103 protein-coding genes (1 of these 103 running past the window's edge) are annotated in these 112148 nt (G+C 68.8%); 60 read left to right on the top strand and 43 right to left on the bottom strand.

Going from position 1 to position 112148, the window contains the following annotated elements:
- On the bottom strand, positions 1-967 hold the 5' portion of the coding sequence (locus AC1DMQ_RS12260) for a class I SAM-dependent methyltransferase (protein WP_477033841.1). Its footprint begins 329 nt before the window's first position; the window shows 967 of its 1296 coding nt (coding positions 1-967); it begins with the start codon at positions 965-967; the stop codon falls past the left edge of the window.
- A 60-nt stretch (positions 968-1027) separates the two neighbouring features.
- Positions 1028-1816, bottom strand: coding sequence for a glucose-1-phosphate cytidylyltransferase (gene rfbF, locus AC1DMQ_RS12255; RefSeq protein ID WP_477033840.1), 789 nt, complete (start codon positions 1814-1816; stop codon positions 1028-1030).
- 209 nt (positions 1817-2025) lie between these two features.
- On the opposite strand from rfbF, the gene rfbG reads away from it, so the two are divergent.
- The gene (gene rfbG, locus AC1DMQ_RS12250; protein WP_477033839.1) at positions 2026-3138 is read left to right on the top strand and encodes a CDP-glucose 4,6-dehydratase; all 1113 of its coding nucleotides are present in this window, start codon (positions 2026-2028) and stop codon (positions 3136-3138) included.
- A 2-nt stretch (positions 3139-3140) separates the two neighbouring features.
- Positions 3141-4055, top strand: a complete 915-nt coding sequence (locus AC1DMQ_RS12245) for an NAD-dependent epimerase/dehydratase family protein (protein WP_477033838.1) — start codon at positions 3141-3143, stop codon at positions 4053-4055.
- 79 nt (positions 4056-4134) lie between these two features.
- Here AC1DMQ_RS12245 and AC1DMQ_RS12240 read toward each other — a convergent pair whose 3' ends face one another.
- Both AC1DMQ_RS12240 and tkt read right to left on the bottom strand, forming a co-directional pair.
- Positions 4135-5202 carry a glycosyltransferase family 61 protein gene (locus AC1DMQ_RS12240; RefSeq protein ID WP_477033837.1) on the bottom strand — a complete coding sequence of 356 codons (1068 nt, stop codon included), beginning with the start codon at positions 5200-5202 and terminating at the stop codon, positions 4135-4137.
- 519 nt (positions 5203-5721) lie between these two features.
- Positions 5722-7683, bottom strand: coding sequence for a transketolase (gene tkt, locus AC1DMQ_RS12235; RefSeq protein ID WP_477033836.1), 1962 nt, complete (start codon positions 7681-7683; stop codon positions 5722-5724).
- A gap of 198 nt (positions 7684-7881) precedes the next feature.
- On the opposite strand from tkt, the gene AC1DMQ_RS12230 reads away from it, so the two are divergent.
- Entirely contained in the window at positions 7882-9918 is a 2037-nt protein-coding gene (locus AC1DMQ_RS12230) for an NAD(+) synthase (RefSeq protein ID WP_477033835.1), read from the top strand.
- Positions 9919-10012: 94 nt separating this feature from the next.
- The gene (locus AC1DMQ_RS12225; protein ID WP_477033834.1) at positions 10013-11329 is read left to right on the top strand and encodes a mannose-1-phosphate guanylyltransferase/mannose-6-phosphate isomerase; all 1317 of its coding nucleotides are present in this window, start codon (positions 10013-10015) and stop codon (positions 11327-11329) included.
- On the opposite strand, the gene AC1DMQ_RS12220 is transcribed toward AC1DMQ_RS12225, so the two are convergent.
- A complete protein-coding gene (locus AC1DMQ_RS12220; RefSeq protein ID WP_477033833.1) occupies positions 11313-12470 on the bottom strand; it encodes an AGE family epimerase/isomerase in 1158 nt (385 codons plus the stop codon). The two genes, AC1DMQ_RS12225 and AC1DMQ_RS12220, sit on opposite strands and share 17 nt — an antisense overlap.
- 119 nt (positions 12471-12589) lie before the next feature.
- Between AC1DMQ_RS12220 and AC1DMQ_RS12215 the strand changes: the two genes are divergently transcribed.
- From AC1DMQ_RS12215 to AC1DMQ_RS12195, 5 genes are all read left to right on the top strand, one after another.
- Entirely contained in the window at positions 12590-13129 is a 540-nt protein-coding gene (locus AC1DMQ_RS12215) for a D-glycero-alpha-D-manno-heptose-1,7-bisphosphate 7-phosphatase (RefSeq protein ID WP_477033832.1), read from the top strand.
- Positions 13130-13207: 78 nt separating this feature from the next.
- The gene (fsa, locus tag AC1DMQ_RS12210; RefSeq protein ID WP_477033831.1) at positions 13208-13861 is read left to right on the top strand and encodes a fructose-6-phosphate aldolase; all 654 of its coding nucleotides are present in this window, start codon (positions 13208-13210) and stop codon (positions 13859-13861) included.
- Positions 13862-14010: 149 nt separating this feature from the next.
- Positions 14011-14244, top strand: a complete 234-nt coding sequence (locus AC1DMQ_RS12205) for a hypothetical protein (RefSeq protein ID WP_477033830.1) — start codon at positions 14011-14013, stop codon at positions 14242-14244.
- Positions 14245-14345: 101 nt separating this feature from the next.
- A complete protein-coding gene (locus AC1DMQ_RS12200) occupies positions 14346-15746 on the top strand; it encodes a pyridoxal-phosphate dependent enzyme (protein WP_477033829.1) in 1401 nt (466 codons plus the stop codon).
- 89 nt (positions 15747-15835) lie between these two features.
- Positions 15836-17011, top strand: a complete 1176-nt coding sequence (locus tag AC1DMQ_RS12195; protein ID WP_477033828.1) for a trans-sulfuration enzyme family protein — start codon at positions 15836-15838, stop codon at positions 17009-17011.
- On the opposite strand, the gene AC1DMQ_RS12190 is transcribed toward AC1DMQ_RS12195, so the two are convergent.
- Complete coding sequence (locus AC1DMQ_RS12190; RefSeq protein WP_477033827.1) at positions 16941-17924, bottom strand: mechanosensitive ion channel family protein; 984 nt, start codon at positions 17922-17924, stop codon at positions 16941-16943. The genes AC1DMQ_RS12195 and AC1DMQ_RS12190 overlap by 71 nt on opposite strands.
- 161 nt (positions 17925-18085) lie before the next feature.
- Here AC1DMQ_RS12190 and AC1DMQ_RS12185 point away from each other — a divergent pair, with 161 nt between their 5' ends.
- The 4 genes from AC1DMQ_RS12185 (at position 18086) to AC1DMQ_RS12170 (ending at position 22306) form a co-directional block, all read left to right on the top strand.
- Complete coding sequence (locus AC1DMQ_RS12185) at positions 18086-19246, top strand: DegT/DnrJ/EryC1/StrS family aminotransferase (protein ID WP_477033826.1); 1161 nt, start codon at positions 18086-18088, stop codon at positions 19244-19246.
- Positions 19247-19310: 64 nt separating this feature from the next.
- A complete protein-coding gene (locus AC1DMQ_RS12180) occupies positions 19311-20060 on the top strand; it encodes a hypothetical protein (protein ID WP_477033825.1) in 750 nt (249 codons plus the stop codon).
- Positions 20060-20941, top strand: a complete 882-nt coding sequence (locus tag AC1DMQ_RS12175) for a hypothetical protein (RefSeq protein WP_477033824.1) — start codon at positions 20060-20062, stop codon at positions 20939-20941. Before AC1DMQ_RS12180 ends, AC1DMQ_RS12175 begins: the two co-directional genes overlap by 1 nt.
- A 138-nt stretch (positions 20942-21079) precedes the next feature.
- A complete protein-coding gene (locus tag AC1DMQ_RS12170) occupies positions 21080-22306 on the top strand; it encodes a multidrug effflux MFS transporter (RefSeq protein ID WP_477033887.1) in 1227 nt (408 codons plus the stop codon).
- A 58-nt stretch (positions 22307-22364) separates the two neighbouring features.
- Here AC1DMQ_RS12170 and AC1DMQ_RS12165 read toward each other — a convergent pair whose 3' ends face one another.
- The 3 genes from AC1DMQ_RS12165 to AC1DMQ_RS12155 all read right to left on the bottom strand — a co-directional run bounded on the left by AC1DMQ_RS12165 (position 22365) and on the right by AC1DMQ_RS12155 (position 25732).
- Positions 22365-23969 carry a cisplatin damage response ATP-dependent DNA ligase gene (locus AC1DMQ_RS12165; protein ID WP_477033823.1) on the bottom strand — a complete coding sequence of 535 codons (1605 nt, stop codon included), beginning with the start codon at positions 23967-23969 and terminating at the stop codon, positions 22365-22367.
- 32 nt (positions 23970-24001) lie between these two features.
- Entirely contained in the window at positions 24002-24898 is an 897-nt protein-coding gene (locus AC1DMQ_RS12160) for a DUF4349 domain-containing protein (protein WP_477033822.1), read from the bottom strand.
- 111 nt (positions 24899-25009) lie between these two features.
- A complete protein-coding gene (locus AC1DMQ_RS12155) occupies positions 25010-25732 on the bottom strand; it encodes a hypothetical protein (RefSeq protein ID WP_477033821.1) in 723 nt (240 codons plus the stop codon).
- A 120-nt stretch (positions 25733-25852) separates the two neighbouring features.
- On the opposite strand from AC1DMQ_RS12155, the gene AC1DMQ_RS12150 reads away from it, so the two are divergent.
- Positions 25853-26272, top strand: coding sequence for a PaaI family thioesterase (locus AC1DMQ_RS12150; RefSeq protein WP_477033820.1), 420 nt, complete (start codon positions 25853-25855; stop codon positions 26270-26272).
- A 7-nt stretch (positions 26273-26279) separates the two neighbouring features.
- Here the strand turns inward: AC1DMQ_RS12150 and AC1DMQ_RS12145 are convergent, their stop codons facing one another.
- On the bottom strand, positions 26280-27287 hold the full coding sequence (locus AC1DMQ_RS12145) for a ligase-associated DNA damage response exonuclease (protein WP_477033819.1): 1008 nt from the start codon (positions 27285-27287) through the stop codon (positions 26280-26282).
- 41 nt (positions 27288-27328) lie between these two features.
- Between AC1DMQ_RS12145 and AC1DMQ_RS12140 the strand changes: the two genes are divergently transcribed.
- Both AC1DMQ_RS12140 and AC1DMQ_RS12135 read left to right on the top strand, forming a co-directional pair.
- Complete coding sequence (locus AC1DMQ_RS12140) at positions 27329-27829, top strand: PaaI family thioesterase (RefSeq protein ID WP_477033818.1); 501 nt, start codon at positions 27329-27331, stop codon at positions 27827-27829.
- Positions 27826-28245, top strand: a complete 420-nt coding sequence (locus AC1DMQ_RS12135) for a PaaI family thioesterase (protein ID WP_056443546.1) — start codon at positions 27826-27828, stop codon at positions 28243-28245. Before AC1DMQ_RS12140 ends, AC1DMQ_RS12135 begins: the two co-directional genes overlap by 4 nt.
- Before the next feature lie 346 nt (positions 28246-28591).
- Here the strand turns inward: AC1DMQ_RS12135 and AC1DMQ_RS12130 are convergent, their stop codons facing one another.
- Positions 28592-29521: a histone deacetylase family protein gene (locus AC1DMQ_RS12130; protein WP_477033817.1), complete on the bottom strand. Its 930-nt coding sequence runs from the start codon at positions 29519-29521 to the stop codon at positions 28592-28594.
- Between the two features lie 79 nt (positions 29522-29600).
- Between AC1DMQ_RS12130 and AC1DMQ_RS12125 the strand changes: the two genes are divergently transcribed.
- Positions 29601-30455, top strand: a complete 855-nt coding sequence (locus AC1DMQ_RS12125; RefSeq protein ID WP_477033816.1) for an acyl-CoA thioesterase — start codon at positions 29601-29603, stop codon at positions 30453-30455.
- A gap of 1 nt (position 30456) precedes the next feature.
- On the opposite strand, the gene AC1DMQ_RS12120 is transcribed toward AC1DMQ_RS12125, so the two are convergent.
- The 10 genes from AC1DMQ_RS12120 to AC1DMQ_RS12075 all read right to left on the bottom strand — a co-directional run bounded on the left by AC1DMQ_RS12120 (position 30457) and on the right by AC1DMQ_RS12075 (position 39469).
- Positions 30457-31002, bottom strand: a complete 546-nt coding sequence (locus AC1DMQ_RS12120; protein WP_477033889.1) for a hypothetical protein — start codon at positions 31000-31002, stop codon at positions 30457-30459.
- On the bottom strand, positions 30933-31205 hold the full coding sequence (locus AC1DMQ_RS12115) for an ORF6N domain-containing protein (RefSeq protein ID WP_477033815.1): 273 nt from the start codon (positions 31203-31205) through the stop codon (positions 30933-30935). The genes AC1DMQ_RS12120 and AC1DMQ_RS12115 overlap by 70 nt, the downstream gene beginning before the upstream one ends.
- Positions 31206-31266: 61 nt before the next feature.
- On the bottom strand, positions 31267-31839 hold the full coding sequence (gene rimM / locus AC1DMQ_RS12110) for a ribosome maturation factor RimM (RefSeq protein ID WP_477033814.1): 573 nt from the start codon (positions 31837-31839) through the stop codon (positions 31267-31269).
- Positions 31840-31905: 66 nt separating this feature from the next.
- Positions 31906-32484, bottom strand: a complete 579-nt coding sequence (gene rpsP / locus AC1DMQ_RS12105; protein ID WP_477033813.1) for a 30S ribosomal protein S16 — start codon at positions 32482-32484, stop codon at positions 31906-31908.
- Positions 32485-32508: 24 nt separating this feature from the next.
- Positions 32509-34044: a signal recognition particle protein gene (ffh, locus tag AC1DMQ_RS12100; RefSeq protein ID WP_477033812.1), complete on the bottom strand. Its 1536-nt coding sequence runs from the start codon at positions 34042-34044 to the stop codon at positions 32509-32511.
- A gap of 191 nt (positions 34045-34235) precedes the next feature.
- Positions 34236-34628: a VOC family protein gene (locus tag AC1DMQ_RS12095; protein WP_477033811.1), complete on the bottom strand. Its 393-nt coding sequence runs from the start codon at positions 34626-34628 to the stop codon at positions 34236-34238.
- A gap of 72 nt (positions 34629-34700) precedes the next feature.
- A complete protein-coding gene (locus AC1DMQ_RS12090; protein ID WP_477033810.1) occupies positions 34701-36836 on the bottom strand; it encodes a M10 family metallopeptidase C-terminal domain-containing protein in 2136 nt (711 codons plus the stop codon).
- A gap of 39 nt (positions 36837-36875) precedes the next feature.
- Positions 36876-37352 carry a hypothetical protein gene (locus AC1DMQ_RS12085; protein ID WP_477033809.1) on the bottom strand — a complete coding sequence of 159 codons (477 nt, stop codon included), beginning with the start codon at positions 37350-37352 and terminating at the stop codon, positions 36876-36878.
- A gap of 154 nt (positions 37353-37506) precedes the next feature.
- Positions 37507-38499: a TraB/GumN family protein gene (locus tag AC1DMQ_RS12080; protein ID WP_477033808.1), complete on the bottom strand. Its 993-nt coding sequence runs from the start codon at positions 38497-38499 to the stop codon at positions 37507-37509.
- Between the two features lie 43 nt (positions 38500-38542).
- Entirely contained in the window at positions 38543-39469 is a 927-nt protein-coding gene (locus tag AC1DMQ_RS12075) for a hydrogen peroxide-inducible genes activator (protein ID WP_477033807.1), read from the bottom strand.
- Positions 39470-39650: 181 nt separating this feature from the next.
- Between AC1DMQ_RS12075 and ahpC the strand changes: the two genes are divergently transcribed.
- The 3 genes from ahpC (at position 39651) to AC1DMQ_RS12060 (ending at position 43589) form a co-directional block, all read left to right on the top strand.
- Positions 39651-40214 (top strand): alkyl hydroperoxide reductase subunit C, encoded by a 564-nt coding sequence (gene ahpC / locus AC1DMQ_RS12070; RefSeq protein WP_477033806.1) that lies wholly within the window; start codon positions 39651-39653, stop codon positions 40212-40214.
- Between the two features lie 145 nt (positions 40215-40359).
- On the top strand, positions 40360-41949 hold the full coding sequence (gene ahpF, locus AC1DMQ_RS12065; protein WP_477033805.1) for an alkyl hydroperoxide reductase subunit F: 1590 nt from the start codon (positions 40360-40362) through the stop codon (positions 41947-41949).
- Positions 41950-42206: 257 nt separating this feature from the next.
- A complete protein-coding gene (locus AC1DMQ_RS12060) occupies positions 42207-43589 on the top strand; it encodes an intermediate filament-like cell shape determinant CreS (RefSeq protein WP_477033804.1) in 1383 nt (460 codons plus the stop codon).
- A gap of 112 nt (positions 43590-43701) precedes the next feature.
- On the opposite strand, the gene AC1DMQ_RS12055 is transcribed toward AC1DMQ_RS12060, so the two are convergent.
- Positions 43702-44562 (bottom strand): bestrophin-like domain, encoded by an 861-nt coding sequence (locus AC1DMQ_RS12055; protein WP_477033803.1) that lies wholly within the window; start codon positions 44560-44562, stop codon positions 43702-43704.
- Between the two features lie 300 nt (positions 44563-44862).
- Between AC1DMQ_RS12055 and AC1DMQ_RS12050 the strand changes: the two genes are divergently transcribed.
- Positions 44863-46542: a hypothetical protein gene (locus tag AC1DMQ_RS12050; protein WP_477033802.1), complete on the top strand. Its 1680-nt coding sequence runs from the start codon at positions 44863-44865 to the stop codon at positions 46540-46542.
- Positions 46543-46590: 48 nt separating this feature from the next.
- Here AC1DMQ_RS12050 and AC1DMQ_RS12045 read toward each other — a convergent pair whose 3' ends face one another.
- Together AC1DMQ_RS12045 and AC1DMQ_RS12040 are read right to left on the bottom strand one after the other, a co-directional pair.
- Positions 46591-47118 (bottom strand): SRPBCC family protein, encoded by a 528-nt coding sequence (locus AC1DMQ_RS12045; protein ID WP_477033801.1) that lies wholly within the window; start codon positions 47116-47118, stop codon positions 46591-46593.
- A gap of 202 nt (positions 47119-47320) precedes the next feature.
- A complete protein-coding gene (locus AC1DMQ_RS12040) occupies positions 47321-48172 on the bottom strand; it encodes a glutamate racemase (RefSeq protein ID WP_477033800.1) in 852 nt (283 codons plus the stop codon).
- 229 nt (positions 48173-48401) lie between these two features.
- Between AC1DMQ_RS12040 and AC1DMQ_RS12035 the strand changes: the two genes are divergently transcribed.
- The 4 genes from AC1DMQ_RS12035 to AC1DMQ_RS12020 all read left to right on the top strand — a co-directional run bounded on the left by AC1DMQ_RS12035 (position 48402) and on the right by AC1DMQ_RS12020 (position 51931).
- Positions 48402-50549: a M3 family metallopeptidase gene (locus AC1DMQ_RS12035; RefSeq protein ID WP_477033799.1), complete on the top strand. Its 2148-nt coding sequence runs from the start codon at positions 48402-48404 to the stop codon at positions 50547-50549.
- Between the two features lie 144 nt (positions 50550-50693).
- The gene (locus tag AC1DMQ_RS12030) at positions 50694-51266 is read left to right on the top strand and encodes a PadR family transcriptional regulator (protein ID WP_477033798.1); all 573 of its coding nucleotides are present in this window, start codon (positions 50694-50696) and stop codon (positions 51264-51266) included.
- Between the two features lie 3 nt (positions 51267-51269).
- Positions 51270-51608 (top strand): DUF2218 domain-containing protein, encoded by a 339-nt coding sequence (locus tag AC1DMQ_RS12025; RefSeq protein WP_477033797.1) that lies wholly within the window; start codon positions 51270-51272, stop codon positions 51606-51608.
- A 182-nt stretch (positions 51609-51790) separates the two neighbouring features.
- On the top strand, positions 51791-51931 hold the full coding sequence (locus tag AC1DMQ_RS12020) for a hypothetical protein (protein ID WP_477033796.1): 141 nt from the start codon (positions 51791-51793) through the stop codon (positions 51929-51931).
- Positions 51932-51951: 20 nt separating this feature from the next.
- On the opposite strand, the gene AC1DMQ_RS12015 is transcribed toward AC1DMQ_RS12020, so the two are convergent.
- The 3 genes from AC1DMQ_RS12015 to AC1DMQ_RS12005 form a co-directional block, all read right to left on the bottom strand.
- The gene (locus AC1DMQ_RS12015; protein WP_477033795.1) at positions 51952-53034 is read right to left on the bottom strand and encodes a GNAT family N-acetyltransferase; all 1083 of its coding nucleotides are present in this window, start codon (positions 53032-53034) and stop codon (positions 51952-51954) included.
- Positions 53035-53133: 99 nt separating this feature from the next.
- Positions 53134-55275, bottom strand: a complete 2142-nt coding sequence (locus AC1DMQ_RS12010) for a prolyl oligopeptidase family serine peptidase (RefSeq protein ID WP_477033794.1) — start codon at positions 55273-55275, stop codon at positions 53134-53136.
- 96 nt (positions 55276-55371) lie between these two features.
- Positions 55372-56163: a potassium channel family protein gene (locus tag AC1DMQ_RS12005; RefSeq protein ID WP_477033793.1), complete on the bottom strand. Its 792-nt coding sequence runs from the start codon at positions 56161-56163 to the stop codon at positions 55372-55374.
- A gap of 98 nt (positions 56164-56261) precedes the next feature.
- Between AC1DMQ_RS12005 and dapF the strand changes: the two genes are divergently transcribed.
- From dapF to AC1DMQ_RS11980, 5 genes are read left to right on the top strand one after another with little or no spacing between them, the layout of a single operon-like run.
- Positions 56262-57131 (top strand): diaminopimelate epimerase, encoded by an 870-nt coding sequence (gene dapF, locus AC1DMQ_RS12000; RefSeq protein ID WP_477033792.1) that lies wholly within the window; start codon positions 56262-56264, stop codon positions 57129-57131.
- Positions 57044-57985, top strand: a complete 942-nt coding sequence (locus AC1DMQ_RS11995; protein WP_477033791.1) for an SDR family NAD(P)-dependent oxidoreductase — start codon at positions 57044-57046, stop codon at positions 57983-57985. The genes dapF and AC1DMQ_RS11995 overlap by 88 nt, the downstream gene beginning before the upstream one ends.
- On the top strand, positions 57982-59331 hold the full coding sequence (gene mtaB / locus AC1DMQ_RS11990; protein ID WP_477033790.1) for a tRNA (N(6)-L-threonylcarbamoyladenosine(37)-C(2))-methylthiotransferase MtaB: 1350 nt from the start codon (positions 57982-57984) through the stop codon (positions 59329-59331). The genes AC1DMQ_RS11995 and mtaB overlap by 4 nt, the downstream gene beginning before the upstream one ends.
- Positions 59328-60431, top strand: a complete 1104-nt coding sequence (locus tag AC1DMQ_RS11985) for an endonuclease/exonuclease/phosphatase family protein (RefSeq protein WP_477033789.1) — start codon at positions 59328-59330, stop codon at positions 60429-60431. The genes mtaB and AC1DMQ_RS11985 overlap by 4 nt, the downstream gene beginning before the upstream one ends.
- 8 nt (positions 60432-60439) lie before the next feature.
- The gene (locus AC1DMQ_RS11980) at positions 60440-60883 is read left to right on the top strand and encodes a GFA family protein (RefSeq protein WP_477033788.1); all 444 of its coding nucleotides are present in this window, start codon (positions 60440-60442) and stop codon (positions 60881-60883) included.
- 27 nt (positions 60884-60910) lie between these two features.
- On the opposite strand, the gene AC1DMQ_RS11975 is transcribed toward AC1DMQ_RS11980, so the two are convergent.
- Positions 60911-61537, bottom strand: coding sequence for a trimeric intracellular cation channel family protein (locus AC1DMQ_RS11975; RefSeq protein ID WP_477033787.1), 627 nt, complete (start codon positions 61535-61537; stop codon positions 60911-60913).
- 35 nt (positions 61538-61572) lie between these two features.
- On the opposite strand from AC1DMQ_RS11975, the gene ftsY reads away from it, so the two are divergent.
- From ftsY to AC1DMQ_RS11945, 6 genes are all read left to right on the top strand, one after another.
- Positions 61573-62514: a signal recognition particle-docking protein FtsY gene (gene ftsY / locus AC1DMQ_RS11970; protein ID WP_477033786.1), complete on the top strand. Its 942-nt coding sequence runs from the start codon at positions 61573-61575 to the stop codon at positions 62512-62514.
- Positions 62515-62516: 2 nt separating this feature from the next.
- The gene (locus AC1DMQ_RS11965; RefSeq protein WP_477033785.1) at positions 62517-63155 is read left to right on the top strand and encodes an inner membrane-spanning protein YciB; all 639 of its coding nucleotides are present in this window, start codon (positions 62517-62519) and stop codon (positions 63153-63155) included.
- 92 nt (positions 63156-63247) lie between these two features.
- A complete protein-coding gene (locus AC1DMQ_RS11960) occupies positions 63248-63832 on the top strand; it encodes a MarR family winged helix-turn-helix transcriptional regulator (protein ID WP_477033784.1) in 585 nt (194 codons plus the stop codon).
- Positions 63833-64026: 194 nt separating this feature from the next.
- The gene (locus AC1DMQ_RS11955; RefSeq protein WP_018061233.1) at positions 64027-64137 is read left to right on the top strand and encodes a hypothetical protein; all 111 of its coding nucleotides are present in this window, start codon (positions 64027-64029) and stop codon (positions 64135-64137) included.
- 165 nt (positions 64138-64302) lie between these two features.
- Positions 64303-65289, top strand: coding sequence for a ribosome small subunit-dependent GTPase A (rsgA, locus tag AC1DMQ_RS11950; RefSeq protein WP_477033783.1), 987 nt, complete (start codon positions 64303-64305; stop codon positions 65287-65289).
- Positions 65290-65400: 111 nt separating this feature from the next.
- Complete coding sequence (locus AC1DMQ_RS11945; protein WP_477033782.1) at positions 65401-65721, top strand: hypothetical protein; 321 nt, start codon at positions 65401-65403, stop codon at positions 65719-65721.
- A 62-nt stretch (positions 65722-65783) separates the two neighbouring features.
- On the opposite strand, the gene trxA is transcribed toward AC1DMQ_RS11945, so the two are convergent.
- The 7 genes from trxA to AC1DMQ_RS11910 form a co-directional block, all read right to left on the bottom strand.
- Positions 65784-66146 carry a thioredoxin gene (gene trxA, locus AC1DMQ_RS11940; RefSeq protein WP_477033781.1) on the bottom strand — a complete coding sequence of 121 codons (363 nt, stop codon included), beginning with the start codon at positions 66144-66146 and terminating at the stop codon, positions 65784-65786.
- A gap of 89 nt (positions 66147-66235) precedes the next feature.
- The gene (gene addA, locus AC1DMQ_RS11935; protein WP_477033780.1) at positions 66236-69718 is read right to left on the bottom strand and encodes a double-strand break repair helicase AddA; all 3483 of its coding nucleotides are present in this window, start codon (positions 69716-69718) and stop codon (positions 66236-66238) included.
- Positions 69719-69856: 138 nt separating this feature from the next.
- Positions 69857-72841 carry a double-strand break repair protein AddB gene (gene addB / locus AC1DMQ_RS11930; protein ID WP_477033779.1) on the bottom strand — a complete coding sequence of 995 codons (2985 nt, stop codon included), beginning with the start codon at positions 72839-72841 and terminating at the stop codon, positions 69857-69859.
- Positions 72842-72843: 2 nt separating this feature from the next.
- On the bottom strand, positions 72844-73566 hold the full coding sequence (murU, locus tag AC1DMQ_RS11925) for an N-acetylmuramate alpha-1-phosphate uridylyltransferase MurU (RefSeq protein ID WP_477033778.1): 723 nt from the start codon (positions 73564-73566) through the stop codon (positions 72844-72846).
- The gene (gene amgK, locus AC1DMQ_RS11920) at positions 73563-74654 is read right to left on the bottom strand and encodes an N-acetylmuramate/N-acetylglucosamine kinase AmgK (protein WP_477033777.1); all 1092 of its coding nucleotides are present in this window, start codon (positions 74652-74654) and stop codon (positions 73563-73565) included. Before amgK ends, murU begins: the two co-directional genes overlap by 4 nt.
- The gene (gene tsaE / locus AC1DMQ_RS11915; RefSeq protein ID WP_477033776.1) at positions 74644-75099 is read right to left on the bottom strand and encodes a tRNA (adenosine(37)-N6)-threonylcarbamoyltransferase complex ATPase subunit type 1 TsaE; all 456 of its coding nucleotides are present in this window, start codon (positions 75097-75099) and stop codon (positions 74644-74646) included. Before tsaE ends, amgK begins: the two co-directional genes overlap by 11 nt.
- Positions 75096-75950: a 1-acyl-sn-glycerol-3-phosphate acyltransferase gene (locus AC1DMQ_RS11910; RefSeq protein ID WP_477033775.1), complete on the bottom strand. Its 855-nt coding sequence runs from the start codon at positions 75948-75950 to the stop codon at positions 75096-75098. Before AC1DMQ_RS11910 ends, tsaE begins: the two co-directional genes overlap by 4 nt.
- A gap of 120 nt (positions 75951-76070) precedes the next feature.
- Here AC1DMQ_RS11910 and AC1DMQ_RS11905 point away from each other — a divergent pair, with 120 nt between their 5' ends.
- On the top strand, positions 76071-76706 hold the full coding sequence (locus tag AC1DMQ_RS11905; protein ID WP_477033774.1) for a hypothetical protein: 636 nt from the start codon (positions 76071-76073) through the stop codon (positions 76704-76706).
- A gap of 41 nt (positions 76707-76747) precedes the next feature.
- On the opposite strand, the gene AC1DMQ_RS11900 is transcribed toward AC1DMQ_RS11905, so the two are convergent.
- Together AC1DMQ_RS11900 and AC1DMQ_RS11895 are read right to left on the bottom strand one after the other, a co-directional pair.
- Positions 76748-76939, bottom strand: a complete 192-nt coding sequence (locus AC1DMQ_RS11900; protein WP_477033773.1) for a hypothetical protein — start codon at positions 76937-76939, stop codon at positions 76748-76750.
- A 90-nt stretch (positions 76940-77029) separates the two neighbouring features.
- On the bottom strand, positions 77030-77773 hold the full coding sequence (locus AC1DMQ_RS11895; RefSeq protein WP_477033772.1) for an SDR family oxidoreductase: 744 nt from the start codon (positions 77771-77773) through the stop codon (positions 77030-77032).
- Positions 77774-77910: 137 nt separating this feature from the next.
- Between AC1DMQ_RS11895 and AC1DMQ_RS11890 the strand changes: the two genes are divergently transcribed.
- The 9 genes from AC1DMQ_RS11890 to AC1DMQ_RS11850 all read left to right on the top strand — a co-directional run bounded on the left by AC1DMQ_RS11890 (position 77911) and on the right by AC1DMQ_RS11850 (position 85837).
- Positions 77911-78822, top strand: a complete 912-nt coding sequence (locus tag AC1DMQ_RS11890) for a LysR family transcriptional regulator (protein WP_477033771.1) — start codon at positions 77911-77913, stop codon at positions 78820-78822.
- Positions 78823-78872: 50 nt separating this feature from the next.
- Positions 78873-79991 (top strand): cell division protein ZapE, encoded by a 1119-nt coding sequence (gene zapE / locus AC1DMQ_RS11885; RefSeq protein WP_477033770.1) that lies wholly within the window; start codon positions 78873-78875, stop codon positions 79989-79991.
- Positions 79992-80000: 9 nt separating this feature from the next.
- Positions 80001-80591, top strand: a complete 591-nt coding sequence (locus AC1DMQ_RS11880; RefSeq protein ID WP_477033769.1) for a GDP-mannose pyrophosphatase — start codon at positions 80001-80003, stop codon at positions 80589-80591.
- A gap of 94 nt (positions 80592-80685) precedes the next feature.
- Positions 80686-81093 (top strand): succinate dehydrogenase, cytochrome b556 subunit, encoded by a 408-nt coding sequence (gene sdhC / locus AC1DMQ_RS11875; protein WP_477033768.1) that lies wholly within the window; start codon positions 80686-80688, stop codon positions 81091-81093.
- Position 81094: 1 nt separating this feature from the next.
- Complete coding sequence (sdhD, locus tag AC1DMQ_RS11870) at positions 81095-81499, top strand: succinate dehydrogenase, hydrophobic membrane anchor protein (protein ID WP_477033767.1); 405 nt, start codon at positions 81095-81097, stop codon at positions 81497-81499.
- Positions 81499-83286, top strand: a complete 1788-nt coding sequence (sdhA, locus tag AC1DMQ_RS11865; RefSeq protein ID WP_477033766.1) for a succinate dehydrogenase flavoprotein subunit — start codon at positions 81499-81501, stop codon at positions 83284-83286. The genes sdhD and sdhA overlap by 1 nt, the downstream gene beginning before the upstream one ends.
- An 11-nt stretch (positions 83287-83297) precedes the next feature.
- Positions 83298-84080 (top strand): succinate dehydrogenase iron-sulfur subunit, encoded by a 783-nt coding sequence (locus tag AC1DMQ_RS11860; protein ID WP_056755985.1) that lies wholly within the window; start codon positions 83298-83300, stop codon positions 84078-84080.
- A gap of 183 nt (positions 84081-84263) precedes the next feature.
- Positions 84264-85484, top strand: coding sequence for an NAD(P)/FAD-dependent oxidoreductase (locus tag AC1DMQ_RS11855; protein WP_477033886.1), 1221 nt, complete (start codon positions 84264-84266; stop codon positions 85482-85484).
- A 32-nt stretch (positions 85485-85516) separates the two neighbouring features.
- On the top strand, positions 85517-85837 hold the full coding sequence (locus AC1DMQ_RS11850; protein ID WP_477033765.1) for a 2Fe-2S iron-sulfur cluster-binding protein: 321 nt from the start codon (positions 85517-85519) through the stop codon (positions 85835-85837).
- Between the two features lie 150 nt (positions 85838-85987).
- On the opposite strand, the gene divL is transcribed toward AC1DMQ_RS11850, so the two are convergent.
- Positions 85988-88300 carry a cell cycle protein kinase DivL gene (gene divL / locus AC1DMQ_RS11845; RefSeq protein ID WP_477033764.1) on the bottom strand — a complete coding sequence of 771 codons (2313 nt, stop codon included), beginning with the start codon at positions 88298-88300 and terminating at the stop codon, positions 85988-85990.
- Between the two features lie 149 nt (positions 88301-88449).
- Between divL and AC1DMQ_RS11840 the strand changes: the two genes are divergently transcribed.
- Both AC1DMQ_RS11840 and AC1DMQ_RS11835 read left to right on the top strand, forming a co-directional pair.
- Positions 88450-88851, top strand: a complete 402-nt coding sequence (locus tag AC1DMQ_RS11840; protein WP_477033763.1) for a metallopeptidase family protein — start codon at positions 88450-88452, stop codon at positions 88849-88851.
- The gene (locus AC1DMQ_RS11835; RefSeq protein ID WP_477033762.1) at positions 88848-89270 is read left to right on the top strand and encodes an SWIM zinc finger family protein; all 423 of its coding nucleotides are present in this window, start codon (positions 88848-88850) and stop codon (positions 89268-89270) included. The genes AC1DMQ_RS11840 and AC1DMQ_RS11835 overlap by 4 nt, the downstream gene beginning before the upstream one ends.
- A gap of 16 nt (positions 89271-89286) precedes the next feature.
- Here the strand turns inward: AC1DMQ_RS11835 and AC1DMQ_RS11830 are convergent, their stop codons facing one another.
- Complete coding sequence (locus AC1DMQ_RS11830; protein ID WP_477033761.1) at positions 89287-89547, bottom strand: helix-turn-helix domain-containing protein; 261 nt, start codon at positions 89545-89547, stop codon at positions 89287-89289.
- A gap of 357 nt (positions 89548-89904) precedes the next feature.
- Here AC1DMQ_RS11830 and AC1DMQ_RS11825 point away from each other — a divergent pair, with 357 nt between their 5' ends.
- Complete coding sequence (locus AC1DMQ_RS11825; RefSeq protein WP_477033760.1) at positions 89905-90582, top strand: FadR/GntR family transcriptional regulator; 678 nt, start codon at positions 89905-89907, stop codon at positions 90580-90582.
- Here AC1DMQ_RS11825 and AC1DMQ_RS11820 read toward each other — a convergent pair.
- The gene (locus tag AC1DMQ_RS11820; RefSeq protein ID WP_477033759.1) at positions 90571-91146 is read right to left on the bottom strand and encodes a gluconokinase; all 576 of its coding nucleotides are present in this window, start codon (positions 91144-91146) and stop codon (positions 90571-90573) included. The two genes, AC1DMQ_RS11825 and AC1DMQ_RS11820, sit on opposite strands and share 12 nt — an antisense overlap.
- 168 nt (positions 91147-91314) lie before the next feature.
- Here AC1DMQ_RS11820 and AC1DMQ_RS11815 point away from each other — a divergent pair, with 168 nt between their 5' ends.
- The 5 genes from AC1DMQ_RS11815 to AC1DMQ_RS11795 all read left to right on the top strand — a co-directional run bounded on the left by AC1DMQ_RS11815 (position 91315) and on the right by AC1DMQ_RS11795 (position 103201).
- Positions 91315-94323, top strand: coding sequence for a glycosyl hydrolase family 28-related protein (locus AC1DMQ_RS11815; protein WP_477033758.1), 3009 nt, complete (start codon positions 91315-91317; stop codon positions 94321-94323).
- A gap of 29 nt (positions 94324-94352) precedes the next feature.
- On the top strand, positions 94353-97403 hold the full coding sequence (locus AC1DMQ_RS11810) for a glycosyl hydrolase family 28-related protein (protein ID WP_477033757.1): 3051 nt from the start codon (positions 94353-94355) through the stop codon (positions 97401-97403).
- A gap of 181 nt (positions 97404-97584) precedes the next feature.
- The gene (locus AC1DMQ_RS11805) at positions 97585-100581 is read left to right on the top strand and encodes a TonB-dependent receptor plug domain-containing protein (RefSeq protein ID WP_477033756.1); all 2997 of its coding nucleotides are present in this window, start codon (positions 97585-97587) and stop codon (positions 100579-100581) included.
- 249 nt (positions 100582-100830) lie between these two features.
- Complete coding sequence (locus tag AC1DMQ_RS11800; protein WP_477033755.1) at positions 100831-101913, top strand: LacI family DNA-binding transcriptional regulator; 1083 nt, start codon at positions 100831-100833, stop codon at positions 101911-101913.
- The gene (locus AC1DMQ_RS11795) at positions 101906-103201 is read left to right on the top strand and encodes an MFS transporter (protein ID WP_477033754.1); all 1296 of its coding nucleotides are present in this window, start codon (positions 101906-101908) and stop codon (positions 103199-103201) included. Before AC1DMQ_RS11800 ends, AC1DMQ_RS11795 begins: the two co-directional genes overlap by 8 nt.
- A 40-nt stretch (positions 103202-103241) precedes the next feature.
- Here AC1DMQ_RS11795 and AC1DMQ_RS11790 read toward each other — a convergent pair whose 3' ends face one another.
- The gene (locus AC1DMQ_RS11790) at positions 103242-103949 is read right to left on the bottom strand and encodes an NAD-dependent deacylase (RefSeq protein WP_477033753.1); all 708 of its coding nucleotides are present in this window, start codon (positions 103947-103949) and stop codon (positions 103242-103244) included.
- Positions 103950-104107: 158 nt separating this feature from the next.
- Here AC1DMQ_RS11790 and AC1DMQ_RS11785 point away from each other — a divergent pair, with 158 nt between their 5' ends.
- The 5 genes from AC1DMQ_RS11785 to mmcB all read left to right on the top strand — a co-directional run bounded on the left by AC1DMQ_RS11785 (position 104108) and on the right by mmcB (position 107378).
- The gene (locus tag AC1DMQ_RS11785; RefSeq protein WP_477033752.1) at positions 104108-105232 is read left to right on the top strand and encodes a ferritin-like domain-containing protein; all 1125 of its coding nucleotides are present in this window, start codon (positions 104108-104110) and stop codon (positions 105230-105232) included.
- Positions 105233-105320: 88 nt separating this feature from the next.
- Positions 105321-105848: a lipocalin family protein gene (locus AC1DMQ_RS11780; protein WP_477033751.1), complete on the top strand. Its 528-nt coding sequence runs from the start codon at positions 105321-105323 to the stop codon at positions 105846-105848.
- A complete protein-coding gene (locus AC1DMQ_RS11775) occupies positions 105848-106396 on the top strand; it encodes a lipocalin family protein (protein WP_477033750.1) in 549 nt (182 codons plus the stop codon). The genes AC1DMQ_RS11780 and AC1DMQ_RS11775 overlap by 1 nt, the downstream gene beginning before the upstream one ends.
- A gap of 40 nt (positions 106397-106436) precedes the next feature.
- Complete coding sequence (locus AC1DMQ_RS11770; RefSeq protein WP_477033749.1) at positions 106437-106850, top strand: type II toxin-antitoxin system Phd/YefM family antitoxin; 414 nt, start codon at positions 106437-106439, stop codon at positions 106848-106850.
- 69 nt (positions 106851-106919) lie between these two features.
- Positions 106920-107378, top strand: a complete 459-nt coding sequence (mmcB, locus tag AC1DMQ_RS11765) for a DNA repair putative endonuclease MmcB (RefSeq protein ID WP_477033748.1) — start codon at positions 106920-106922, stop codon at positions 107376-107378.
- Between the two features lie 64 nt (positions 107379-107442).
- Here mmcB and AC1DMQ_RS11760 read toward each other — a convergent pair whose 3' ends face one another.
- Together AC1DMQ_RS11760 and recQ are read right to left on the bottom strand one after the other, a co-directional pair.
- Positions 107443-107739: a hypothetical protein gene (locus AC1DMQ_RS11760; RefSeq protein WP_477033747.1), complete on the bottom strand. Its 297-nt coding sequence runs from the start codon at positions 107737-107739 to the stop codon at positions 107443-107445.
- A 76-nt stretch (positions 107740-107815) separates the two neighbouring features.
- Positions 107816-109678 carry a DNA helicase RecQ gene (gene recQ / locus AC1DMQ_RS11755; RefSeq protein ID WP_477033746.1) on the bottom strand — a complete coding sequence of 621 codons (1863 nt, stop codon included), beginning with the start codon at positions 109676-109678 and terminating at the stop codon, positions 107816-107818.
- A gap of 285 nt (positions 109679-109963) precedes the next feature.
- Between recQ and AC1DMQ_RS11750 the strand changes: the two genes are divergently transcribed.
- On the top strand, positions 109964-111928 hold the full coding sequence (locus tag AC1DMQ_RS11750) for a transglycosylase domain-containing protein (RefSeq protein WP_477033745.1): 1965 nt from the start codon (positions 109964-109966) through the stop codon (positions 111926-111928).
- The last annotated feature ends 220 nt before the right edge of the window (positions 111929-112148 follow it).

The raw sequence follows: 112148 nt of genomic DNA, 5'->3' as shown, positions 1-112148 counted from the left end.
AGGCGCCGTAGCCGTAGACCGTCTTGCCCATCGCCTTGGCGGTGTCGAGGAAGTTGCGGACTTCGTCGCGGTGCGACTCGACGCGGTCGCGGAAGCGCTGGTAGGGGCCAAAGCCCTTCAGCGGCGCTTCGTAGGCCAGGATGCTGTCGATGTGGGCCTGGTTGGAGACGTATTCGGCGTCCTGGTGGCAGGCCACCACGTCGAAGCTGCCGCCGTTCATCTCGTTGAAGTAGACGTCGATGGCGCGCATGCCGGCGCGCTTCAGCATGAAGTCGATCTGGGTCATGGCCAGATAGGTCACGTGTTCGTGGCAGGCCTGATCGTAGGTCAGGTTGGTCAGGAACAGCGGCAGCCACGACAGCTCGAAGCGCCAGATGCCGTCGGCGGCCAGGACTTCGGCGATCTGGTTGAAGAAGGTCTGCGGATCATCGATGTCGTAGAGCATCGCGATCGACGAGACGATCTTGCACTTCTTGTCGCCGATCAGCTTGCGGACGTTGTCGGCCGAGAAGAAGTCGTAGACGACGCGGATGTCCGGATCGAAGCTGTCCTTGAACTTCTCGCTCGACGGGTCGTTGCCGATCCGAACCAGGCCATGGCCGCCATAGTAGTTCAGCGAGGTGCCGTCGTTGCAGCCGATGTCCAGGACGATTTCGCCCGGCTTCGGCTTGGCGATCGCTAGGTTCTCGTCGACCTTCTTCTTCAGGTGCTCGAGCATGGCCGGGCTGGTGGACGAGCGATAGCCGTAGGTGGTGCCGTACATCTGGCTGACGTCGGCGCTGTGGCGCAGCTGGACCAGACCGCAGACGTCGTCGCCCGAGCACACCAGCAGCTCCAGCGGCGACTTCATGGGATCCGGCGATTCAGGGTGCGGGAAGATCCCGCTAAGCGCCTGATTTCCCAGATCGATCACGGGGAGCAGGTTCGTGTTGCCGCAGATCCTGCAGCTCGTGTGAATTTGAGTCATTTCATCCTACTTGTTAGGCAAGGCTTGGTGAGAGCAGACATTCGGATAGCCATCAACAAGCTAGGCCCGGTCGTCCCCATCGCTCCAAGTTTTCCAAGGGGCTTCGCCGCTGCTCCAAAGATCCTGAAGATGCTTGCGGTCGCGAACAGTGTCCATAGGGTGCCAGAAGCCCGGATGGGTGAAGGCGTGCAGTTGCCCTTCCGCGGTCAGACGCTCCAGCGGCTCCTGCTCCCAGACGGTCGAGCTCTCGTCGATGTAGTCGATCACCTTCGGCGACAGGACGAAGAAGCCGGCGTTGATCCAGGCGGCGGCGTTGTCGCGTTTCTCGGCGAAGGAGGAGACGCGGTCGCCGTCCAGCTTGACCTCGCCGAACCGGCCCGGGGGGCGCGCCACGGTCACCGTGGCCAGGCGCCCGTGGGCCTTGTGGAATTCGATCGAGCGCCCGATGTCGAGGTCGGTGACGCCGTCACCGTAGGTGAAGCAGAAGTCGTCGCCGTCGAGATAGGGCGCCACGGCCTTGAGGCGGCCGCCGGTCATCGCGGATTGGCCGGTGTCGACCAGCGTTACGCGCCACGGCTCGGCCCGCTTATGATGAATAGTGGTGGTGTTTTTGCCGAGGTCGAAGGTGACGTCGGAAGAGTGCAAAAAGTAGTTGGCGAAGTACTCTTTGATCACATAGCCTTTGTATCCGAGGCAAATGACAAAGTCATTAATGCCATGCGTCGAATAGCTTTTCATGATGTGCCAAAGTATAGGCTGTTCGCCCACAGTCACCATGGGCTTCGGGCGACTTTCTGTTTCCTCGGAGAGGCGGCTTCCTAAGCCGCCAGCGAGAATAACTGCTTTCATAACTGCGCCCGTATCCTCGCCTATCACACGCTTCGCACTCGCTATTGCGTTTAGGTCGCGAAGTCAATCGGCACTTCCTGGGCGTTAAAAAAATTAGCTCTGAGCGGAGATCATCGCCGGCAGTCTGGACGAGTTCAACGGCTGACTGTTAAAGCCTCACCGCCCGTTCGCGCCAATCAGGAACGACGCGATTATATGGAAGCGAATACATGAGTGACGAGCGTGTCAGTCGATTTGCACCGACGTCGGAGTTTTGGCGCGACAAACGTGTCCTGCTGACGGGGCATACCGGCTTCAAGGGAAGCTGGCTCGTTCTTTGGTTGAACGCCCTGGGCGCGAAGGTGCGCGGCTTCAGCCTGGAGCCGGACACCGAACCGTCCCTGTTCCGCAGGCTGAACCTCGAAACCGTCTGTGATCATCGGATCGGCGACATCCGGGACGTGGCCGCGGTGCGCTCGGCTTTCGCGGAGTTCGACCCCGAGATCGTGCTGCACATGGCCGCCCAGCCGCTGGTGCGGCGCTCCTATCGCGATCCGCTCGATACGCTGTCGACCAACGTGCTGGGCACGGCCAACGTGCTGGACGCCTGTCGCGACCTGCCGAGCCTCAAGGCGATCGTCTCGGTCACCACCGACAAGTGCTATCTCAACAACGAGTGGGCCTACAGCTATCGCGAAAACGATCCGCTCGGGGGCGCCGACCCCTACAGCGCGTCCAAGGCCTGCGCCGAGATCGTCTCGTCGTCCTGGCGCGCGTCGTTCTTCTCGAAGGAGACGAACGGTCGACCCGCCGTGGCCCTGGCGACGGCGCGGGCCGGCAACGTGTTCGGCGGCGGCGACTGGTCCGAGGACCGCCTCATCCCAGATTGCTCGCGCGCCTTCCTGAGCAACGCGCCCGTGCAGCTGCGCTTCCCCGCCGCCGTGCGGCCCTGGCAGTTCGTGCTGGAGCCTCTGGCCGGCTATCTGATGCTGGCCCAGGCCCTGGTCGAGGAAGGCGCGCCCTACGCCAAGGCCTGGAACTTCGGTCCGCGCAACGAGCAGCTCCTGACGGTCGGCGAGGTCGTCGACGGCTTCGCGGCGGCGTGGGGCCAGGGCGCCAGCGCCGAACACCAGGCGCAGGCCGACGCGCCGCACGAGGCGGGCCTGCTGCTGCTCGACTCGGGCCTGGCCAATCGCGAACTGGGCTGGCGTCCCCGGCTGGAGGTCGACGAAGCCCTGGAGGCGACGGCGCGCTGGTACCGCGCGGCGCACGCCGGCGAGGACCTGATCGCCCTGTCCCTGGAGCAGATCGCTCGTTTCGGCACGCGGTCCGGAGGGGCCTGACGGTGAACGTCCTCATCACGGGGGCGACGGGGTTCATCGGCGAGCAGTTGACGCGCCGCCTCGTGGCTTCCGGGCTCCGACCCCACCTCCTGCTGCGGCCCGACAGCGATTTCTCGCGGCTGGCCGACCTGGGCGACGCGATCGTCGTGCACCGCCACGCCGGCGGGCTGGACGACATGAACCGCATCATCGAGGCGGCGGAGCCGGAGACGGTGTTCCACCTGGCCTCGCTGGCCATCTCGCAGCACCGGCCCGATCAGGTCGAACCGCTGGTGCTGGGCAACGTCCTGTTCCCGGCCTTGCTGATGGAGGCCATGGCCGGCGCGGGCGTGCGCCGCTTCGTCAACATGGGCAGCGCCTGGCAGCATTTCAGCGGCCCGGACTACGATCCGGTCTGCCTCTACGCGGCCACCAAGCAGTCCTGCGAGAACTTCCTGGCCTACTACGCCGTGGCTTCGGGCATGGCCTCGGTGTCGCTGAAGCTCTTCCACGCCTACGGGCCGTACGATCCGCGGCCCAGGCTGATGAACGTGTTGTGCCGCGCGGCGCGGGACGGCGGGCGGCTGTCGATGTCGCCGGGGCATCAGATCGTCGACCTGGTCTATATCAGCGACATTCTCGACGCCCTGCTGCGGTCGGACGCGCTGATGGCCTCGGGCGAGCTTCAGGGGGCCAAGGCCTATGGCATCCCCTCGGGCCGGCCGATGACCGTGCGCGAGGTGGTGCGCACGACCTCCGAGACCCTGGGCCGCCCCATCGAAGTCGACTGGGGCGTCCTGCCCTACAAGGCGCGCGAGATCATGGCGCCGGTCTCGACGGGAGAAACCCTGCCGGGATGGACGCCGGCGACGTCGTTCGAGCACGGCGTGCGGCGGGTCTACGACTCGCTCGACACCACCTCTTCCGGCGCGCTCTGAGCCCTTCGAATCTGAGCCCTTCGAAATGGATGACTCTCCGCATCCGCCGGACGGCGGATGCGGAGGGCGTCCGCGGAGCCTAGGTCACCCCGGCGCGCTGTTCCATTTCGCCGATCTGGGTCAGCAGGGCGTCGACGTCGTCGATGCGCCAGGGGCTGACCACGTCGCGGGCCGTGTCGGGGAAGTCGTACGGGATGGAGGTGACTTCCAGGCCGCAACGATGACCCAGCCATTTGAACAGGTGGTAGTCCGGACCCAGGCAGTTCATCTCCAGCACGTGGCTGCCGGGATGACAGAAGGCGATGTTGGTCATGCCGCTGCCGACGGCGCTGACCACGACCTTGGCCTTGGCGAAGGTGAGCACTTCCTGCGCGAAGTCCATGCCCGAGGCCATGACGATCGAATATCCGCGGGTGCGCAGGATGTCGATCAAGGCGCCTTCATTGGCCATGACGCGGCTGCCCGAGTCGAAGCGGGCCAGGTAGACCTTCTCGCCGGTGGTGGCGGGCGGGTTGTTCGCGGCGACGATGTCGCGCAGTCGCCGGCAAATGGAGACCAGGCGGCTGGAGATCACGCTGGACTGGTTCTGCAGGTCGCTCGGATAGAGCAGGTGCTCGCAGCGATAGACGCCGGCGCCGATTTCCAGGATGCGCTCGGGGCCGATGCCCAGCTGGGCGAGCGACTGGCGCTGCCAGAAGGCGAGGCGCGGCAGGATCAGCTTCACCCGGTCGAAATTCGGCGACCGCTGGGCGATCTCGAGCGACGCCAGGCACTGGGCGAACCAATGGAAATAGACGTTGTGCGACCAGTTGGCCAAGCACAGCCACCAGCCGTCGAGATCGATGATCTCGGAGCCGTCGTTGTTTTCCTGGGTCGAGGCGCTGAAGCTCTCGAGCGAGGCGACGTTCAGCGTCAGGCTTTCCTCGAGCATCTCGAACTTGCTGTTGCAGACGCTGAAGGGGTTGCCGAGCACGCAGCCGCCCTTGAAGTAGGCGATCTCGCCCGGCCAGATCGGGAACTGCCCGGGCACGTCCTCGGCGGGAAAGATTTCGCTGATGCCGTCGCGACCCGCTCCGGAGCCGATGGCCTCCAGCGTCGTCGCCGGCAGCCTGTGCGGCCCCTTCAGAGCGACCAGCGTGGGCCGCATATGGAAATTCAACGCACGAGGCATACACTAACCCTCACCGGGATGAAGACGTCTTGATCGCTAGGGATCGACGCGCATCGACAGAAGTTCAGATGGGATGGAAGCCAGGAGCGTCCTTGAGACATTCGTCTTCAGACGCCCGCTATGCAGAAAAGGTTCAGCGCCATCCTCCAACTATGGGAGCCCCGACGCGTCGGAGCGCCTGAAGCGACTTCCGAGGGCGGACCAACCCCATATGCGACTTGCGCTATAGGCCATGTCGTCCCTGCTTCGAAAGGGCCTTCCGGCATTTCATGGTTTTTTTGCACGAAGGTTTCACGCATGCCGGGCAAGGCGGGGTTTAGGACCGGAAGCGGGTAGCGTAGGCGGAAGCTTGTTCCATCATCTCGGCCCGCTGCTTCGGCGAAGGACGTTCGGCGTATTTGCCCACGCGCCCGCCGCCACCGGCCCCGAACGCCGATCGTGCAGCCCAGCGCGAACAATCTGAGGCTGCACGAAAGGGCGACTCGAGGCCAGCGCTTAGTTGGCGGCGGCCGCCACGGCCTCGGCGGTGATGCCGAACTCCTTGTAGAGGCGCTCGTACGGGGCCGAGGCGCCGAAGCCGGTCATGCCGACGAACTTGCCCTCGACGCCGATGAAGCGGTCCCAGCCCATGCGGACGGCGGCTTCCACGGCCACGCGGACCGGCGCGTCGCCGATCACCGAGGCCTTGTAGGCGGCCGACTGCTGCTCGAAGAGCTCCCAGCAGGGGGTCGAGACGACGCGGGTCGGCTTGCCCTGGGCCTGCAGGATGTCGCGGGCCGCCACGGCGACCGAGACTTCCGTGCCCGAGGCGAAGATCGTCACCGCCGCCTCGCCGCCCTCGGCGGCCAGCAGCTCGTAGGCGCCCTTGGCCGACAGGTTGGCGGCGGCCGTGTCGCGCACGCCAGGGACCTTCTGGCGCGACAGGCACATCACCGACGGGGTGGCGGCCTGCTCCAGGGCGATCTTCCAGCACTCGGCGGTCTCGACCGCGTCGGCCGGACGGAAGACCAGCAGGTTGGGGATGGCGCGCAGGCTGGCGACGTGCTCGACCGGCTGGTGGGTGGGGCCGTCCTCGCCCAGGCCGATGGAGTCGTGGGTCATCACGTGGACGACCTTGGCCCCCATCAGGGCGCCCAGGCGGATGGCCGGGCGGCTGTAGTCGGCGAAGGCCAGGAAGGTGCCCGAATAGGGGATGACGCCGCCGTGCAGCGCCATGCCGTTCATGGCCGCGGCCATGCCGAACTCGCGCACGCCGTAGTGGACGTAGCGGCCGGCGTAGTCGGGGGCGTCGAACGGCTTCATGCCCTTGACGAAGGTGTTGTTCGAGCCGGTCAGGTCGGCCGAGCCGCCGACCATGTCGATGACCGTCGGGATCAGCTGGTCCAGGGCCGCGCCGGAGTGGACGCGCGTGGCGTTGCCCGGCTTGGTCCTGGCGGCCTCGGCGATGTGGGCGTCCAGGGCCTTGAAGGCGTCGGCCGGCAGCTGGCCCTTCATGGCGCGGGCGAAATCGTCGGCCAGCGGCGAGGCCTTGACGATCGCTTCCCAGGCCTTGCGGACCCGGGCGCCGCGACGGCCGACGCTCTTCCAGGCCTTGGCGATGTCGTCCGGAACCGTGAACGGCGCGGCATCCCAGCCCATGGCCAGGCGCGCGTCGCGGATCTGGTCGTCGAACAGGGTGTAGCCGTGGCTGTGGGGGTCGCCTTCCTTGGGGCCCGCGCCCTTGGAGATCAGCGTCTTGCAGGCGATCAAGGTCGGACGGTCCTGCTTGGTGGCCCAGCGCAGGGCGGCGGCGATCTTGCCGTGGTCGTGGCCGTCGACGGCCTTGACCGCCCAGCCGGCGGCCTTGAAGCGCATCAGCTGGTCGCCGGTCTCGGCGATGGTGGCTTCACCGTCGATGGTGGTGTTGTTGTCGTCGAACAGAACGGTCAGCTTGTTGAGCTTCAGGCGGCCGGCGAGGCTGATGGCCTCGTGGCTGACGCCTTCCATCAGGCAGCCGTCGCCGGCGATCACCCAGGTGCGGTGGTCGACGACGTCCTTGCCGAAGCGGGCGGCGAGATGGGCTTCCGCCATGGCCATGCCGACGGCGGTGGCCAGGCCCTGGCCCAGCGGACCGGTGGTGGTCTCCACGCCCGGGGTGTGGTGCACCTCGGGGTGGCCCGGGGTCAGCGAGCCCCACTGACGGAAGTTCTCGATCTCCTTCATCGTCACGGCCTTGAAGCCGGTCAGGTGAAGCAGGGAATAGAGCAGCATCGAGCCGTGGCCGGCCGACAGCACGAAGCGGTCGCGGTCGGCCCAGTCGGGCTTGGAGGCGTCGAACTTCAGGAACTTGCCCCACAGCACCGTGGCGACGTCGGCCATGCCCATCGGCATGCCCTGGTGGCCGGACTTGGCCTTGTGGACGGCGTCCATGGAAAGGACGCGGATCGCGTCGGCCATCTTGACGGGCGAAACGGGCATGGGACTTCCGGTTTGTTCTTGTTTTGCGGGGCTGCGCGAGGCGCGAGTCGCACGATGACCCCCTGGGGTCAACCCGCGAGCCGGCCCGCGAGCCCTACCGGCGCCGTCGCGTGGGCGCTATGCAACAACGTCCGCAGGCGTTATAGCTGGAAGCGGACTTATGCTCATTTTTAGCATAACCTCGAAAGGCCGGGTCTCTTGAGTTCTCCGTCGTTCTTCTCGCCCTATCGCCATGGCTTCGTCCGGGTCGCCACCGCCGTCCCGAAGGTCAAGCTGGCCGATCCGGCCGCCAACGCCCAGAGCGCGCTGGCCCTGGTGCGCGAGGCCCACGAGGCCGGCGTCGCGGTGCTGGTGCTGCCCGAGCTGGGCCTGACCGGCTACACGATCGACGATCTGCTGCAGCAGGACGCCCTGCTCGACGCGGTCGAGACGGCGATTGCGACCCTGGCCCGGGAGAGCAAGGACCTTTCGCCGCTGTTCGTGGTCGGCGCGCCGCTGCGCGATAACGGCCGGCTCTACAACACCGCGGTCGCCATCCAGGGCGGCCGGGTGCGGGCGGTGATCCCGAAAAGCTTCCTGCCCAACTACCGCGAGTTCTACGAGCGCCGCTGGTTCACGCCGGGCTCGGGCGTGGTCGGCCGCACCCTGGACCTGGCCGGCCAGGCCGTGCCGTTCGGGACCGACATCCTGCTGCGCAATCTGGGGGAGGTCGCCTTCACCGTCGGCGTCGAGATCTGCGAGGACGTCTGGACCCCGACCCCGCCCAGCACCGCCCAGGCCATGGCCGGGGCCGAGATCCTGCTCAACCTGTCGGCCAGCAACATCACCATCGGCAAGTCCGAGACCCGCCGTCTGCTGTGCGCCAGCCAGTCGGCCCGGGCGATCGCGGCCTATGTCTATTCGGCGGCCGGAGCGGGCGAGAGCTCGACCGATCTCGCCTGGGACGGCCATGTCGACATCCACGAGATGGGAAACCTGCTGGCCCAGAGCCCGCGGTTCTCGACCGGGCCGGTGATGGCGATCGCCGACGTCGACGTCCAGCGGCTGCGCCAGGAGCGCATGCGGGTCGGCAGCTTCGGCGACTCCATGACGCTGAATCCGCCCGAAACGCCGTTCCGGATCGTCAGCCTCGACTTCACGCCGCCGGCCGGCGACCTGGCCTTGGTCCGGCCGATCGAGCGCTTCCCGTTCACCCCGTCCGACCCCGCCAAGTTGGCCGAGAACTGCTACGAGGCCTACAACATCCAGGTCCAGGGCCTGGCGCGGCGGGTCGAGGCGACGGGCTCCAAGAGTCTGGTGATCGGCGTTTCCGGCGGCCTGGACTCGACCCACGCCCTGATCGTGGCGGCCAAGGCCATGGACCAGCTGGGCCGACCGCGCACCGACATCCGGGCCTACACCCTGCCGGGCTTCGCGACCTCCGAGGGCACCAAGTCGAACGCCTGGAAGCTGATGACCGCCATGGGCGTCACCGCCGAGGAGCTCGACATCCGCCCGGCCGCCCGGCAGATGCTGGCCGATCTCGGTCACCCGTTCGCCAAGGGCGAGCCGGTCTATGACGTGACCTTCGAGAACGTCCAGGCGGGGCTGCGCACCGACTACCTGTTCCGCCTGGCCAACCATCACAAGGGCATGGTGGTGGGCACCGGCGACCTGTCGGAGCTGGCCCTGGGCTGGTGCACCTACGGGGTGGGCGACCAGATGAGCCACTACAACCCCAATTCCGGCGTGCCCAAGACGCTGATCCAGCACCTGATCCGCTTCGTGGCCGCCTCGGGCGACGTGGACGAGGCGACCGGCGACCTGCTGGAGGACATCCTGGCCACCGAGATCTCGCCGGAACTGGTGCCGGGCGAGCAGGTCCAGGCCACCGAGAGCTTCGTGGGCCCCTACGCCCTGCAGGACTTCAATCTCTACTACCTGACCCGCTACGGCATGGCGCCGTCGAAGATCGCCTTCCTGGCCTGGACCGCCTGGCATGACGCCGCCGGCGGCGCCTGGCCGATCGGGATTCCCCAGGCCGCCAAGCGGGCCTACGACCTGCCGGAGATCAAGCGCTGGCTGGAGCTGTTCCTGAAGCGGTTCTTCGCCAACCAGTTCAAGCGCTCGGCCATGCCCAACGGTCCGAAGATCTCGTCCGGCGGCGCTTTGTCGCCGCGCGGCGACTGGCGAATGCCCTCGGATGCGTCAGCCGATGCGTGGCTGGATGAACTCCACGCCGCCTTGCCCGTTTGATCTGGGCGTCGCCATAAAGTCTCCATTTTGGCGAAGACGATGTGCTACCTGACGTCCGTTCGCGTCAGGTGTTTGCTTTTCCGGGGGGATTTTCTTGCCTGCTATCTATCCAGTGATCCTGTGCGGCGGATCGGGCACGCGTCTATGGCCCGCGTCGCGCGCGGATCGCCCCAAGCAGTTCCTCAAGCTCATCGGCGACCGTTCGAGCTTCCAGGACACGATCCTGCGGGTGATGAACCTGCCGGGCGCCGACGAGATCGTCGTCGTGACCGGCAAGGCTATGGCCGAGCTGGTGGAACGCCAGGCGCTGGAACTGAACGTCAAGCTGACGGTGATCATCGAGCCCGAGGCGCGCGACTCCGCGCCGGCCATCGCCGCCGCCGCCGCCTATGTGGCGTCCCAGTCGCCGGACGGCGTGATGCTGATGCTGGCGGCCGACCACCACATCGCCGAACCCGAGATGTTCCGCGCCGCGGCCCTGGTGGCCATCGACGCCTCGCGCGACGGCCTCATCGTCACCTTCGGCGTCCAGCCGACCGGGCCGGCAACCGGCTTCGGCTACATCAAGCCCGGCGGGAACCTGCCCGGCGGCGTGAAGGCCGTGGCGGCCTTCGTCGAGAAGCCCGACCTGGCCACGGCCAAGGCCTACATCCAGGACGGCTACTACTGGAACAGCGGCAACTTCGCCTTCACCGCCAGGACCCTGCTGGATGAACTGGCCGTCTTCGAGCCGGCGATCCGCGACGGCGCGATCGAGTCCGTCGCCAAGGGCCAGCGCGACGGCGTCCGGCTGCACCTGGACCGCGAAGCGTTCGGCAAGACCACCAAGAAGTCGCTCGACTACGCGGTCATGGAGCGCACCACCCGCGCGGCCGTCGCGCCGGCCGCCTTCACCTGGTCCGACCTGGGCGCGTGGGACGCGATCTGGGAAGCCTCGATCCGCGACGCCGAGGGCAACGCCGCCAGCGGCGACATCCATCTGATCAACACCAAGAACGTGCTCGCCCGCTCGTCCGGCCCGTTCGTGGGCGCGATCGGGGTGGAGGACCTGCTGATCATCGCCGAGCCGGACGCGCTTCTGGTCTGCCGCCGCGACGACGCCCAGGCCGTGAAGACCCTGGTCGATGTCCTCAAGGCCAGCGGCCGCGACATCGCTCACCGCCACGCGATCGCCTTCAGCGGCGGCGTGGAGCGTCAGCCGGTGACCGAAACGCCCAGCGCCCGGGTTCAGCTCTGGCGGATGGAGGCCGGCGCGGTGGCCGACCTTCCGGCCTGTTCCCTCCAGGTGCTGGACGGCGCCTTGGCCGCCGACCGGGAAACCTACGAAGCCGGCGCGCGCCAGGACCTGCACTCGCCGGTCCTGGTCAAGGCGACCGTCGCGACTTCCGTCCTGGTCACGACCTGGCGCTGATTGCCCGGTCCAGCTCCAGGATCGCGCAGACGATGTGATAGAACGAGCTGGCGGGCGCGGCCTCTTCGACGAAGGTCCCGTCCGCCCGCAGCTTGTCGCGCCACAGGCCCTTCACCGGCACGTCGAAATATTTCAACAGGGCCTCGGCGCCGTTGGCGGCCGTGGTCCACCAGTGTGCGTCGCCGGTGATCTGGGCGGCCAGAACGCCGGCCTTGATCTGTTCGGTCTGCGCCCACAGGCGGGCGATGTCGTCGTGCACGCTCATGTCGTCGAGCAGGGCGAAGACCGCCACGCCGCGCCTGGGGTCGACGCCCGGCCCTTCACCGATGCCGATCATCCGCAGGGCGGCCCGGGTGGCGTCGTCGCGGCCGGCCAGCTGGCCCCAGCGCAGCAGCAGCCAGGCCCATTCGAACTGGTGGCCGGGCTCGACGATGCGGCCGTCCACGCCCGCCGCCGGATTCCAGTCGCCGTCGTAATATTCCCGCAGGCCGCCGCTCTTGGGATCGATGAACTTGGCCAGGGCCAGTTCGGCGATCTCGTCGGCCATGGCGCGCCATTGGTCGTCGCCGCCCGTCTCGATCCAGGCCAGGCTGGCCTCGAACATGTGCATGTGCGGGTTCGACAGCAGCGGCAGGGTGCGTGGGACGCTCTCCTCGAAGCCGGCCACGGGATGTTTGAGTGTGGCGTAGAGCGCGTCGCGCAGGCTGACGGCCAGGGCGGGCAGGTCGGCGCGCTCGGGCAGCACCGAACTGGCCATGGCCAGGCCGAACAGCCCGAAGGCCTGGTCGTAGAGGTCGACCTTGTCGTCCAGCGGCGAGCCGTCGCTGGCCACCAGGGTGCGCATGAAGCCGTCGGGTCGGCGGTACTTGCTCAGATAGAAGTCCAGCCCGTGCTCCAGGGCCTGCTTCCACGGGCCGTCCCAGCCCAGCAGGCCGGCCACGGCGTAGGAATAGATCTGCCGCGGCTGCACCCGCGCCCGGCGCGGGGCCTCGACCGGCGTCCCGTCCAGGGCGATCTTCTCGAAGAAGCCGCCCTGCGCCTTGTCGGCGCCGACCTCCCACCAGACCAGGAAGGCGTGCTCCAGGGCCCAGGCCTTGAGTTCGTCGCGCAGGCGGACAAGGCGGGCGAAGTCGTCGGTCATCTGCGATCCTGAGGGCTTGCGAGGCTGGAGCCGTTCTAGGCCCACGCGCCGCGCTTCGCCAAGCCCCGGCGGGGTTCCCGCGCCTTGTCGCCCCCGACGGGCTGTCGTAAGGCGGGGACATGTCCGGAAAAGCGCCGCTGAAAGCCGTCTTCTTCGACCGCGACGGGGTGCTGAACCTCGACCACGGCTATGTCTGCGAGCCCGATCGGCTGGACTGGATCGACGGCGCCCGCGAGGCGGTCGCGGCGCTGAACGCCGCCGGCGTCAAGGTTCTGGTGGTCACCAACCAGTCGGGCGTGGCGCGCGGCTACTTCACCGAGGCCCAGGTCGACGCCTTCCACGAAGCCCTGCAGGCGGGCCTGGCCAAGGCCGGCGGCCGGATCGACGCCTTCTATGTCGCGCCCCACCACGAGGACGCCGCCCTGGACCGTTATCGCCATCCCGACCACCCCGACCGCAAGCCCAATCCCGGCATGATCCTGCGCGGCCTGGCCGACTGGTCGCTGGCGCCGGAGGAGACCGTGCTGGTCGGCGACAAGGGTTCGGACGTCGAGGCCGCTCGCCGGGCCGGCGTCGAAGGCCTGCGGTTCCGGGGCGGCGACCTGCTGGCCTTCCTGCGCGAAAGCCTGGGCGAGCGGTTTCCGTCTACGGGGGCCTAGGGGCTTTACCGGCTTGGCGCGGAGCCGCAGGGCGGATAAACGAGCCTGAAACCCCCGAAAAACATAAAGCGCAGGTCCATGCAGATCTTCCTCGACAGCACCGACACCAAGGTCATCGCCGACCTGGCCTCCACCGGCCTGGTGGACGGGGTGACCACCAACCCGACCCTAATCGCCAAGGCGGGCCGTCCGATGCTCGAGGTGATCGCCGAGATCTGCGACCTGGTGCCGGGCCCGATCAGCGCCGAGGTCGCCGCCACCACCCACGAGGCGATGATCGCCGAGGGCAAGAAGCTGGCCGCCATCGCGCCGAACGTCGTCGTGAAGATCCCGCTGACCCGCGACGGCCTGATCGCCTGCGCCGCCTTCGCCGGCGAGGGCATCTCGACCAACGTCACCCTGTGCTTCTCGCCGACCCAGGCCCTGCTGGCCGCCAAGGCCGGCGCGACCTTCGTCTCGCCGTTCATCGGCCGCCTGGACGACTATGGCTTCGACGGCATGGACCTGATCCGCGACATCCGCGCCATCTACGACAACTACGGCTACGAGACCGAGATCCTGGCGGCCTCGGTGCGCAACGTCGCCCACGTCAAGGACGCGGCCATCGTCGGCGCCGACGTGGTGACCATCCCGCCGGCAGTGTTCGGCGACCTGTTCAAGCACCCGCTGACCGACAAGGGCCTGGAGCAGTTCCTGAAGGATTGGGCTGGAACCGGCCAATCCATTCTCTAGGCAGTCGATCCTCCAGCAGATCGAACGGTGTTCGATTTTCATGCGGCCCCGGGGAAATCCGGGGCCGTTTCATTTTGCAGCTGCGAAGGTTGTTCGCATTTGCGAGTTCGTGCGTTAGGGTCTCAGTAACCGCTTTCGGGAGCGCGCCCATGAACGCCGCCGACATCGCCGTCGAGATCTGCATCGCCTCCGCAGAGGAGGCCCTGCGCTTCTCGGGATTCGTCCGGGACTTCCTGACCCGCAACGGCTTTCCGTTCGTCATGATCCACGACACGCCGGACCTGTCGGGCGAGCGTCGCAAGGTGGTGTTCGAGGACGCCGTGGTCGGGCGCAAGTTCGCCCGCGAATGGCGGATGGACCGGCTCGCGGCCTGCGGGGCCTAGGGCCGGCAAGGGCTTGTGGCAAAGCTCGCGTAACGCTGTTTGCGCTTTCGCGAAACGGGCCTAGATAGGGAGATCATTTCTCTCTGTCGCCGAGTTGCGCCATGAACGACCCCAAATTCGCCCTTACTCCGGTCGTCGGTTCCGCGCTCGATCTGATCGGCCACACGCCGATGATCGAGGTTCGCAACCTCGACACCGGGCCCTGCCGGCTGTTCCTGAAGCTGGAGAACCAGAACCCCGGCGGCTCGATCAAGGACCGCGTGGCCCGCTCGATGATCGAGGCGGCCGAGGCCGACGGCAGCCTCAAGCCGGGCGGAACGATCATCGAGGCGACGGCCGGCAACACCGGCCTGGGCCTGGCCCAGGTGGCGACCCTGAAGGGCTACAAGCTGATCCTGGTGGTGCCCGACAAGATGGCGCGGGAGAAGATCCTGCACCTGAGGGCCATGGGCGTGGACGTCCGCCTGACCCGCAGCGACGTCGGCAAGGGCCATCCGGAATACTACCAGGACATGGCCCAGACGCTGGCCCAGTCGATCCCCGGCGCGATCTACGTCAACCAGTTCGAGAACCCGGCCAACCCCAAGGCGCACGAGACCACGACCGCCCCCGAGATCTTCGAGCAGATGGGCGGCGATGTCGACGCGGTGGTGGTCGGCGTCGGCTCGGGCGGCACCCTGACCGGCATCGGCCGGTTCATGGCCCGGCATTCGCCCAAGACGGAAATGGTGCTGGCCGATCCGGTCGGCTCGATCCTCTGCGAATACGTGGCGACCGGCAGCTACGGCGAGGCCGGTTCTTGGATCGTCGAAGGCATCGGCGAGGACTTCATCCCGGCCGTGGCCGACATGAGCCTGGTCAAGCACGCCTATTCGATCAGCGACCGCGAGAGCGTCGAGACCGCCCGCCTGCTGCTGCGCAAGGAAGGCGTGCTGGCCGGTTCGTCCTCGGGCACCCTGCTGGCGGCCGCCCTGCGCTACTGCCGCGAGCAGACCGAGCCCAAGCGGGTCGTCACCCTGGTTTGCGACACGGGCTCCAAGTACCTGACCAAGATGTTCAACGACATGTGGCTGGCCGCCCACGGCTTCGACCAGCGTGAGCTGCACGGCGACCTGCGCGACCTGATCGCCAAGCGCTACGCCGACGGCGGGGTGGTGGCGATCGGCCCGGAAGACACCCTGCTGACCGCCTACAACCGCATGCGCAGCGGCGACATCAGCCAGCTGCCGGTGGTGGACCACGGCAAGCTGGTCGGCATCCTCGACGAGAGCGACATCCTGGCCGCCGTCGAGGGCGTGGACGACGATCGCGGTCCGAAGTTCAAGACCCTGGTCGGGGCGGCCATGACCAAGGCCGTCAACACCCTGCAATCGACGCAAGGCGTGGACGCCCTGCCCGACGTCTTCGACCGCGACGAGGTGGCCCTGGTCTGCGACGGCGACGAGTTCGTCGGGGTGATCACCCGGGTGGACCTGATCAACCACCTGCGCATGAGCGCCTAGGACCGGTTCGGCCGGCGCCCGCTTGTGGGACCGGCCCGTCCGCACCACTCTTCACGCCATGCCCGTCGCGCGGCGTCCAAGGACCTTCCATGACCGACATCCCCGGCAAGAACCGCCTGGCCTTCGCCACCCGCACGATCCACGGCGGCCAGTTCCCCGATCCGACGACCGGGGCGGTGATGGTGCCGATCTACGCGACCTCGACCTACGTCCAGTCCAGCCCGGGCGAGCACAAGGGCTTCGAATACAGCCGCAGCCACAACCCGACCCGGTTCGCGTTCGAGCGCTGCATCGCCGACCTGGAGAGCGGCACGGCCGGCTTCGCCTTCGCCTCGGGCCTGGCGGCGGCCTCGACGATCCTGGAAATCCTCGACAGCGGGGCGCACGTGATCGCCAGCGACGACCTTTATGGCGGCTCGTTCCGGCTGTTCGACAAGGTGCGCAAGCGCTCGGCCGGCCTGGCCTTCAGCTTCGTCGACATGGGCGACCTGGCGGCCATCGAGGCGGCGATCACGTCCGAAACGAAGATGATCTGGGTCGAGACGCCGACCAATCCGATGCTGCGCCTGGCCGATCTGGCCGGCATCGCGGCCCTGGCCAAGAAGCACCGCCTGATCACCGTGGCAGACAACACCTTCGCCAGCCCGTTCGTCCAGCGGCCGCTGGAGCTGGGTTTCGACATCGTCATGCACTCGGCCACCAAGTACCTGAACGGCCACTCCGACGTGGTGGCCGGCGTGGCGGTGGTCGGCGACAACGCCGAGATCGCCGAGAAGCTGAAGTTCCTGCAGAACGCCGTCGGTGCGGTGCTGGGGCCGTTCGACAGCTTCCTGGCGCTGCGCGGCGTCAAGACCCTGGCCCTGCGCATGCAGCGGGCCTGCGACAGCGCCCTGGCCATCGCCAAGTGGCTGTCGACCCGCAAGGATGTCGAGCGGGTGATCTATCCCGGCCTGCCCAGCCATCCGCAGCACGACCTGGCCAAGCGCCAGATGCTGGGCGGCTTCGGCGGGATCATCTCGGTGGAGCTGAAGGGCGACGAGAGCACCGCCAAGCGGATGCTGGAGCGCACGCGCCTGTTCACGCTGGCGGAAAGCCTGGGCGGGGTCGAGAGCCTGATCGAGCACCCGGCCATCATGACCCACGCCTCGATCCCGGCCGATCAGCGCGCGGCGCTGGGCATCTCCGACACCCTGATCAGGCTTTCGGTGGGGATCGAGGACTGCGAGGACCTGATTGCCGACCTCTCCGAGGCTTTGGCAGTCTGAACAGGTGATGGTCCTTGTCGCCGGGCATGACCGGCGAGGGGTCCGGAGCCTTGGACGGGCGGGGCGGCGGCAGGGTCCGGGTCGGGTCCTCGGCCCACAGGTGGGCGGCCAGCATCAGGTCGGTCCGGACCGGGCCGTAGTCCTCCTTGGCGGTCCAGACGCGGATCGCGGCCTGGGCGAAGGCTTCCGACAGGTCGACGACCTCAATCATCACCGCCGGGTCCTTGCGCACCCGCGGATCGCCCTCGGCCCGCTCGCGCATCTTCTGCAGCACGGTGACCAGGTCGGTCTTCAGCGGCACCTTGAACACCACGTCGGCCCGCCGGTTGCGATGGGTGGAGTAGTTGAGGATGACGTCGCCGAACACCTTGCTGTTGGGGATCATCACCTTGACGTTGTCGGGGGTGGCGATCTCGGTGAACAACAGATCCAGCGACTTGACCGTGCCGTTGCGGGTCGAGGTCTCGATCACGTCGCCGACCTTGTAGGGCCGGAACAGCAGGATCATCACCCCGGCCGCCACGTTCGACAGCGCGCCCTGCAGGGCCAGGCCGATGGCCAGGGAGGCCGCGCCGAGCACGGCGATGATCGAGGTGGCCTGCACGCCGACCTGCTGCAGCACCGCCACCAGGCCCACGGCGACCACGGCGTAGCGCACCAGCGAGGCGATGAAGCTCTCCAGGGTGGGGTCGGGGTTCTTGCGGTGCACCCGGCCCAGGCCGCGGCGCGCCACGCCCGCCAGCCAGCCGGCCACCCAGAAGGTGACGAACAGGATCAGGGCGGCGACGACCAGGTTCACCGCCAGCTTGCCCAGCCAGTCGAGGAAATGCCCGAACATGGTCTCGTCGGCCTTGATGTTGGCGATGGACGGCAGGGAAGCGTCGGCGGGCATCAGGTTCGGCTTGGTCTGCATGGATCTCTCGATGGCGCCCCCGCCCCGAACCGTCAACGAAGACCCGTCAACGAAACAGGGTCCGACCCCGTTCCCGCCAAGGCGGCGCTTCGTTCTCCGGAAACACTCGGTTACATCAATTGGCTCGAATCCGAGCCGATCCGCCTCTAAGAGCGCCGCCCATGAGCATGTCCTTCATCGACCTCGCCGCGCAGCAGCGCCGGATCCGCGCCAAGATCGACGCCGCGATCGCCGCCGTCCTCGACAGCGGGGCCTATGTGATGGGTCCGCAGGTGCGCGAGTTCGAGGCCAAGCTGGCGACGTTCGGCCAGGCGAAGCTCGCCCTGTCGTGCGCCAACGGCACCGACGCCATCGCCCTGCCGCTGATGGCCTGGGGCGTGGGTCCCGGCGACGCGGTGTTCTGCCCGTCCTTCACCTTCGCCGCCACGCCCGAAGTCGTGCCGTGGGTCGGGGCGACGCCGGTGTTCGTCGACGTGCTATCCGACACCTTCAACCTCGATCCGGCCAGGCTGGAAGCCGCCATCGCCGGCGTGAAGGCCGACGGCAAGCTGACCCCCAAGGTGGTGATCGCCGTCGACCTGTTCGGCCAGCCCGCCGACTATCCGGCGATCAAGGCCATCTGCGACCGCGAAGGCCTGAAGCTGATCTCCGACAGCGCCCAGGGCTTCGGCTGCACCCTGGACGGCAAGCATCCGCTGCACTGGGCCGACGTCGCCACCACCAGCTTCTTTCCGGCCAAGCCCCTGGGCTGCTACGGCGACGGCGGGGCGGTGCTGACCAACGACCAGGAGCTCTGGGACCTGATGGACAGCTTCCGGGTGCACGGCAAGGCCGTGGCCCCCGACCTGGTCGGCCGCACCTTCGACCACGACACCAAGTACCTCAACACCCGTATCGGCATGAACTCGCGGCTGGACACCATCCAGGCGGCGATTCTGATCGAGAAGCTCGCGATCTTCCAGGAGGAGATCGACCTGCGCCAGGTGGTGGCCAACCGCTACGCCGAGGGCCTGAAGGGCGCGGTGATCGCCACCCCTAAGGTCATCGACGGCGGGGTGTCGGTCTGGGCCCAGTACGTGATCGAGCACGCCGACCGCGACGGCCTGGCCGCGCATCTGAAGACCCAGGGCATCCCGACGGCGGTCTACTACCCCGTGCCGATGCACGTGCAGGCGCCCTATGCCGACTTCCCGCGTGGGGCCGGCGGCCTGCCGGTGACCGAGGCCAAGGCCGAGCGCGTGCTGGCCCTGCCGATGCATCCCTATCTGGCGGAAGCCGACCAACAACGGATCATCGACGCGATCCGCGCGTTTAACGGCTAAGCTGCGCCCTAATCGTGCCTCACCCTGAGGTATTGTTCGCCTCGGGTTGATTCGAAAGGTTCAGATGCACGATCCTGTGACGTCGTTCGTGGTCGCGGTGTTCAGCATGCCTGGCGCCGCCCTGTTGATGGCGGCGGCCATCCTGGTCTTCGCCATCGGGTTGATCTTCCAATCGGGCTTCTTCGAATACGCGCCGCTGATGGACGATCTGCGGCGTCGCGCCGAACTGCTCGAAGAGCTGCGCGGTGATCGCCAGAAGGCGTTCGCCGAGGCCTTCGAAGCCATCGACAAGCGCCTGAGCGGCATGGCTCATCCCGTCCTCGAACTGGGCTGGGCGCACTATCGCAGCCAGCTGACCCCGACCGAGGACGGGCGCCTGGCCGCCTCGATCCACGCCTCCGACGCCTTCGAACTGGCCGACACGCCGGCCAACACCCTGGAATGGTGGGCCAACATCATGGTCGCCATCGGCCTGGTCGTCACCTTCATGGGCATCGTCGCGGCCCTGACCGAGGCGACCTCGGCGATGAGCGGCGGCGGGGCGGCCATGCAGGGCGCCCTGATCCATCTGCTGACCATCGCCGCCACCAAGTTCTGGACCTCGATCGCCGGGGTCCTGGCCTCGATCATCCTGCGCCTGGTCGCGCGCCGCCGGCGTCAGGCCATCGAAGCGCAGGAAGCGCACTTCTTCGCGCGGCTGGACGCCTGCGTCCGGTTCGCGCCGCCGGAAAAGGTGATGCTGGAGCAATTGGCGGTTCTGGGCCGCATCGAAGCGGCCCTGGCCGGCAGGACCGCCCGCGTGGGCGTGGCCTGATGCGGCGCAGGCGCGGTCGGACGGTCGATGTCGAGGAAGGCGAAAGCTACTACGTCTCGATGACCGACATGATGGTGGGGGTGATCTTCATCTTCATCATCATGCTCAGCTATTTCGCGTTCGAGTTCCGGTCGAGCACGGCCAAGCTGACCGAGGCCAAGCATCCGGAGACGGCGGCCCTGCTGCAGACGGCCGCCAACCTCACGCCCAAGACCGCCGACATCGAGATCGACTACAAGGCCCAGGTGCTTTGCGTGCCGGAGGCGACTCTGTCGGAGACGGGGCAGGGCGCGGCCGGCCAGCGCCGCTGCTTCGGCTTCTCGCCGCCGACCAAGGCCTCGGACGAGGTGGCCACGGTCGCCGACGCCAAGACGCTGCTCATGCAGTCTCTGGACGCCGACCTGCGCGACGCCAAGGTCGAGATCGTCGGCGATCCGACGGGCGGCTCGCTCAACTTCCGGGCCGACCAGCTGTTCGTGAAGGGCACGGCCACCCTGTCGCCGGACGGCCAGCGGATCGCCGGCGAGGTCGCCCGGACCTTGATGCGTCGCCTGCCCTGCCTGGGCTACGGCGTGCCGGCCGACGCCGATTGCCAGGAAGGACCCAAGCTGGCGGTCGCCAACGTGATCAGCCAGACCAATCTCGACGCCTTCAGCGCCGAAGGGCAGCAGGCCGCCAGCCTGGCCCTGCAGCGCGCCGCGGCCTTCCACCAGGCCCTGACCGGCGCCCAGCCGCCCCTGGCCGCCCTGCGCAACGCGCCGCCCGGACAAGCCGGATCGCAACCCCTGCTGCGGGTGGCCAGCATGGGCCAGTCGCAGGAAGGCGCCTCCAAGGCGGGCGACGACCAGACGGTGAGCATCCAGTTCCAGATGGGCTCCTAGACGCGGGATCTGTTGGCGGGACGGCGATGCGCGCCTATATCGGCGCCGTAGCGTCTCGCGCCCGCCCGGCGCACTGGCGTCCGTGGGCGGGAAACCGAGATCATGTCGACCATCGAGAAGCCGTCGCCTCATCCCGGCATGGGGTTTGGCCAGTTCGTCGCCCTGATCGCGGCGATGATGGCCACCAACGCCCTGGCCATCGACTCGATGCTGCCGGCCATGCCGCAGATCGGCGACGCCCTGAACGTGGCCAGCGACAACGAGCGGCAATGGATCCTGACGGCCTACCTGCTGGGCTTCGGCGTGGCCCAGATCGTCTACGGCCCGCTGGCCGACCGCTTCGGGCGCAAGCCGGTGCTGCTGGTCGGCCTGTCGCTGTACGTCGTGTTCGCCGCCCTCTGCGCCTTCGCCACCTCGTTCGAGATGCTGCTGATCGCCCGCGCCCTGTGCGGGGTCGGGGCGGCCGCCACGCGGGTGCTGTCGGTGTCGATCGTCCGCGACTGCTACAGCGGCCGGCAGATGGCGCGGGTGATGTCGCTGTCGTTCATCGTCTTCCTGGGCGTGCCGATCATCGCCCCCTCCGTCGGCCAGGCCATCCTGCTGGTCGCGCCCTGGCCGTGGGTGTTCGGCGTGCTGTCGATCTTCGGCCTGGCGGTGATCGCCTGGTCGTGGATCAAGCTGCCCGAGACCCTGCATCCGGAAGATCGCGTGCCCCTGGAGGTCGCGCCGGTGCTGGCGGCGTTCAAGGAGTGCCTGACCAACCGGATCGCCGTCGGCTACACCCTGGCCGCCACCCTGGTGCTGGGCGGGCTGTTCGGCTTCCTCAACTCGGCCCAGCAGGTGTTCGTCGACGTGCTGGGGGCTGGCCGCTCGTTCCCATTGATCTTCGCGGCGATCGCCGCCGGCATCGCCGTCTCGTCGCTGCTCAATTCCCGCATCGTCGGCCGCCTGGGCATGCGCCTGGTCTCGCACGTCGCCCTGATGGGCTACCTCAGCTTCGCGGTGGTCCACGCCCTGGTCGCCCTGAGCGGCCACGAGACCCTCTGGACGTTCTCGCTGCTGCAGGCGGGGATGATGTTCTGCTTCGGCCTGGTGATGTCGAACTTCGGCTCGATCGCCATGGAGCCGCTGGGCCATCTGGCCGGCACCGCCGCCTCGGTGCAGGGCTTCATCACCACCATCGGCGGGGCGCTGTTCGGCTTCTGGATCGGCCAGCTGTTCGACGGCACCACCGTGCCCCTGACCCTGGGCTTCGCGGGTTTCGGCATCGCCGGACTGGTCGCCGTGCTGATCACCGAGAAGGGCCGGATGTTCCATGCGGGCGCGGGCGCCCCGGCCCTCGAAGGCGCGGGAGCGGTCCACTAGGGCTTATTGTCAAGTTTGGCTCAAGCTTGACTGTGCCTTGCTGAGTGGAATTTGAAGATCAGTCCAGCATCCGCTCCAGGGTCTCCAACTCGTCGGCCTCGCGCGACGGCTTGTCCCAGCGGATGCGGTTGATGCGGGGGAAGCGCATGGCCACGCCGGACTTGTGGCGGGTCGAGCGCTGCAGCCCTTCGAACGCCACCTCGAACACCAGGCCGAACACCAGGTCGGCGCGCACCGAGCGCACCGGGCCGAACCGCTCGACGGTGTGGTCGCGCACGAACTTGTCGATCTGCTTCAGCTCCTCGTCGGTGAAGCCGAAATAGGCCTTGCCCACCGGGGTGAGATGGCGCGTGCCGGTCTCGTCCTCGCGCCAGACCCCGAAGGTGTAGTCGGAATAGAAGCTGGACCGCTTGCCGTGGCCGCGCTGGGCGTACATCAGCACCGCGTCGATCAGCCGGGGATCGCGCTTCCACTTGAACCACGGCCCCTTGGGCCGACCGGGTTCGTAGACGCTGTCCCAGCGCTTGAGCATCAGCCCTTCGGCGATGGTCGGGTCGCCCTCCGGCGGCTCGGCGCGCAGGGCGGCCAGCGCCTCCCAGGTGTCGAACGGCTGGATCGGCGACAGGTCGATGCGCGGGCTGGCCGCCTGGGCCACGAAGGTCTCCAGCCGTTTGCGCCGTTCGCCGAACGGCAGGCCGCGCAGGTCGGTCTCGCCGTCCAGCAGCAGGTCGTAGGCGCGGATTCCGGCCGGATAGGTCTGGAGCTGCTTGGCGTCGACCGTCTTGCGGTTCAGCCGCTGCTGCAGGTCGCCGAAGCTGGCCACCGCGCCGTCGCGCATCACCAGCAGTTCGCCGTCGATCGCCCCCTCGAAGGTCAAGGCCTCGACCACGTCCGGGAAGGTCGCCGAGATGTCGTCGCCGGTGCGGGTGTAGAGCCGCTTCTCGCCGCGCTCGCTGACCGCCTGGACGCGGATGCCGTCCCACTTCCACTCGGCGGCGTAGTCGGCCGGGTCCAGCTTGGCGAAGTCGACGGCCTCGTCGATGGCCTGGGCCAGCATCACCGGCCGGAAGCGGCCCGGGGCGTCGGGCGAGGGCTGTTCGGACCGCCCTTCCAGCCAGGCGAACAGGTCGCCATAGGGCGGGGTCATGGCGTGCCAGACCTCCTCGACCTGGCCGATCTCCACCTGGCCGAAATCGGCGCAGGCCTGCTTGGCCAGCCGCGCCGAGACGCCGACCCGCAGGCCGCCGGTCATCAGCTTCAGCAACGCCCAGCGCCCGTCGGGGTCCAGGGCGTCCAGCCAGCCCTCGATCAGCCGCTGCACCTCGGTTCGGGACGCGGTGCGCAGGCTCTCGACCACCTCCGACAGGTCCGGCTCGCGGTTGGCGCCTGGCTTTTCCGGCCAGACCAGGGCCACGGTCTCGGCCAGGTCGCCGACATAGTCGTAGGACCAGGCGAACAGCTGGGCGTCCATCCGGCTCTCCACCGCCTTGCGGATGAAGGCCGGCTTGGCGGCGTTGAACGACAGCGCCCCGGTCAGGGCCGCCAGCACCCAGCCGCGCTCCGGATCGGGCGTCTCGCGCAGGAAGTCCTTGATCAGGGTCAGCTTGGCGTTGCGCGAGCTGGTCAGGGACAGCCGGTCGAGAAGATGGGCGAAGGCGCGCATGGTCGTCCTTCAACGCGCGAGGGGGCGGACCGTTACTCGGTCGCTTTCGGCTTGCGGCCCAGGCGCGGCAGGCGCTTGCGCAGCAGCCACAGCGGCAGGCCGATGACCAGCAGCCAGGGCAGGGCGAAGGCCGCGACCCGCACCAGGACGCCCAGGCTGGAGGCCAGGGTCGACTGGATGTCGCGCAGGGCCTCGACCAGCGCGCCCCACGAACCCGCCGCGCGCGCCGTGGACTGCTGCGACTGGTAGGTCAGGGTCAGGCTCGAGGTCGCCACCCGGGTCTTCATCACCGCCAGGTTCGACTGGGCCGCATCGACCTCTGCCTGCACCCGCGCCAGTTCGCGCTCGACCTCCAGCAGTTCGGCCAGCTTGCCGGGACGCTCGGCCAGCAGCTTCTGCAGGCGGTCGCGCAGGGTGGTCTGGGCGCGCAGCTGGGCCTCGCCGTCGACGATGGCCCGGGTCAGGTCCTCGCTGCTGACCTCGGAATGGGTCATCCGAGCGCCGGCGGTCTTGAGGTCGCCGTCCAGTCGTCCGTGCAGCTTGGCGATCCAGGCCGGCGTGGCGCGAACCTCGAGGGTGGCGCTGGCGTCTTCGCCCTGGCTCTGCTGGATCGACACCACCTGGCATACGACCGGCCCGGCGTCGACGCAGGCCTTCTGGTGCAGTTGCATCAGCGGCTTGACCCGATCGGCCGGGGCCCAGATCACGTCGCTATAGACATAGGCGATCATCGGAGCGGTCGCGGCGGCCTCCGCTGGCTGGCCGGGCGCATTCGCGGGCGGCGGCGCGGCCTTCGCCACCGCCGGCGGCATCATGTTGAAGGTGGTCTCCGCCGGTTCGAGCATCGGCATGGCGTCGCCGCTCCGGCCGCAACCCGCCAGGACGATGGTCGAGGCCGTCAGACAGGCCGCCAGGACGCCGATACGCATGGTCTCTCTCCCTTGTCGCCAAGCCAAGCTAGCAGGCTGGCGCGGAGACGCCAGAGCATAATTTACAAGCCTAATATTTCGGAGTTTGGACGAGGGTGCGTGGCCCGGACCTCAGCCCGCCCGCGTCTCGTCCAGCTGACCCAGGATCATGATCTTCTGCCAGATCTTGCGGCCGAGGTCGGAGGTCAGGGTCTCGATGTCGTTGACGGCGGTGACCACCACCGGGTCGTCGCTCTCGCCGGCATAGAGCGCCGCCAGCTTGGCGGTCAGGGCCAGCATTTCGGCGCAGTAATCCAGATAGCGCGCCAACTGGAAACGGTTCATCTCGCGGGCGGGCGAGGACGCGGTGCGCGGGCCCAGCACCAGGGTGGGGTCCTTGGTCAGCTGGTGCATGTCGATCACGTGGGCGAACGACCGCAGCTCGTGCAGGGATTTCTGGACCCGCGAGCGCTTCCATCGCGACTCCAACGAGACCAGGAACCAGATCGCCGCGCCCGACAGCAGCAGCAGGTTGACCGCCGGCTCCAGGCTCTGGGCCAGGCTGAGGGCGCCGGCGTTGCGCAGGCTGGTCAGCCAGTCGAGCCGGCTGATCAGCCCCGCCTCGGCCCCGATCGCCGCGATCGCGATGACCGCGACCAGGGTCCGCAGGCCCAGATAGGGCCGCGACAGCCGCCGCGCCCGTCGGGCGGTGACCCGGGCCACGGCCGTCAGCTGGTCGCAGACCTCCGACAGGCCGGACGCCGGAAACCGCTCCGCCACCCGGGCCTTCAGGTGGTCGAGCGTCTGCACCACCTTGTCGGCGTCGAGCTTCAGCGCGCCATTGCGGATAGCCATGCGGGTCCCCCGATCCTGCGGCGACGCTAGCATGGTCGCGAGAACGGGCGTGAGGCTTGAAGTCAATTCGAACATCTGTTTGAATTGATCCCTGTCCGGAGCCCGGACCTGGAGGCGACCATGACCCCGCCCGAGCCGTTCGTCCCGCATCCGCGCAAGAGCCCGCTGACCTCGCCGTGGGAGCCGATCTTCGCCGACATCCGCGAGGACCGCTGGGTGCTGGGGCTGGAGGTGCGCGAGCCGCACACCAATTCGCGGGGCAATCCGCACGGCGGCCTGATCGCCGCCCTGGCCGACAACGCCATGGGCCTGTCGTGCGGGGTGATGCTGACCCGGCTGAAGATCCCCAGCAGCGGCCTGATCACTGTCTCGCTGGGGTTGGACTACATCGCCGCCGCCCAGATGGGCCAGTGGCTGGCCTTCGACACCGACTTCATCAAGCCGGGCAAGAGCCTGTGCTACGCCGAGGCAACGGTGCTGGCCGACGACAAGCCTGTGGCGCGGGCGCGGGCGACGTTCAAGGTGGTGACCCCAAGCTGACGGAGGATCACTCCCCCTCCTCCTCGTCATAGCCCACCAGCCTCAGCGCCCGCGCCGGTATGCCCTCCAGCTCGCACCAGCGCTCCAGCGCCTCCTCGCGTCCGTGGGTGATCCACACCTCGCCGGGGCGCAGCTCGTCGAGGGTGGCGGTCAGCTCGTCCCAGTCGGCGTGGTCGGAGATGATCAGCGGCAGCTCGACGCCGCGCTGGCGGGCCCGGGCCCGCACGCGCATCCAGCCGCTGGCGAAGCAGTCGACCGGGTCGGGGAAGCGCCGCGACCAGCGGTCGGCCAGGGCCGAGGGCGGAGCGACGATGATCGCGCCCTCGAAGTCCTTCTTGGTCCCCGTCGTGGCCGGAGCCAGCGGGCCCAGGTCGACGCCGTGGCGGCCGTAGAGGCGGTTCAGCCGCTCCATGGCCCCGTGCACGTGGATGGTCTTGTCCCAGCCGGCCTCACGGATCAGGCTGATCACCCGCTGGGCCTTGCCCAGGGCGTAGGCGCCGACGATGTGCGAACGCTCGGGGAACTGCTCGACCGACTTCAGCAGGGCCGCCACCTCGCCGGCGTCGTCGGGGTGGCGGAACACCGGCAGGCCGAAGGTCGCCTCGGTCACGAAGACGTCGCAGGGCACGGGCTCGAAGGCCGGGCAGGTGGGGTCGCGGCGGCGCTTGTAGTCGCCGGAGACGACGATGGTCATGCCTTTCCAGCGGATCACCGCCTGGGCCGAACCCAGCACGTGGCCGGCCGGGACCAGTCCGACCTCGACGCCGTTGTGGGTGAAGCTCTGGCCATAGGCGATCGGCTCGCGGCGGCCGGCGAAGTCCTCGCCGTAGCGCTCGGCCATGATCGCCAGGGTCTCGGGGGTGGCCGCCACGACGCCATGGCCGGCCCGGGCGTGGTCGGCGTGGCCATGGGTGATCACCGCCCGGTCCACGGGGCGGACGGGGTCGATGTAGAAGTCTCCGGGCGGGCAATACAGCCCGTCGGGCTTCGGACAGATCAGGTCCTGAGGCTTCATCACGATGGATATGGCAACGCGCGCGGCTATAAACCTATCCCATGAGCACGGATCTTAGCGCCGGCGAACAGCATCGCCTGATCGCCAACACCATGAACGAGGGCAGCCCCCAGGCCAGGGCCCTCGGCTTCCAGACGCTGGAGATCGGCGAGGCGGTCGCCATCCTCAAGGTCCCGTACCGTCCCGAGATCGTCGGCGATCCCGAGACGGGGGTGATCGCCGGCGGGGTGGTGACCACCCTGCTCGACCACGCCAGCGGCCAGGCGGTGCACGCCGCGCTCAGCGAATGGACCTCGATCGCCACCCTGGACCTGCGCATCGACTATATGCGGCCCGCCCAGCCGGGCCGGGACGTGCTGGCCCGCGCCCACTGCTACAAGGTCACCCGCTCGGTCGCCTTCGTGCGCTCCGTGGCCTACGAGGACGATCCCGACGACCCGGTCGCCGCCGCCCAGGCCGCCTTCATGCTCGACTCCAGCGCCGGCAAGAAGCCGGGCGCCAACTTCAAGCCGCCGCGCGCCAGCAAGGGAGACGCCGCATGAGCGACGCCGACACCCGCCTGATCGCCGTGCTCGGCTCGATCCCCTACGCCAAGTTCATCGGCATGCGCGCCGAGCTGGCCGGCGACGAGATGACCGCCATCCTGCCGTTCTCCGACCACATCGTCGGCAATCCGATGCTGCCGGCCATCCATGGCGGCGTGCTGGGGGCCTTCATGGAGATGACCGCCCTGGCCCAGCTGTCGGTGGCCGAGCCGCTGAAGCGCCAGCCGCGGACCATCGACGTCTCGATCGAGTACCTGCGCACCGGCCGCCCCCTGACCACCTTCGCCCGCGCCCAGATCAAGAAGGTCGGCCGGCGGATCGCCAACGTCCACGTCGAGGCCTGGCAGGAGCAGCGCGCCGCGCCGATCGCGGCCCTGCGCGGTCATTTCCTGTTGACCTCGGCGGAGGACTGATCCGCACGTCGAACATTGGTCTTGAAGGTAAAAGTTTCCACTGCAACGATATGGATCGACAACATTACACCTCTGTAATGCCGATTATCAGCGTCAACGTTTCTTAAAAACGCTTCATGAAGCAAAGGTAACGGGTGTTCACCATCCCGCTGGCCTATACCCCTGATCACCGGACGCGGACGGCGCGCCGGACCAACAGGGAACTAAGACAATGTCCTTCTCGAACAACGCCTTCTCGGGTTTCGCCACCATCGTCCTGGCCATGCTGCCCCTCGTCGTGATCATCGGCTCCATCGCCCCGAGCTTCTAAGTGATCGCCGCGTAGCTCCACCGGAAGCGCGACCCTTCAGGCCCCCAGGGCCTCTCGGGCCGCCCGGTGGAGAAGGGCGTGACGATGCGCCAATCGATCGATGTCGGCGTCGTATCCGCCGCCGATCACCCCGGTCACCGGGATCCCCCTTTCCAGACATGAGCCCAGGACGAACGCCTCGCGTCGCGCGAGCCCCTCGTCGCTCAGGGACAGACGCCCCAGCTTGTCGTCCGCGTGCGGATCGACCCCGGCGTTGAAGAACACCAGGTCCGGCGCCGTCCGGGCCAAGAGATCCGGCAAGATGCCGGACAGCGCTTCCAAATAAGCCTCGTCGCCCGTGCCGTCGGGCAGGTCGACGTCCAGGTCGCTGACCGCCTTGCGGGCCGGGAAGTTCTTCTCGGCGTGCATCGAGAAGGTGAAGACGCTGGGATCGCCTTCGAAGATCCGCGCCGTGCCGTCGCCCTGGTGGACGTCGAGATCCACGACCAGGACCTGGCCGACCTTGCCCTCCGCCAGCAGCCGCCGCGCCGCCACCGCCACGTCGTTGAACACGCAGAAGCCCGCGCCCGTGTCGGCCTGGGCGTGATGGCTGCCGCCGGCGGTGTTGCAGGCGATCCCGTGCTCCAGCGCCAGGCGGGCCGCCACCAGAGTGCCACCGACCGCCGCCTGGGCCCGCCGCGCCACCGACTCGGTGTTGGGCAGGCCGACCCGCCGCGCCACGTCGGCCGGCAGGGTCAGGTCGATCACCCCGCGCACATAGGCCTCGTCATGGACCAGCAGCAGGCTGTCCAGGTCGATCGGCTCGGGAAGGACGAAGCCGGCCGGTCCCGCCACGCCCTCGGCCTCCAGCACGGCCGCCAGTCGCGAGAACTTGTCCATCGGGAAGCGGTGGCCGGCCGGCATCTCGGCGCGGAAGGCGGGGTGGTGGATGATGGGCGGTACGACGGGGAGAAAAGGCGTGGCCATGACGCAACGATGGGAAACCCAAGGGCCTGACGCAAGGTCACGACTTGCCCCGCCCGCCTCACGCGCCTAACCAACCGCCATGCGCACGCCCGAGAACCTCGCCGAAATCCTGACCCTCGAGCCGATCGAGGTGAACCTGTTCCGGGGCGTCAGCCCCAATGACGGCTTCCCCCGGATCTTCGGCGGCCTGGTCATCGCCCAGGCCCTGACCGCGGCCTACAAGACCGTGCCCGACCGCATCTGCCACTCGCTGCACGCCTATTTCATCCGGCCCGGCGACGTGAACGCCCCAGTGCTCTACGAGGTCGAGCGGGCGCGCGACGGCGGCACCTTCACCACCCGGCGGGTGGCGGCCATCCAGCACGGCGAGCAGATCTTCAACCTGGCCTGCTCGTTCCAGACCCCGGAGGCGGGGCTGGAGCACCAGGCGCCGATGCCATCGAGTCTGGATCCCGAGACCCTGCCGACCGACGCGGAGTACCTGCGGTCGCTGGGCGACGAGGTGCATCCCAAGTTCGTCAAGATGGCCGAGCATCCGCGCCCGATCGACCTGCGCTGGGTGGATCCGCAGCACCCGACCAAGCCGACGCCCAAGTCGTCGACCAAGGAAGTCTGGATGCGGGCCAAGGCGCCGCTGGGCGACGACGTCCGCCTGCAGCAATGCGCGCTGGCCTACGCCTCGGACATGGCCTTCATGGAGAGCGCCCTGCGCCCGCATGGCCTGATCTGGACAACGCCCGGCCTGCAGGCCGCCAGCCTTGACCACGCCATGTGGTTCCACCATCCGTTCGATTTCAACGACTGGATCCTGTTCTCGCAGGACAGTCCGTCGGCCTCGCAGGGCCGCGGCCTGGTGCGCGGCCAGATGTTCACCCGCGACGGCAAGCTGGTGGCCTCGGTGGCCCAGGAATGCCTGATGCGGGTGCGGAAGTAGGCTAGGCGGCGCCGAGCCGCTCCAGCACGCCGATGAACCGGTCCAGGTCGCCGCTGGTCATCGCGCGCTCGGCCTCGATCACCAGCTGAAGCTTGCGGGCCAGCAGCCGCAACTCGATCTCGCCGGCCTCGGCTTGGGTCTTGGCGGCGGTGGCCTTGCTGGCTTCGGCTTCCGCGAGAAGCTTCGTCGCGCGCGCGGCCAGGGCCTCGTTCTCGAGGCCGGCGCGGGAGAGGCGGTCCTTCAGATGCTCGATCGAGCGGTTCAGCAGGTCCTGGGCCTCGTCGCGTACGGTCGCGCGGCTGTGCTGATCGACCACGGAGTCGAGGACGGCGGCGATCGCGTCGGTCAGCCTTGGGATCAAGCCGCCCTTGGGCGCGCGCGACGCCAGTTCGCCGTTCGTCAGGACGGGCGGTCGAACGCGCGCGGCGACGAAGGTTTCGACAACCAGCTTCATCGCCGCGATCGCCGGATCGGACTTCAGGACCGTGGCGGCCATGACCACGCCGTGTTCGGTGAAGACCCAGGGCGCCCCAACTTGATGTCGCATTTTGCGATATCAAGTTGGCGGTCTCCTCGTGGGTCAGCTGGAACGCAGCCCTCGAAGCGCCCGGCGTTGCGGCGCACCTGCTCGTTCAGCCGCCGGGTCTCGACGCTGAAAAGCGCGGCGATGGCTTCGTCGAGCACGACGTTCTCTCCGCGAACCTGATGGATTCGGGCCGGCGTGAAGCGGATAGGGGCGGTTGACGACATGCGACGCGACCGAACTACTATGAGAACAAAGTAGGAACTCGGCGGACTTGAATGTCAATCCTCAGTCGTAGTGACGCTCGGCGTCGCCTTCGTCCTCGATCGGACCTTCCGGCTCACCCACCATCGCCGGGGGATCGGCCAGGACCAGGCCCTCGGCGATCTTCACCTCGGGCACGGCGGCGCGGGTGAAGGGCAGGTACCAGGTCTGGCCGCCCAGGGCCGGGGTGATCTCCAGCAGGTCGTCGGCGCCGAAGTTCTGGACGCTCTTGATCTTGCCGATCAGGTCGTTGGTGGCCGCGTGGCGCACGGTCAGGCCGATCAGGTCGGCCAGGTAGAACTCGTCCTCGTCCGGCTCGGGCAGGCTCGAGCGGGGGACGTAGAGCCGCAGGCCGCGCAGGGCGTCGGCGGCTTCCTTGGTCTCGATCCCGACGCAGCGGGCGACGACGCCCTCCTTGGCCACGCGGGCGGTGGTCAGGGTCAGGGCGGTCGAGCCGTCCTGGCGCATCAGCACCTTGAACCTGGTCAGGGTCAGCGGGTCTTCGGTGAAGGTCGCGATCCGCACCTCGCCGCGCACGCCGAAGCCGCCGGCGACGCGGCCGACCAGGATCAGGTTCTGCGGGGACGACTGGGTCATGAGCGTATCGCGCAAAAGAAAACGCCGCCGCCAGGCGGGAGCCCGGCGGCGGCGCTTCCGAAGGCCTTAGCCTTCGGTGGTTTCTTCCGAAGCCGGGGCTTCTTCAGCGGCGGCTTCAGCGGCCGGGGCCTCTTCGGCGGCCGGAGCTTCTTCAGCAGCGGCTTCGACGGCCGGAGCTTCTTCGGCGACGACTTCCGGTTCCGGAGCCGGAGCGGCGGCGGCTTCAGCAGCGGCTTCGGCGGCGGCGATCTTGGCGGCTTCAGCGGCGGCCTTGGCGTCTTCCTTGGCCTGGGCTTCGGCGGCGGCGCGGTCGGCGTCGCGCTGGGTGCGCTCGGCGTCACGTTCCTGGGCCTTCTTGCCCGGCTTGGCCTTCTCGGGGTTGTTGCCGTGGGTCCATTGGACCAGGCCTTGGGCGGCCAGGAAGCGGGCGACGCGGTCGGTCGGCTGGGCGCCCTTGGCGAGCCAGGCTTGGATCGACTCGACCTTCAGGGTCACGCGCGCGGCGTCGTCCTTCTTGAGCAGCGGGTTGTAGGTGCCGACCTTCTCGATGAAGCGGCCGTCGCGGGGCGAGTGGCTGTCGGCGACGACGATCGAGTAGTAGGGGCGCTTCTTGGCGCCGCCACGGGCGAGACGGATCTTCAGCATATCGGTAGTCCTTGGTTCTGAGTTCTATTTCTTGAACGGGTTGAAACCGGGGGGCAGGCCGCCCAGACCGGAGAGGAGGTTGGGCTTGGCGTCGCCGCCGCCCCCGGATCCCGGAAGACCGGGGAGCCCCGGAGGGCCGGCAAGGCCCCCCGCGGAATTCTGATCGGGCGCGGCCGCCTTGCCGCCGCCCATGGCCTTGAGCCGGGACATGTCGCCGCCGCCCATCATCTGGGCCATGCGGGCCATGCCCTTGCCGCCGTCCTTGCTCATGGCCTTGAACATGTCGGCCATCTGGCGGTGCTGCTTGAGCAGGCGGTTGACCTCGGCGACGTCGACGCCGGCCCCGGCCGCGATCCGGCGCTTGCGCGAGGCGGCCAGGACGTCGGGCTTCTTGCGTTCCAGCTTGGTCATCGAGCCGATGATCGCTTGTTGGCGGCGGAAGATGCTGTCGTCGATGCCGCTCTCGGCGATCTGCTTCTTGACCTTCTGGACGCCCGGCAGCAGGCCCATGATGCCCTGCATGCCGCCCATCTTCTGCATCTGGCCCAGCTGGGCGGCCAGGTCGTTCAGGTCGAACTGGCCCTTGGCCAGCTTCTTGGCCATGCGCTCGGCTTCGGCCACGTCGAGGTCTTGGGCGGCCTTCTCGACCAGGGCGACGACGTCGCCCTGGCCCAGAATGCGGCCGGCGACGCGGCGGGCGTCGAACACGTCCAGCGCGTCGATCTTCTCGCCGGCGCCCAGGAACTTGATCGGCAGGCCGGTGACGTGGCGCATCGACAGCGCCGCGCCGCCGCGGCCGTCGCCGTCTGCGCGGGTCAGGATCAGGCCGGTCAGCGGCAGGCGCTCGTGGAAGGCTTTCGCCGTACGCACGGCGTCCTGGCCGGTCAGGCTGTCGGCGACCAGGATGGTCTCGGTCGGGTTGGCGATGCGGGCGATTTCCGCCGCCTCGCTCATCATCGCCTCGTCCAGCGTGGTGCGGCCGGCGGTGTCGAGGATCAGGACGTCGTAGCCGCCCAGCTTGGCGGCCAGCAGGGCGCGCTTGGCGATGTCGGCGGCGCTCTGGCCCGCGACGATCGGCAGGCTCTCGACCTCGACCTGCTTGGCCAGCATGGCCAGCTGTTCCATGGCGGCCGGGCGACGGGTGTCGAGCGAGGCGACCAGCACCTTCTTGCGCTCGATCTTGTTCAGCCGCAGGGCCAGCTTGCCGGTGGTGGTGGTCTTGCCCGAGCCCTGCAGGCCGGCCATCAGGATCACCGACGGCGGGTTCAGGGCCAGGTTCAGGCCGGTGGGGACCTCGCCGCCCAGCATGTCGACCAGACCGTCATAGACGATCTTGACCACTTGGTCGGCCGGTTTCACGGAGCGGATCACCGCTTCGCCAGAAGCGGCTTCCTTGGCCTTGCTGATGAAGTCCTTGACCACCGGCAGGGCGACGTCGGCTTCCAGCAGGGCGACGCGGACTTCGCGCAGCGCTTCGTCGACGTCCTTCTCGGACAGCACGCCGCGACCGCCGAGGCGGTCGAAGACCCCTGAAAGTCGCTCTGTAAGGCCGTCGAACATGCGGAACCCTGGCTTAAGACAACATCCAAACGCGATCAGCCCCCATGGACGATCACGTCGATGGGGGTCCTCGCCGTCCTCGTCCGGATGGATCCTGCGCTAGCAGGCCGGGGTCGTGACGGTGGAGGCGCTGCTGATGAAGCGCCGGAAGCGCGCGCTTATGCACGAAAGAGGGAGGAGAGTCAAAACGCTCAGCCTCTCAGTTCCAGCCCATTGCCCTCGGGGTCCGACAGATAGAGCGAGGTCGCCTCGCCGGTCGAGCCGTAGCGTTCGCCGATGTCGCCGATCGCCACGCCGTGGGCTTCCAGGTGGGCGCGGACCCCATCGACGTCGAAGTCGATCACCCGCAGGCACAGGTGGTCCATGTTGTGGCCGCCCGCGCCCGGCGCGGCGCCGCCCATTCGGCCCAGGCGCCCGGCGACGTCGACCAGGTCGATCAGCTGGGCGCCGGCCCGCAGCTGCACCAGGCCGATGGCGTCCTGCCGTCGCTCGACCGCGCAGCCCAGCACCTCGACATAGAACCGCTCCATGGCGACCGGGTCGCGGGCGCGGATCACCACGTGGTCGATGCCGAGCAGGCGCATGACGAAGTCCTCGGACGGGAAGCGGTCCCGTCCGAGGTATTCACCGCCCGTCCCGGAGGCAAGGCCGGTAGATCAGAGCAGCCAGCCGGTGGTCGACAGGCCGCCGCCCGAGACCAGCAGGGCGAAGTCCGACTCGGCGTCGCCGTCCAGGTCGCCCCAGATGACCGAGGCGCGCTCGAACAGCCCCGCCAGTCCGAACACCCCGACGTCGACGCCGCCCAGGGCGCCGATCGCCGAGAAGATGCTGGCGTAGCTGCTGACCATGATCTGGCCCGCTCCGGTGGCGGTGAGGTGGGAGACCAGGGAGAAGGCCTGGTCGCCGTCCAGCGTGCTGTTGGCGTCCAGGGCGCTGAAGTCGAACAGGTCGCCGCGGGCGTAGTCGCTGATGAAGTCGATCGACAGGTCGTTGTCGTCGAAGGCGGCGCTGTCGAAGACGAAGACGTCGTTGCCCGAGCCGCCGACCAGGATGTCGAAATCGCCGCCGCCGTTCAGCCGGTCATTGCCCGCGCCGCCCAGCAGGATGTCCTTGCCGCCCGCCCCGAACAGGCTGTCGTTCCCGGCCTCGCCGCTCAGCAGGTTGATGGCGTCGTTGCCCTCGATGACGTTGGCCAGGCTGTTGCCCGTGCCGAGATTGGCGTCGCCGGTCAGGCGCAGGTTCTCCAGGTTGGAGCCCAGGCTGTAGCTGATCGAACTCCAGACGGTGTCGCTCCCGCCGCTGGCCAGCTCGGTCACCGTGTCGCGCCAGCTGTCGACCACATAGCGGTCGTCGCCGGCCCCGCCGGTCATCTTGTCGACGCCCAGGCCGCCGTCGAGGATGTCGTTGCCCAGGCCGCCGAGAAGGATGTCGGCGCCGTCGCGGCCCTCCAGCGTGTCGTTGCCGGCGTTGCCGGTCAGGGTGTTGGCCGCGGTGTTGCCGATCAGCCGGTCCGAGCCGCTGCCTCCCACCCCGTTCTCGATCGTCGCGCCGTAGGCGATGCCGACATTGTCGGTCAGCCGGCCGACCACGGGGTTGGCGGCCAGCGCGGCCATGTTCGAATTGTAGGTCGCCTGGGCCACGGGGGCGTAGCCCGCCGCCGCCCGGTTGGCGTTGACCTGCTCGAACGACGGGGCGGTCTCGAAGGTCACGCCGCCGATGCTGCTGAGCGAGCCCGGGGTCAGGTCGATGATCTGGTCGGTCGCGTAGCCGGAGGCGTCCAGGGTGTCGATCCCGCCGGCGTCCCAGATGGCCATGATCGGGGCCGGGGTCTTGGTGAAGTCGTAGGAATCGCGCCCGGCGTTGCTGTTGAAGCCGTAGGTCGTATTGCCCGTCCGCGTGGTCATGTCGGCGCCGTAGATCGCCTGGATGGCGGCGATGTCGTGCACCAGCGGGGTCGCGGCGTAGACCGTGGTCGAGATGTTGAAGTCGAAGTGCCGCGCCCCGGTCTCGGCGGCGGCGAAGTAGGACATGATGCTGTAGGCGCGGCTGTCCTGATAATATTCGGCGTTGGCCGGGTAGGTGATGCTGACGCCGGGAGCGGCGTTGTAGTCGCCGGGGTGCTGCAGGCCCAGGGCGTGGCCGCTCTCGTGGGCCAGGGTGTGGATGCCGTAGAGGCCTTCGTCCAGCTGGAAGTTGCTGGGCTGGTTGGCGCTGATCCAGACGTCGCCGGCGATCAGGTCGGCGTTGTCGGGCGTGTAGTCGTACGGCAGGTAGGCATAGGCCTGGGTGCCGGGCCGGTTGGTGTAGTTGGCGAAGGTGATGTCGGCGACCTCGGGGGCGCTTTCCACCAGGGTCGGGGCGATCAGGTCGTCCCAGCTGGCCATGGCCTCGCGCGCGGCGGCCTTCTGGGCCTCGGTGAACGGCGCGAAGCCGAAATACTCGTTACGTCCGTAGAGCACGCCGTCCTCTTCATAGACGTAGGGCTCGGCGAACATGCTGTCGGCGGTGTGGAAGCCGAAGTTGAGCACGCTGACGTCGCCGTCGCGCGGCACGGCGTGGTCGATATTGCCCGGGGTCCAGCCGGCCCCGCCGCGATTGAGTTGCTCGATCACCTGCTCGATCGTGAACACCGGCTTGTCGCGGATCGTGCCGCCCTGGCCGTCCACCGAGGCGTCGACCGGCTGGACCGAGACGTCCAGGGCGGGGGCGACCGCGTCGGTCGGCCCGTTGAACACCGGGAAGCTGGTTTCGCGATGGAGGTCCTGGTCCAGGCTTTCGTCGTGGAGGCGCATCGGTTCTTCCCGTTTCTTGAGGTCAGGGGGCTCGTTGGGTCAGGGGGCCGGCCGTGAGCGCCACGGCAGGGTCTCGGCGAGGGCGGCGTTCACGGCCGCGTCGAACTGGGGGCCAGGGGGCGGGGCCGTGGCGCGCGGCGCGGCGCCGAACAGCTCGGACGGCGCCGCCGTGGCGCGGAAGACGCGCAGGCTGAAGACCAGCAGCGATCCGCCCTTGCCGTCGCCGGACTGAACATTGCCGTGGAACAGCAGGACGGCGGTGTCGGCGGCGATCAGGCCGGGATCGCCGGGCGCCAGCAGGACGACCGGGATCGGCGCCTTGTCGGCGGCCAGGGTCCTGACGCGGTCGCAGAGGGCGGCCTGCAGCCGGCGGCGGTCAGGCAGCCGGTCGGGATCGACCAGGCACTGGACGCCCAGGCGCTTGGCGCCGTCCCAGGCCAGGACCGGGGTCGAGGCTGCCGCCGGCCCGCCGCAAATCATGGCCCAGATCGGGGTAAGGGCGCAGGCCCATGCCATGAATTGTCGGAATGGCGACATGGATTTCCCGCAGCCGTTCGGTATGGGGCGTCATCGACCCCATCACCTTTGCGAGGAAATCAGCGTTATGCAAGCGTAACGTGTATTGTGAAGCTTACATATCTTGAGGTGTGCTCAAGCTTCGGTCGCGCGTCTAGCTGGCGGGCGAGGTGATGGTCGCGCCCGAGGCCTTCAGGCGGTCGAGCACGCCGTTGGCCGGCAGCAGGAAGGCCAGGTCGACGACGGCGATGGTCACGCCGGGGCGGTTCAGGGCCTCGTTCAGGGCGTCGGCCGACTGGCCGATCTGCTGGGCCAACAGGCCCGGACCGCCAGGCGCGCGCATCACGCAGCGCTGGGCCGCCGAGGTCGAATAGCGCGACCGCACGCTGCCCAGATCGCCGTTGGCCCAGTCGGTCCCGACGGTGGTGGCGTGGGCCGCCTCGTAGTCGATCTCGGACAGGGCGTCGCGCAGGCAGGCCAGGTTGGCGTCGTCCGACAGCTTGCCGGCGCTGGAGAGGATGGGGCCCAGGCGATACTGGCTCATCGCCTTGACCTTGACGCCCTTGGCCTTGGCCATGCGCTCGATGGTGCTGACCGGCTTGGCCTCGGACAGGCCCGCCGCCTGGCGGAAGTCCGACAGCAGGATGAAGCCCGCCACCGCCGGCTTCCAGTCCTTGTAGGGCACGGCCGTGCGCTGGGCCTGCTCGCGGGCGTTGACGAACCGGGCCAGAACGTCTGGCGGCAGGCGGTTCTCCAGCTTCTTGCCGAACGGCTGGCGCACGCCGCCGCCCCCGGTCAGGAAGAACTTGGTGATCTGCAGGGGCCCGACCGACGCCTCGGGCGGCACCAGCACCAGGCTGGCCTCGTCCATGGCGCGGTTCAGGCGCGGGCTGTCCCACTTCAGCTGGTGCGGCAGGGGCGGGGCGGAGCCGACCACATAGAGCTTGGCGCCGCCCTTCTCGACCAGCCACAGGGCCGGGCCGGGCGGCCGGGCGACCACCAACAGCTCCTCGACCACGGCGCTGCCGGGATCCTGGGGAAGCAGCTCGACGGTCTTGGGCGGCGGGGTCTGGGCCGACGCCGGGAGGACCAGGGTGGTGAAGGCGAGGGCCGCGCCGCCGATCAGCGCCGATATGCGTCGAACCATGACCGTCCTCGTCTCCTCAAAGCGTGGCTAGAGGATAGGTACTCTAGTGCCGTGGCGAAAGCGCGGCGGGCGGCAGGTCGCGCAGGGTCTGGGCCAGCAGCCGGCCCTCGGCGCCCCGGCTGGAGCCCGCCCGCCAAGCCACGACGATCTCGCGGCTGGAATGGTCGGAGTTCAGGGGCCGGATGGTGACCGGCGCGTTCTGGACCAGGCCGGCGGCCACCGCCATCGACGGCAGGAACGACACGCCCAGACCCGAGCCGATCATCTGCACCAGGGTGGGCAGGGAGGTGGCCGCGAAGCTTTCCTCGTCGCCGGGGACGCCGCGCGGCGGCTCCAGCCCGCAGGCGGCCAGGGCGTGGTCGCGCAGGCAGTGGCCGTCCTCCAGCAGGATCATGTCGTCGCCGCGCAGGCTGTCGGGATCGACCCGATCGAAGGCGGCCATGCGGTGGTTGGCCGGGGCGGCGGCCAACAGTTCGTCATCCTCGACGTGAGCCCAGTCCAGGCCGGTCATGTCGTAGGGCAGGGCGATCAGGGCGGCGTCCAGGGCGCCGGACTTCAGGGCGGCGATCAGCCGATGGGTCAGGTCCTCGCGCAGGTACAGCTTCAGCTTGGGGAACTGGTCGCGCAGGGCCGGCAGGGCGCGCGGCAGCAGATAGGGGGCGACGGTGGGGATCACGCCCAGGCGGAACCGACCGGCCAGCGGCTGGCCCGCGCCGCGCGCCGCCTGCACCAGATCCTCGGCCTGGGCCAGGATCGCCTCGGCCCGGCGCACCGCTTCCTGACCGGCCGCGGTCAGGATCACGCCCGAGCGGGCCCGGTCGACGACCGGGGCGCCCAGGATCTTCTCCAGCTCCTGGATCCCGGCCGACAGGGTCGGCTGGGTGACGTGGCAGGCCTCGGCCGCCCGGCTGAACGAGCCGTGCTCGGACAGGAGCTTCAGATATTGCAGCTGGCGCAGGGTGGGGAGCATGTCTGCAAGATAGGGGCGATCTATCGGAAATCAAAAGACAATTGACGATATCTTTGCTGCACCCGCGAAGGTCAGCAGAATCGGCGCATAGAGCGACCCTATCGGCGAGCATGAAACAATCGATTGGTCCTATCGATTTCCCTTGCGTACAAGGCCTTTGCAATTCCTGCAGGAGAACTTCATGTCCTTGATCAACACCCAGATCAAACCCTTCACCGCCCAGGCCTACAAGGGCGGCAAGTTCGTCGAGGTCAGCGACGCCGACCTGAAGGGCAAGTGGTCCGTCGTGTTCTTCTACCCGGCCGACTTCACCTTCGTCTGCCCGACGGAGCTGGAAGACCTGGCCGATAACTACGCCACGTTCCAACGCCTGGGCGTCGAGATCTACGCGGTGTCGACCGACACCCACTTCTCGCACAAGGCCTGGCACGACACCTCGCCCGCCATCGGCAAGATCCAGTACGTCATGGTCGGCGACCCGTCGGGCGCGATCACCAACAACTTCGGCGTCATGCGCGAAGGCGTGGGCCTGGCCGACCGCGGGACCTTCCTGATCGACCCGCAAGGCGTGATCCAGTTCGTCGAAGTGACCGCCGAAGGCATCGGCCGCAACGCCATCGAACTGCTGCGCAAGATCAAGGCCGCCCAGTACGTCGCGTCGCACCCGGGCGAAGTCTGCCCGGCCAAGTGGGAAGAGGGTGAAAAGACCCTGGCCCCGTCGCTCGACCTGGTCGGCAAGATCTAAGCACGCCTACAGCCTGTCGCGCCTTCGGGCCCGACAGGCGTCGTCCGCCGGTTCCGTCAGCCCACGGAGCCGGCGGCGACACCCCTCCAGTTTCCAAGAATCCGGCGTCGCGTCCCTCCCCGCGCGCCTACAGTCGGAGCCCGCCATGTTGGACGATGGTCTGAAGACCCAGCTGAAAGCCTATCTGCAGAACCTGCGCCAGCCGATCGAGCTGGTCGCCTCGCTCGGCGAGGGCCAGGGCTCCAAGGACATGCGCGCGCTGCTCGAGTCCGTGGCCGAGACCTCCGACAAGGTCAGCCTGAACCTGGCCGGCGACGACGCCCGCAAGCCGTCCTTCGCGATCACCCGGGCGGATGGAAGCGCCGACGTCCGCTTCGCCGGCCTGCCGCTCGGCCACGAGTTCACCTCGCTGGTGCTGGCCCTGCTGCACGTCGGCGGCCACCCGCCGAAGTTCGACGCCGAGGTCCTGGACCAGGTCCGCGCCCTGGAAGGCGAGTTCCGGTTCGAGACCTATTTCTCGCAGAGCTGCCAGAACTGCCCGGACGTGGTCCAGGCGCTGAACACCATGGCCGCCCTGAACCCCAACATCACCCACGTCGCCATCGACGGCGCGCTCTTCCAGCAAGAAGTGGAGGAACGCCAAGTCATGGCCGTGCCGACCATCCTGCTGAACGGCCAGCCGTTCGGCCAGGGCCGCATGAGCCTGGAACAGATCCTCGCCAAGCTGGACACCGGCGCCGTGGCGCGTGAAGCCGAGAAGATCAAGGCCAAAGACGCCTTCGACGTTCTTGTTGTCGGTGGGGGCCCCGCTGGGGCCGCCGCGGCGATCTACGCCGCCCGCAAGGGCATCCGCACCGGCGTGGCGGCCGAGCGCTTCGGCGGTCAGGTGCTGGACACCCTGGCCATCGAGAACTTCATCTCGGTGTCGCACACCGAAGGCCCCAAGCTGGCCTCGGCGCTGGAGCAGCACGTCAAGGACTACGACGTCGACATCATGAACCTGCAGAAGGCGGTGGGCCTGGTCCCGGCCAAGACGCCGGGCGGCCTGATCGAGATCAAGCTCGAGAACGGCGCCAGCCTGACCTCGCGCAGCGTGATCCTGGCCACCGGCGCCCGCTGGCGGAACATCAACGTGCCCGGCGAGGCCGAGTACAAGAACAAGGGCGTGGCCTACTGCCCGCACTGCGACGGCCCGCTGTTCAAGGGCAAGCGCGTGGCGGTGATCGGCGGCGGCAACAGCGGCGTCGAGGCGGCCATCGACCTGGCGGGCCTGGTCGCCCACGTGACCCTGATCGAGTTCGACAGCCAGCTGCGCGCCGACGCCGTCCTGCAGCGCAGGCTGGCCAGCCTGCCCAACGTGCGCATCGTCACCTCGGCCATGACCACCGAGGTGCTGGGCGACGGGAACAAGGTCACCGGCCTGACCTACAAGGACCGCAACCACGACCAGGTCCACACCGTCGACCTGGAAGGCGTGTTCGTTCAGATCGGCCTGGTGCCCAACACCGAATGGCTGAAGGACGCGGGCGTGGCCCTGACCCCGCGCGGCGAGATCGAGGTCGACCATCGCGGCGAGACCTCGCTGCCCGGCGTGTTCGCCGCCGGCGACGCGACGACCACGCCGTACAAGCAGATCATCATCGCCATGGGCGAGGGCTCGAAGGCGGCCCTGTCGGCCTTCGACTACATGATCCGCCTGGAGCCGGACGTTCCCGCCGAGCAAGAGGCCGCCTAGGGCGCGACCGACAGGGGGCGAAACGTCCCCGATCGGACTTTCATGAAGCCGCCGCGACCGCCTTTCTGGGCGGTTTCGGCGGCTTTCGTGTTTCTGGCTATGCGTCAATGCGCCTCTCGCCGAACGCGCGATCTTGACCTCGACAGCAATCTCGGGGGCGGGCTATCTTGTTAACGAATGGGCAAATGATTCTACGGGTCGGCACGGCCGAATCGGCGCGATGGGCGTCGTCCCGGGAATCGTAGGGGATGGGCAAGATGAGGCTGCTGTCGAAGGGCGATCGCAACACCAAGGGCGGCGTCAAACCCGTGATGCTTGCCGCCGAGAACGATCGTCCCGAGGGGGACAGCGACCGTCTGGTCGAGGCCACCCAGGCCATCGGCGTCCGCTATGAGACCATCCACGGCGGGCTGGACAGCATCAGCCGCGTGGTCGAGCACCTGCGGGCCATCGAGCCGCTGCTCTCCGAGATCCGCGGCCCGGTCGCCGAAGAGTTCGAGGCCCGCCGCGCCGAGCACGCCGAACTGATCGCCCTGCGCGCCGCCTTCGAACAGGCCGCCCGCCAACTGACCCACGCCCAGGCCGAGGAACGCGAGCTGTCCGCCAAGCTGGCGACCGCCGACGCCGCCCTTACCGAATCCGACGCGCGTCGCCAATCGCTGGACGTCGCCCTCGAGGACGGCGCCCTGGAGATCGACCGCCTGCGCAACGGCCTGCAGCAGTCCGAGCTGAAGGTCGGCGGCCTGGAGGCCTCGCTGCGCGACGCCACCGCCCGCGCCGAGCACCTGACCCAGGACGTCGAGACCCTGCGCGTCCAGACCCAGGACATCGACACCCGCCGCGGCGAGTCCGAGGCCGCCCTGGCCGCCGCCAAGCAGCAATCGGCCCTGCAGGTCGAAGAGCTGGGCACCCTGAAGAAGCGCCTTGAACAAGCCGGCGCCGACGTCGCCCGCCTGTCGCGCATCGAGACCGAACTGGAAGCCCAGGTCGCCGCCGAGCGCGCCCGCCTGCTGGCCGCCGACAACGCCCTGACCACCGTCCAGGCCGACAGCGCCCGCACGATCCGCGGCCTGGAAGCCCAGGTCGAGTCGGGCCGCGCCGAGGTTCTGGCCCTGCAGACCCGCCTGGAGACCGCGACCGGCCGCGCCGACAAGCTCGAGGAAATGAACGGCCAGATCTCGGCCCGCCTCAACGAGAGCAGCGCCCAGCAGCAGGCCGTCGAACGCCGGGCCGGCGATCTCAACGTCGCCCTGGAACGCGCCCTGGAACGGGTCCGCAATCTGGAGGACGAGGTCGAGGACCTGCGCGGCCGCCACGCCGGCGTCGACACCGCCCGCGCCGCCGCGATCGAGCGCGCCGACCAACTGGCCAAGACCGTCGTGGCCCACGAGAAGGCGCTCAAGCGCGCCGAGGAACGCGCCGCCCAACTGCGCACCCGCTTCGAGGCTCTCCAGGCTTCGGAAGACGAGACCCGCCGCGCTCACGACGACAAGGTCGCCGAGATGCAGACCGAGATCGAACGGATCCGCTCGGAGGCCGCCCTGGCCGAAGGCGCCCTGGAATCGGCCCGCCGCGACCGCTCGCGCCTGCAGATGGCCCTGCTGGGCGCCACCAGCGACGACGTCCAGGCCGCCGGCTAAACTTCGCGCCCGCCGCTTCGCCTAGGGCCCCGACCTCATCAGGTCGGGGCCCTAGTTGTTTGTCCCGCGTGTTTCTTCACGCGAACCGGAAGCCGCTTCCCTTGAGAATGCCCTAGGGCGTGGCCGCGGGAGCCGGAGCGGCCTTCTCGGCCGACATCCGGTCGAACACCTCGGGCGGCTGGCTGCGCAGCGTGTCCCTCAGCCGCTCCATCGGCGCCTGGCTTTCGGTGACCCGGCCGGTCCGGGGCCGATCGATGTCCAGCGTCAGCAGCAGCGAGATCGCCAGCAGCAGGAACAGGAACGCGGTCGCGCCGCGCCCTTCCTTGTTCGCCCCGGCATAGCCCAGCACCCCGGCCGACGTGACCACGTAGACGAACAGCACGAAGAACACCGTGCTGGGCACCCGGGCCAGCCGGGCGGCTTTCCGCGCGGAGTCCAGGTCGATCATGTTGTTCATGGTCTCCAGGTACGAACTGGAGAAATCCAGATGCTTGATCGAGGGCCAGGCCGCGAGCGTGGCGGTCCACAGGTCGGTCAACATCTGGTCGTTCTTGGCCAGCAGCGGCTGGACCTGGTCGGGCGGCGCCTTGGCCAGGAGGAGGCGGTTGTCGGTATAGTCCACCAGCATCTGGCTGATGCGGGCGCGGTCGACGGGTTCCAGCATCTGGGTGCGCAGATAGGTGGTGCCGATGGCGTTGGCCTCCTCAAGCACCAGCATCCGCCGCGCCTCGAAGCGGTCGACGGCCAGCGAGAAGGTGAAGCCCATCAGCAGGGCCAGCAGGCCCAGGGTGGCCGAGACGATGTAGCCTTCCTTGCCGCCGTCGCCCTCGTCCCCGCCTTCGCGTTTTGGCTTGGCGGTGCGCCGCTGCAGCCATTCGCCGAACAGCGACGCCCCGAACATGGTCGCCAGCAGGACCAGGCCGATCAACCAGGACGGCGTGGTCTCCAACCAGTTGGCGAAGGCGCCGTTCATCGCGCGGAGGCCTGACGGCCGGCCGGGGCGACATAGAGTCCGCTAGCCATCCTGGACCTCCCGGGGGATCGAAATCTCGCGCCGATCTTTCGACTCGACGTCCGGCTCCGCCATGGGGCGAAACCCTGGCGCGGCTGGTTCTTCCCCCGGATTTTCGACGGCTCCTGAAGACCGGGCTCATCTACCATAACGTTTATATATTGACGACTCACCCTTCGGGTGATCAGCCTGTGGCGAAGCTCGGGCCCATGACGCATGGCGCAGCCTTGCGCGGACCCGGCCAAAAGGGCGGAGGGCGTGATGAAAAGCTCAGGACCAAAAGGCTCGGGAACGGGACGGAAGAGCGGCTGGCGGGCGCTGGCCGCCGTGATGGTGTGCCTGGCGGGCGGGGGCGGCCTGTTCGTCGCCCAGGGCCTCAACGCGGCGCCGCCGCCCAAGCCGGCCTATCTGGCCGCCTTCCCCAACTTCGCGCCGAAGTTGACGCCGCAGATGCCGGGCGACGTCGACATCGCGCTGAAGACCCAGCTGGAAAAGGCCCAGAAGTTCTCCGAGGTCCAGCGCGAGTTCGACCTCTATTCCTGGCAGATGTTCCTGGCGCTGAACTGGCCCACCAACAGCCAGGGCGTGGCCGCGCCCAAGCTGACCGACACCCGGTTCGGCGCGCCGCACTGGACGCTGTGGCACAATTCCAGCTCGATCTTCCAGACCGACGGCGCCAAGCCGGCCGCCTGCGGCGTGTCGCCCAAGGCCCGGACCCTGACCCTGTTCCGGGGCGACCTGGGCAAGCCGGTCAGCAAGGGACTGGCGCCGTTCTCGGCCCAGGCCGTCGCCAACGCCGATCCGCGCGCGACCCGGTTCCTGGGCGTGCTGTCGGCGGTGGGCGAGCTGAACGCCGCCAATCTGGGCGACGACATCAACCAGGCGTTCTCGGGCCCGATGCTCGATCAGAACGGCGAGTTCGTTTATTACGAGATCATGATCGACCCCAACGAGGTCGGCTATCTCTGCGAAAACAGCCTGTACAACATCAACGGCCAGGTCGCCTTCTCCAAGGCCGGCAACAAGGTGGCCATGCCGCTGGGCACGCCCGGCAAGGACTGGAGCGGGTCGTTCGAGCTGAAGTTCGCCTGGCGGATCCTGAAGCCCGGCAAGGACGATTTCAGCCGCTTCCACACCAGCCCGGCGGTGGTCATCGACCAGGGGCCGGACGGCAAGCAGCTGGAGCGCAAGGTGACGGTCGGCCTGGTCGGCATGCATATCGGCCACAAGTCCACGACCTCGCCGCAATGGATCTGGTCCACCTTCGAGCAGGTCGACAATCTGGACGTCGACGCGGTGGCCCACCCCAAGCTGAACCCGTCGTTCGTCGATCCCAACTGCCCGATGTGCGCCGTCAACCAGCTGCCGCAGAAGGTGAAGGGCGTCTATCCGCGCATCCCGACCCAGGCCTGGCGCGGCATCCCGATCCCCGGCGACAAGGTCGCCCTGAACCGCCAGGCCCAGGCGGCCCTGAAGGCCCAGGGCTCGGTCTGGCAGTACTACCAGCTGATCGACACTCAGTGGCCGACCGACCCGACGGCGGGACCGGCCCCGTGGAACGGCGGCCTGCCGAACGCCATCGGCAACAAGCCGGGCGGGAATCCCACCCCGGTGTTCCTGACCAACGTCACCATGGAAACCTACTTCCAGAAGGGCAACCAGGTGGCGTGCAACGGCGAGGAACTGCCCAGCGGCCAGGACTGCCCCGCCTCGGGCGCCGCCCAGCCGCCGGTCTGGAACTCGGTGCTCAACAACCAGGGCAAGCCGGTGCCGCCGGGGATCAACACCCTGACCTTCCAGACGGAAAGCTGCATGGGCTGCCACTCGTCGGCCGGGGTCTGGACCTCGTACGATCCCAAGACCGGCAAGGGGAACCAGTCGGGCCAGCTGACCGCCGACTTCTCCTGGCTGCTCAGCCAGAAGGCCAGCTACGAGAAGTAGCTCCAGCCGCTGTCATCCCGGGCCTTGCGTCGGGATGACGGTCGCCGGCTAGGGCGCCTTGCCCGTTTCGACATAGGCCGTCAGGCGGTCGAACTGCTCGCTCAGCACGTGGTCGACGCCCGGCGCGATCTTGTCGAGACCGCCCTTCATGTAGCCGCCGACGTCGTAGGTCTGGGTCAGGGTGGTCTTGCCGTTGGTCTCCGACAGGGTCCAGCCCAGGTGGCCGGTCGCGCCGGACATCTGCAGCGGCCCCAAGGCGCCGAACAGCCGCAGCCCCTGGCCGGGCTGGGCGTAGACCACGGTCATGTGCATCACCGAGCCGCCGTTCGGCAGCTTCTCGCAGAAACAGCCGCCGCTCATCGGGGCCAGCGACAGGTTGGCCGACGAGCCCGACCAGGTGTGGTCCTTGCTCCACCACTGCGAGGGCTGGGCGAGGGCGGCGTAGACCTTGTCGGCCGGCGCGTTCAGCACGGCCGTGCGCTTGACTTCGAAGCCGCCCGGCTGGGCGTCGACGACCTCGGCGCGGGCGGTGGTGGCGGCCAGGGCGAGCGTGGCGGCGATCAGCAGGTGTTTCATGGGGTGGGGCCCTCCCGGTTGGAAGAAGGGTGCCGCCTGCGGTCTTCGCGTCAAGCCGCCACTTGCCCCCACCTGGCGGCTTCGCCGCCTGTCCGCCCCCATAGGGGCGGAGGCTCCCGCGCCGCGCCCTCTTCCCCCTGTGGGGGAAGACGGTCGCGAAGCGACCCGTAGGGGGCAAGTGTTAGCCGCTCAAACGCCAGCTCTAAGCCGCCTCGAACCTCAACGGCCCGCCCCAGAAGCTCTCCACCAGCCCGTTCTGCGGCCCCGGCGCGCCGGTGGTCAGGAACTTGCGCGAGCCGCCCGTCCCCGGGTCGAACTCCGGATGGCGCTGCAGGTACAGCTCCAGGGCGTCGGCCGTCGAGGCCGGCTGGTGGATGACCGGCGTGCCGGCCGGCAGGGCGGCGCGGAAGATGTCGGCGATGATCTCGTAGTGGGTGCAGCCCAGCACGGCGCGGTCCGGATAGCGGCCGATGCGGGTCTTCAGCGCCTGGACATAGCCCTCGACCGCCTTGGCCAGGTCCACGGCCCCGGCGTCGGCCTCGATCATCGGCACCAGGTCGGGGCAGGCTTGCGAGAACACCGCGATGTCCTGCTTGCGCTTGTCGATCTCGATCTCGTAGACGCGCGAACTGGTCGTGCCCTGGGTCGAGAACACGCCCAGCACGTCCAACTGCTCGACCTTGTCGCCGCGCCGCTCGGCCTCGTGCTCCCAGGGCAGGCCGGTGGCCGCCTCGATGGTCGGCACGATGATGCCCAGGATGTTGATCGGCCGGCCCAGGGCCTTGCGGTAACCCGGCAGCCAGGTCTGCTGCAGGCGGCGCAGGGCGATGGCCGAGGCGGTGTTGCAGGCCAGGACCACCAGGCTGGCGCCGGTGTCGAACAGGCGCTCGCAGCCGGCCCGGGTCAGGTCGACGACCTCCTCGCCCGGCCGCCCGCCGTAGGGCGCGTTGGCCTGGTCGGCCAGATAGGTGAAGTCCGCCTGGGGCAGACGGTTCACGAGGGCGCGGTGGACCGTGAGGCCGCCCACGCCGGAGTCGAAGACGCCGATGGACATGGATCTGGCTTACCCCGCCGCCGCCCGGCCGTCCACGCGGGCGCCTTGAGATTCTGGCGCCGGGCCCGTGCAGGTCCGGCGCCGGCACGAACCGGTCCCGGTCCAGAGGGGCGCGGGAGAGTTTCTGTCGTCGAATTCACGCTTCGTGGGACGAATTCCGCATGAAAGCGCTTAACGATGAGCCTCGCGGCGCTCTAGGGTTCAGCTTCCTTTCTCCGGAGACCCGCCCGTGAAGCGTCGTTCCTTCCTCGCCGCCGCCAGCGCGACCGCCCTGATGCCCATGATCGCCAAAGCCGCCACCCCCGCCGCCGCTTCCGCAAACCCCCTGCTGGCCCAATGGACGGGGCCGCATGGCGGCCTGCCGCCGCTGGACAAGGTCAAGCCCGAGCTGTTCGCCTCGGCCTTCGAGACGGCCATGGCCGAGCAGCGCCAGGAGATCTTCGCCCTGACCGCCAAGCGCATGGCGCCGACCTTCGAGGGCGTGATGGCCGCGTTCCAGGACTCCGGTCGGACCCTGAATCGGGTCGGCGCGCTGTTCGGGGTGTTCACCTCGACGATGAACGACGCGGCCATGCAGAAGGTCGAGGCCGAGAGCACGCCGAAGCTGGCGGCGTTCGGCGACGAGATCATCCAGAACGAGCAGCTGTTCGCCCGCATCAAGGCCGTCTACGACGCCCGCGAGACCTCGAACCTGACGCCCGAGCAGAAGCGCCTGACCTGGGTGGTCTACAACAGCTTCGCCCGCCAGGGCGCGGCGCTGGACGCCGCCAAGAAGGCCCGCCTGGGCCAGATCAACCAGGCCCTGGCCAGCCTCTACACCAAGTTCAGCCAGAACGAGCTGGCCGACGAGGAGGGCTACACCCTGGAGCTGGCCGAGGGCGACCTGGCCGGCCTGCCGGATTCGGTGAAGGCCGGCGCGGCCGCCGCCGCCGAGGAAAAGGGCCTGAAGGGCAAGTGGCTGATCACCAACACCCGCTCGTCCATGGAGCCCTTCCTGGTCTATTCCGATCGCCGCGACCTGCGCGAGAAGGGCTGGAAGCTGTGGGTGTCGCGCGGCGACAACAACGACGCCCACGACAACAAGGCGGTGATCACCGAGATCCTCAAGCTGCGGGCCGAAAAGGCCCAACTGCTGGGTTTCGAAACCTACGCCCATTGGATCACGGCCGACCAGATGTCCAAGACCCCGGACGCGGCCATGAACCTGATGATGCAGGTCTGGAAGCCGGCCGTGGCCCGGGTCCACGAGGAAGTGGCCGACATGCAGAAGGTCGCCGACGCCGAAGGCGCGACCTTCAAGATCGCCCCCTGGGACTATCGCCACTACGCCGAGAAGGTGCGCAAGGCGCGCTACGACCTCGACCAGAACGTGGTCAAGCCCTACCTGCAGCTGGAAAAGCTGCGCGAGGCCATCCACTGGGCGGCGGGCCAACTCTACGGGTTCAGCTTCACCCAGATCACCGACGTGCCGGTCTGCCATCCCGACGTGCGCGTCTGGGAAGTGACCAAGGGCGGGCCCAATGGGAAACAACGCGTGGGCCTGTGGTACTTCGACCCCTATGCGCGGGCCGGCAAGCAGTCGGGCGCCTGGATGAGCGAGTACCGCAGCCAGGAGAAGTTCAAGGGCGTGATCACCCCGATCGTCTCCAACAACTGCAACTTCGTGAAGGGCAAGCCCGGCGAGCCGGTGCTGATCTCGTGGGACGACGCCGTCACCATGTTCCACGAGTTCGGCCACGCCCTGCACGGCCTGAACTCGGACGTGACCTATCCGACCCTGGCCGGCACCAACGTGGCCCGCGACTTCGTCGAGTTCCCCAGCCAGCTGAACGAGCACTGGCTGCCGACCAAGCCGGTGCTTGAGAAGTTCGCCGTCCACTACCAGACCGGCAAGCCGATCCCGGCCGATCTGGTGGCCAAGATCGAGAAGGCCAAGACCTTCAACCAGGGCTTCTCGACGGTCGAGTACCTGGCCTCGGCGATCTACGACATGAAGATCCACCTGGCCGCCAAGGGCCAGGCCATCGACCCGGAAGCCTTCGAGAAGTCGGCCCTGACCGAGATCGGCCTGCCGTCCGAGATCGTCATGCGCCACCGGCCCACCCAGTTCGGCCATATCTTCTCGGGCGACGGCTATTCGGCCGGCTACTACAACTACATCTGGGCCGACACCCTGACCGCCGACGCCGCCGAGGCGTTCGAGGAGGCGCCGGGCGGCTTTTACGACAAGGCCGTGGCCAAGCGCCTGCACGACGACATTATGAGCGTGGGCAACACGATCGACGCGGGCGAGGCCTTCCGCCGCTTCCGCGGCCGCGACGTGAAGATCGGCGCCTTGATGCGCAACCGCGGCTTCCCGGTGCCGCCGGGCGCGTAACCACGATTGGGGACAGGCGCATGCGCCTGTCCCCGGCCACGATCTGTCTAGATCGATTTCAGATATATCGGAAAACACTCTTGACGTTCGGCCAATCCGATATATCTGTAAGTTCGATATAACGAAACAGGATCTAAAACCTACATGTTTGGACGTCATCCCCACCACGGCCGCCACGGCGGTCATCACGGCGCGCCCTTCGGCCGCCATCCGTTCGGCTTCCACGGCCACGAAGGCCATCATCGTCGCGGCGGCCGCATGGGCCGGTTCTTCGATCACGGCGACCTGCGCCTGGTCGTGCTGAAGCTGATCGCCGACAAGCCCAGCCACGGCTACGAGCTGATCAAGGCCGTCGAGACCGCCGCCGGCGGGGCCTACACCCCCAGCCCCGGCGTGATCTATCCAACCCTGACCCTGCTGGAAGAGCTGGGCTACGTCACCGCGGCCGACGCCGGCGGCGGCAAGAAGCTCTACACGATCACCGACGAGGGCCAGGCCTTCCTGGAAAGCAACAGCCAGCCGGTCCACGGCCTGTTCACCCGCATGGCCGAAGCCGCCGCCCAGAGCGCCGCCTTCTCGCCGCAGATCATGCGGGCCCGCGAGAACCTGAAGACCGCCCTGCGCCTGAAATTGACCTCCGGCTCGCTGACCCCCGAACAGGTCGCGGCGATCGCCAAGGTCATGGACGACGCGGCCGCGGCCATCGAAGGGGTCTAGCCCATGCAGAGCCATGCCCGCCTGAACACCGACAAGGGCTCGCGCTACATGATCCAGCTGGCCAAGCATTGGGGCCACAGGTTTGAGGTGACGTACGACGACATCTCGGCTCTGATCCCGCTGCCGCTGGGGACCTGCAGCATGCTGGCCGACCCCGAGGGGCTGGACGTCACGATCGAGGCGGCCGACCTGGAGGGCCTGGCCCGGCTGGAGGACGTCGTCGCCGAGCACCTGCTGCGCTTCGCCTTCCGCGAGCCGGTCAAGCGCCTGGGCTGGACCCGCGCCTGGGAGGCGGGCCGCATCGACCCGCCGGCCCTGCGGATCAACGCCGTTTCGTCCTAGCTTGAACATCGAGGGCGTGACGGACGCCGAACCGGCATCCACTTTCAGCTGTCACGCCCAAAGCTAGACCGCCGTCACATTTTCGAGATTGTCCTGGGACAGCCGATCAAACTTGCTTGCGCGTGCCTCGGAACAGGGGTTTCATCCGACTCAAGCTCCAGTAGAGAGCTTTGGAGGAAACCATGGGTCATGTGGTTCGCGGCGTTGCGTATCGCGCGCGGCAGGACGGCCGTCAGGGTCGCCTGGGCTGGCTTCTGCTTATTTCCGGCGTCAATCTCATGCTCTGGAGCTGCGTGATCGCGCTGATCGCACGGGCTTCCTAGACATCACCGGAGCGTGACGTTCAGCGCAGCCCGCGCAGGACGTCGATCCGTCGCATCGCCTTGCCCGGCAGGGCTGACACCGCCCCCAGCGGCAGGGCCTCGGCCACCTCGCGCAGGCTGTAGGCCGCCGTGCGCGCCAGGGTCGAAACCGACGGCGCGCCCAGGAACCCGAACATCACGCCCTGCTGCCGGTTCGACAGCTCGCGCTTGAAGCGATAGTCGCCGGCCCCGAGGTCCAGGCGCTTGTAGGGCCCGGTGTCCAGGTCCCGCAGGATGTCCTGGAACAGCAGCAGGCCCGGCGAGTAGCGCTCGAACTTCGGGTCGTGGGCGATCAGCCAGCCGTGGATCGTGGCGCCGCCCCGCAGGTGGAAGTGCACGGCCGCCAGTTCGTCGCCCAGGTGCAGGGTGTAGAGCCCGCCGCCGAACGCCGGGTCGCGGGTCTCCAGCAGTTCGTCCATCAGCCGCATGACCCAGGCCGTCTTGAACAGGTCTGTCTGGCCGGTGGCGGCCAGCTGGGCGCGCTTCCAGGCGATCAACTGCGCGTAGTCGGCGCGGGAGTCCGACAGGGCGGTGAAGCGGGCGGGGCCGACCTCGCGCTCGACCTTGCGGCGCTTCTTGTCGATGTCTTTCAGCGCCCCCACCCCGGCCGCCTTGCGTTCGGCCTCGTAGGCGGCATAGCCGTCGGCGACCTCGACCACCCAGGAGACGTCCCGTCCGCGGGCATGGCCCTGGAAGGCCGGATCCTCGGCCAGCATGTGGCAGAAATCGTAGCGTGACACGCTCAGGACCTGGAGCATGGCGCGCGGATCGGCCCGGAAGCCGTCGCGGGCCACCAGGGCCTGGTAGTCGCTCATCGGCGCGCCGGCCGGCATGGCGGTCGAGCCGCGCTTGCGCACGGCCAGGAAAGCGGCGGGATCGCCCGCCGGATCGTATTGAACCGCGACCTGCACGCCGCCGGCCGGGCCCTGGGCGCGGGCGACGGCCTGGGCCCACAGCGGCGACAGGAACGGGCTGTCCAGGCGCGCCTCGCCGGCCTGCACGGCCGACCAGGCCGCGTGGACCTCCGCGGGCAGTTCCAGGGCGGGGAAGACGTCGATCTTCAAGGCAACCTCGAACCGGCTCGAGAGCGGCCGGATAATCGACGGCATCCTGACGGGGATAGATTGAACTTGGGTTTACAGCGCGGGGACCCCGGCTTGGGGTCAGTCCATCAGCTTCTTCGACAGATAGATGTACTCCAGCGCCTGGCGACGCGCGGTCTCGGCCAGGTTGGCGCTGGCCGCGTGGCCGCCGTCGATGTTCTCGTAATACAGCACCGGATAGCCCAGTTCCTCCAGCCGGGCCGCCGCCTTGCGGGCGTGGGCCGGATGGACGCGGTCGTCCTTGGTCGAGGTCTCGATGAACACCTCGGGATACTTCTGGCCGGCCTTGAGGTTGGAATAAGGGTCGTACTTGGCGATCACCGCCCGCTCGGACGGGATGGCGGGGTCGCCGTACTCGCCCACCCACGAGGCGCCGGCCCCGATCTGGGTATAGCGGATCATGTCGAACAGCGGCACCTGTACGACGATGGCGTTGTAGAGCTCGGGCCGCTGGGTCAGGGCCACGCCCATCAGCAGGCCGCCGTTGCTGCCGCCCATGATCCCGAGGCGCCGCGGCGAGGTGATCTTGCGGGTGATCAGGTCCTGGGAGACGGCGAAGAAGTCGTCATAGACCTTCTGGCGGTTCTCCTTGAGGCCGGCGTTGTGCCAGGCCGGACCGAACTCGCCGCCGCCGCGGATGTTGGCCACCACGTATGTGCCGCCGCGCTCCAGCCACAGCTTGCCCATCACGCCCGAATAGGCCGGGGTCATCGAAGCCTGGAAGCCGCCATAGGCGTAGAGCAGGGTCGGGGCGGTCCCGTCGTACTTCACGCCCTTGGGCCGCACGACGAAGTACGGGATCTTCGTCCCGTCGGTGCTGGTCGCCTCGAACTGCTCGACCACGTGGGTCGAGGCGTCGAAGCGGGCGGGCGAGGCCTTGACCTGCTCCAGCTTCAGCGACGCGGCGTCGGCCAGCCAGTAGGTCGAGGGCGTCAGATAGCCGGTGACGCTGACGAACAGCCGGTCGTCCTTCTGCGAGGCCGAGCCCAGGCCGATCGTCGAATTGGTCGGCAGGGCCAGCTTTTGCGAGGTCCAGCCCTCGGGCCCATGGCTGTAGACCAGGGCCCCGCCGGTGACGTTGTCCAGCAACCCGACCACCAGCTTGTCGCGGGTGGAGGTGACGCCCTCCACCGACTGCCTGGCGGTGGGGCGCAGGACCAGCACGGGCGCGGGCTTGGCCGGATCGGCCTTCAGGGCCGCCAGGTCCAGGCTGAGCAGGTCGCCGGTCTTGAAGCCCTTCTCGGGCCAGTCCTGTTCCAGCGACATCACCACCTGGCCGGCGACATAGCCCTGGACCGAGTGCTTGAGCGGGAAGGGCAGCTTCACCGGTCCCGTGTCGGTCAGCAGATAGGTTTCGGCCTCGAAGAAGCTGACCGCGCGACTGGCCAGCACGGCCATGACCTTCCCGTCGGGGTCGGTCAGGGTGTAGGCGGAGGCCGAGACGTCCTCGGGCGTTCCCCGGAACAGCTCCTTGGCGTCGGCCAGGGCCTGGCCGCGCTTCAGCGCCTTGACCACGTAGGGATAGCCCGACTTGGTCACCTGGCCCGGCTCCCATTCGCGGGCCACCAGCAGGGTGTCCTTGTCCAGCCAGCCGACGTTCTGCTTGCCTTCGGGCAGGACGAAGCCGCCGGGGACGAACGCCTTGGTCGTCGTGTCGAACTCGCGGATCGTCACCGCGTCCTTGCCGCCGTTCGACAGGTTGAGCAGGCAACGGGTCTCCTCGGGCGCCAGGCAGCCCGCGCCCTTGAACACCCAGTTGGCGTTCTCGGTCTTGGACAGGGCGTCGATGTCGAGGAGCGTCTCCCACTGGGGCTCGGCGGTGCGGTAGCTCTCCAGCGTCGTCTTGCGCCAGATGCCGCGCACATGGTCGGCGTCCTGCCAGAAGTTGCGCAGGGAGCCGTCGCCGGCGAACGACACGCCCGGCACCCGGTCCTTGGCGTTGAGGATGGCCAGGGCCTGGCTTTCCAGCCCGGCATAGCGGCTGTCGCCTTGCAGGATCGCCAGGCTGCGGGTGTTCTCGGCCTTGGCCCAGGCCAGCGGCCGCTCGCCCTCGATCTCCTCCATCCACTTGTAGGGATCGTCCTTGCCCAGCTCGGCCAGGGGCGTGCGGGCTTCCGTGTCGGCGGGAGCGGGATCGGCGGCTTGGGCGGCTGTGGTCATGAGGCTCGTGGAGGCGAGGAGGACGAGAAGCAGTCTGCGCATCTGGGGATCCGGCGGCTGTCGTGACAGGGGCGCCGCTCGGAAGCGGGGCTCTTGGTCTGGACGGTATCGGAAATCCGGGACCGCGCCAGTGGACGCTCAGTCGTCGTTGGGAATGTTCAGGATCTGGCCGCACGCCTTGCAGTGCACGGCGTCGGGGTCGTGCCGGCGCAAGCCGCAGGTATGGCAGGGATAGGTCACCTTGTGCGGCCGCAGGATCGACTGGATCAGGCCGATGAACAGCGACACCCCGCCCAGCATCACCGCCATCGACAGCAGCTTGCCCCAGACGCCGGGCAAGGTGACGTCGCCGTAGCCGGTGGTCGTCAGGCTGGTGACGGTGAAATAGAGGGCGTCGACATAGCCGCCGATCCCGGCGTGCCGCCCGGCGAAGCTGGAATAGACGAAGCCCGTGACCACGAAGACGAAGGTGATCAGGGTGGAGGCCGCGCGGGTGATCTGTTCCACCCGGGTGTCGTCATAGCGCCGGCCGATCGTGCGCCAGAAGAACTCGCTGTGGATCAGGGTCCACAGCCGAACTACCCGCAGGAACCCGAAGTTGAACAGCCAGGCGGGGAACAGCAGGGTGGCCAGGACGAACAGGTCGACCCAGGTGATCGGCTTTTTCAGCCAGGTCTTGATCTCGCCATGGGCGATGGCGCGGGCCGCCAGGTCCAGGCCGAGGAACGCGGCCACCCCATAGTCGATCGCGTAGAAGGTCAGGCCGTGGCGGCGCATCAGCGGCGCGGCGACGAAGAAGGCGATGATCGCCAGGTCAATGACGATGATCCCGTAGCGGAACCGAACGGCGGCGGGCGAGGCGCCATGGTAGAGGGCGCGAAGGCGGGCTCGGAGGCGCAGGCCGTGCTCTTCGCCATTGTGATCGCGCAAGTTCAGCCCTCTCTTCGGTCGCAAAACCGACGCTCAAATCGCCGCAGTTGGGGCCAGCCTCTGACTCGCGCGCGGTTTTCCACTATATAGCCCGGACCATGAGCCGCACCTTTCTCAAGATGAACGGCCTCGGCAACGACTTCGTCGTGATCGAGACCCTGACCCAGCCTTTCAATCCGACGGCTGAGGACATCCGCGCCATTGCCAAACGTCCCAGCAAGGATGGGGGCGAGGGCGGGATCGGCTGCGACCAGGTGATCGCCATCGACCCGCCGCGCGCCGAGGGCGCCAGCGCCTATGTGCGGTTCTGGAATTCCGACGGCGAGGAGACCGGGGCCTGCGGCAACGGCACCCGCTGCGTGGCCTGGCTGCTGATGCAGTCGGCCAAGAAGGAGTCCGTGGCTTTCGACACCGTGGCCGGGCGCCTGTCGGGCGTGATGGCCGGCGACAAGCTGGTCACCGTCGACATGGGCAAGCCGGGCCTGGCCTGGGACCAGATCCCGTTGTCGGAAGAGATGGACACCGTGGGCGTCGAGCTGCAGGTCGGTCCGATCGACGCGCCGCTGGTCCATACGCCGGGCTGCGTCTCGATGGGCAATCCGCACGTGGTGTTCTTCGTCGACGCCCCGGTCAGCGACGATTTCGCGCGCGGCACGGGCAGTCTCGTCGAGCACCACCCGCTGTTCCCCGAGGGCGTCAATGTCGGCTTCGCCCACATCGCGGCGCGGGATCACATCCAGCTGAAGGTCTGGGAACGCGGCGCGGGCCTGACCGCCGCCTGCGGCACCGGCGCCTGCGCGGCCCAGGTGGCCGCCGTGCGTCGCGGCCTGACCGACCGGACGGCCAAGGTCGAGTTCGAGAGCGGCGCCCTGACCATCGAATGGCGCGAGGCCGACGGCCACGTGATCATGACCGGTCCGATCACCCTGGAATTCACCGGCAAGCTGCCGGAGCTGGTCGCCGCATGACGATCCATCCCGCCCCCATTCATCCGGCAATCGGACCGGGCAAGACCGCCGTGATCACCGGCGCGGCCGACGGCATCGGCATGGCCGCCGCCCAGGCGTTCGCGGCCCTGGGCATGAACGTCGTCATGGCCGACATCATGGGCCGCGCCCTGAAAAAGGCCGCCGACGCCATCGGTGACAAGGCCCTGGCCGTGGAGACCGACGTCGCCGACCGCGCCGCCGTCCAGGCCCTGCGCGACGCCGCCGTCGACAAGTTCGGCGCGATCGACGTGCTGATGAACAACGCCGGGGTCGGCGGCGGGGGCGACGCCTTCTCCGGCGAGGACCCTTGGAAGCGCGTGCTCGACGTCAATCTGTGGGGCGTGATCAACGGCGTCCAGCTGATCGGCGAGGAGATGGCGGCCAGCGGCCGTCCCGGCCTGATCATCAACACCGGCTCCAAGCAGGGCATCACCCAGCCGCCGGGCAACACCGCCTACAACGTCTCCAAGTCGGCGGTGAAGGCCCTGACCGAAGGCCTGGCCCACAGCCTGCGCGAGATCGTCGACTGCCAGGTCGACGCCCGCCTGCTGATCCCCGGCTATGTCTTCACCGGCATGACCCGGCGCGGGACCGACAAGCCGGCCGCGGCCTGGACGCCGGAGCAGACCGTGCGGTTCATGCTCGACAGCATCGCGCGCGGCGACTTCTACATCCTGTGTCCCGACAACGACGTGCCGCGCGCCGTCGATGAAAAGCGCATGGCCTGGGCCATGGGCGACGTCATCGAGAACCGCCCGGCCCTGTCGCGCTGGCATCCCGACTGGAAGGACGCGTTCGCGGAATTCATCGCTTCGGACGTTGAGAAGCCGTGACGACCTACACGCTCATCTCGCGTCCCCCGACGCCCAAGCCCGAAGTGGGTGAAGAAGGCGGCCCCGCGACCACCGTGTCCGGGCCGGACGGCGTCGACGTCGTCACCTTCGGCTGCCGGCTGAACGCCTATGAGTCCGAGGCCATCCGCGCGCGCGCCTCGGCCGATGGCCTGCAGGACGCGGTGGTGTTCAACACCTGCGCGGTGACCAACGAGGCCGTGCGCCAGGCGCGTCAGGCGATCCGCAAGGCCCGCCGCGAACGGCCGGATGCCCGGCTGATCGTCACCGGCTGCGCGGCCCAGATCGATCCCGCCGCCTTCGCCGCCATGCCGGAGGTCGACCTGGTGCTGGGCAACGCCGAGAAGGCCGCGCCGGGCGCCCTGCTCGACACCTCCACCCGCGTGCGGGTCAACGACATCATGTCGATCAAGGAGACCGCCGGTCACCTGATCGCCGGCCTCAAGGACCGCGCTCGGGCCTATGTCGAGGTCCAGAACGGCTGCGATCACCGCTGCACCTTCTGCATCATCCCCTATGGCCGGGGAAACTCGCGCTCGGCGCCGGCCGGCGAGGTGGTGGAACAGGTGCGCCGCCTGTCGGCCGAAGGCTATCGCGAGGTGGTGCTGACCGGCGTCGACGTGACCTCGTGGGGCGCCGACCTGCCCGGCGAGCCGACCCTGGGCCAGCTGGTGGGCCGGATCCTGAAGCTGGTCCCCGACCTGCCCCGCCTGCGCCTGTCGTCGATCGACGCCGCCGAGATCGATCCCGACCTGTTCAAGCTGCTCGAGACCGAGCCGCGCCTGATGCCCTACCTGCACCTGTCGCTGCAGGCCGGCGACAACCTGGTGCTCAAGCGCATGAAGCGCCGCCACAGCCGCGAGGACGCCCTGAAGCTGGTGTCCGAGGTTCGCCGCGTGCGCCCCGACACCGCGTTCGGCGCCGACCTGATCGCCGGCTTTCCGACCGAGAGCGAGGAAGCCTTCGCCAACACCCTGAAGCTGGTCGAGGAGGCGGGCCTGGCCTTCCTGCACGTCTTCCCCTACAGCGCCCGCCCCGGCACCCCCGCCGCCCGTATGCCGCCCGTGAAGGGTCCGGTGATCAAGGACCGCGCCCGTCGCCTGCGCGAGGCGGGCCAGGCCGGTCTCGAACGGCATCTGAGCCGCCAGGTCGGCCGCACCCTGTCGGGCCTGGTCGAGCGCGACGGCGTGGCCCGGGCCGAGGACTTCACCGAAATCGCCTTCGATCCCGCCTTGGGGGGCCTTGCGCCTCAAGGGGAGATCGCCGCCTTCCGGGTGGTCGGGCACGACGGAACACGGGTCATCGCGGAGCTAGCCGCCCAGGGATGATCGATCGTCGCGTGCTGATCGCCGTTCTTGCCGCGACCCTGCTGGCCGGGGGGGCGGCCTACGCGCAAGACGCCGCGCCAACTCAAGATTTGGCGCAGGACTTGGCGCCGGAACCCAAGACCGAGGACTCTCCTCCCGCCGCCTTCCAGCCGATCGGTCCGATGCAGCCGGTCGAGCTCAGCGTCATGACCTACAATGTCGAGGGCCTGCCCTGGCCCGTGCGGACGGGGCGCGGGTCCAAGCTCAAGGAGATCGGCCGGCAGCTGGCCTCCCTGCGCGAGAATGGGCTCGAGCCCGACGTCGTCCTGCTGCAGGAAGGCTTCCGCGACGAGGTCGACGACCTGATCGAGCTCTCCGGCTATCCCTATGTCGCCAAGGGACCGCGCAAGAAGCAGCGCGACGGCAGCCAGCTGACCCGCGAGGATCGACCGCGCTACAAGCGCGTGAAGTACCGCCGCAAGGGCGAGGGCTGGGGCAAGTGGGGCTCCAGCGGCCTGTGGGTGCTGAGCAACCACCCGATCAACTGGGTCAAGTCGCACGCCTACCACTACTGCGCGGGCCTGGACTGCCTGGCCAACAAGGGGGTGATGCTGGTCAGCCTCGAGGTGCCCGGCCTGCCGGTCCCGGTCGAGATCGCCGACACCCACCTCAATTCCAAGGGCGCCTCGGGCGTGCCGCGCAATCGCAACCAGACCGCTCACCACCTGCAGGCGGCCGAGCTGGGACGGTTCATGGAGACCGACCGTACGCCCGGCGCCCCGCTGATCGTCGGCGGCGACTTCAACGTCATGCACGCCCCCGACCGCTACGACTACGTGATGCAGCGCTATCCGTTCGACGTGGTCAGCCAGGTCTGCTTCCGGACTCCCGACAGCTGCGACGCCAAGATCTCGGCCGACGGCGACGCCCCGTGGCTCGACACCCAGGACCTGATCGGCTTCAAGGCGGGGGACCGCGTGGCGATCCGGCCGATCCAGGTCGAGGCCCGCTTCGACGGCTCGGCCACGGGCGGTCCCGTACTGTCCGACCACGACGCCTATGAAGTGACCTTCCGCCTGACGCCGATCCCCATCCTGCCGGTTCCGCCGCACAAGCCCTGAGGTTTCCGATGTCCGACGCTTCTGTCCTGACCGGGGGATGCCAATGCGGCGCCGTCCGCTTCCGGGTCGAGGGCGAGGTCGGCCGGGCGTCGATCTGCCATTGCCGCATGTGCCAGAAGGCCTTCGCCGGTCCGTTCGGGGCGCTGGTCACCGTCGACGTCGCCGACCTGACCTGGACGCGCGTTGCGCCGTCAGGTTTCCAAAGCTCGGACGCCGTCCGGCGCGGCTTCTGCGCCGCCTGCGGCACGCCGCTGACTTTCGAGTGGAGCGCCGACAAGATCGACCTGGCGGTGTTCGCCTTCGACGACCCGTCACGGGTGGAGCCCGGCGTTCAGCTGGCCGTCGAGGGCCGCCCGGCCTGGATGGATCACCTGGCCGACATGCCCGTGCGCCCGCCGATGGGACCGTCAGGCGCGGTGGTCTCGCACCAGCATCCCGATCACGACACCTGAACCCTTCTCCGGCGAGCGGAGAAGGATCTAGACCTCCTCCTCGCCGCCCCGGAAGCCCGGCAGATGCCAGCCGAACTTGATCGCGCAGGCTCGCAGGCCGAAGGCGGCCGTGAAGCCGGCGATGCCGGCCGGCCAGAAGCCGACGTGAAGCTGGTGCAGGACCGCGAACACCGCCGCGCCGAACAGGGCGGCGGTGATGTAGATTTCCCGCCGCAGCAGCAGGTTCGGCTCCTCGGCCAGCACGTCGCGGATCACGCCGCCGAAGGCGGTGGTCAGCACGCCCATCATCACCGCCGTGAACGGATGGACGCCCAGGTTCAGGGCCTTGGCGGTGCCGACCACGGCGTAGGCGGCCATGCCCAGGGCGTCCAGCCACAGCAAGGCCCGGAATCGCCACCCGCGCTTGCCCAGCATCCACACCATCACCGCGGCCAGCAGGCAGACCATGATGTAGCCGGGCCGCTGGATCCAGAAGACCGGCGCGTCGATCAGCAGGTCGCGCAGCGTCCCGCCGCCGACCCCGGTGATGGCCGCGAAGAAGCCGAAGGTGATGATGTCGTGCTTTCGGTGGGCGGCCGCCAGCGCGCCGGTCGCGCCGAACACGGCGACGGCGGCGTAATCCAGCCAGAATAGGGTGGTCGAAAGCGCGTCCATTGGCGTTTGATGCCACAGCCCGCTAAAGGAACGCCATGAGCGAAAAGCCCGAGCAGAAAAAAGGCTGGTTCCAGCGCCTGACGTCCGGCCTGGCCCGGTCGTCCCAGCAGATGACCGAGCAGGTCACCGGCGCCTTCACCAAGAAGCCGCTGGACCAGGAGCAGCTGGACCAGCTGGAGGAGATGCTGATCGAGGCCGATCTGGGTCCCCAGATCGCCGCGCGCATCACCGACGCCTTCGGCAAGGCGCGGTTCGGCAAGTCGTCGACCGAGATCGAGGTCAAGGAAGCCCTGGCCGAGTTGGTCGCCGCCGAACTGACCGACCGCGAGGGCGTGTTCGATCCGCTGTCGGGCCCCAAGCCCTATGTGGTGCTGTTCATCGGCGTCAACGGCTCGGGCAAGACCACCACCCTGGGCAAGATCGCCTCGGACCTGACGAGCAAGAACGCCAAGGTGCTGATCGCCGCCGGCGACACCTTCCGCGCCGCCGCCGTCGAGCAGCTGAAGGTCTGGGCCGACCGGGCCGGGGCCGACTTCATGTCTCGCCCGCCGGGCGCCGACGCCGCCGCTCTCGCCTACGAGGCCGTCGAGCGCGCCCAGCAGGAAGGCCACGACGTCGTCCTGATCGACACCGCCGGCCGGCTGCAGAACAAGCAGGGCCTGATGGACGAGCTCTTGAAGGTCATCCGCGTGCTCAAGAAGGTCGATCCCGACGCCCCGCACGAGACCCTGCTGGTGCTGGACGCCACGGTCGGCCGCAACGCCCTGGCCCAGGAGAAGATCTTCGGCAACCAGGTCGGGGTGTCCGGCATCGTGATGACCAAGCTGGACGGCACCGCGCGCGGCGGGGTGCTGGTGCCGGTGGCCCGCGCCTCCGACAGCCCGATCAAGCTGATCGGCGTCGGCGAGGGCGTGGACGACCTGCAGCCGTTCGACGCGCGCGCCTTCTCCCGTTCGCTGGTGGGCCTGGAAGACTGAACATGACCGACACGCCTCCCACCGCTCCCGAAGCCGCCCCCGAAGCGACCAAGAAAAAGAACGCCGCCTGGGTGCGCACCGCCATCGACTACGGCGCGCCGGTCGCGTTCGGCGTGGCCTTCTTCGCCACCGGCCGCAACTTCCAGACCGCCACCTGGGTGCTGGTGGCCGCCTCGGCCCTGGCCCTGGTCCTGGGCTATGTGGTCGAGCGCCGCGTGGCGCTGCTGCCGCTGTTCTCCGGCGTCATGGCCCTGATCTTCGGGACCCTGGGCCTGGTGTTCCACAGCGACGTGTTCGTGAAGATCAAGGTCACCGTGGTCAACTCGGCCCTGGCCATCTTCATGATCGGCGGCGTGCTCACGGGCCGCGCGCCGCTGAAGGCCCTGATGGGCGAGGCCGTGCACCTGCCCGACGCGGCCTGGCGCACCCTGACCCTGCGCTACGGCGGCTACTTCGCCTTCGCCGCGATCGCCAACGAACTGGTCCGCCTGACCCAGACCACCGACATGTGGGTGAAGTTCCGGATCGGCCTGCTGCCCCTGGCCCTGCTGTTCTCGCTCAGCCAGGTGCCCTTCATGATGAAGCACATCGCCAAGGGCGACGACGCCAAGACCCCCGAGCCGCCGGATGCGGGCTTCTAGCGATATCGACAGCCCACGGACCGTCTGTCGTCAAAACGACGTCTAACCGTGGTATTTAAAGGTCCGTCGACGGAAACGAGGGACGACGGACCATGGCCAAGACCAAGGGCGACTCGAAGAGCGAGCGTGGGAGCGATAACGGCGGGGCCTTGGCCCGTTCGCCCAGCCATCTCCTGCACCGGGTCCTGCAACTGGCCCTCGACATCTACGCCGAGGAAAGCGGGACGGGCGGGATCACCCAGCGCCAGTTCGCGGTCCTGGCCGCCGTGGCCGAGAACGAGGGCGTCACCCAGACGGGCCTGGTCCGCGCCACCGGCATCGACCGTTCCACCCTGGCCGACATGGTCGCCCGGATGATCACCAAGGGCCACCTGGAGCGCCAGCGCTCCGACCAGGACGCCCGCGCCAACACCGTCAGTCTGACCCCCGCCGGCGCCGCCGTCCTGGAGGAGAGCCGCCCCAAGGTGGCCATGGCCGACGCCCGCATCCTGGCCCTGCTCAAGCCCAGCAAGCGCGAGGGCTTCCTGGAGCTGCTCAGCGACATGGCCGTCTCGGACGTCCACGCCGAGCCCGAGGCCAAGGCCAAGAAGCTCAAGGCCCCCAAGGCCGAGAAACCGGCCCACGGCAAGAAGGACAAGAAGCCCAAGAAGGAAAAGGCGGCCAAGAAGGCCGCCTAGGCCTTGGTCCCTCCCTTTATTTTCAGCCGTCATCCCGGGCCCCGTGGTCGGGATGACGGTCGTAGGATGGGGCAGGGCTTCCACCGAAACCTTTAGACCCCCGCTCGGCGACGCTTTAAGGATCACTCCACGCCGAAAGGGCGGCTCGGCCCGCTGGATTTCCCAGGCGCGCGAGCGTCCGGGCAGGAGCCGCCATGGCCAAGGGTCAGAAGAAATCCAACAAGGAAGTCCGCAAACCGAAGGCCGACAAGAAGACGGCCCCGGCCTCGGTCTCGCCGTTCATTGTCACGCCCGGCAAGAAGTAGGCGCACGCCAGACCGCCCGCTCCGCGTCGGTGGGGTGGGCGGTGGGGTTTGGCCCGTCCCCGTACTTGTGGAAGCCGTGACGTGATCAAGCAGTATGGATGGTCCGATCCGCTAGCGCGGGCCTTCGAACCGCACGCGCGCGCGGGCCATGTTCCGGGGCGCGTCGTGGTCCAGCAGCGGAACGGATACCTGGTGGCCACCGACGAGGGCGAACTGCGGGCCAAACCGTCGGGACGCCTGCGTCACGAGGCGCGCGAGGCCGGCCACCCGGCGGTCGGCGACTGGGTGGCGTTGTCGAGGAACCTCGTCGAGCGCACCGCCACCATCCACGCCATCCTGCCGCGCCGCACGGCCTTCGTGCGTCGGGCCGCCGACAGCACGCAAACGCCGCAGGTGGTCGCCGCCAACATCGACCTGGCCTTCATCGTCACCTCGATGAACGCCGACCTCAATCCGCGCCGGATCGAGCGCTACCTCGCAGCCGCCTTGCAGAGCGGCGCGCGCGCCGTGGTGGTGCTGACCAAGTCGGACCTTTGCGCCGAACCGTCGCTCCAGGCCGCCGAGATCGAGGCCCTGGCGGCCAGCTGCCCCGTCGTCCAGGTGTCGGCGCGGCAAGGCGTGGGGCTCGACGCCCTGCTGGCCCATCTGGCTCCAGGCGAGACCTGCGTGCTGATCGGCTCGTCCGGCGTTGGAAAGTCGACGCTGGTCAACGTGTTGCTGGGAGAGCAGCGCATGGCGACCCAGGCGATCCGTGAAGCCGACGACCAGGGACGCCACACCACCAGCCATCGCGAGCTGGTCCTGCTGCCCGGCGGTGGGCTGATCATCGACACGCCCGGCATCCGGGAAGTCGGACTGATCGACGCCGAGGAAGGCTTGAGCGAGGTGTTCGAGGATATCGAGCGCTTGGCGCAGGCCTGCCGGTTCAACAACTGCGGCCACGCCAACGAACCCGGCTGCGCGGTGCGCGGCGCGCTGGAGAGCGGGGCCCTGGACCCCGATCGCTGGGCGCACTTCCAGAAGCTGGGGCTTGAACTGGCCGCCGTGGACGACAAGGCCGATCGCGCGGCCAAGGACGCCGAGCGCCGCCGCCTGGGCGGGCTTCAGAAGAAATACCGCGCCACCAAGAAGGACGACCGGGGCGCCGACTGACCGTCCGACGCTCAGCGGCTCCCCGCCGTCGCGAGCGGTATTTTCAGAATATAGCCCGCGCCTCCCGACAAACGGGGCTAGGTGAGGGATCGCCACTTACGAGAGACGCCAATGCCCGCTTTCACCATCGTCACCACCAGCGCGACCCAAGGCAGCGATGCGGCGGAGGTGAGCACGCTCGCGGACGAGTTCGTCAACGAGAGCGAAGCGCTGGGCTACTCGCGCCGAATGGCTGAAGAGATGGTGGGCCTGGCCCATCAACTCTCGCTGGACTTCGACTACAGCAATGTCGGCCTCTACGAAGGTGACCTGATCGACGAGGAGCTGGATCCGGCGCATCCCGCGTTCATGGGGGCGTGGGTGCTGGACGAAGAGGGCGTGGCCTTCGTGGAAGCGGACGAATTCCGCGAAAGCGAGACGGAGCCCTCGTAAACGCAAACCGCCCGCCTCGCGTCGGCGAGGCGGGCGGCTGTGCGCTGGAGATCAGCGAGCGCTTAGGCGGGCTGGTGCACGCCGGCTTCGTTCAGCCATTCCAGGATCTTGGCCTTGGGCATGGCGCCGACCTTCATCGAGGCCATCTGGCCGCCGCGGAACAGCATCATGGTCGGGATGCCGCGCACGCCGTAGCGCGACGGGGTCGTGGGGCTGTCCTCGATATTGACCTTGGCCACGGTGACGTGGTCGGCCAGTTCCTCGGAGATCTGCTCCAGGGCCGGGGCGATCTGCTTGCACGGGCCGCACCATTCGGCCCAGAAGTCGACCAGGACCGGCTTTTCGGCCTGCAGGACGTCCTTTTCGAAGGACTCGTCGGTCACCGTCACGGTGCTCATCGTCTGGCTCCATCTGCGCCCGGACATCCGGGGCGCGCTAGAAAACTGTCGTTACCGGGGATTCGCTCCCCGTCTTGCAGCAAGATTTAGGGACCCGCGCCCCCCTCGGCAATGATCTAGAACAGCCGGGCCAGGGCCGAGGCCATCACCTTTTCTGGAACCGCCATGAGTTTGGGGCCGTCCGTCCACACGATCGCGGCCTCGATCGGGCGGTCGGGGAACACCTCGGCCAGCACGGCGGCATAGACCGCCATCTGCGACAGATAGGCCGGATCGGCGTTCTCGATGCGGTCGGGCGAGGGGCGATTGGTCTTGTAGTCGACCACCAGGATGCGGTCCGGCGTGACCACCAGCCGGTCGACCCGGCCGGCGATCTTCAGCTCCGCCGGCAGCTTGGACGCCCCGCCCGCCACCGAGACCTCGGCCCGCGAGCCGGGACCGAACACGGCGGCGAATCGAGGGTCTTCCAGCACGCCGAAGGCCGCCGACGCCATTTCGGCGCGCTGGTCGTCGGTCAGGTCGCGCTCGGCGGCCAGCAGACGGCCAGCGGCCGTCCTGCGGGCGGCGGGTTCGATGTCGGGGAGGAGCTGCAGCAGCCGGTGGATGATCTCGCCGCGCCGATAGCGGCCCAGGCCCGACACCGCCGCCAGGGGCGAGGGCGCGCTGCCCCGGGCCTCGTCCTCCAGGGTGGAAGGAGCGGCGTAGCGGGCGGCGGGCGTCTCGGGCGCGGCCGGAGCCAGGGTCCAGGCGGGCGTGGGGACCGGTGCGGGCGCCAGGCGGGGCGCCAGGGCTTCGGCCTTCATCGGGTCCGGCCCGAAGCGCTTGCGGCCGTCGTCGGAAATCTCGCGCACGCCCGGTTCGATGTCGGGATGGGCGAAGGCGGCCTGGGCGGCGGCGTACCAGCCGCCGACGTTCTCGTCCTTGGTCCGCGCGTCGATCCGGCCGCACAGGATCAGGCGGTCCCGCGCCCGGGTCAGGGCCACGTAGTAGAGCCGCAGGGCCTCCTCGGCGTCCTTCTTCTCGCGACGTTCGCGGGCCATCATGCTGGCTTCGCAGTCGTTGGCCTTGGACGCGCACCACAGGAAGCCGCCGGCTTGCGTCTGCATCAGCGGCGAGCCGCGCGCCCCGCCCTTCATGGTGGTCTCGGGCAGGAAGACGATCGGCGCTTCAAGGCCCTTGGAGCCGTGGGCGGTCATCACCCGCACCTCCTGGCGCGCGCCCTCCATCTCGCGTTTGACCACGATGTCGAGGCTGGCGAAGTCGGCGACCAGGGCCTCCAGGTCGCGCACCCCGCGCTGCTCGGCGGCCAGGATCTGGGCCAGGAACTCGTCCAGGGCCTCGGCGGCCTCTTCGCCCAGGCGGGTCAGCACCTTGGCGCGGTTGGAGCGGACGGTGTCGTCCACCCGGCCCAGCAGCAGGGCGTAGAACTCGAACGGCTGCTTGCGGCGGCTCTCGGCCAGGGCCCAGCGCAGCAGGTCGCGGGCGGCGGACCATCTGGGCTGCTCGGCGGCGCGGTCGTTCACGGACTTCCACAGCGTCCCAGGCCGTCCCTTGGCCAGGGCGTAGAGGTCCTCGTCCGACAGGCCGCAGAACGGGCTCTTCAGCAGGGCCGCCAACGTCAGGTCGTCGTCGGGGAACAGACAGAACCGGCCCAGGGCTAGCAGGTCGTCGAACACGATGTGGGCCGACAGGCTCAGGCGGTCGGCGCCGGCCACGGGCACGCCGCGTCGTTTCAGCGCCCGCAGCACCTCCTCGAACAGCGCCTTGCGCCGACGGACCAGCACCAGGATGTCGCCCGGATGGGCCGGCCGCCACTGGCGGGTCTCCTTGTCGAACACCGCGTCGCCGCGGGCGATAAGGGCCTGGATCTCGACGGCGATCTTCTCGGCCAGGCGACGATTGGCGCCGTGCTCGCTCTCGGCGTCCAGCGGCGCGTCCCAGGCCTCGCGCTCCTCGCCGGGCAGTTCGCGCTCCAGCGGCCACAGGTCCACGCACCCCTTGTGGTCGACGCGGAACGGCTGGTGGCGGACCACGTCCTCGCCGGCCGGGGCGGGCACGCCCGAGCGAGTCTCGGGCGCCGAGAACAGGGCGTCGACGAAGCTCAGAACCTCGACCGTCGAACGGTACGACATGGTCAGGGGCACGGCCTTGCCGATCTGGTCGGCGGCGGTGATCTGGGCGATGTAGCCTTGGGTCTCTGCCAGCAGGCGCTGGGGATCGGCGCCCTGGAACGAATAGATCGACTGCTTTTCGTCGCCGACCACGAACAGGGTGCGCGCGTCCTCGCCTTTATGCTGGGCCCGCCAGCGGACCGCGCCCTCGCCGGCGAAGAAGTCCGAGGTCAGGGCCCGCAGGATCGCCCACTGCTCGGGGGCGGTGTCCTGGGCCTCGTCCAGCAGGATGTGGTCGATGCCGCCGTCCAGCTTGTACAGCACCCAGGCCGCGTCGACCTTTTCGGTGAGCAGCACCTTGGTCTTGTCGATCAGGTCGGCGAAGTCGAGCGCGCCCCGGGCGTCCTTCTCGATCTGGTGCGAGGTGACGTAGAGGGCCGCCAGGCGCAGGGCGTCGGCGCTGTCCTCGGCCACGCGGGCGGCGCGCAGCCATTCGCGGGCCTCGGCCAGGCGCTCCTGTTCGGCCAGCAGCCGCTCGCGGAGATGCTCATGGGCTTTCAGACCCGAGGTCTTGGCTGGCCAGGTCGCGGGCGTGCCGGCCCCCTTCTCCGTGAACAGGGCCGCCAAGGCCTGGTCGAGGTCGGCGTCGGGGTCGGTGGCCACCGCCCGAAGTTGGCCTGCGCACTTGATGTCGGTCTTGGTGCCGTTCAACAGCACGTCGGCCGCCGAGCGCCAGAGGTCGCGGTCCAGTTCCGCCATCGCTTCAGCGACGACGTCCTCGACGCTGCTGGCCCCGTAGTGGAAGCCGCAGACCTTCCAGACGTCCTCGATCGCGCCCTGCAGGCCGCCGACCTTCCCCAGGTATTCGCCGATCGCTCCGCGCTGGGTCTCGAAGGTGGCGAACATCGCTTCGAAGCCGGCGAAGTCGAGGGCCACCGAGAACCGGGCATAGGCCACCGCGAAGGCGTCGTCATGGTCGGTGACATAGGTCGCCACCTGCCGCAGGGTGCCCTGGGCGATGGCGGCCGAGGCGCTGTCGTCCATCACCTGGAAGCCGGGCGAGACCCCGGCCTCCAGCGGGAAGCGCCGCAGCAGCTTCTCGCAGAAGGCGTGGATGGTCTGGATCTTCAGCCCTCCCGGCGTCTCCAGCGCCTTGGCGAACAGGCCTCGGGCCTCGGACAGTTGCTTGTGGCTGAAACTGGTGGGATCGCGGCCCTCCAGAGCGCCCAACTGTTCGCGCAGCTTGACGTCGGGGGTGACGCACCACTCGCCCAGGCGCTCGAACAGCCGGCGCTGCATCTCGGCGGCGGCGGCCTTGGTGTAGGTCACGCACAGGATCGCCTCGGGCGACGAACCGGCCAGCAGCAGGCGCGCGACCCGGTCGATCAGGGTCTTGGTCTTGCCCGAGCCGGCGTTGGCCGTGACGAAGGCCGAGATGGCGGGATCGGCGGCGATGCGCTGGGGGTCGATGTGTACGACGTCCGACATGCTAGGCCCTCCCCCCGTGGAGGAGGCGATCGCGCAGCGATCGGTGGGGGGATACGGCCGAGGTGGGATCACTCCCCCCTCCGGCCCATTCGGGCCGCCTCCCCCACAGGGGGAGGGACTTTTGGGGCAGGGCAAGGTTCATTCCGAACCCTCCCCGTCATCGCCGCTGGTCGACCACTCGAACACCCGCGCCAGGTGCCCGTAGTCGCCCACGTGGTCGTGCACGAACTGCGGCGCCACGCGCGACAGGTACGGCTGACGCGGATTGTCGTACCGCTCGATCAGTTCGCGCAGCCCGTTCAGCGCCTTGATCGCCGCCTCCTGGCTGTCGACACCGGCGGCGGCGCGCACCTCCTCGACGCCCGCGGGCTTGCGGCCGGTGACCCGCAGATAGGTCAGGTCGCCCGGCTCGCGCGGACCGATGTCCTTGAAGCCGCCCTCGCGCAGGATGGCGGCCGTGAGGGTCAGCTGGGGCGAGAAGCCGGTCTCGACCTGCTTCTTCGACGGCGCGGCGCCGGTCTTGTAGTCGAGGATGTGGGCCAGGCCGTCGGGGGTCGGCTCGATGCGGTCGGCCTTGGCGGTGACCGTGAAGGGCCGGCCGCCGATGTCGAAGGTCAGCTCGCCGGCGGCCTCCACCACGATGCGTTCGGCCCCGGCCCGGCGACGGGTCTCCAGCTCGGCGACCCACAGCGCCGCCTCGCGGGCCAAGGCGCGTTCGCGGGCCAGGGCGGCGGGCGGCATGCCGGCCTTTTCCAGTTCGCCCAGATAGAGCCCGGCGAAGATTTCGGCGGCGTTGGCCGGCACGGGGCCGGGATGCTCCAGCGAGAAGGTCTCGAACGCCGCGTGGATCGCCGTGCCGCGCGCCCGGGCCTCGACCGGCTCGTCGGGACGGTCCAGCGGGAAGAGCTTGAGGATGTCGCGGGCCCAGACAGCGTAGGGGTCGCGGGTCAGGGCCTCGACCCGGGTGACGGCCATCCTGCGCGGACGGTCGGCGACCGGCGGGGTTGGGGCCGGGCGCTTGATCGGTTCGTAGGGACCGGGCGCGTCGAGATCGCGCGCCCAGGCCAGCACGTCGGGGCGTTCGGTCAGGTGCAGGCCGGCGCCGCGCGCCAGGGTCTTCAACCGCCACAGCCAGCGGCTCTCGACAGCCGGCGCCCCGCCGCGCCGCTCGCTGTGGACCAGGATCACGTCGGGCGCGCAGGCGGCTTGGGCGAAGTCGTGGGCGGTCAGGCCGATGCGGCGCTCTGGCGGCGGCAGCTCCAGCTTGGCGCGCATCGGCCGCGACAGGAACGGGTCGATCGGCGCGCCGCGCGGCCAGATCCCTTCCTCCAGCCCGGCCAGGATCAGCCGGTCGGCCCGCACCATCCGCGCCTCGATGGCCCCGAAGATCCGCAGGCGCGGGTGGGTGGCGCCGCCGGTGCGCAGGGTCTCCTCGTTGACCAGCCGGTCGAACAGGTCGGCGAAGCCCTGGGCCGAGGCCGGCGGCAGGGCGACGCCGTCGGTGATCAGCGATGACAGCAGGCCCGCCAGGCTCTCGCCGGCCGAACCGGCCCACAGGTCGGTGGGATCGGCCAGGGCCTCCAGCGCCTCGACCAGGGCCCGTGCGGCGGCGGCCGGCTGGCCCGCCTTGGGGTCGGCGACATAGGGTGCGGCGACGCGATGGGCGGCGGCCAGGACGCGTTCGATCAGAGCCTTCGCGTCGGGATAGTTCTCGAGCCGCTCCAGGAGCTGGGCCGCGTCGCGCGGGGCGGGGCCGCGCAGGCCGTGGCGCTCCAGGTCGCGGGTGACGTCCAGGTCGCCCCGCAGCAGCGGGTGCTTGGCCACCGCGAGCAAGCGCACGGGGTCCAGCGCGTCCACCGCCAGACCGGCCACGTGCTGGGCCAGGATCGCCGCGGCGCTGGCGGCCAGGGGGGCGCCGGCCGAGCTGTCGGGGATCACGCCCCAGCGCACCAGCCGGGCGTTGACCCGTCGGGCCAGCTCCTGGTCGGGGGTGACCATGGCGGCGGTCTGGCCGGGGGTCTCCAGGGCTTCGCGCAGCAGCAAGGCGCAGGCGACGGCCGCCTCCTCCTCGGTGCGGGCGTTGACCAGGGACAGGCCCTTCAGCCCCTCCTCGATCGGGTCGAGCCCCGGAGCTTCGGCGCGCAGGCGATCGATCTGGGCCAGCCAGTCGGCGGTGGCCTGGGCTGGGCGCAGGGCCTCGTTGATCAGGCGGCGGCGCCAGCGGCCCCGGCTGTCGGCCTCGGGCCACCAGGGGCGGACGTCGGCGCGGGTGACCTTGGCCCCGTCCAGCAGGCGCTTCATCGCGCCCTGCGGATGCTGCTCGCCCTGCACGCCCTCGATCTGGTCCCAGGCGTCGTCGGCCAGGCCGTCGTCGAGACCCGGCAGCACGACCGCGCCCTGGGGCAGGCTGGCGATCACCCGCAGCAGGCGGGCGGTGGCCGGCGCGGTGCCGGTCGAGCCGGCGGCGACCAGCACGCCCTGGGGCGGGCTGGCCTCCCACTGGTCCGAGAGCGCATTGAGCAGCCGCACCCGTCGGTCGCTGACGTCGATCAGCCCCATCTCGTCCAGCCGCTTGGGCCAAGCGGTCAGCACGGCCTTCAGGAACCGCGCCGAGACCTGCCAGTGCTGGGCCAGGTCGCCCTCGGCCAAGCCGTCCAAGCGGCCGTCGTCGGTGACCACCTCCTCGATCTGGCAGCTGTCGAGGAACTCGGCCAGCGCCTTGGCCATCTCCAGCGCCTCGCCCGCCTGGGGCTGGAACGACAGCAGATGGCTGTTGTCGGCGACGAGGCGCGCCAGTTCGAACCGGCGGCGGCGCGAGGAGACGGCGGGCGGCAGGTCCAGGCTCAGCTCGCCGGGTTCGAACGGCGGCTCGCCCTCGTCCAGATCGCCCAGCGGGCGGATCTGCGGCAGCAGCAGGGCCCTGCCGCCGCCGGCCGCGAGAAAGGCGTCGGCCAGGGCGCGGGCGCCGCGTCGGGTGGGGGTCAGGACGGTGGCGGCGGGCAGGGCTTCGGGCCCCAGCGGCGCCAAGGCGTCCAGCAGCCCGCGCGCCAGGTCCTCGACGAAGGGCCGGTGGGCGGGGATCGAGACCCAGCGCGGCCCCGGGCGATCAAAGGGGCCCGTCATGGTCAGGCTCCGCCTGCGAGCCGGGCCTCGGCGATGTCCCGCGCGTCGGGGTCGCCGACATGCATCCACACCCCGGACGGCGCGACGCCGCGCACGCGCCCCTGGGCGGCCAGGGCCTTCCAGATCGGGGTCAGCGAGAACGGACCGTCCGGACCGTCCGCCACGATCTTCGGCTTGGTGATGTGGACGCCGACATAGACCAGCGGCGCGGTCTCGCCGGGACCCTTGAAGCGTACGACGTCGCCATCGAGGAACACGTCGCCGGTGTCGTGGAAGCCCAGGGACTCCGTGGTCGAGGCCAGCATCAGGCAGACGTCCATGGTCGCCGGATCCCAGGCGCGGGCCACGGCCTCGATGGCCGAGCTGTCCTCGATCCAGACGGAGTCGATATTGGCCACCCAGATCGGCGCCTCGCCCAGCAGCGGCAGGGCGTGCTTGACGCCGCCGCCGGTCTCAAGGGCCTGGGGCCGTTCGTCGGAGATGACGATGCGGGGCAGGGGGTGGGTCGCGGCGCGCTTCACCAGATGGTCTTCGAGCCGGTCGGCGAAGTAGTGGACGTTGACCACGGCGGTCTCGACCCCGGCGGCGGCCAGGCGGTCCAGCATGTGATCGATCAGCGCCTTGCCGCCGACCTCGACCAGGGCCTTGGGCCGGTCGTCGGTCAGGGGGCGCATGCGGGTGCCCAGGCCGGCGGCCAGGACCATGGCGACTTTCGGGGCGCTCATCGGCGGAACTCCGACGGGACGTAGCGATCGAACCAGGCTTTCAGGCCGGTCATGGCCGGATCGTTCAGGTTACGCTCCAGGTAGCGCCAGGTGCGCGGCATGTAGGCCTCGTACTGCGGCCGGCCCAGCAGGGCCTGGCGGGCGAACACCCGGCCCAGGATCCGCGCGGCGTTGGAGGCGGCCAGGGCGCGGTAGTCGGCGATGAACGCGCCTCGATCCACCGAGGGCCGGGCGGCCAGGTAGCGGTCCAGCATGGCCTGCTCCAGCTCGGGCGAGACGTCGCGGCGGGCGTCCTGCAGCAGGTGGGTCAGGTCCCAGGCCGGGTGGGCGCGCAGGGCGTCCTGGAAGTCCAGCAGACCGACCCGGGCCACGCCGTCGCGCTCGGGCAGCCACAGCAGGTTCTGGGCGTGATAGTCGCGGTGGGTGAAGACCGAGGCTCCCGCCTCGCCGCGCACCCAGACCGGAGCCCACAAGGCGTCCCATTCGGCCACCGCCGCGTCGTCGAACGCAGGCAGGCCCGAGAACTTCGGCCACCATTCCAGGAAGGTGTCGGTGGCGATCTTCAGGGCCAGGGTGTCATAGGTCAGCAGCGGCCAGACCACGCCGCCCTCGACCGTGAGCACATCCGGCGGGGTCTCGGCGTGCAACGCGACCTGGACGTCGACGGCGGTCTCGTACAGCGGGACCTCGTCCTGGCCCTCGGCGATCAGGGTGGCGTAGAGGCCGTCGCCCAGGTCCTCCAGCACCGCCAGCCCGGCCTCGACGTCGTGGGCCAGGATGGCCGGGGCCGACAGGCCGCGCGCCCGCAGATAGGCGGCGGTGGCCACGAAGGCGGCGACCGAGCCGGCCGCCAGGCGGGCGGCGGCGTTGTAGCCCAGGGCCACGCGCTCGGCGTCGCTGGCGCCGGGCGGGCAGACCACGCTCTCCAGGGCCGGCGGCTGGTCCATGAAGATGAACCGTTCGTCGCCGCGATACAGGCGCTCGTAGGCCCGGGTCGAGGCGTCGCCGCTGAGCAGTTCGCGGCGGGCGTCGCCGAAGCCGTGGGCCGACAGGAAGGCCGCCTTGAGGGTTTCGCGATCAGAGCTCAAGCGTGCGTCCTTCGAAGGTTCCGTGCGGCGTGAGGACGGCGCGGCGCGCCTGGCCATCGTCGCCCATGGGAGTGATGTCTATAGCGAGTCGGTCAGCCGGCAGGCGCCCCTCCAGGCGCTGGGGCCATTCGATCAGGACCGCGCCGTCCTCCAGCGCCTCCTCCAGCCCGATCTCGTAGGCCTCGTCCGGGTCCGTCAGGCGGTAGAGGTCGAAATGGGCGACCGGGAAGTCGGGGCCGTCGTAGAACTGCACCAGGGTGAAGGTCGGGCTGGGCACTTCCTCGTCGGGCGAGGTCAGGGCGCGGACCAGGGCGCGGGCCAGGGTCGACTTGCCGGCCCCCAGGGGACCGGTCAGGCAGACGGCGTCGCCGGGGCGCAGGGCCGAGGCCAGCTTCCGGCCCAGGGCCTCGGTGGCCGCCTCGTCGGGCAGGGAAATCTCGATCATCCGAACACCGCGTCGGGGTTGGTGGGCAGCACGCGCTCGACGAAGTGCTTGAGCGCCCCGGTGGCCATGGCCGCGTCGGGGTCCAGCGCCCTGGCGGCGATCGGCTTGCCGACGATCAGCGAGAACCGCCGCCCGCGCTTGTTGAGCATCTCGTGGAACAGGGTGATGTCGCGCAGCTCCTGCGCGCGGCCGTCGAACAGGTGGAACAGGGTCGACCACGGTCCTGACAGGTGCATGGGCGTGATCGGCGCGTCGCTCCAGCGGGCGATCGACACCGCAGAGGGTTGCCAGGGCTTGTCGGTCAGCTTGCCCTCGACCTTGGTGGCCAGGCGCCCGGCGGGGAAGATCGTCAGGGCCTGCTCGTCCTTCAGCAGCGCCCGGGTGCGCTCGACCACGCGGCGGGTGTCGCTCAGGGTGCGCTTGGCTTCGACCCACTCCACCGGGATCAGCACCTCGTCCAGGCCCGGACAGACGCGCAGGGCGTCGGAATTGGCGTAGAACCGCATGTCCGGCCGTCGGGCCTTGAGGGCGTCATAGACCGCCATGCCGTCGGCGATGCCGGTGGGATGGTTGCAGATCACCACGACGCGGCCCTTGGCGGGCAGGTTCTCCAGGCCCTGGACGTCGACCTCGACGCTCAGCAGGTCGGACACGTATTCCAGCGCCTCGCGGCCGCCCATCGGGGCGATGGCGTCGACCATGGCCCGGGCCTTGCCGTAGCTGAGCAGGGCGTGCAGCGGCCCACGCGCCAGCGGCCAGGCCGGCGAGCCGCACAGGTTCGGCGCCCGCTCGGCGATCAGGGTGTCGATGATGTGGGGGCGGGCCGGTTCGACGGCCTGCGGCATGGTCATCCGCCGACTCTAGAGAAGCCGCCGCGTTGTTCCAAGGCGAGGCCGGAATGATCCCACATGAAATTTGACGGACCCGTCGCGACGTCGGACGTTAGGGGCTGGGGAAGAGGGAGTTCTTGCATGAAGCGTTTCGGTCGCTGGCTCGTCGCCATCGTCGTGGTCGCCGCCGTCGGGGCGGGGGCCTGGGCCTATTGGAACTTCGAGCTGCGCTGGCGGCCCAAGACGATCACCAGGAACCAGGCCGAGATCGCCAAGATCCTGGAGACCGCCGGCTGGGTGTCGCCGGGCCTGAAGGGGTCCAAGCTCTACATGGTCAGCTTCCGCACCTGTCCCGACTGCGTGCGCTTCAAGCACGAGGAGTATCCGGGCCTGCACAAGGCGGGCGTCGACACCCGGTTGATCGAGATCGCCCGCGCCGACCGAAACGGCGTGCCGAAGTCCACCCCCGCCGAGCGCGCGACCGTGGCCGAGATGTGGGTCAACCGCAGCTGGGCGCTGTCGGAGAAGTGGGACGCCACGCCGGTCGAGGCCTGGACGGCGGCCGGCATCGCCCCCGCCGACGGCGACGTCGCCCGCACCGCCGTGATCGAAGCCGGCCGCAAGACCGTCGAGGACCTGCGGCCGCTGCTCAAGGCCAACGGCGTGAACTTCGCCTATCCGCTGCTGGTCTGGTGGACCCCGGACGGCAAGATGAAGGCCTGCGCCTGCGAGAAGCGCGAGACCTACCGGTTCGTGCGGAAGGATCTGGGGGCCTAGGAAGGCCGGGGACACGCCGCGAGGGCATGTCCCCAGTCGGATCACACTGGCCGGTTGCTGATCTCGGCCTTCCGCGCGTGGCGGGTCTTGGTTCCGGGGCGGTGGTCGAGGTCGCCGTCGCGCGGCGCGGCGCCCGCGTCGAGGTCCAGGTTGTCGTCGGCGTCGTAGAGCGCCGCCGTCTCGCCTTCGGGGGCGAGGTCCGAGGGAATCGTGCGGTCTTCGGGTTGGGCCATGTCGGTCTCCTTCTGACGTGTCAGGGAAACAAACGACGTCGCCCCCGGCCACGTTTCATGGCCGGGAGCGGTTCGGTCAGGACCCGGAGCTTAGAAGTCCTGGGCGGTGGGACGGATGGCGATCTCGCTGACGTCGACGTCGGCCGGCTGCTCGACCGCGTAGGCGATGCCGCGGGCGATGGCGTCGGCGCCGATAGCGATCTGGTAGAACGCGTCGAGGTTCTTCAGCGACTCCGCGTCGGAGCTGCCGTGCTTCAGCTCGGTGTTGGCCCCACCGGGCGAGATGACGGTCACCCGGATCTTCGAGCCGACTTCATGCCGCAGGCCTTCGGAGATGGCGTGAACGGCGAACTTGGTGCCGCTGTAGACCGTGCCGCCCGGGCTGAAGACCTTGCGGCCGGCGATCGAGCTGATGTTGACGAAGTGGCCCGAGCCTTGCGCCTCGAACACCGGCAGGGCGGCGGCCACGCCGTACAGCAGGCCCTTGATGTTGATGTCGATCATCTTGTCCCACTCGTCGGTCAGGGCGGCCGACATCGGGGCGATGGCCATGTAGCCGGCGTTGTTGATCAGCACGTCGACCCGGCCGAAGGCCTTGATGGCGACGGCGATCATCGCGTCGGCGTCGGCCTTGACCGTGACGTCGGTCTGGACGGCGATGGCCTGGCCGCCGGCGGCGGTGATCTCGGCGACCAGGGCTTCCAGGCGGTCGATGCGGCGGGCGGCCAGCACCAGGCGGGCGCCCTTGGCGGCGAGGTGGCGGGCGGTGGCTTCACCCAGGCCGCTGCTGGCCCCGGTGACGACGACGACCTTGCCGGAAATGTTGTTGGTCATGGTGGTGCTCCTTGTTTTCCCCGTGGGGTTTCCAGGTGGGCGTCGCTGTCGGCGTCCCCGTGAGCTGGAAGATGAGCGCTCGACCTCCTCGCGATAATCCTTGATAGTTTGAACGTTGTTTCAAACAGGATTTGATAATGCAGCGCGACCTGCTGGACGGCGTCGTGGCCTTCACCACCGTGGCGCGGCGGCGAAGCTTCACCGTGGCGGCGGCCGATCTGGGCGTGACGCCGGCGGCGGTCAGCCATGCGGTCAAGCAGCTGGAGGCCCGGCTGGGCGTCGTGCTGTTCGCCCGCACCACGCGGGAAGTCGGGCTGACCGAGGCCGGCAGGCGCTACCTGCAGGGCGCCCAACCGGCCGTCGAGGCGATGGAGGCCGCCACGGTCTCGGCGCGGGCCCTGGGCGAGGGTCCGGCGGGCACGGTGCGCCTGACCACCTCGCGCCTGGCCCTGCGGATGGTGCTGGCCCCGGTGGTCACCGACTTCCTCCGCGCCTATCCGGACGTGCGGCTGGAGATCGTCGTCGACGACGCCCAGGTCAGCCTGATCGAGGAGGGCTTCGACGTCGGCCTGCGGATGGGCGAGATGATCGCGCCCGACATGGTGGCCGTCCGGGTGTCGAACCCGTTCCGGTTCTGCGTGGTCGGCGCGCCCGCCCTGCTGGACCGTTGGGGGCGGCCCGAGCATCCGCGCGACCTGAAGACCATCCCCTGCCTGAACGTCCTGCAGACCACCCGCCGCAACAACTACCGCTGGGAGTTCGAGGAGGACGGCCGCGAGTTCCAGGTGGCGGTCGAGAGCGCCATCAGCGTCAACGACTTCGACTTCCTGCTGAAGGGCGCGCTGGACGGGCTGGGCCTGACCTATCAGCCCGAGCCCCTGGCCATGCCGCACGTGATGACGCGGCGGCTGGAGCGGGTGCTGGACCCCTATCTGGCCGGTCCCACCGACTGGCGTCTCTACTATCCCAGCCGCCTGGGCGCTTCCGCTCCGCTCCGCGCTTTCGTGGAGTTCATGCGCGGCCGCCTTCGCACGCCGGGCCGCGCCTAGGCTCCTCGCCCCCTTTCCCTGGAGCTTCTGGCGCGCTAACCCCCGTGGCGATGCCCACATCCGTCCGCACCGCCTACCGAGAGCGCCTGGCCCAGGGCGAGATCAAGCCCGACGTCGCCCAGGCCGCCGCGGTCGACGCCCTGTCGCGGCTGGAGGCCGATCTCGACAACGCCGGCGAGCCCGGCTTCTCGCTGTTCGGGCGCAAGCCAAAGGGCCAGAAGGGCGTCTATCTGTGGGGACCGGTCGGGCGCGGCAAGTCCATGCTGATGGACCTGTTCTTCGACAGCGCCCCGGTGACCAAGAAGCGCCGCGCGCACTTCCACGCCTTCATGGCCGAGGTCCACGAGCACATCAACGCCTGGCGCAAGGGCGACGCGGCCGAGCGCAAGGCGCGCTTCGGCCAGCACAAGGGCGACGACCCGATCGCGCCCACGGCCGACCTGATCGCCGCCGACGCCCGCCTGCTGTGTTTCGACGAACTGCAGGTCACCGACATCGCCGACGCCATGATCCTGGGTCGGCTGTTCGAGGCCTTGTTCGCCCAGGGCGTGACCCTGGTGGCCACGTCGAACCGCCCGCCGGACGACCTCTACAAGGACGGACTCAACCGCCAGCTCTTCACGCCCTTCATCGACATGCTGAAGGAGAAGATGGACGTGGTCGCCGTGCGCGGCCCGGTCGACTTCCGCCTGGATCGCCTGCGCGCCGCCCGCACCTGGCTGGCCCCGGACGACAAGACCAACCTCGCCGCGTTCGACGCGCTGTGGGCCGACATGCTGGACGGGGCCGAGGAGACCGGCGCCAAACTCGAGGTGTTGGGTCGCAAGATGCACTTCCCGCGCGCCGCCGGCGGCCTGCTGCGCGCTTCGTTCGCCAGCCTCTGCCAGCAGGCGCTGGGCCCGCAGGACTACCTGGCGATCGCCGAGCGCTTCCACACCCTGTTCCTGGAAGACGTGCCGCTGCTGACGCCCGATCGGCGCGACGCGGCCAAGCGGTTCAACACCCTGGTCGACGCCCTCTACGAGGCCGAAGCCAAGCTGGTGGCCCTGGCCCACGGCGAGCCCGAGGCGCTGTACCCGGCCGGCGACGGGTCGTTCGAGTTCGAGCGGACGGTGTCGCGCCTGCAGGAAATGCGTTCGGCCGACTATGTCGCTCGGATCCGGGATTAGGAGAGCCTGATGAGCATCAAAGACCGCGTCCGCGTCCACGAGACCAAACTGCTCTCCGACAACTGGTACGTCCTGAAGACGACCACCTTCGACTGGAAGCGCCGCGACGGGACCTGGCAGACCCAGCACCGCGAGCACTACGACCGGGGCAACGGGGCGGTGCTGCTGCCCTACAACCTGGCCAACCGCACCGTGCTGCTGGTCAAGCAGTTCCGTTATCCGGCCTTCGTCAACGGCTATGACGACCTGCTGATCGAGGCCGCCGCCGGCCTGCTGGACGACGCCGAGCCGGAGGTGCGCATCCGCGCCGAGGTCGAGGAGGAGCTGGGCTATCGGCTCGGCGCGGTGACGCCCGTCTTCCAGGCCTTCATGAGCCCAGGCTCGGTGACCGAGGTCCTGCACTTCTTCGTCGCCGAGTACGACGCCTCGATGCGGATCGGCGACGGCGGCGGCCATCCGGACGAGGGCGAGGACATCGAGGTGCTGGAACTGGCCATCGACGAGGCCCTGGCCATGGTCGCCGACGGCCGCATCCGCGACGCCAAGACCATCATGCTGCTGCAGCACGCGGCGCTGAACCTGTTTCGGGCCCAGGTCTGAGAACGTTTCTCAACAAGGGCGGCCGCGTTGACACCCCCAACGTCGCGCTTAAAAGCATCCCGCAACGCACAAAGCCAAAGGGTTGGACGCAACCATGACCGACACCAGCGGGGGACTTCCCGACCGCCCCCTGTCGCCGCACCTGCAAGTCTGGCGCTGGCACATCACCATGGCCTGCTCGATTCTGCACCGCGCCACCGTCTTCGCCCTCTATGTCGGCGTCCTGCTGCTGGCCGGCTGGGCCCTGGCCCTGGCCTCGGGTCCTGAAGCCTACGCCTGCTACACCGGACTGCTCGGTTCGTTCCTCGGCAAGCTGGTGCTGTTCGGCCTGACCGTCGCGGTGCTCTACAACATCGCCTACACCGTGCGTCAGACCGTCTGGGACGCCGGCAAGGGCTTCACGCCGAAGATCGCCGACATGTCCGGCGCCTGCGCCATCGCCTTCGCGGTGGTCGGCGCCGTCGTCGTCTGGGTCATCGCCGCCCAAACCGGAGCGCTCTGATATGGCCGGTCCTTCCTCCGCCCGCTTCCGCACGCCGATCTCCCGGGCCCGCGGCCTGGGCGCCTCGCACCACGGCGTCGGCCACTTCATCACCGAGCGCGTGTCGGGCATCGCCCTGATCCCGCTGGCCCTGTGGGGCCTGTTCGCCGGCCTGCGCCTGGCGGCCCTGGACTTCGACGGCGCCGCCATCTGGGTGTCGATCCCGCACAACACCGTCCTGCTCTGCCTGCTGATCGTCGTCGCCCTGATCCATTTGAGGCTTCAGGTGCAGGTCGTGATCGAGGACTACATCCCGGACTTCACGGTCAAGACCGTGCTGGTCCTCGCCAATCTTTTCGTTTGCGTCCTCGGCGGCGCTCTTGGGGTCGTGGCGATCCTCAAGGTCGCCTTCACCGGAGCCTTCTGATGTCGGCCTACAAGTTCATCGACCACAAGTTCGACGTCGTCGTCGTCGGCGCCGGCGGCTCGGGCCTCCGCGCCGCGCTCGGCTGCGCGCAAGCGGGCCTGAAGACGGCGTGCGTCACCAAGGTGTTCCCGACCCGCAGCCACACGGTCGCCGCCCAGGGCGGGATCTCGGCCTCGCTGGGCAACATGGGCCAGGACGACTGGCGCTGGCACATGTTCGACACCGTCAAGGGCTCGGACTGGCTGGGCGACCAGGACGCCATCGAATACCTGACCCGCAACGCTCCGGCGGCGGTCTATGAGCTGGAGCACTGGGGCGTGCCGTTCTCGCGCACCGTGGACGGCAAGATCTATCAGCGCGCCTTCGGCGGCATGACCAAGAACTTCGGCGAAGGCCCGATCCAGCGCACCTGCGCGGCGGCCGACCGCACCGGTCACGCCATGCTGCACACGATGTACGGCCAGTCCCTGGCCCACGACACCGAGTTCTTCATCGAGTACTTCGCGCTCGACCTGATCATGGAAGACGGCGTCTGCCGGGGCGTCACCGCCTGGAAGCTGGACGACGGCACCCTGCACCGGTTCCAGGCCCAGATGGTCATCCTGGCCACCGGCGGCTACGGCCGCGCCTACTTCTCGGCCACCTCGGCCCACACCTGCACGGGCGACGGCAACGCCATGGCCCTGCGCGCCGGCCTGCCGCTGCAGGACATGGAATTCGTGCAGTTCCACCCCACCGGCATCTACGGCGCCGGCTGCCTGATCACCGAGGGCGCCCGCGGCGAAGGCGGCTACCTGACCAACTCGGAAGGCGAGCGCTTCATGGAGCGCTACGCCCCGTCGGTGAAGGACCTGGCTCCGCGCGACATGGTCAGCCGAGCCATGACCATCGAGATCCGCGAAGGCCGCGGCGTGGGCCCCAACAAGGACCACATCTTCCTGCACCTGGACCACCTGGACCCGAAGATCCTGCACGAGCGCCTGCCCGGCATCTCCGAGACCGCCAAGGTCTTCGCCGGCGTCGACGTGACCAAGGCCCCGATCCCGGTCCTGCCGACCGTCCACTACAACATGGGCGGCATCCCCACGAACTACCACGGCGAAGTCGTCACCAAGTCGGGCGACAACCCCGACCAGGTGATCCCCGGCCTGATGGCCGTGGGCGAGGCGGCCTGCGTGTCGGTGCACGGCGCCAACCGTCTGGGCTCCAACAGCCTGATCGACCTGGTGGTGTTCGGCCGCGCGGCCGCGCTGCGTTGCGCCGAGATCCTCAAGCCGATGGCCACCCAGCCCGAGCTGAAGGCCAGCATGACCGACGGCCACCTGGCCCGCTTCGACCGCTTCCGCAACGCCAACGGCGGCCAGCCGACGGCGGCCCTGCGCCTCGAAATGCAGAAGGCCATGCAGGAGGACGCCGCGGTGTTCCGCACCGGCGAGAGCCTGGTGAGCGGCGTCGAGCGCCTGCAGACGGTCTGGGACAAGGCCAAGGACATCAAGGTCAGCGACCGCGGGCTGGTGTGGAACACCGACCTGATGGAGACCCTGGAGTTCGACAACCTGATCGGCCAGGCGGTCGTGACCGTGGCCGGGGCGGTCAACCGCACCGAAAGCCGCGGCGCCCACGCCCGCGAGGACTTCTCCACGCGTGACGACGCCAACTGGATGAAGCACACCCTGGCTTGGCTCGACCAGTCGACCGGCAAGGTGAAGATCGATTTCCGACCGGTGCACAGCTACACCATGTCGAAAGATATCGACTACATCCCGCCCAAGCAGCGCGTGTACTGAGGGTACGATCGATGGTTCAGCTCACCCTCCCCAAGAACTCCACCGTCCAGAACGGCAAGACCTGGCCCGCTCCGGCCGGCGCCAAGAACACGCGCGCGTTCAAGGTCTATCGCTACGATCCGGAAGACGGCCGCAATCCGCGCTGGGACACCTACGAGGTGGACGTCGACGCCTGCGGCCCGATGGTCCTGGACGCCCTGCTCTACATCAAGAACACCATCGACCCGACGCTGGCCTTCCGCCGCTCGTGCCGTGAAGGCGTCTGCGGCTCGTGCGCGATGAACATCGGCGGCCGCAACACCCTGGCCTGCACCCACGGCCACGCCGACACCCCCGGCAAGGCCGTGCAGATCAGCCCGCTGCCCAGCCAGCCGGTGGTCAAGGACCTGATCCCCGACCTGACGCTGTTCTACGCCCAGTACGCCTCGATCGAGCCCTGGCTGCACACCGTCACGCCCGAGCCGCAGACCGAGTGGAAGCAGTCGCCGGAAGACCGCTCCAAGCTGGACGGCCTCTACGAGTGCATCCTCTGCGCCTGCTGCTCGACCTCGTGCCCCAGCTACTGGTGGAACGGCGACAAGTACCTGGGTCCGGCGACCCTGCTGCACGCCTACCGCTGGCTGATCGACAGCCGCGACGAAGCCACGGGCGACCGCCTCGACAACCTCGAGGACCCGTTCAAGCTCTATCGCTGCCACACGATCATGAACTGCGCCCAGGTCTGCCCGAAGGGTCTGAACCCGGCCAAGGCGATCGCCGAGATCAAGAAGATGCTGGTGGAGCGCGTGGTCTAGACACCACGGCTCCATTTCCCTCGTTCTTCGACGGGCTCGGGACGAGGGTGCTTCAAACGCCGCAGAAGATCGCTAAAACCGATCTTCGAGCCCAAGGCCGATCGGCTTGCAAAAAGGTGACGCCACCGTCATCTTTGCTCGAACGGGAGGACTTTGGCTTTGAGTGAAGCAGGGACCGGTGATCTGAACGCCCGCGTCGTGATCGTCGGCGCCGGCCATGCCGGCGGTTCGGCCGCCGCCTTCCTTCGCCAATACGGCCACACCGGCCCGATCGTGCTGATCGGCGACGAGCCCCTGCTGCCCTATCAGCGCCCCCCGCTCAGCAAGGCCTGGCTGAAGGGAGAGGCCGACGCCGACAGCCTGCAGCTCAAGCCTTCCAGCTGGTACGAGGAGGCGGGCGTCTCCCTGCGCCTGGGCGGCGTGGTGGTCAGCCTCAATCGCGGCGCCAAGACCGTCACCCTGGCCTCGGGCGAGCACCTCCCCTACGACTACCTGATCCTGGCCACCGGCGCCCGGGCCCGCGCCCTGCCGATCCCCGGCGCGGACCTGGCCGGCGTCCTGGCCCTGCGCACGGCGGCCGACGCCGAGGCGTTGAAGAGCCACCTCGGTCCCGGCAAGCGTCTGGCGGTGGTCGGCGGCGGCTATGTGGGCCTGGAGGCCGCGGCCTCGACCATGGCCCTGGGCGGCCACGCCACGATCATCGAGCGCGAGCCGCGCGTGCTGGCCCGGGTGGCCTGCGAGACCCTGTCCTTCTTTTTCCAGGACTATCACGGCGCGCGCGGCGTGACCTTCATGCTGGATGCCAATGTGGCGGGCTTCGACGGCGTCGACGGCCACGTGACCGGCGTGCGGATGACCGACGGTTCGGTGATCGCTTGCGACGCCGCCCTGGTCGGGGTCGGCGCCATCCCCAACGAGGAGCTGGCCCGCGACGCCGGGCTGGAGTGCGCCAACGGCGTGGTGGTCGACATCGAGGCCCGCACGGCCGATCCGTTCGTGTTCGCCATCGGCGACCTGACCCACCGGCCGCTGCCGATCTACGGCCGCCAGTTCCGCCTGGAAAGCGTGCCCAACGCCCTGGAGCAGGCCAAGCAGGCCGCCGCCGCCATCGCCGGCCGGCCGATGCCGCCGCACGAGATCCCGTGGTTCTGGTCCGACCAATACGATCTGAAACTGCAGATCGCCGGCCTGCCGTTCGACGCCGACCGCCAGGTGGTGCGGGGCGACGTGGCGGCCGCCAAGTTCGCCGTCTTCCACCTGAAGGGCGACCTGGTCCAGGCCGTCGAGGCGGTCAACGCGCCGCCCGAGTTCATGGCCGGCAAGCAATTGATCGCCAAGCGCACGTCCGTCAGCATCGAGAAGCTGGCGGATCCGACGATTTCCATGAAAGAAGTAGCGGCGTAAAACGACCGTTCAAAAGCGAGTTCAGGGGACCCATGGCCAAGATCACCTACATCGAGCACGACGGCACGGACCACGTCATCGACGTCAAGCCGGGCCTGACGGTCATGGAAGGCGCGGTGAAGAACAACGTGCCGGGCATCGACGCCGACTGCGGCGGCGCCTGCGCCTGCGCCACCTGCCACGTCTATGTCGACGACGCCTGGCTGTCCAAGACCGGCGAGAAGTCGGCCATGGAAGAGTCGATGCTGGACTTCGCGGAGAACGTCGAGCCGAACTCGCGCCTGTCGTGCCAGATCAAGGTGTCGGACGGGCTGGACGGGCTGGTGGTGCGGCTGCCTGAGAGCCAGCACTAGGCGGCATACTTGCCCCCACCTGGCGGCTTCGCCGCCTGTCCGCCCCCATAGGGGGCTGAGGGCCGCCGCACAGCCCCTCTTCCCCCTTTGGGGGAAGACGATCGCGAAGCGATCCGTAGGGGGCAAGTGTTCGCCGCAAGAACCTAGATCCTAGAACCCAAACTCCGGCTGCGCCGCGCCGGGCTGCTGCGTCTCGGGCAGGTGGCACGTGAACATCGACCCCGCGCCGGGCTCGCTCTCCAGCGCCACCCAGCCGCCGTGCAGCTCGACCAGCGCCTTGACCAGGGCCAGGCCCAGGCCTGGGCCGCCGCGGTCGCGGCCGACGAAGCGGTCGAAGATGTGGGCCTGGACGTGGAAGGGCACGCCCCGGCCGGTGTCGGCGACGTCCAGCCGCACCTCGCCCAGAGCCCGCCGCGCCGACAGGGTGACCACCCCGTCCGGCGGGGTCTGGCGCAGGGCGTTCTCGATCAGGTGGTCCAGGATCTGCGACAGCCGCTTGTGGTCGCCGCGGATCAGGCCGACGTCCGGATCGCACTCCACCGACAGCGTGACGCCGCCCAGCTGAGCAAGTTTAAGCGACCGCTCCTGGGCGTCGCTCATCAGGCCGGCCACGCGGATGTCCTCGATCTCCAGCGCCATCTCGCCGGCGTCGATCTGGGCCATGTCCAGCACGTCGTCGATCGAGCGGGCCAGCTGGGTGGCCGCCGAGCGCACCGACGCCACGTGGCCCCGGCTGCGTTCCGACAGGCCGTCGGCCCGCTCCAGCAGTTCCGAATAGCCGATGATCGTCGTCAGCGGCGTGCGCAGCTCGTACGAGACGTTGCCGACGAAGTCGCGCTTCAGCCGCTCGGCTTCGGTCAGGGCCTGGGAGCGGTCGGCCAGGGCGCTTTCCAGCTGGCGGGTGTCGGTGACGTCGGCGAAGGCGATCAGGGTCGCGCCGTCGGGCAGCGGACGGCTCTGATAGACGATGATGCGATTGTCCGAGGTGCGGGTCTCGCCCGACGTCGGGGCGCGCATCTGCGGGTCGGGATCGGCCACTCTGCCCTTGAGTTCGCGCCAGAAGCTCAGGTCGTGCAGGCGCGGCACGCACAACTCGACCACGCCCTCGAAGTCGACCGCCGCCTCAAGAGCCTGGGCCGAGACGTTCCAGAAGGTCTCGAAGGCCTCGTTGTGCAGCCGCAGGCGACCGTCGGAGCCAAACACCGCCACCGCGTCGTTCAGCTTGTCCAGCGTGGCCTGCTGCACCTGGATCAGGGCGTTGTACTGGGCCTTCAGCCGCAGCTCGCCGGTGATGTCGGAATAGAGCAGCAGCATGCCGCCCAGCGGGTGGGGCTGGCGCACGACGCGCAGGGTGCGGCCGTCGGGCAGGTCCCACATCTCGTCGGCCTGAGGCCCCAGGTCCTCGTAGCGCGCCAGTTCGGCGGCCTTCCACTTGGCGTAGTCGACCGTCTCGGGCAGGCGGCGGCGCTGGCGCAGGCGGTCCAGCACCTCGCCGTGGGTGGGGCGCTCGGCCAGCCAGGCCGGCTCCAGGCCCCACAGCTCGGCGAAGGCGGTGTTATGGAAGGCGAGACGCCGGCCGGCGCTGAAGATCGCCACCGCGTCGGCGATGTGGTTGAGGGTCTCGTCGTGGGCTGCGACGTGCTTCTTCAGCGCGTCGCGCATGTCCTCGACCTCGGTGACGTCGCTGCTGAACACCCCGACCCCGCCGCCTTCCAGCGGCTGGGCCGAGAAGCGCAGGGCCCGCCGGCGGCCGTCCAGCGGCACCCAGCGGACCAGTTCGCGCAGCTCGCCCGCCTTGGCGGCCTCGACGGCCAAGGCGTCGGCCGCCCGGTCGATCGACTTGTTGTCGCGCGAGGCGTCGGCGGCGGTCTCGACCCCGACCACGCGCAGATAGGCGGCGTTGCCCCAGACCGGCGCGCCGTCGGCGCCCGAGATCCAGGCCGGCTCGACCAGGCCGTCCATGAAGGCGGCGAAGCGGCCGGCGTCGGGCAGGCCGGTCTCGTTGGCGGCGGCCGCGGCCAGGCGCAGCCAGGCCCGGGTTCCGGCCGCCCGGCCCTCGACCAGCACGCCGCCGCGCGGACCGCGCGCCTCGAAGGCGCAGACCTCCCCCTGTTCGAACAGGGCCTTCAGCTTCTGGGCGTGGGACGGATCGGCTTCGGTCAGGGCCACGACCACGGCCTGGGCGTCGGCGGCGACGTCGAGGATCTTGGCGCATTCGGCCAGGGCGTCCTCGCCGGACACCAGGTCGACGCCGCCGTCGTGGATGGCGACCACGGCGCTCTCGAAGGCCTCGGCGGCCCCCTGGCTGTCCATCAGCCGGGTTTCCAGAACCTGGGCGCGGGCCTTCAGGCGGACGAGATGGTCCTCGAACCGCCGTCGCTGGGACATCGCCCACAGCGTGGCGCAAAGGGCGAGGCAGACCGCGCCGGCCGTCGCGGCCAAGATCAGGTCGGACGAGGTCATCAGGCTTGTCGTCGGCCCCCGGGCTGCGGACGTGGTTAGCGAATCAGATTCACAGATTAGGCCGCGCGTGACCAGAGCGCGATGAGCGTGGCTGTCGCACAGCCCTTACTGGTCTTTCCGGCGCGGTCCCGCCAGCCTATGTACCGACCATGACCTGGACCGATCGCCTCGCACCGTCCCTGGACGACTTCGCCGCCCTGGCGCGAAAGGCGTTCGACGACCTGCCCGTCGACTTCCGCCGCCAGACCGGCGACGTGGTGTTCCGCATCGACGATTTCGCCTCCGAAGAGGTGCTCGACGATCTGGGCATCGAGGATCCGTTCGAGCTGACCGGCCTCTACCAGGGCGTCGACCTGGCCCGCCGCTCGCTGTTCGACCCCACGCCGCAGGCGTCGATGGTGTTTCTCTACCGCCGGCCGATCCTCGACGAATGGTGCGAGCGCGGCGACGTCACCCTGGGCGAGCTGATCGCGCACGTGCTGGTCCACGAGATCGGCCACCATTTCGGCCTGTCGGACGACGACATCCACCGCATCGAGGACGACGCATGAGTTCCGCCGACAGCCTGTTCGACGCCGAGGCCTGGCAGGGACGCATGGAGGCGCATTGGTTCGAGAGCGGCGTCCAGCTGGCGGAAGCGGGCAAGGTCGACCTGGTGGCCATCGAAGACGACGCCGTCACCGCCCACGTGACCGGCAGCGTCGGCGACCTCTATGTCGTCAGCTTGCGCGCCCCGGACGGCGAAGGCGCCTGCACCTGCCCGGGCTTCGAGAAGTTCGGGGCCTGCAAGCACCAGGCGGCCGTGGTGGTCGCCGCCAATCTGCTGGACACGACGGGCCGGGGCTATGTCCGCGATCGCCTGGCCCGCCTGCGCGACGGCCTGGCGCTGGAGAGCAAGGACGCCCTGATCGAGCGGATCGTCGAACTGGCCAAGCGCGACCCGAAGGTGCTGGCGGCGCTGGAAGGCTAGGCGGCGGCTCGACGATTTATCGGGCGGCGGACCGCGGCCAGTAGGCCAGGGCCTGGGCCGCGATCGCGGCCTGGGTCCGGTTGTGAACGTTGAGCTTGCGCATCAGCGCGGTCATGTGGGCCTTGACCGTGGCCTCGGCGATGCCGAGGTCGAAAGCGATCTGCTTGTTGAGCAGGCCCGAATTGACGCCTTCCAGGACCTTCAGCTGGGTCGGCGTCAGTTCGTCGAACGCCGCCTCCAGATTCCGGTCGATAAAGCGGACTGCCGTCGTGGTCATTGCTGAACCCCTCTGCTTCATCCCTGCGCGGCCGTTTTGGACGGCGCAGCGCCCGGTTTCTTTTGTTCGCCGAGTGATGGTCGGTGAATCCGGGTCGCGTTCGTGATGGTAACGCTATCTGTTGGACAAGTTCAAGCGATTTGGCCGATGTGAGCGTGAACATTTCGATCTGTAGAGTTTCAGCTCGAAACCTGTCATACAGGTTTGGCATGCAGTGAGCCGAAAAGGCTCGTCGCGAACGAAGCGGGGCCGGCCTGTCCGGAGCCCGGAAGCGCCTTCGAAGGGTGGATGGCGCGCCGGCTTTCTATGCCGGGCGAATAGCGCGATGGTGGCGCCGTTCGAGTTGGAGACCGACGGATGAGCGAAGGCCGCCTAGCGGACAGGGCGTATACGGGCATCGTCGAGATGATCAACGCCGACGGATTGGCGGTCGGCGATCGTCTGCCTTCCGAGGCGCGCCTGGCGGAGATCTTCGGCATGTCGCGCACGATCGTGCGCGAGGCGCTGGTTCGGCTGGCCGCCGACGGCATCACCGAGGCCCGGCGCGGGGCCGGTTCGTTCGTGAAGAGCCGGCCGTCCGACAAGCTGGGCGCCTACATGCCCCTTTCCGAACTGGCTTCGACGATGGGCAGCTACGAGGTGCGCTTCGTGCTCGAGGCCGAGGCGGCGCGGCTGGCGGCGGTTCGTCGCTCGGCCGAGGAGATGGCTAGCATCGAGGAGGGGCTTTCGAAGCTGCGAGAGGCGCTGCTGTCGAACGCGCCGGCCCACGCCGAGGACATGGAGCTGCATCGCCGGATCGTGCTGGCGACGGCCAACCCCGCCTTCCTGGTCACCTTCGAGGCCTTGGAGGCCGACGTCGACCGGATCATGCGGGCGGGCGTCGACATTTCGCGATCGCGACCGCCGGAAGTGATCGGCGAGATGATGCGCGAGCACGAGATGATCGTCGAAGCGATCCGCGCGCAGGACGGCGACAGCGCCGCCCTGGCCATGCGCTGGCATCTGTCGCGCGGTCGAAAACGCCTAATGCCCTGAGGCGCCCGCCGCGCCGCCGCTGGAACCCGCCTGGCCTTCCAGCCAGGAGTGGGCGATCTCGCAAAGCCGTTCGGGCGAGGCACCGGCGTTCAGCGTGAAGACCGCCTCGTCGGCGCCGGGCCGCTCCAGCGTGGCGAGCTGGCTCTCCAGCAGGCTGACGGGCATGTAATGGTCCGAGCGATCGGTGAGGCGCCGCAGCAGTTCGTCGTGGCTGGCGTCCAGCATCACGAAGCGCGTAGGGGCGGCAATGGCGCCGCGCAGGCGCTCGCGATAGCTGCGTCTCAGCGCCGAGCAGGCCGCCACGACCCGCCCTCCCGACGTCAGGGCCTCGCCGACCGCCAACCCCAGGCGATCCAACCAGGGCCAGCGGTCGTCGTCGTCGAGGGGCTGACCGGCGCTCATCTTGGCGATCGCGCGCGCGTCGTGGAAGTCGTCGCCTTCCAGGAACGGGCAGTCGAGCTTGTTCGCCAGCAGGGCGCCGAGCGTCGACTTTCCGCTCCCGCTCACGCCCATGGCGATGATGGCGAACCCGGCGGACGGGGCGAGGCGGGATGGCGACGGCAAGCGGTCTCCTTGGAAGGCGGCCGGCAGGGCGAAGGACCGACAGGCCTATCGCACGGTTGAAATCGGGTTCTACCGGGCCGTCGACAGGGCGTAACTACGACCATGGTCGAGGATGGCGGGTGGGCGGCGTTTCCTTATCGATAAGGGATTGCGACGAGGAGTAGCGGTATGAGAGCGGTCCTTCTGGCGGCGTTCCTGGTGGTTTCGACCCCAGCTCTGGCCTCGACCGGCTCCGTCCTGCTCACCGCGCCCGACGATCCCCGCGCCGTCACTGTCAAGGGCGTCGGCGACGGCCGCGCCGACGACACCGACGCCGTCCAGAAAGCCATCGACGCCGCGCGCGACAAGACCGGCCACGGCCTCGTCTTCCTGCCGTCGGGCCGCTATCGCCTGAGCCGCAGCATCCTGGTGCCGCCGGGCGTGCGCATCTTCGGGGTGGGCGCCACCCGGCCGGTCTTCGTGTTGGGACCCAACACGCCGGGCTTCCAGAAGGGCGTGGGCACGATGATCGTGTTCACGGGCGGCGACCAGTATCAGGTCGGGGAGATCCCCGTGCCCGTGCCGACGGTGGTGCCGTCGACCGTCAAGGTGCGCGACGCCAATTCCGGCACCTTCTATTCGGCCCTGAGCAATGTCGACGTCGAGATCGGCGCGGGCAATCCGGCGGCGGCGGCGGTGCGGTTCCGCATGGCCCAGCACGCCTTCCTCAGCCACATGGACTTCCGCCTGGGCTCGGCCTTCGCCGGGGTTTACCAGGCGGGCAACATCATGGAAGACGTCCACTTCCACGGCGGCCGCTACGGCATCGTCACCGAGAAGACCTCGCCGGCCTGGCAGTTCACCCTGGTCGACTCGACGTTCGACGGCCAGCGCGACGCGGCCATCCGCGAGCACGAGGTCGACCTGACCCTGGTCAACGTGGCGATCAAGAACACGCCGGTCGGCATCGAGATCGACCGCGGCTACAGCGACAGCCTGTGGGGCAAGAACGTCCGCTTCGAAAACGTCTCGAAAGCCGGCGTCGTGATCTCCGCCGAGGACAACGTCTTCACCCAGGTCGGCTTCGACAACGCGGTGGCCACCAACACCCCGGTGTTCGCCCGCTTCCGCGACAGCGGCAAGACGGTGGCCGGCAAGGGCCGCGCCTATCGGGTGGCCTCGTTCACCTACGGCCTGACCCTGCCGGGCCTGGGCCAGATGGGCGAGTACAAGACCACTGTGGACCTGTCCCCGCTGCCGGCCCCGCCGGCGGCGCAGGCCCCGGCGATCCGCGCCCTGCCGCCGGTCGCCGACTGGGTCAACGTCAAGACCCTGGGCGTGAAGGGCGACAGCACGAGCGACGACACAGCCGCTCTGCAGAAGGCGATCGACACGCACCGCGTGCTCTATCTGCCGACCGGCTTCTACAAGGTCACCGACACCCTGAAGCTTCGGCCCGACACCGTGCTGGTCGGCCTGCATCCGGCCCTGACCCAGCTGGTGATCCCCGACGACAATCCGCGCCATGCCGGCGTCGGACCGGTGGCGCCCGTGCTGGAAACGCCCAAGGGCGGCGACAACATCCTTTCGGGGATCGGGGTGTTCACCGGCCGCGTCAACCCGCGCGCCTCGGCGCTGCTGTGGCGGTCGGGCGCGAACTCGCAGGTCACCGACCTCAAGATCATGGGCGGCGGCGGCACGCCCACCATGGACGGCAAGCCGCTGGGCGCGGCCCAGGCGCGCAGCGGCGATCCGGTGGCCGACGGCCGCTGGGACGGCCAGTACCCCAGCATCTGGGTGACCGATGGCGGCGGCGGCACGTTCGCGGACGTCTGGAGCCCCAACACCTTCGCCTCGGCCGGCTTCTACATTTCCGACACCAGCACGCCGGGCCACATCTACGAGGTCTCGGTCGAGCACCACGTCCGCAACGAGTTCGTGCTCGACAACGTCCAGAACTGGGAATTCCTGGCGCCCCAGACCGAGCAGGAGGTCGGCGACGGCCCCGACGCCGTCTCGCTGGAGGTCCGCAACTCGCGCAACATCCTGTTCGCCAACTATCACGGCTATCGGGTGACGCGGTCGTACCATCCCGCCGAAACGGCGGTGAAGCTGTTCAACTCGACCGACATCCGCTTCCGCAACGTCCACATCAACGCCGAGAGCGGCATCGCCCTCTGCGACCAGATCGGTTGCGGCACCTATCTGCGCGCCAGCAAGTTCCCGTTCGAGAACGCCATCCAGGACAAGACCCGCAAGCTGGAGGTCCGCGAGCGCGAATTCGCGGTGCTCGACGTAGTCGGCGAGGCCAAGCCGGCCGCCGCTGTGGCGGGCGACGACAAGGTCCGCAAGCTGGAGAGCGGCTTCTGGTCGATCTCCGGCGCGACCGTCGGCGCGGACGGCGCGCTCTATTTCGTCGAGAAGCGGTTCCAGCGGATCTATCGCTGGACGGCGGCGAAGGGCCTGGAAGTGGTGCGCGACCATTCGCTCGACCCCGTGAACCTGGCGGTCGACGCCTCGGGCAAGCTCCTGGTGATGTCCTCCTACGGTCCGCAGGCCAGCGTCTATTCGATGGACCCGGACGGGCCCAAGGACGCGATGACGATGATCGCGCCCACGCCGGCGAGCTCGCGGCCGGGCGCAAAGACGCTGCTGCCGGTCAACTGGTGGGTCAACGGCGAGTTCAGGGACCAGTACGATCCCGCCACCGACCATTTCACCACCCTGGCCGAGATGTTCGCCCGCGACGTCGCCGCGCCGAAGGCCCAGGCCTATGTGTCGCCCGACGGGAGCCTGTCGCTGCCGGCCTTCCGGGTGTGGCAGCAGGGACCGCCCGACCATGTCGGCTGGCGCTGGGCCGACAGCCTGCAGGCCAACGGGCTGATCGGCGGCGCGGTCGGCGAGCGGGTGTTCGTCACCAACGGGTCCGAGAACAAGACCTACAGCGGCCAGGTCGGGCCCGGCGGTACGCTGACGGACCTGAAGGTGTTCGCCAATCGCGGCGGCGAGAGCGTGGCGGTCGACGGCCAGGGCCGGGTGTTCGTCGCCAACGGCCAGATCTTCCAATACGAGCCCGATGGCCGGCTGGCCGGTCGCATCGACTTGCCCGAACGCCCGCTGCAGTTGATCTTCGGCGGCGAGGGCAAGCGCACCCTGTTCGTCCTGACCCATCACGCGCTGTACGCGGTGACGCCCTGACCAAGACCATAGGTACGAAAAGGTTCGCCATGAAGAACTGGCTTCTCGCGCCGTGCGCGGCTTTGATCGCGTTGCTCGTGGCGGCGAGCGGACCATCGGACGTCTTGGCGGCGACTTCGGTCTCGGCCTTCGCGACCGCGCCTGACGATCCAACTGCCGTCGTGGTGCGCGGCAAGGCTGACGGCCGCGCCGACGACAGCGCCGCGATCCAGGACGCGATCGACGCGGCGGCGGCCAAGGACGGCGGCGGTCTCGTCTTCCTGCCGTCGGGCCGCTACCGCATCAGCAAGACCCTCTTCCTGTGGCCGGGCGTGCGGGTGTTCGGCGTCGGCGCCACGCGCCCGCAGGTCCTGCTGGGCGACGCGACGCCCGGCTTCCAGAAGGGCCTGGCCAACATGGTGATCTTCGCCGGCGCCAAGCGCGATCCGGCGCGCCGCGTGCCGTTCCCGCCGCCGGGCAGCGTGCCGTTCGACAAGGACGTCGCCGACGCCAATCCCGGCACCTTCTACTCGGCGATGAGCAACATCGACTTCAAGATCGGCAAGGGCAATCCAGCCGCGACGGTGATCCGCTTCCACGCCGCCCAGCACGCCTATCTCAGCCACATGGAGTTCGACATCGGCTCGGGCCTGGCGGGCCTCCACCAGGTCGCCAACGCGGCCACGGACCTGCAATTCAAGGGCGGGCGCTACGGCATCCTGGCCGAGAAGACCTCGCCGGCCTGGGGCTTCGTGCTGATGGACTCGACGTTCGAGGGCCAGCGCGACGCCGCGATCCGCGAGCACGAGGCCGGCCTGACCCTGGTCAATGTCGCCATGCGCGACACCCCCGTGGGGATCGAGATCGACCGCGGCTACGGCGACTGGCTGTGGGGCAAGGACGTCCGCTTCGAGAACATCTCCAAGGCCGCCGTCGTGATCTCCAACGAGAACAACGTCTACACCCAGGTGGGCTTCGAGAACGCCGTGGCCGCCAACACCCCGGTGTTCGCCCGCTTCCGCGACAGCGGCAAGACCGAGCCGGGCAAGGGGCGCGCCTACCGGGTCTCGTCGTTCACCCATGGCCTGACCCTGCCGGGGCTGGGCCAGATGGGCGCCTACAAGACGGACATGAAGGCCGAGAGCCTTCCCGGCCTGCCGGCCCGCGCCGCCCCGGCGATCCGGGCCCTGCCGCCCACCGCCGACTGGGTCAATGTGCGCACGCTGGGCGCCAAGGGCGACAACGCCGCCGACGACACCGCCGCCATCCAGAAGGCCATCGACGCCCACCGGGTGGTCTATTTCCCGGCCGGCTTCTATCACGTCACCGACACGCTGAAGCTGCGGCCGGACACGGTGCTGATCGGCCTGCACCCCAGCCTCACCCAGATCGTGCTGCCCGACCGCACGCCCGGCTATCAGGGCGTCGGCGCGCCCAAGGCCCTGGTCGCCTCGGCGGCCGGCGGCGACGCTATCGTCTCGGGGCTGGGACTCAACACCGGCGGGATCAATCCGCGCGCCACGGCCCTGCTATGGACAGCCGGCGCCAGTTCGCTGGTCGACGACGTCAAGTTCCAGGGCGGCCACGGCACCAACCTCTATGACGGCACGCGGGTCGTTCCCTACAACGCCAACGGCACGGCTGATTCCGACCCGGCCAAGCGCTGGGCGGGTCAGTATCCCAGCCTCTGGGTGACCAATAGCGGCGGCGGGACCTTCGCCAATATCTGGAGCCCCAGCACCTACGCCTATTCGGGCATCTACGTGTCCGACACCCAGACGCCCGGCCGTATCTACCAGGCTTCGGTCGAGCACCATGTGCGCACCGAGATCAGCCTCAACCGGGTCGCCAACTGGGAGCTCCTGGCCCCGCAGACCGAGGAGGAGGCCGGCGAGGGCGAGGACACCGTCTCGCTGGAGATCCGCGACTCCCACGACATCCTGGTGGCCAACTATCACGGCTACCGCGTCACCCGGACCCGCAAGCCGGCGTCGGCGGCCGTCAGGGTCTACAATTCGCGCGACATCCGCTTCCGCAACGTGGCGGTGAACGGCGAGAGCGGCGTGGGGACCTGCGACGAGAACGGCTGCACGACCTTCCTGCGCCTGACCAAATATCCTTACGAGAACGCGATCCTGGACGTCACCAGCGGGCTGGAGGCGCGCGAGCGCCAGTTCGCGGTGCTGGACCTGACCGGCGATCCAAAGCCGGTCACGCCTTCGGTCTTCCCCGCCGGCGCGCGGGTGGAGAAGCTGGGCGACGGCTTCTATTCGCTGGGCGGCGGGGCCGTGGACGCGGCCGGGACGCTGTACTTCACCGACCGCCGCCACCAGCGCATCTACAGCTGGTCAGACCAGCGCAAGCTGTCGATCGTCCGCGACAACACCCTGGATCCGATCAACGTGGCCGTCGACGGCTCGGGGAACCTGCTGGTGCTGTCGTCGGACGGTCGCAATGGCACGGTCTACAGCTTCAAGCCGGGCAGCCCCGACAGCGAGGTCACGGTGATCCCGGCGACGCCGGCGGCCGACTCCGCGAGCGCGGCGACCGTGCTGCCGGTCAATTGGTGGAACAACGGCGAGTTCAAGGACCAGCTGGACCTGGAGACCTACCAGTTCACCACCCTGGCCGAGATGTTCGCGCGCGACATGGCGCTGCCGAAGCCCCAGCAATACGTCTCGCCCGACGGCAGCCTGGTCTTGCCGGCCTATCGGGTCATCCAGCAGGGACCGCCCGACTATCGCGGACTGCGCTTCTCCGACGCGCTCGACACCTACGGCTTCACCACGGCCAGGCCGGGCCAGAGGGTGTTCGTCGCCAACAGCTCGGAGAACAAGACCTATAGCGGCCTGGTCGGAAACCAGGGCGCGATCACCGACCTGAAGGTCTTCGCCAACCGGGGCGGCGAGAGCGTCGCGACGGACGGGGAGGGACGCGTCTACGTCGCCAACGGCCAGGTCTTCGTCTACGCCCCGGACGGGCGGGAGCTGGGGCGCATCGACGTCCCGGAGCGGCCGCTGCAGCTGGTGTTCGGCGGGCCCGGCAAGCGGACCCTGTTCGTCCTGACCCATCGCGCGCTCTACGCGGTGCGAGGCGAATAATCCCCCAGCGGCGAGGTCGACGAGCGGAGCCGAAGGGGCGCGAGCCCGCCTTCGGCTCGCCTCGTCGACCCTTGGGCCGGCCGACGTACGACCATGGTCGTAATGGTTCGCGCCGCCTTTGTCTGACAGCTTCCTGGGAGGCCATCGTCGGTGGTCTCAACGAGAAACGGGAGGCAGCAGGATGCGTGCTGGAGGTCGAGGGGGATCACCCTTTTTGAAAGCTTTGTTCGCGACGAGCGCGCTTGCGATCGCCGTATCAGCGGGGGCGGCCAGCGCGCAGGTGGCTCAGCCCGCCGCGCCGTCGGAGCCCGCCGGCGCCACGGCGCTGACCGAGATCATCGTCACCGGCTCTCGGATCCGGTCCAGCGGGTTCACCGCGCCGACGCCGACCCAGGCCCTTGGCCAGGCCGACCTTGAGCGCAACGCCGAGCCGAACGTGTTCACGACGATCGCCCAATTGCCCTCCTTGCAGGGGTCGACGGGCGCGACGACGGGCACGTTCAGCACGTCGAGCGGCTCGCAAGGCCTGAGCTCGTTCTCGCTGCGCGGCCTGGGCACCATCCGGACCCTGACCCTGCTGGACGGCCAGCGCGTGGTTCCGGCCAACATCACGGGTGTTCCCGACATCAGCCTGTTCCCGCAATTGCTGGTCCAGCGCGTCGACGTCGTGACCGGCGGCGCGTCCGCCTCCTACGGCTCGGACGCGGTCGGCGGCGTGGTCAACTTCATCACCGACAAGCGCTTCGAAGGCTTCAAGGCCAATGTCTCCGCCGGGGTCACGACCTATGGCGACAATGAGCAGTTCCTGCTGCAGCTTGCGGGCGGCAAGGCCTTCCTGAACGATCGCCTGCACGTGCAGGTCAGCGCCGAATACGACGAGGAGGAAGGCGTTCCCGCCGGCGGCTTCGGCGAGGACGCGCCCGGCAGCCGTGACTGGTACACGACCGCCACCCTGGTCAATCGTGGCATCACCAACGACGGCTCGCCGCAATATCTCTACCGCGAGCACGCCCAAGCCTATCAGTACACCAAGTATGGCCTGATCAGCGCCGGGCCGCTGCAGGGCACCGCCTTCGACAAGAACGGCAACCCGTTCCAGTTCCAATATGGCTCCAACGGCGTGCCATCCAAGGCCGCCAACGGCGCGGTCAGCAACTGCTATTCGAACGGCGGCTTCTGCATCGGCGGCGACCTGTCGGGCAACGTCGGCGTCGGCACGTCGCTGCAGTCCGAAATCACGCGGATGAACAGCTACGGCCGCGTCGCCTACGACATCGACGACAACAACGAGATCTACGGCACGCTGAACATCGCCCGCGTCGAATCCGCCAACCAGCCCAATCCGGGCGGGGCGACGACGGGCCTGACGATGCAGTGCTCCAACCCCTACCTGCCGGCGTCGGTCGTGACGGCCTGCGCCAACGCCGGCATCACCCAGTTCACGTTCGGCACCAGCAATGCGCTGCTGCCCAGGAACATCTCGGTGCATCCGACGCGGACCCAGTATCGCGGCGTGATCGGCGCCGACGGCAAGTTCGCCGCCTTCGGCACGGACTGGCACTACGACGCCTACTACACGCACGGCGAGAACACGACGAACATCCACGTCAACGACATCATGCTGAACCCGCGGTATCGGCTGGCCATCCAGGCGACCACGCTGAACGGCCAGATCGTCTGCGTCGACGCGACCGCCCGCGCCAACGGGTGCCAACCGATCAACGTCTTCGGCGGCCAGACGCCCAGCGACGCGGCCCTGGCCTACATCACCCCGAAGAACGGCCCGTATCAGCACTCGGTCCAGAAGCAGGACGTCGCCAGCATCAACTTCAGCGGCGAGCCCATCCAGGGCTGGGCCGGCCCGGTGGCGCTGGCCTTCGGCGCCGAGTACCGCCGCGAGCAGTACCATGTGCAAGGCGACCCCTACGGCGACGGTTCGGCGGCCTCGCCCTACACCGCCGACTATCCGGCCGACCCGGCTCTAAATACGGCTGGCAACAACTGGTTCGCGGGCAACTATCACTCTGGCGCCGGCAAATACAGCGTCAAGGAAGCCTACGCGGAAGTGAACTTGCCGCTGGTGGACTCCGAAGCCGCCGGCAAGGCCAACCTGAACATGGCCGGCCGCTGGACCGACTACAGCACCTCGGGCACCGTCTACACCTGGAAGGTCGGGGGCACCTGGGACACGCCGGTCGACGGGATCCGCCTGCGCGCGGTGACCTCGCGCGACGTGCGAGCCCCCAACCTGTCGGAGCTGTTCGCCGCGCCGGTCACGACCACGCTGCCCAACTTCACCATCCCCTCGAACGGCACGCCCCCAGCGGGTCAACCCGCGGGACCAGGCGCGCTGACGCTCTTCCAGAACGTGGTCGGCAACCCGAACCTGAAGCCGGAAATCGCCAAGAACTTCACGCTTGGCGTCGTCCTGGCGAACCCGAAGTGGCTGCCGGGCTTCAGCGCCTCCGTCGACTGGTACAACATCGTGCTGAACGGCGGCATCTCCAGCCTGAGCGCTCAGCAGGTGGTCAACTTCTGCTATTCGGGTCTGACGCAGTACTGCGGCGGCTTCAACCTCAACCCGGGCGCCCCTTTCGTGAACGCCCAGGTGTTCAACCTGGCCTCGATCAAGACCAGCGGTTTCGACATCGAGGCCAGCTACCGCTTCGACGTGCCCAGCGTGCCGGGCCAATTCGATCTGCGCGCCCTGGCGACCAACACCCACAAGTTCGTCACCAATCAAGGCTTCCCCGGCGGCTCCGTTGTCGATACCGCGGGCCAGAACTCGGGCAACACGCCGGACTGGAAGGTTCTCGCCGTCCAGACCTGGACCTCGGACCGGTTCATGCTCAGCCTGCAGGAGCGCTGGTTCAGCGACGGCGTCATCGGCGGCCAGTACATCGAGTGCGCCGCTGGCAGCTGTCCGGTGGGGAGATCCTCAGCCGATAACAACAATTACCCGACCATCGACTACAACCGGATGAAGGGCGCCACCTATGTCGACGTGAGCGGTTCCTACGAGATCAAGGACGGGCTGACGGCCTATTTCAAGGTCGCCAACCTGTTCAACAAGGACCCGACGCCGTCGCCGCAGACCAACACCGGTCTGGACGCCAACCCGGCGCTCTACGATCTGCTCGGCCGGTTCTACCACGTCGGCCTGCGCTACAGCTTCTAACTTGAGCCGCCCCTTCCACCTCCCCCTGGGCGGCGCCGCCCGGGTCGGTCCGGCTGATCGCCGGCCCGATCCGGGCGATTTTTCCTGGCCGGGCGATCCATGCCTTGGACAGGACTTGATCCCGGGGCGCGCGGCGCTTGCGTTCGCAGGCGCGCCGCGTCCCTATTGCCCCGCGCCGGAGGTGAAGCTCCGACGATCGGACCAACACCTCGCCGTCGCATCGCCGGCGGACCTTCAGCGGGCTATCCATTGAGCAGGCCGGATCGCGCCCGGGGCGCCACCATTGTCGATGTCGCGCGACTGGCGGGCGTCTCGCGCATGACGGTGTCGCGGGTGATCAACGACGGCGACAAGGTCCGGGAAGAGACGCGTCTGGCGGTCCTGGCCGCCATCCGCGAGCTGCACTACGCGCCCAATCTCGCGGCCCGCAACCTGGTCATGGCCGGCGAACTGCGGATCGCGGTGATCTATTCCAATCCCAGCGCCGCCTTCATGAGCGACTTCCTGATCGGCGTGTTCGAAGAGGCCACCAGCGCCGGCGCCCGGCTGATCCTGGTGCGGGGCGAGAACGGCCAGATCCCGGCGCCGCAGGAGCTGCGGAGGCTGCTGGGGTCGGGCGTCCACGGCGTCGTCCTGGCGCCGCCCCTGGGCGAGTCCGCGATCGTGCGCGACATCCTCCGCGCCGCCGACCTGCCCGTCGCCGTTGTCGCCGCCGGACGTCCGCCGACCGATGCGATCAGCGTCCGCATCGACGACCGCCAGGCCAGCCGGGCCATGGCCCAGCATCTGCTGGATCTCGGTCACCGAAGGATCGGCTTCATCGCCGGAAACCCCGACCAGACCGCCAGCGCCGAGCGCATAGAGGGCGCGCGCGCCGCGATCGCGGCGGTCGAGGGGGCCGAACTCGTGCTGGCGCAGGGCGCCTTCACCTACGCTTCGGGCCTGCGCGCCGCCGAGCGGCTGCTCGACGCCGACCCGCCGCCCACCGCGATCTTCGCCAGCAACGACGACATGGCCGCCGCGGCCGTGTCGGTGGCCCATCGTCGACACCTCGACGTGCCGGGCGACCTGACCGTGGTCGGGTTCGACGACACGACCGTGGCCACCACCCTGTGGCCGCCGCTCACCACCATACGCCAGCCGGTGCGGCAGATGGCGGCCGTGGCCCTGGACCGGCTGATGCGCGTCCTGCGATCGACCGAGCCGTCGGTCGAAGCTTCCGCCGACTACGTCCTGGGTCACGCGCTGATCGAGCGCCAATCCACCGCGCCGCCCCGACACGTCACCCAGAGTTCGGGCGCGAAAGCCCACGAGAGGTCATCGCATGCCTGATCCGTCCCCCGATATGGAGCGCGCCACGGTCGGGCGGGTGACGCGTCACCTGATGCCGTTGTTCTGCGTGATGTACCTGATCGCCTATATCGATCGGCAGAACGTGTCGTACGCCAAGCTCGACATGGTCCAGGCCCTGGGCCTCAGCGAGGCGGCCTACGGCCTGGGCGCGTCGCTGTTCTTCATCGGCTATTTCCTGTTCGAGGCGCCGTCGAACCTGATCCTGGCCCGGGTGGGCGCGCGGGTCTGGTTCACGCGGATCATGTTCACCTGGGGTCTGGTCACCCTGGCGCTGGGCTTCACCCAGAACGCGACGATGTTCTACGTCCTGCGGTTCCTGCTGGGGGTCACCGAGGCGGGCTTCTTCCCCGGCGTGCTCTACGTGCTCACCCTCTGGTACCCGCAGGCTCATCGCGGGCGGATGGTGGGCCTGTTCATGATCGCCAGCGCCGTGGCCAACGCCGTCGGGGCGGCCGTGGGCGGCCTGCTGCTGGACCTGGACGGCACGCTGGGCCTGGCGGGCTGGCAATGGGTGTTCCTGGTCACCGGCGTTCCGGCCGTGCTGCTGGCGCCCTACGTCCTGTGGCGCCTGCCGGACGGTCCGACCCAGGCCCGGTGGCTGCCGCAGGTCGAAAAGGATTGGCTGGCCGGCGTCCTGGACGCGGAGCGGGGCGGGGTGGTCGACGATCATCGCGGCGCCTGGAAGGCGATCTTCGATCCGCGCGTGCTGCTGCTGGCGGGCCTCTATATCGGCATGCCGCTGGGCGCCTATGGCCTGAGCTACTGGCTGCCGACCATCGTCAAGTCGTTCGGCGTGTCCAACACCGTCAACGGGCTGATCAACATCATTCCCTGGCTTCTGGTCGCCGTGGCCCTGTGGTTCGTTCCCCGCCACGCCGCGCGCCACGGCGCCAGCGCCTGGCACATCGCCGGACCCGTCCTGGTGGGCGCGGCCGCCTTGATCCTGAGCGTGGTCCTGCCTGGCGCGGCCCTGAAGTTCGCCATGCTGTGCATCGCCGCGCCGGCGATCTTCTCGGCCCAGCCGGTGTTCTGGAGCCTGCCGCCCAGCTTCCTCAGCGGACCGCGGGCGGCCGCCGGCATCGCGGCGATCAACGCGATCGGCAATCTGGGCGGCTTCATCGCCCAGAACCTGGTGCCGATGGTGCGCGACGCGACGGGCAGCAACCTCGCGCCGATGCTTGCCCTAGCCGCCGTGTTGATGGTGACCGCCGTGCTGATCTTCTACGCCATGGCCCGGTTGGACAGGACGCGAGCGACCAGCGGGTGACCATCGCCCGGCCGCCTGGGCGTTCGGCTTTCACTCGCCCTCACCCGCCTAGCACCTCCTCCACCCAGGCCGGCACGACCTCGGTCGCCGGACCGTAGCGGCGCTCGTCGAAGGCTCTCGCATTGTCCGAGGGTTCGAGGTTCAGCTCGCAGGTCCGGATTCCCAGCCGCCGCGCCTGGGCCACGAAGCCGGCGGCCGGATAGACCGCGCCCGAGGTGCCGATCGAGACGAACAGGTCGGACTCCTCCAAGGCGTCGTCGATCTCGTCCATGAACAGGGGGACCTCGCCGAACCAGACCACGTGCGGCCGCGCCGTGCCGACGATGCGGCAGGCCGGGCAGGCGCTGTCGACGCTCAGGGGCTCGACGTCCGGCCAGGTCGCGCCGCAGTCATGGCAGCGCGTCACCCGCAGTTGGCCGTGCATGTGGACCACGTCGACGCAGCCGCCCTGCTCGTGCAGGTCGTCGACGTTCTGGGTGCAGAGGAACAGGCGTCCGCCGCGCGCCGCCAGACCCGCCTGCAGTCGCGCCAGGGCCACGTGGGCCGCATTGGGCGCCGCGCTCGCCAGATTGGCCCGGCGGGCGTTGTAGAAGGCCCGCACCTTGGTCGGGTCGCGGGCGAAGCCCTCGGGCGTGGCCACCTCCGACAGGTCGTACTGGGTCCAGATCCCGCTGGTGTCGCGGAAGGTGCCCAGGCCGCTCTCGGCCGAAATCCCGGCGCCGGTCAGGACGAAGACGTTGAGTCCCATGGTCGTGCTTTCCCCCGGCCCTTCGGGCGTTCTAGCGAACCTGACGCAGTCGTCACTTTTAATTTGACCCCGCCGGCTCTTTGAGTTGACAGTGTTTAGATAGGAAAGAGACCCGCGTTAGACGGATCCTGTCCAGACCCATTGGCGAGGAGCCCCCCGTGACGGACAAGAACATCACCAAGGACGCCATGTACGACGCGGTGGCGCCGGACGACTTCGAGTCGATGCTCGAACTGGACCGCTACAACAACCGCTCCACGGCTTTCGACAAGATCATTTCCGCGACCCACGACCACTTCTGGGACCCGCTGGACAAGGCCTATATCGACTATGACGAGCCGTTCGACATGGAGAACCAGGCCCTGGTTCCCGAGGACCTCGTGATCGCCCTGTCGACCGACTACGTCTCCAACCACCTCAGCGATCCCAAGCAGCGCATCCGCTTCATCAACCAGTCGGTGCTGCGCAGCTTCTCGTCGATCCTGCACGGCGAGCAGGGGGCGCTGAACCTGTCGGCCAGCCTTTGCCATGTACTCAAGGACCAGGGCGCCCAGGAATACGCCGCCAACCAGACCCGCGAAGAGGCCCGCCACGTCACGGCCTTCGCCAAGTACATCAAGGCGCGCTGGGGCAAGCCGGTGGAATGTGGGCCGGCCCTGAAGACCCTGCTGGTCGAGATCATCGGCGCGCCCGAGGTCTACAAGAAGATCATCGGCATGCAGATGCTGGTCGAGGGCCTGGCCATGGGCGCCTTCGCCACCTTCTACAATCAGATCAATGACCCGCTGGGCAAGAAAATGCTGCAGCTGGTGATGACCGACGAGGCCTTCCACCACAAGTTCGGGAAGATCTGGGCCGACCGCACGGTGCCCAAGCTGACTCCCGAGGAGCACGCGATCATCGAGGACTGGGCGGCGCACTGCTTCCAGACCCTGCTGTTCAACCTGGTCTCGCCGCACCAGCAGCTGGACCTCTACGCCGAGTTCGGCCTGGATCCCGACAAGGTGGTCGAGGAGTACGGGAAGATCATGACCGACGACCTGCGTCGGGAGAACATGAAGGAGCAGACCAACATCTTCCGGGTGCTGGTCAAGACGCTGCTGAACGCCGGCATCATCACCGACCGCACCAAGGCCTTCTACGCCATGTACGTCGACATCGACGAACTGCGGGGCGAGGGCGATCGGATGGTCGGCGACGACATCGCCGAGGAGGGCATCCGCCACCTGCAGGCCATCAACTTCAAGGACCGCGCCACGCCGGTGACCATCGCCGCCGAATAGGCCTGTCGTTCAGAACTCGGAGCGCCCCGCCAGGGAACCTTGGCGGGGCGCTTTGCGTTTCTGGCGCCTTGTGGGGCAAGGTGGCGACATGCGAATTCTCTCGATCCTCCTCGCCGCGAGTCTTCTCGCGATACAGGTCCCGGGCCTGGCCCTCGCGGCCGCTCAGCCGCCGTCGAAGCCAATCGCCGCCAGCTTCTACAGTGGCAAATGGTACGAGATCGCCCGCACCCCCAATAGCGGCCAGCGCGACTGCGAGGCGCCGACCACGGAGTTCACCGGCAAGGGTGAAAAGGGCTTCTCCGCGCGCCAGATCTGCCGCAAGGGCTCGCCCTCGGGCGCGGCCAAGACCTTCAACACCACGGGCGCGATCGTCGCCGGCACCCAGAACGCCAAGTTCAAGATGAGCTTTTTGGGCGGGCTGAAGAAGCAGGAATACTGGGTGCTGGACCGGGCCGACGACCAGTCCTGGGCGATCATGGCCACCCCCGGCGGCAACTATGTCTGGCTGCTGTCGCGCAAGGCGGTGATGAGCCCCGCCGACAAGGCGCAGGCCCTGGAGCGGGTGAAGGCCCTGGGCTACGCCAAGCTGGAATATCCGCAGCAGCCGCCGGCCTGATGCGCCGCGTTCCGGGCCTGCTCGCCGCCGTTGTCCTGACCGCGATCGCGGTCGCCGCCTGCGTGGGCGGACCCAGCGGCAATCGCAATCCGCCGCAGCCGGCCAAGGCCGTCGACCTCGATCGCTATGCCGGCCTCTGGTACGAGGCGGCGCGCTACGACATGCGGTTCGAGAAGGGCTGCGACGGTGTGACGGCCGAATATTCCAAGCGGCCCGACGGGCTGATCCGGGTGGTCAACACCTGCCACGAGGGCGGGCCGACCGGACCGGTCAAGGTCAGCGAGGGCAAGGCCAAGGTCGTGGACCTCGCCACCCGGGCCAAGCTGAAGGTCTCGTTCTTCGGTCCGTTCTTCCTCGGCGACTACTGGGTGCTGGACCACGCCGACGACTACAGCTGGTCGATCGTCGGCGAAGGCTCGGGCCGGTACCTGTGGCTCCTGACCCGCAAGCCGCCCACGCCCGCCGAGCTCAAGGCCCTGATCGATCGCGCCAAGGCCATGGGCTACGACACCGCGATGCTGCGGGTGACGAAGCACGCCGCGACCTGAAGAGGTCGAAGTCACTGCTTGACCGTGGCATGCTGCCGAGATGATGGATCGATCGACAGAGAAGCTCGTCGTCTTTGCGGTGCTTGGATTCCTGCACGCCCTGAAGGAGGGCAAAGCCCACCCAGACGAAGTGTTTCGGGTGTTTGGGCAGCCTGCAGTGCTTTCGCGGATGAAGGCCGCTGGAGTGCGGACAGAGCTCATCGATTTGGTGGACGGCCTCGACGAGCTGGAATCCCTACGCGAGGCCGGAGGCCATGAGGTCTGGCGCAAGGCGGTGACTGAGGGGATCGAAACCTGCGAGCTGCTGTTGGCCGCGTCGGGCGAACCAGATCCCAAGTCTGACAAGCCCTTGATGCATCTGTTTTCGTCGCAGACGAACGAGAGCCGCCTGAGGGACTCGATTGCGCAACTCGATGCTGGGCAAGGCGGCGAGCGGGACCTGATCGAGCCGTAGATAGGCGTGCATGTCGCGTTCGCGACTGACCCTCTTGATCCACGAACAAAGCTGGAACAAAGTTCCGGCATGGACGTCGTCATCGATCTTCGGCCTTCGCGGCCCGAGACCACCGGTCTAGTGACCCGCGGGGCCGGGCGGTTCCTGGTTTCGCTGGGCTATGCGCCCCTGGCCGAGGTCACGCTGCCCAACGGTCGTCGGGCGGACCTGATGGCGCTCGGCCCCAAGGGCGACATCCTGATCGTCGAGGTGAAGTCGGGGCTGGAAGATTTCCGGGTTGACCGCAAATGGCCCGAATACGCGCCCTATTGCGACGCCTTCTATTTCTCGGTGTCGCCGGACTTTCCGGAAGGGATCCTGCCCGAGGAGCCGGGCCTGATCGTCGCCGACGGCTTTGGCGGGGCGGTCGTCCGCGAGGCGCCGGTCGCGCCCCTGGCCCCGGCGCGGCGCAAGGCGCTGACCCTGGCCTTCGCCCGGCTGGCCGCCTTGCGCGCCGCCGGCGTCAACGCCGAGCGGCTGACGCTCTAGAGCGCTTTCGAGCGAAGTGGCGACCGGTTCGCGTGAAGAAAACGCGTCAAAGCAAGGACGGCGCTCAACGGTCGAAATTGCGGGCCAGGAGGAAGCCGAACACCAGGCCGGCCACGAAGGTCCCGACCGCCAGGGCGACGGGGCGCTCTTCGGCGACAATGTGGGCCGCCTTGGCCTTTTCGATGCTCCAGGTCTTGCCGACCTCGGCCTTTTCGGCGGCGAAGGTCCGGGCGACCTCGGTCTTCTCGGCCACGGTCTCGACCGCCTTTTCCACGGCGGCCTTGGCGCGCTTGACGCCTTCCTTGGCCGTGGTCTTGGCGGAGGCCTTGGGGGCCGGGGTCTTGATCGTGAAGTCGGTCATGCGAAATCCTGCGGATAGAGGCGCCGACCATCGTAACACGTCGCGCCGCGAAACGTTTCCTTGCCCAGGTGCGGATCTAGTTGTCGCGCACCACCTTCAACACCGCCTCGCCATAGCGATCGAGCTTGCCCTGGCCCACGCCGCCGGCCTTGGCCAAGGCGCCGGCCGTGGCCGGACGGGCGGCGGCGATCTCGGCCAGGGTGGCGTCGTGGAAGATGACGTAGGGCGGCACGTGCTGCAGCGCCGCCTCTTCGCGCCGCCAGCCGCGCAGGGCCTCGAACAGCGCCTGATCTTCGAGCGGCACGGTCAGGGCCTGGCGCTTGCGGGCGGTCTTGCCGGCGCCTGAACGCCCAGGACCATCGGCGGTGGCCGGCTGCTGGCGCAGCGAGACCGGACGTTCGCCGCGATAGACCTGGCGCACGCCCTCGCCGTCGCCCAGGCCGATCAGCGGCCGACCGTCGTTGGGGTCCTCGCGCAGCAGGCCCTCGAACACCAGGGTGTCGATCAGGTCGCGCCAGCCCTGAGGGCTGAACTCCTTGCCGATGCCGAAGGTCGACATGGTCGCCTCGGCCTGGGTGACGTCCTTGGTCTTGCCCAGCAGGTGGTCGACCAGGCGGCCGCGCCCGAACCGCCCGCCCATCCGGTGGGCGGCCGACAGGGCCTTCTGGGCGGCCTGGGTGGCGTCGACGCCGGTGGGCGGCGAGATGCAGATGTCGCAGACCCCGCAGCGCTCGACCCCCTCCTCGCCGAAATAGCGGCGGACGGCGGCGGCGCGGCAGGTGACGCCTTCCAGCATGGCGTAGAACTGGCGCAGCTTGCGCAGCTGCACGGCCTTGACCTCGTCGGGCGCGCTCTGCGCCTCGATGCGGCGCACGGCCCAGGCCAGGTCGGCCGAGCTGTAGAGCGTGATCCCCTCGGCCGGCTGGCGGTCGCGGCCGGCCCGGCCGATCTCCTGCCAATAGGCCTCGATGGCGGCGGGCGGATCGGCGTGGATCACGAAGCGGACGTCGGGCTTGTCGACCCCCATGCCGAAGGCGATGGTCGCGACCATCACCGCCTCGTCGGCCTCGAGGAACTCCTCCAGCCGTCGGGCCCGCACGGCCTTGTCGAGGCCCGCGTGATAGGCCAGGGCCGGGATGCCCTCGGCGATCAGCTTCTCGGCCAGCTTCTCGGTGCTGTCCCGGCTGCCGGCATAGACGACGCCGGCCCGGTTGGGGCGCTCGGTGACCAGTTCGATGACCCGATCGTGGCCCTTGCCCTTCTTGCGCTCGGCGTTCAGGGCCAGCTCGTGGCGGGCGAAGCTGTCGACGAACTCGGCCGCGCCCTGCAGGCGCAGTTCGGCGCGGATGTCGTCGCGGGTCCGGGCGTCGGCGGTGGCGGTGACGGCCAGGCGCGGGGCGTGGGGGAAGACCTCGGCCAGCCGGCCCAGCATGCGGTATTCGGGCCGGAAGTCGTGGCCCCACTGGCTGACGCAGTGGGCCTCGTCGACGGCGACCAGCGACAGGGGCAGGCGCGACAGCCGCTCCAGCATCGACGGCTGCATCAGGCCCTCGGGCGACAGGTACAGCAGGTCCAGCACCCCGGCGTCGATCCGCCGCCAGATCTCGGCCCGCTCGCCCGGCAGGGTGTTGCTGTCCAGGCGCTCGGCGGCGACGCCCGCCTGCTGCAAGCCCGCCACCTGGTCGGCCATCAGGGCGATCAGCGGCGAGACCACCAGGCCCAGGCCCGGGCGGACCAGGGCGGGGATCTGGTAGCACAGGCTCTTGCCGCCGCCGGTGGGCAGCACGGCCAGGGCGCTGCGGCCTTCCAGCAGCTCGCCGATCACCCCGGCCTGCAGGCCACGGAAGTCGGAGTGGCCGAAGGTGCGGCGCAGCACCTCGCGCGCCGCGTCGAGCGAAGCGGGCGGCCGGTCTTGGGCGGAATCAGGAAGGTCGTACACGGGCGTCTTGTGACAGCGCCCGGACCTCAGGCCAAGCGCGGCGCCACGATCTGGCCCCGGAATTCGGCTTGAAAGCGGACATCGGCTTCACGGGCTCTGCATCGAAGGTCGCCAGCGTGTTCGCGGCGCGACCGGAGGGTGAAACGAACCATGAACACGCGTGACGCGCAAGGCGGGTGGAAGATGCGTTCATCTCTCGTCAATCTTGTCGCGCGTTTTGTGGGCTTCGGCTAAACGGATTTCGGCGCGACCCGGGACATCAGCGCCCTTCGGGAAAAGGACGACATGGCCAACGGCACCTTCGGCGGGAACAGGCCGGCGAAGCCCCAGCGTACGCCGCTGCAGGCGTTGCTCTACTGGACGGTCGTGCTCGGCGTCTGGGGTCTGATCTTCATCGTCGCCTTCTTCGCGGTGTTCGCCAGCGACCTGCCCGACACCTCCAAGCTGTACGACGTCAAGCGCCAGCCCTCGATCAACTATCTGGACCGGTCCGGGGCCCTGCTGGCCGTGCGCGGCAGCCAGTACGCGCCGCCGGTCGACCTGGACGCCCTGCCCGAATACGTGCCCGCCGCCTTCGTGGCGATCGAGGACCGGCAGTTCTACCACCACATCGGCTTCAACCCCTGGGGCATCGCCCGCTCGCTGATCTGGAACATGACCCACGAGGGCGGGCCGCAGCGAGGCGGCTCGACCATCACCCAGCAGCTGGCCAAGAACCTGTTTCTCAGCCCGGCCCAGAACTATCGCCGCAAGGCCCAGGAGCTGATCCTGGCCGTCTGGCTGGAGCTGAAGTTCAGCAAGAAGCAGATCCTGGCCCTCTACATGAACCGGGTCTATTTCGGGGCCGGCGCCTATGGGATCGAGGCCGCCTCGCAGCGCTATTTCAACAAGCCCGCCTCGCAGCTGACCGTCGGCGAGGCCGCTCTGCTGGCCGGCCTGATGAAGGCGCCCGCCCGCTATTCGCCGGTCTCGGCCAGCGACCGCGCCGCCCGCCGCGCCACCATCGTCCTGGACGAGATGGTGCGGATGAAGGCCATCACCGCCGAGCAGCGCGACGAGGCGTTCCGCGAGCCGGTCCGCGTCTCGGCCACCCTGGCCAACCAGCGCGCCCAGTATTTCACCGACTATGTCGACGCCCAGGTGCGTTCGCTCGTGGGCGAACCCACTGAAGACTTGGTCGTCGAGACCACGTTGGATCTGCCGATCCAGGTGGCCGCCGAGCGTTCGGTGCAGCTCGGGGTCGAGGGGCACAAGGCCCAGGGCGTCCAGCAGGCGGCGCTCGTCGCCATCGACGGCGAAGGCCGCATCCGCGCCTATGTCGGCGGCGCCGACTATGGCGAGACCCAGTTCGACCGCGCCACCAGCGCCCGCCGCCAGGCCGGCTCGGCCTTCAAGCCGTTCGTCTACCTGACCGCCATGGACCAGGGCCGCAATCCCAGCGTCATGGTCGTCGACGAGCCGGTGAAGATCGGCAACTGGGAGCCCAAGAACTACACCAACAAGTACCTGGGCCCGATGACCCTGCAGACGGCCCTGGCCCAGTCGATCAACACGGTCGCCGCGCGCCTGGCCAGCGAGGTCGGCACCAGCAACGTCGCGGCCACCGCCCGCCGCCTGGGGATCACCAGCAAGATCCAGCTGGACCCGTCGATGGCCCTGGGCGCGGTCGAGGTCTCGCCGATGGAGATGGCCCAGGCCTACGCCCCGTTCTCGAACGGCGGCTTCCTGGCCAAGGGCTACGGCATCGAGCGCATCCGCACGACCAGCGGCAAGGTCCTGTACGACCACAGCGTCGACAAGACCCAGCGTCCGGCCGTGATCGGCTCGCCGTCGCTGCAGTACATGAACCAGATGATGCGCCAGGTCGTGGCCGGCGGCACGGGCACGCGGGCCAAGGTCGCGGGCTACGACATCGCCGGCAAGACCGGCACCACCAGCGATTACCGCGACGCCTGGTTCGTCGGCTACACGGGCGGCTTCGTCACCGCGGTGTGGACCGGCAAGGACGACAACACCTCGATGAAGCGGGTCACCGGCGGCGGCGCCCCGGCCGAGATCTGGAAGACCTTCATGTCCGCGGCCCTGCCGCGCCTGAAGGCCACCCCGATCCCCGGCGGCGTGATCGAACCGCCGCCTCCCGCCACCGACGACCCGATCGGCGACATCCTGACCGGACCGACGGGACCCGAAGGGCCGGCGGCCGAGACGCCGGCTCCAGGGACGCCGGCGCCGGAGCAACTGCCCTACTGATCGGGTCGAGGCGGCTAGCACTTGCCCCCTACGGACCGCTTCGCGGTCGTCTTCCCCCACAGGGGGAAGAGGCGCGTCCTCCGCCCCCTATGGGGGCGGACAGGCGGCGAAGCCGCCAGGTGGGGGCAAGTATTGGCGGGCACGGCGCTGCAAGCTCACGCCTTCGGCTGTGAGAGGGAATGGAAAGGGTCGCGGAGCGCCGGACGACGTCCGGAGATCT

Source organism: Caulobacter sp. 05L422 (genome assembly GCF_056397765.1).
Note: the sequence above shows the minus strand (reverse complement) of the source record. Positions and strands in the feature narration are given on the sequence as shown.

Coding starts and splice junctions, on each gene's coding strand:
- tkt (WP_477033836.1), bottom strand. CDS start 7,683: ATGCCCGTTTCGCCCGTCAAGATGGCCGACGCGATCCGCGTCCTTTCC.
- sdhA (WP_477033766.1), top strand. CDS start 81,499: ATGTCGGCCTACAAGTTCATCGACCACAAGTTCGACGTCGTCGTCGTC.
- AC1DMQ_RS12080 (WP_477033808.1), bottom strand. CDS start 38,499: ATGGTTCGACGCATATCGGCGCTGATCGGCGGCGCGGCCCTCGCCTTC.
- AC1DMQ_RS11905 (WP_477033774.1), top strand. CDS start 76,071: ATGAAGCGTTTCGGTCGCTGGCTCGTCGCCATCGTCGTGGTCGCCGCC.
- AC1DMQ_RS12155 (WP_477033821.1), bottom strand. CDS start 25,732: ATGGCTATCCGCAATGGCGCGCTGAAGCTCGACGCCGACAAGGTGGTG.
- mmcB (WP_477033748.1), top strand. CDS start 106,920: ATGGACGTCGTCATCGATCTTCGGCCTTCGCGGCCCGAGACCACCGGT.
- AC1DMQ_RS12125 (WP_477033816.1), top strand. CDS start 29,601: ATGCGCACGCCCGAGAACCTCGCCGAAATCCTGACCCTCGAGCCGATC.
- AC1DMQ_RS12055 (WP_477033803.1), bottom strand. CDS start 44,562: ATGAACGGCGCCTTCGCCAACTGGTTGGAGACCACGCCGTCCTGGTTG.
- AC1DMQ_RS11850 (WP_477033765.1), top strand. CDS start 85,517: ATGGCCAAGATCACCTACATCGAGCACGACGGCACGGACCACGTCATC.
- rimM (WP_477033814.1), bottom strand. CDS start 31,839: ATGACCCAGTCGTCCCCGCAGAACCTGATCCTGGTCGGCCGCGTCGCC.
- AC1DMQ_RS12220 (WP_477033833.1), bottom strand. CDS start 12,470: ATGACCGACGACTTCGCCCGCCTTGTCCGCCTGCGCGACGAACTCAAG.
- addB (WP_477033779.1), bottom strand. CDS start 72,841: ATGACGGGCCCCTTTGATCGCCCGGGGCCGCGCTGGGTCTCGATCCCC.
- AC1DMQ_RS12145 (WP_477033819.1), bottom strand. CDS start 27,287: ATGAAGCCTCAGGACCTGATCTGTCCGAAGCCCGACGGGCTGTATTGC.
- AC1DMQ_RS11780 (WP_477033751.1), top strand. CDS start 105,321: ATGCGAATTCTCTCGATCCTCCTCGCCGCGAGTCTTCTCGCGATACAG.
- rfbG (WP_477033839.1), top strand. CDS start 2,026: ATGAGTGACGAGCGTGTCAGTCGATTTGCACCGACGTCGGAGTTTTGG.
- AC1DMQ_RS11790 (WP_477033753.1), bottom strand. CDS start 103,949: ATGGGACTCAACGTCTTCGTCCTGACCGGCGCCGGGATTTCGGCCGAG.
- AC1DMQ_RS12140 (WP_477033818.1), top strand. CDS start 27,329: ATGAGCACGGATCTTAGCGCCGGCGAACAGCATCGCCTGATCGCCAAC.
- rfbF (WP_477033840.1), bottom strand. CDS start 1,816: ATGAAAGCAGTTATTCTCGCTGGCGGCTTAGGAAGCCGCCTCTCCGAG.
- AC1DMQ_RS11880 (WP_477033769.1), top strand. CDS start 80,001: ATGAGCATCAAAGACCGCGTCCGCGTCCACGAGACCAAACTGCTCTCC.
- AC1DMQ_RS12115 (WP_477033815.1), bottom strand. CDS start 31,205: ATGTCGTCAACCGCCCCTATCCGCTTCACGCCGGCCCGAATCCATCAG.
- AC1DMQ_RS12195 (WP_477033828.1), top strand. CDS start 15,836: ATGACCGACATCCCCGGCAAGAACCGCCTGGCCTTCGCCACCCGCACG.
- AC1DMQ_RS12010 (WP_477033794.1), bottom strand. CDS start 55,275: ATGCGCAGACTGCTTCTCGTCCTCCTCGCCTCCACGAGCCTCATGACC.
- AC1DMQ_RS11825 (WP_477033760.1), top strand. CDS start 89,905: ATGAGCGAAGGCCGCCTAGCGGACAGGGCGTATACGGGCATCGTCGAG.
- AC1DMQ_RS12045 (WP_477033801.1), bottom strand. CDS start 47,118: ATGAAACACCTGCTGATCGCCGCCACGCTCGCCCTGGCCGCCACCACC.
- AC1DMQ_RS12215 (WP_477033832.1), top strand. CDS start 12,590: ATGTCCGGAAAAGCGCCGCTGAAAGCCGTCTTCTTCGACCGCGACGGG.
- AC1DMQ_RS12030 (WP_477033798.1), top strand. CDS start 50,694: ATGTTTGGACGTCATCCCCACCACGGCCGCCACGGCGGTCATCACGGC.
- AC1DMQ_RS11815 (WP_477033758.1), top strand. CDS start 91,315: ATGAGAGCGGTCCTTCTGGCGGCGTTCCTGGTGGTTTCGACCCCAGCT.
- ahpF (WP_477033805.1), top strand. CDS start 40,360: ATGTTGGACGATGGTCTGAAGACCCAGCTGAAAGCCTATCTGCAGAAC.
- AC1DMQ_RS12020 (WP_477033796.1), top strand. CDS start 51,791: ATGGGTCATGTGGTTCGCGGCGTTGCGTATCGCGCGCGGCAGGACGGC.
- ffh (WP_477033812.1), bottom strand. CDS start 34,044: ATGTTCGACGGCCTTACAGAGCGACTTTCAGGGGTCTTCGACCGCCTC.
- AC1DMQ_RS12050 (WP_477033802.1), top strand. CDS start 44,863: ATGAAAAGCTCAGGACCAAAAGGCTCGGGAACGGGACGGAAGAGCGGC.
- AC1DMQ_RS11890 (WP_477033771.1), top strand. CDS start 77,911: ATGCAGCGCGACCTGCTGGACGGCGTCGTGGCCTTCACCACCGTGGCG.
- AC1DMQ_RS12040 (WP_477033800.1), bottom strand. CDS start 48,172: ATGTCCATCGGCGTCTTCGACTCCGGCGTGGGCGGCCTCACGGTCCAC.
- AC1DMQ_RS11980 (WP_477033788.1), top strand. CDS start 60,440: ATGTCCGACGCTTCTGTCCTGACCGGGGGATGCCAATGCGGCGCCGTC.
- AC1DMQ_RS11805 (WP_477033756.1), top strand. CDS start 97,585: ATGCGTGCTGGAGGTCGAGGGGGATCACCCTTTTTGAAAGCTTTGTTC.
- AC1DMQ_RS11965 (WP_477033785.1), top strand. CDS start 62,517: ATGACCGACACGCCTCCCACCGCTCCCGAAGCCGCCCCCGAAGCGACC.
- AC1DMQ_RS11760 (WP_477033747.1), bottom strand. CDS start 107,739: ATGACCGACTTCACGATCAAGACCCCGGCCCCCAAGGCCTCCGCCAAG.
- AC1DMQ_RS11750 (WP_477033745.1), top strand. CDS start 109,964: ATGGCCAACGGCACCTTCGGCGGGAACAGGCCGGCGAAGCCCCAGCGT.
- ftsY (WP_477033786.1), top strand. CDS start 61,573: ATGAGCGAAAAGCCCGAGCAGAAAAAAGGCTGGTTCCAGCGCCTGACG.
- trxA (WP_477033781.1), bottom strand. CDS start 66,146: ATGTCCGGGCGCAGATGGAGCCAGACGATGAGCACCGTGACGGTGACC.
- AC1DMQ_RS12205 (WP_477033830.1), top strand. CDS start 14,011: ATGAACGCCGCCGACATCGCCGTCGAGATCTGCATCGCCTCCGCAGAG.
- AC1DMQ_RS12190 (WP_477033827.1), bottom strand. CDS start 17,924: ATGCAGACCAAGCCGAACCTGATGCCCGCCGACGCTTCCCTGCCGTCC.
- AC1DMQ_RS12160 (WP_477033822.1), bottom strand. CDS start 24,898: ATGCGTATCGGCGTCCTGGCGGCCTGTCTGACGGCCTCGACCATCGTC.
- AC1DMQ_RS12085 (WP_477033809.1), bottom strand. CDS start 37,352: ATGGCATGGGCCTGCGCCCTTACCCCGATCTGGGCCATGATTTGCGGC.
- AC1DMQ_RS11775 (WP_477033750.1), top strand. CDS start 105,848: ATGCGCCGCGTTCCGGGCCTGCTCGCCGCCGTTGTCCTGACCGCGATC.
- AC1DMQ_RS11860 (WP_056755985.1), top strand. CDS start 83,298: ATGGTTCAGCTCACCCTCCCCAAGAACTCCACCGTCCAGAACGGCAAG.
- AC1DMQ_RS12165 (WP_477033823.1), bottom strand. CDS start 23,969: ATGCGCGCCTTCGCCCATCTTCTCGACCGGCTGTCCCTGACCAGCTCG.
- addA (WP_477033780.1), bottom strand. CDS start 69,718: ATGTCGGACGTCGTACACATCGACCCCCAGCGCATCGCCGCCGATCCC.
- AC1DMQ_RS11900 (WP_477033773.1), bottom strand. CDS start 76,939: ATGGCCCAACCCGAAGACCGCACGATTCCCTCGGACCTCGCCCCCGAA.
- ahpC (WP_477033806.1), top strand. CDS start 39,651: ATGTCCTTGATCAACACCCAGATCAAACCCTTCACCGCCCAGGCCTAC.
- AC1DMQ_RS11810 (WP_477033757.1), top strand. CDS start 94,353: ATGAAGAACTGGCTTCTCGCGCCGTGCGCGGCTTTGATCGCGTTGCTC.
- tsaE (WP_477033776.1), bottom strand. CDS start 75,099: ATGATCGAGATTTCCCTGCCCGACGAGGCGGCCACCGAGGCCCTGGGC.
- AC1DMQ_RS11910 (WP_477033775.1), bottom strand. CDS start 75,950: ATGACCATGCCGCAGGCCGTCGAACCGGCCCGCCCCCACATCATCGAC.
- dapF (WP_477033792.1), top strand. CDS start 56,262: ATGAGCCGCACCTTTCTCAAGATGAACGGCCTCGGCAACGACTTCGTC.
- AC1DMQ_RS12095 (WP_477033811.1), bottom strand. CDS start 34,628: ATGCGCCTGCTCGGCATCGACCACGTGGTGATCCGCGCCCGCGACCCG.
- AC1DMQ_RS12135 (WP_056443546.1), top strand. CDS start 27,826: ATGAGCGACGCCGACACCCGCCTGATCGCCGTGCTCGGCTCGATCCCC.
- sdhC (WP_477033768.1), top strand. CDS start 80,686: ATGACCGACACCAGCGGGGGACTTCCCGACCGCCCCCTGTCGCCGCAC.
- AC1DMQ_RS11795 (WP_477033754.1), top strand. CDS start 101,906: ATGCCTGATCCGTCCCCCGATATGGAGCGCGCCACGGTCGGGCGGGTG.
- AC1DMQ_RS11895 (WP_477033772.1), bottom strand. CDS start 77,773: ATGACCAACAACATTTCCGGCAAGGTCGTCGTCGTCACCGGGGCCAGC.
- AC1DMQ_RS11955 (WP_018061233.1), top strand. CDS start 64,027: ATGGCCAAGGGTCAGAAGAAATCCAACAAGGAAGTCCGCAAACCGAAG.
- AC1DMQ_RS12185 (WP_477033826.1), top strand. CDS start 18,086: ATGAGCATGTCCTTCATCGACCTCGCCGCGCAGCAGCGCCGGATCCGC.
- rpsP (WP_477033813.1), bottom strand. CDS start 32,484: ATGCTGAAGATCCGTCTCGCCCGTGGCGGCGCCAAGAAGCGCCCCTAC.
- sdhD (WP_477033767.1), top strand. CDS start 81,095: ATGGCCGGTCCTTCCTCCGCCCGCTTCCGCACGCCGATCTCCCGGGCC.
- AC1DMQ_RS11770 (WP_477033749.1), top strand. CDS start 106,437: ATGATGGATCGATCGACAGAGAAGCTCGTCGTCTTTGCGGTGCTTGGA.
- AC1DMQ_RS12200 (WP_477033829.1), top strand. CDS start 14,346: ATGAACGACCCCAAATTCGCCCTTACTCCGGTCGTCGGTTCCGCGCTC.
- AC1DMQ_RS12170 (WP_477033887.1), top strand. CDS start 21,080: ATGGGGTTTGGCCAGTTCGTCGCCCTGATCGCGGCGATGATGGCCACC.
- murU (WP_477033778.1), bottom strand. CDS start 73,566: ATGAGCGCCCCGAAAGTCGCCATGGTCCTGGCCGCCGGCCTGGGCACC.
- zapE (WP_477033770.1), top strand. CDS start 78,873: ATGCCCACATCCGTCCGCACCGCCTACCGAGAGCGCCTGGCCCAGGGC.
- AC1DMQ_RS11830 (WP_477033761.1), bottom strand. CDS start 89,547: ATGACCACGACGGCAGTCCGCTTTATCGACCGGAATCTGGAGGCGGCG.
- AC1DMQ_RS12175 (WP_477033824.1), top strand. CDS start 20,060: ATGCGGCGCAGGCGCGGTCGGACGGTCGATGTCGAGGAAGGCGAAAGC.
- AC1DMQ_RS12075 (WP_477033807.1), bottom strand. CDS start 39,469: ATGCTCCCCACCCTGCGCCAGCTGCAATATCTGAAGCTCCTGTCCGAG.
- AC1DMQ_RS12240 (WP_477033837.1), bottom strand. CDS start 5,202: ATGCGGCCCACGCTGGTCGCTCTGAAGGGGCCGCACAGGCTGCCGGCG.
- AC1DMQ_RS12025 (WP_477033797.1), top strand. CDS start 51,270: ATGCAGAGCCATGCCCGCCTGAACACCGACAAGGGCTCGCGCTACATG.
- AC1DMQ_RS11995 (WP_477033791.1), top strand. CDS start 57,044: ATGGCGCGAGGCCGACGGCCACGTGATCATGACCGGTCCGATCACCCT.
- AC1DMQ_RS12090 (WP_477033810.1), bottom strand. CDS start 36,836: ATGCGCCTCCACGACGAAAGCCTGGACCAGGACCTCCATCGCGAAACC.
- AC1DMQ_RS11985 (WP_477033789.1), top strand. CDS start 59,328: ATGATCGATCGTCGCGTGCTGATCGCCGTTCTTGCCGCGACCCTGCTG.
- AC1DMQ_RS11945 (WP_477033782.1), top strand. CDS start 65,401: ATGCCCGCTTTCACCATCGTCACCACCAGCGCGACCCAAGGCAGCGAT.
- AC1DMQ_RS12180 (WP_477033825.1), top strand. CDS start 19,311: ATGCACGATCCTGTGACGTCGTTCGTGGTCGCGGTGTTCAGCATGCCT.
- AC1DMQ_RS12150 (WP_477033820.1), top strand. CDS start 25,853: ATGACCCCGCCCGAGCCGTTCGTCCCGCATCCGCGCAAGAGCCCGCTG.
- AC1DMQ_RS11840 (WP_477033763.1), top strand. CDS start 88,450: ATGACCTGGACCGATCGCCTCGCACCGTCCCTGGACGACTTCGCCGCC.
- divL (WP_477033764.1), bottom strand. CDS start 88,300: ATGACCTCGTCCGACCTGATCTTGGCCGCGACGGCCGGCGCGGTCTGC.
- AC1DMQ_RS11960 (WP_477033784.1), top strand. CDS start 63,248: ATGGCCAAGACCAAGGGCGACTCGAAGAGCGAGCGTGGGAGCGATAAC.
- AC1DMQ_RS12130 (WP_477033817.1), bottom strand. CDS start 29,521: ATGGCCACGCCTTTTCTCCCCGTCGTACCGCCCATCATCCACCACCCC.
- AC1DMQ_RS11975 (WP_477033787.1), bottom strand. CDS start 61,537: ATGGACGCGCTTTCGACCACCCTATTCTGGCTGGATTACGCCGCCGTC.
- fsa (WP_477033831.1), top strand. CDS start 13,208: ATGCAGATCTTCCTCGACAGCACCGACACCAAGGTCATCGCCGACCTG.
- AC1DMQ_RS11835 (WP_477033762.1), top strand. CDS start 88,848: ATGAGTTCCGCCGACAGCCTGTTCGACGCCGAGGCCTGGCAGGGACGC.
- AC1DMQ_RS12060 (WP_477033804.1), top strand. CDS start 42,207: ATGAGGCTGCTGTCGAAGGGCGATCGCAACACCAAGGGCGGCGTCAAA.
- AC1DMQ_RS12120 (WP_477033889.1), bottom strand. CDS start 31,002: ATGCGACATCAAGTTGGGGCGCCCTGGGTCTTCACCGAACACGGCGTG.